At 58.5% G+C, this 114,920-nt stretch carries 110 protein-coding genes, 1 tRNA gene, 4 pseudogenes and 1 riboswitch (2 of these 116 only partly in view); of the genes and pseudogenes, 59 read left to right on the top strand and 56 right to left on the bottom strand.

The annotated features are described in order from the left end of the window. The 9 genes from dmpG to CARG_RS03175 form a co-directional block, all read left to right on the top strand. A protein-coding gene (gene dmpG, locus CARG_RS03135; RefSeq protein ID WP_020975944.1) for a 4-hydroxy-2-oxovalerate aldolase crosses the window boundary here: on the top strand, positions 1-873 show its 3' portion. Its footprint begins 132 nt before the window's first position; the window shows 873 of its 1,005 coding nt (coding positions 133-1,005); its start codon lies beyond the left edge, outside the window; it ends in the stop codon at positions 871-873. Positions 874-1,004: 131 nt separating this feature from the next. Beyond that, a complete protein-coding gene (locus tag CARG_RS03140; protein WP_020975945.1) occupies positions 1,005-2,315 on the top strand; it encodes an aromatic ring-hydroxylating dioxygenase subunit alpha in 1,311 nt (436 codons plus the stop codon). An 8-nt stretch (positions 2,316-2,323) separates the two neighbouring features. After that, positions 2,324-2,671 carry a bifunctional 3-phenylpropionate/cinnamic acid dioxygenase ferredoxin subunit gene (locus CARG_RS03145; RefSeq protein WP_020975946.1) on the top strand — a complete coding sequence of 116 codons (348 nt, stop codon included), beginning with the start codon at positions 2,324-2,326 and terminating at the stop codon, positions 2,669-2,671. After that, positions 2,668-3,873 (top strand): NAD(P)/FAD-dependent oxidoreductase, encoded by a 1,206-nt coding sequence (locus CARG_RS03150; protein WP_020975947.1) that lies wholly within the window; start codon positions 2,668-2,670, stop codon positions 3,871-3,873. The genes CARG_RS03145 and CARG_RS03150 overlap by 4 nt, the downstream gene beginning before the upstream one ends. A 12-nt stretch (positions 3,874-3,885) precedes the next feature. Next, positions 3,886-4,446 (top strand): aromatic-ring-hydroxylating dioxygenase subunit beta, encoded by a 561-nt coding sequence (locus CARG_RS03155; protein WP_020975948.1) that lies wholly within the window; start codon positions 3,886-3,888, stop codon positions 4,444-4,446. 5 nt (positions 4,447-4,451) lie between these two features. Beyond that, complete coding sequence (locus CARG_RS03160; protein ID WP_020975949.1) at positions 4,452-5,261, top strand: SDR family NAD(P)-dependent oxidoreductase; 810 nt, start codon at positions 4,452-4,454, stop codon at positions 5,259-5,261. Between the two features lie 32 nt (positions 5,262-5,293). Further along, entirely contained in the window at positions 5,294-6,874 is a 1,581-nt protein-coding gene (locus tag CARG_RS03165) for an acyl-CoA synthetase (RefSeq protein ID WP_041747351.1), read from the top strand. Further along, the gene (locus CARG_RS03170; RefSeq protein WP_020975951.1) at positions 6,867-7,190 is read left to right on the top strand and encodes a hypothetical protein; all 324 of its coding nucleotides are present in this window, start codon (positions 6,867-6,869) and stop codon (positions 7,188-7,190) included. Before CARG_RS03165 ends, CARG_RS03170 begins: the two co-directional genes overlap by 8 nt. Next, positions 7,187-7,606: a PaaI family thioesterase gene (locus tag CARG_RS03175; RefSeq protein ID WP_020975952.1), complete on the top strand. Its 420-nt coding sequence runs from the start codon at positions 7,187-7,189 to the stop codon at positions 7,604-7,606. Before CARG_RS03170 ends, CARG_RS03175 begins: the two co-directional genes overlap by 4 nt. Positions 7,607-7,825: 219 nt before the next feature. Here the strand turns inward: CARG_RS03175 and CARG_RS03180 are convergent, their stop codons facing one another. The 6 genes from CARG_RS03180 to CARG_RS03205 all read right to left on the bottom strand — a co-directional run bounded on the left by CARG_RS03180 (position 7,826) and on the right by CARG_RS03205 (position 14,032). Beyond that, a complete protein-coding gene (locus CARG_RS03180; protein WP_020975953.1) occupies positions 7,826-9,208 on the bottom strand; it encodes an MFS transporter in 1,383 nt (460 codons plus the stop codon). Between the two features lie 45 nt (positions 9,209-9,253). Beyond that, positions 9,254-9,949, bottom strand: coding sequence for a putative quinol monooxygenase (locus tag CARG_RS09580; RefSeq protein ID WP_144198519.1), 696 nt, complete (start codon positions 9,947-9,949; stop codon positions 9,254-9,256). 6 nt (positions 9,950-9,955) lie between these two features. After that, positions 9,956-10,927 carry a VOC family protein gene (locus CARG_RS03190; protein WP_020975955.1) on the bottom strand — a complete coding sequence of 324 codons (972 nt, stop codon included), beginning with the start codon at positions 10,925-10,927 and terminating at the stop codon, positions 9,956-9,958. 11 nt (positions 10,928-10,938) lie between these two features. Next, on the bottom strand, positions 10,939-11,568 hold the full coding sequence (locus CARG_RS03195; protein WP_020975956.1) for an aromatic-ring-hydroxylating dioxygenase subunit beta: 630 nt from the start codon (positions 11,566-11,568) through the stop codon (positions 10,939-10,941). Positions 11,569-11,604: 36 nt separating this feature from the next. Further along, positions 11,605-13,038 carry an aromatic ring-hydroxylating oxygenase subunit alpha gene (locus CARG_RS03200; protein WP_020975957.1) on the bottom strand — a complete coding sequence of 478 codons (1,434 nt, stop codon included), beginning with the start codon at positions 13,036-13,038 and terminating at the stop codon, positions 11,605-11,607. A 226-nt stretch (positions 13,039-13,264) separates the two neighbouring features. After that, a complete protein-coding gene (locus CARG_RS03205; RefSeq protein ID WP_236620159.1) occupies positions 13,265-14,032 on the bottom strand; it encodes an IclR family transcriptional regulator in 768 nt (255 codons plus the stop codon). 445 nt (positions 14,033-14,477) lie between these two features. Here CARG_RS03205 and CARG_RS09585 point away from each other — a divergent pair, with 445 nt between their 5' ends. Further along, positions 14,478-15,023 carry an OB-fold protein gene (locus CARG_RS09585; RefSeq protein WP_020975959.1) on the top strand — a complete coding sequence of 182 codons (546 nt, stop codon included), beginning with the start codon at positions 14,478-14,480 and terminating at the stop codon, positions 15,021-15,023. A 734-nt stretch (positions 15,024-15,757) separates the two neighbouring features. On the opposite strand, the gene CARG_RS03220 is transcribed toward CARG_RS09585, so the two are convergent. From CARG_RS03220 to glmU, 4 genes are all read right to left on the bottom strand, one after another. Next, positions 15,758-16,393 (bottom strand): 50S ribosomal protein L25/general stress protein Ctc, encoded by a 636-nt coding sequence (locus CARG_RS03220; RefSeq protein WP_020975961.1) that lies wholly within the window; start codon positions 16,391-16,393, stop codon positions 15,758-15,760. Positions 16,394-16,917: 524 nt separating this feature from the next. Beyond that, positions 16,918-17,307 carry a hypothetical protein gene (locus tag CARG_RS03225; protein ID WP_144198522.1) on the bottom strand — a complete coding sequence of 130 codons (390 nt, stop codon included), beginning with the start codon at positions 17,305-17,307 and terminating at the stop codon, positions 16,918-16,920. 349 nt (positions 17,308-17,656) lie between these two features. Further along, positions 17,657-18,634: a ribose-phosphate diphosphokinase gene (locus CARG_RS03230; RefSeq protein WP_020975963.1), complete on the bottom strand. Its 978-nt coding sequence runs from the start codon at positions 18,632-18,634 to the stop codon at positions 17,657-17,659. A gap of 14 nt (positions 18,635-18,648) precedes the next feature. Continuing rightward, a complete protein-coding gene (gene glmU / locus CARG_RS03235; RefSeq protein ID WP_052331948.1) occupies positions 18,649-20,106 on the bottom strand; it encodes a bifunctional UDP-N-acetylglucosamine diphosphorylase/glucosamine-1-phosphate N-acetyltransferase GlmU in 1,458 nt (485 codons plus the stop codon). 294 nt (positions 20,107-20,400) lie between these two features. Here glmU and CARG_RS03245 point away from each other — a divergent pair, with 294 nt between their 5' ends. Both CARG_RS03245 and mfd read left to right on the top strand, forming a co-directional pair. After that, the gene (locus CARG_RS03245) at positions 20,401-21,009 is read left to right on the top strand and encodes a TetR/AcrR family transcriptional regulator (RefSeq protein ID WP_041746941.1); all 609 of its coding nucleotides are present in this window, start codon (positions 20,401-20,403) and stop codon (positions 21,007-21,009) included. Positions 21,010-21,038: 29 nt separating this feature from the next. After that, positions 21,039-24,605: pseudogene (gene mfd / locus CARG_RS03250) on the top strand (transcription-repair coupling factor); the annotation flags it as partial. 119 nt (positions 24,606-24,724) lie between these two features. Here mfd and efeB read toward each other — a convergent pair. From efeB to efeU, 3 genes are all read right to left on the bottom strand, one after another. Next, on the bottom strand, positions 24,725-25,969 hold the full coding sequence (gene efeB / locus CARG_RS03255; protein ID WP_081761696.1) for an iron uptake transporter deferrochelatase/peroxidase subunit: 1,245 nt from the start codon (positions 25,967-25,969) through the stop codon (positions 24,725-24,727). Between the two features lie 15 nt (positions 25,970-25,984). Beyond that, positions 25,985-27,091 carry an iron uptake system protein EfeO gene (gene efeO / locus CARG_RS03260; RefSeq protein ID WP_046204473.1) on the bottom strand — a complete coding sequence of 369 codons (1,107 nt, stop codon included), beginning with the start codon at positions 27,089-27,091 and terminating at the stop codon, positions 25,985-25,987. A 66-nt stretch (positions 27,092-27,157) separates the two neighbouring features. Further along, entirely contained in the window at positions 27,158-28,012 is an 855-nt protein-coding gene (efeU, locus tag CARG_RS03265; protein WP_020975969.1) for an iron uptake transporter permease EfeU, read from the bottom strand. A gap of 300 nt (positions 28,013-28,312) precedes the next feature. Between efeU and CARG_RS03270 the strand changes: the two genes are divergently transcribed. Further along, on the top strand, positions 28,313-28,978 hold the full coding sequence (locus tag CARG_RS03270) for a MazG nucleotide pyrophosphohydrolase domain-containing protein (protein WP_020975970.1): 666 nt from the start codon (positions 28,313-28,315) through the stop codon (positions 28,976-28,978). A 90-nt stretch (positions 28,979-29,068) separates the two neighbouring features. Here CARG_RS03270 and CARG_RS03275 read toward each other — a convergent pair whose 3' ends face one another. Further along, entirely contained in the window at positions 29,069-29,551 is a 483-nt protein-coding gene (locus CARG_RS03275) for a hypothetical protein (protein ID WP_020975971.1), read from the bottom strand. Between the two features lie 153 nt (positions 29,552-29,704). On the opposite strand from CARG_RS03275, the gene CARG_RS03280 reads away from it, so the two are divergent. The 5 genes from CARG_RS03280 (at position 29,705) to CARG_RS03300 (ending at position 34,260) form a co-directional block, all read left to right on the top strand. Then, positions 29,705-30,484 carry a lytic transglycosylase domain-containing protein gene (locus CARG_RS03280; RefSeq protein ID WP_041746943.1) on the top strand — a complete coding sequence of 260 codons (780 nt, stop codon included), beginning with the start codon at positions 29,705-29,707 and terminating at the stop codon, positions 30,482-30,484. A gap of 287 nt (positions 30,485-30,771) precedes the next feature. Then, positions 30,772-32,052: a phosphopyruvate hydratase gene (gene eno / locus CARG_RS03285; protein ID WP_020975974.1), complete on the top strand. Its 1,281-nt coding sequence runs from the start codon at positions 30,772-30,774 to the stop codon at positions 32,050-32,052. A 104-nt stretch (positions 32,053-32,156) separates the two neighbouring features. Beyond that, positions 32,157-32,696 (top strand): FtsB family cell division protein, encoded by a 540-nt coding sequence (locus CARG_RS09590; RefSeq protein ID WP_020975975.1) that lies wholly within the window; start codon positions 32,157-32,159, stop codon positions 32,694-32,696. A 5-nt stretch (positions 32,697-32,701) separates the two neighbouring features. Then, complete coding sequence (locus CARG_RS03295; protein WP_020975976.1) at positions 32,702-33,250, top strand: DUF501 domain-containing protein; 549 nt, start codon at positions 32,702-32,704, stop codon at positions 33,248-33,250. A gap of 20 nt (positions 33,251-33,270) precedes the next feature. Further along, positions 33,271-34,260 carry a Ppx/GppA phosphatase family protein gene (locus CARG_RS03300; protein WP_020975977.1) on the top strand — a complete coding sequence of 330 codons (990 nt, stop codon included), beginning with the start codon at positions 33,271-33,273 and terminating at the stop codon, positions 34,258-34,260. 90 nt (positions 34,261-34,350) lie between these two features. Here the strand turns inward: CARG_RS03300 and CARG_RS03305 are convergent, their stop codons facing one another. Then, positions 34,351-35,226: a Bax inhibitor-1/YccA family protein gene (locus tag CARG_RS03305; RefSeq protein WP_020975978.1), complete on the bottom strand. Its 876-nt coding sequence runs from the start codon at positions 35,224-35,226 to the stop codon at positions 34,351-34,353. Between the two features lie 181 nt (positions 35,227-35,407). Between CARG_RS03305 and CARG_RS03310 the strand changes: the two genes are divergently transcribed. After that, positions 35,408-35,481, top strand: a tRNA-Leu gene (locus CARG_RS03310). 226 nt (positions 35,482-35,707) lie between these two features. Next, positions 35,708-36,010: a hypothetical protein gene (locus tag CARG_RS03315; RefSeq protein ID WP_020975979.1), complete on the top strand. Its 303-nt coding sequence runs from the start codon at positions 35,708-35,710 to the stop codon at positions 36,008-36,010. Positions 36,011-36,411: 401 nt separating this feature from the next. On the opposite strand, the gene CARG_RS03320 is transcribed toward CARG_RS03315, so the two are convergent. Genes CARG_RS03320 through CARG_RS03330 form a run of 3 tightly spaced genes read right to left on the bottom strand, consistent with a single transcriptional unit; the run spans position 36,412 to position 37,957 of the window. Continuing rightward, on the bottom strand, positions 36,412-36,915 hold the full coding sequence (locus CARG_RS03320; protein ID WP_020975980.1) for a hypothetical protein: 504 nt from the start codon (positions 36,913-36,915) through the stop codon (positions 36,412-36,414). 45 nt (positions 36,916-36,960) lie between these two features. Then, positions 36,961-37,485, bottom strand: a complete 525-nt coding sequence (gene greA, locus CARG_RS03325) for a transcription elongation factor GreA (RefSeq protein WP_020975981.1) — start codon at positions 37,483-37,485, stop codon at positions 36,961-36,963. A gap of 52 nt (positions 37,486-37,537) precedes the next feature. Next, positions 37,538-37,957 carry a DUF4307 domain-containing protein gene (locus CARG_RS03330; protein WP_020975982.1) on the bottom strand — a complete coding sequence of 140 codons (420 nt, stop codon included), beginning with the start codon at positions 37,955-37,957 and terminating at the stop codon, positions 37,538-37,540. Between the two features lie 44 nt (positions 37,958-38,001). Between CARG_RS03330 and mca the strand changes: the two genes are divergently transcribed. Genes mca through CARG_RS03345 form a run of 3 tightly spaced genes read left to right on the top strand, consistent with a single transcriptional unit; the run spans position 38,002 to position 39,960 of the window. Further along, entirely contained in the window at positions 38,002-38,913 is a 912-nt protein-coding gene (mca, locus tag CARG_RS03335; RefSeq protein ID WP_020975983.1) for a mycothiol conjugate amidase Mca, read from the top strand. A 10-nt stretch (positions 38,914-38,923) separates the two neighbouring features. Beyond that, positions 38,924-39,196 carry a hypothetical protein gene (locus CARG_RS03340; RefSeq protein WP_020975984.1) on the top strand — a complete coding sequence of 91 codons (273 nt, stop codon included), beginning with the start codon at positions 38,924-38,926 and terminating at the stop codon, positions 39,194-39,196. A 2-nt stretch (positions 39,197-39,198) separates the two neighbouring features. Continuing rightward, positions 39,199-39,960 (top strand): isoprenyl transferase, encoded by a 762-nt coding sequence (locus tag CARG_RS03345; protein WP_020975985.1) that lies wholly within the window; start codon positions 39,199-39,201, stop codon positions 39,958-39,960. Between the two features lie 15 nt (positions 39,961-39,975). On the opposite strand, the gene coaA is transcribed toward CARG_RS03345, so the two are convergent. Beyond that, a complete protein-coding gene (gene coaA, locus CARG_RS03350; protein WP_020975986.1) occupies positions 39,976-40,902 on the bottom strand; it encodes a type I pantothenate kinase in 927 nt (308 codons plus the stop codon). Positions 40,903-41,012: 110 nt separating this feature from the next. Between coaA and glyA the strand changes: the two genes are divergently transcribed. Then, positions 41,013-42,305: a serine hydroxymethyltransferase gene (gene glyA / locus CARG_RS03355; RefSeq protein ID WP_020975987.1), complete on the top strand. Its 1,293-nt coding sequence runs from the start codon at positions 41,013-41,015 to the stop codon at positions 42,303-42,305. Here glyA and CARG_RS03360 read toward each other — a convergent pair. Then, the gene (locus tag CARG_RS03360; protein ID WP_020975988.1) at positions 42,302-42,640 is read right to left on the bottom strand and encodes a DUF5997 family protein; all 339 of its coding nucleotides are present in this window, start codon (positions 42,638-42,640) and stop codon (positions 42,302-42,304) included. The two genes, glyA and CARG_RS03360, sit on opposite strands and share 4 nt — an antisense overlap. 36 nt (positions 42,641-42,676) lie before the next feature. Here CARG_RS03360 and CARG_RS03365 point away from each other — a divergent pair, with 36 nt between their 5' ends. The 3 genes and pseudogenes from CARG_RS03365 to CARG_RS10200 form a co-directional block, all read left to right on the top strand. Next, positions 42,677-43,441, top strand: a complete 765-nt coding sequence (locus CARG_RS03365; RefSeq protein ID WP_020975989.1) for a LysR family transcriptional regulator substrate-binding protein — start codon at positions 42,677-42,679, stop codon at positions 43,439-43,441. Positions 43,442-43,526: 85 nt separating this feature from the next. Continuing rightward, positions 43,527-44,138 (top strand): LGFP repeat-containing protein, encoded by a 612-nt coding sequence (locus tag CARG_RS03370; RefSeq protein WP_020975990.1) that lies wholly within the window; start codon positions 43,527-43,529, stop codon positions 44,136-44,138. A gap of 122 nt (positions 44,139-44,260) precedes the next feature. After that, positions 44,261-44,395, top strand: a pseudogene (locus CARG_RS10200) (GNAT family N-acetyltransferase); the annotation flags it as partial. A gap of 43 nt (positions 44,396-44,438) precedes the next feature. On the opposite strand, the gene CARG_RS03375 reads toward CARG_RS10200, so the two are convergent. Genes CARG_RS03375 through CARG_RS03400 form a run of 6 tightly spaced genes read right to left on the bottom strand, consistent with a single transcriptional unit; the run spans position 44,439 to position 50,303 of the window. Beyond that, positions 44,439-46,013, bottom strand: a complete 1,575-nt coding sequence (locus CARG_RS03375) for an MDR family MFS transporter (protein ID WP_020975992.1) — start codon at positions 46,011-46,013, stop codon at positions 44,439-44,441. Continuing rightward, the gene (locus CARG_RS03380) at positions 46,013-46,669 is read right to left on the bottom strand and encodes a TetR family transcriptional regulator (protein ID WP_020975993.1); all 657 of its coding nucleotides are present in this window, start codon (positions 46,667-46,669) and stop codon (positions 46,013-46,015) included. Before CARG_RS03380 ends, CARG_RS03375 begins: the two co-directional genes overlap by 1 nt. A 41-nt stretch (positions 46,670-46,710) precedes the next feature. After that, entirely contained in the window at positions 46,711-47,610 is a 900-nt protein-coding gene (locus tag CARG_RS03385; protein WP_236620160.1) for a 5-oxoprolinase subunit C family protein, read from the bottom strand. A gap of 23 nt (positions 47,611-47,633) precedes the next feature. Beyond that, a complete protein-coding gene (locus CARG_RS03390) occupies positions 47,634-48,290 on the bottom strand; it encodes a 5-oxoprolinase subunit B family protein (RefSeq protein ID WP_020975995.1) in 657 nt (218 codons plus the stop codon). Next, the gene (locus CARG_RS03395) at positions 48,287-49,015 is read right to left on the bottom strand and encodes a 5-oxoprolinase subunit PxpA (RefSeq protein ID WP_020975996.1); all 729 of its coding nucleotides are present in this window, start codon (positions 49,013-49,015) and stop codon (positions 48,287-48,289) included. Before CARG_RS03395 ends, CARG_RS03390 begins: the two co-directional genes overlap by 4 nt. A 13-nt stretch (positions 49,016-49,028) precedes the next feature. Next, positions 49,029-50,303: an NRAMP family divalent metal transporter gene (locus CARG_RS03400; protein WP_020975997.1), complete on the bottom strand. Its 1,275-nt coding sequence runs from the start codon at positions 50,301-50,303 to the stop codon at positions 49,029-49,031. A 125-nt stretch (positions 50,304-50,428) separates the two neighbouring features. Between CARG_RS03400 and CARG_RS09595 the strand changes: the two genes are divergently transcribed. Then, positions 50,429-51,202 carry a GntR family transcriptional regulator gene (locus CARG_RS09595; protein WP_020975998.1) on the top strand — a complete coding sequence of 258 codons (774 nt, stop codon included), beginning with the start codon at positions 50,429-50,431 and terminating at the stop codon, positions 51,200-51,202. Between the two features lie 125 nt (positions 51,203-51,327). On the opposite strand, the gene CARG_RS03410 is transcribed toward CARG_RS09595, so the two are convergent. Together CARG_RS03410 and glpX are read right to left on the bottom strand one after the other, a co-directional pair. Next, positions 51,328-52,725, bottom strand: a complete 1,398-nt coding sequence (locus CARG_RS03410) for a class II fumarate hydratase (protein ID WP_020975999.1) — start codon at positions 52,723-52,725, stop codon at positions 51,328-51,330. A 250-nt stretch (positions 52,726-52,975) separates the two neighbouring features. Beyond that, positions 52,976-53,932: a class II fructose-bisphosphatase gene (gene glpX / locus CARG_RS03415; RefSeq protein ID WP_041747362.1), complete on the bottom strand. Its 957-nt coding sequence runs from the start codon at positions 53,930-53,932 to the stop codon at positions 52,976-52,978. 258 nt (positions 53,933-54,190) lie between these two features. Here glpX and CARG_RS03420 point away from each other — a divergent pair, with 258 nt between their 5' ends. Continuing rightward, positions 54,191-54,805 carry a DUF4245 domain-containing protein gene (locus CARG_RS03420; RefSeq protein WP_020976001.1) on the top strand — a complete coding sequence of 205 codons (615 nt, stop codon included), beginning with the start codon at positions 54,191-54,193 and terminating at the stop codon, positions 54,803-54,805. A 6-nt stretch (positions 54,806-54,811) separates the two neighbouring features. On the opposite strand, the gene CARG_RS03425 is transcribed toward CARG_RS03420, so the two are convergent. Both CARG_RS03425 and xseA read right to left on the bottom strand, forming a co-directional pair. Further along, a complete protein-coding gene (locus CARG_RS03425; protein ID WP_081761595.1) occupies positions 54,812-55,105 on the bottom strand; it encodes an exodeoxyribonuclease VII small subunit in 294 nt (97 codons plus the stop codon). Positions 55,106-55,125: 20 nt separating this feature from the next. Beyond that, a complete protein-coding gene (xseA, locus tag CARG_RS03430; protein ID WP_041746949.1) occupies positions 55,126-56,373 on the bottom strand; it encodes an exodeoxyribonuclease VII large subunit in 1,248 nt (415 codons plus the stop codon). An 81-nt stretch (positions 56,374-56,454) separates the two neighbouring features. On the opposite strand from xseA, the gene CARG_RS03435 reads away from it, so the two are divergent. Next, positions 56,455-57,414, top strand: coding sequence for a 4-hydroxy-3-methylbut-2-enyl diphosphate reductase (locus CARG_RS03435; protein ID WP_020976004.1), 960 nt, complete (start codon positions 56,455-56,457; stop codon positions 57,412-57,414). A gap of 85 nt (positions 57,415-57,499) precedes the next feature. Here the strand turns inward: CARG_RS03435 and CARG_RS03440 are convergent, their stop codons facing one another. From CARG_RS03440 to CARG_RS03455, 4 genes are all read right to left on the bottom strand, one after another. Beyond that, positions 57,500-58,306 (bottom strand): DUF6542 domain-containing protein, encoded by an 807-nt coding sequence (locus tag CARG_RS03440; RefSeq protein WP_144198525.1) that lies wholly within the window; start codon positions 58,304-58,306, stop codon positions 57,500-57,502. 54 nt (positions 58,307-58,360) lie between these two features. Beyond that, entirely contained in the window at positions 58,361-59,563 is a 1,203-nt protein-coding gene (locus tag CARG_RS03445) for an AI-2E family transporter (RefSeq protein WP_456151387.1), read from the bottom strand. Between the two features lie 115 nt (positions 59,564-59,678). Further along, a complete protein-coding gene (gene metS / locus CARG_RS03450; protein WP_020976007.1) occupies positions 59,679-59,846 on the bottom strand; it encodes a methionine/alanine import NSS transporter subunit MetS in 168 nt (55 codons plus the stop codon). Positions 59,847-59,849: 3 nt separating this feature from the next. Next, complete coding sequence (locus CARG_RS03455; protein ID WP_020976008.1) at positions 59,850-61,475, bottom strand: sodium-dependent transporter; 1,626 nt, start codon at positions 61,473-61,475, stop codon at positions 59,850-59,852. A gap of 317 nt (positions 61,476-61,792) precedes the next feature. Here CARG_RS03455 and ychF point away from each other — a divergent pair, with 317 nt between their 5' ends. The 3 genes from ychF (at position 61,793) to CARG_RS09815 (ending at position 63,463) form a co-directional block, all read left to right on the top strand. Next, on the top strand, positions 61,793-62,872 hold the full coding sequence (ychF, locus tag CARG_RS03460) for a redox-regulated ATPase YchF (protein WP_020976009.1): 1,080 nt from the start codon (positions 61,793-61,795) through the stop codon (positions 62,870-62,872). A 78-nt stretch (positions 62,873-62,950) separates the two neighbouring features. Next, complete coding sequence (locus CARG_RS03465; RefSeq protein WP_041747366.1) at positions 62,951-63,196, top strand: type II toxin-antitoxin system prevent-host-death family antitoxin; 246 nt, start codon at positions 62,951-62,953, stop codon at positions 63,194-63,196. A gap of 9 nt (positions 63,197-63,205) precedes the next feature. Continuing rightward, a complete protein-coding gene (locus CARG_RS09815; protein ID WP_081761597.1) occupies positions 63,206-63,463 on the top strand; it encodes a type II toxin-antitoxin system RelE family toxin in 258 nt (85 codons plus the stop codon). Between the two features lie 119 nt (positions 63,464-63,582). On the opposite strand, the pseudogene CARG_RS10045 reads toward CARG_RS09815, so the two are convergent. From CARG_RS10045 to CARG_RS03490, 5 genes and pseudogenes are all read right to left on the bottom strand, one after another. Next, positions 63,583-63,678 (bottom strand): annotated as a pseudogene (locus tag CARG_RS10045) (integrase core domain-containing protein); the annotation flags it as partial. A 26-nt stretch (positions 63,679-63,704) separates the two neighbouring features. Beyond that, a pseudogene (locus CARG_RS03475) lies at positions 63,705-65,019 on the bottom strand (ISL3 family transposase). 284 nt (positions 65,020-65,303) lie between these two features. Then, positions 65,304-67,196: a heavy metal translocating P-type ATPase gene (locus tag CARG_RS03480; RefSeq protein WP_020976013.1), complete on the bottom strand. Its 1,893-nt coding sequence runs from the start codon at positions 67,194-67,196 to the stop codon at positions 65,304-65,306. Further along, positions 67,193-67,552, bottom strand: coding sequence for a Cd(II)/Pb(II)-sensing metalloregulatory transcriptional regulator CmtR (gene cmtR / locus CARG_RS03485; protein ID WP_020976014.1), 360 nt, complete (start codon positions 67,550-67,552; stop codon positions 67,193-67,195). The genes CARG_RS03480 and cmtR overlap by 4 nt, the downstream gene beginning before the upstream one ends. An 82-nt stretch (positions 67,553-67,634) precedes the next feature. Then, entirely contained in the window at positions 67,635-67,742 is a 108-nt protein-coding gene (locus CARG_RS03490; RefSeq protein WP_407637006.1) for an alkane 1-monooxygenase, read from the bottom strand. A 260-nt stretch (positions 67,743-68,002) separates the two neighbouring features. Here CARG_RS03490 and CARG_RS09820 point away from each other — a divergent pair, with 260 nt between their 5' ends. Continuing rightward, positions 68,003-68,284, top strand: coding sequence for a type II toxin-antitoxin system RelE/ParE family toxin (locus CARG_RS09820; protein ID WP_081761598.1), 282 nt, complete (start codon positions 68,003-68,005; stop codon positions 68,282-68,284). Positions 68,285-68,292: 8 nt separating this feature from the next. Further along, positions 68,293-68,592, top strand: coding sequence for a HigA family addiction module antitoxin (locus CARG_RS03495; RefSeq protein ID WP_020976016.1), 300 nt, complete (start codon positions 68,293-68,295; stop codon positions 68,590-68,592). A gap of 74 nt (positions 68,593-68,666) precedes the next feature. Here CARG_RS03495 and CARG_RS03500 read toward each other — a convergent pair whose 3' ends face one another. Genes CARG_RS03500 through CARG_RS09600 form a run of 3 tightly spaced genes read right to left on the bottom strand, consistent with a single transcriptional unit; the run spans position 68,667 to position 70,595 of the window. Continuing rightward, positions 68,667-68,963, bottom strand: a complete 297-nt coding sequence (locus tag CARG_RS03500) for a hypothetical protein (RefSeq protein WP_020976017.1) — start codon at positions 68,961-68,963, stop codon at positions 68,667-68,669. 36 nt (positions 68,964-68,999) lie between these two features. Further along, a complete protein-coding gene (locus CARG_RS03505) occupies positions 69,000-69,959 on the bottom strand; it encodes a DUF808 domain-containing protein (protein WP_020976018.1) in 960 nt (319 codons plus the stop codon). Then, positions 69,960-70,595 (bottom strand): DUF4232 domain-containing protein, encoded by a 636-nt coding sequence (locus tag CARG_RS09600; protein ID WP_169733197.1) that lies wholly within the window; start codon positions 70,593-70,595, stop codon positions 69,960-69,962. Between the two features lie 101 nt (positions 70,596-70,696). After that, a riboswitch (TPP riboswitch) is annotated at positions 70,697-70,793 on the top strand. On the opposite strand from CARG_RS09600, the gene CARG_RS03515 reads away from it, so the two are divergent. The 7 genes from CARG_RS03515 (at position 70,790) to CARG_RS03545 (ending at position 79,508) form a co-directional block, all read left to right on the top strand. Continuing rightward, the gene (locus tag CARG_RS03515) at positions 70,790-71,437 is read left to right on the top strand and encodes an ECF transporter S component (RefSeq protein WP_020976020.1); all 648 of its coding nucleotides are present in this window, start codon (positions 70,790-70,792) and stop codon (positions 71,435-71,437) included. (Overlaps the previous riboswitch by 4 nt.) A gap of 7 nt (positions 71,438-71,444) precedes the next feature. Next, positions 71,445-73,043 carry an ABC transporter ATP-binding protein gene (locus tag CARG_RS03520; RefSeq protein WP_020976021.1) on the top strand — a complete coding sequence of 533 codons (1,599 nt, stop codon included), beginning with the start codon at positions 71,445-71,447 and terminating at the stop codon, positions 73,041-73,043. Continuing rightward, a complete protein-coding gene (locus tag CARG_RS03525; protein ID WP_020976022.1) occupies positions 73,040-73,810 on the top strand; it encodes an energy-coupling factor transporter transmembrane component T family protein in 771 nt (256 codons plus the stop codon). Before CARG_RS03520 ends, CARG_RS03525 begins: the two co-directional genes overlap by 4 nt. 243 nt (positions 73,811-74,053) lie before the next feature. Next, positions 74,054-75,631, top strand: coding sequence for a peptide ABC transporter substrate-binding protein (locus CARG_RS03530; protein WP_041746951.1), 1,578 nt, complete (start codon positions 74,054-74,056; stop codon positions 75,629-75,631). Positions 75,632-75,884: 253 nt separating this feature from the next. Beyond that, a complete protein-coding gene (locus CARG_RS03535) occupies positions 75,885-76,811 on the top strand; it encodes an ABC transporter permease (RefSeq protein WP_020976024.1) in 927 nt (308 codons plus the stop codon). Then, the gene (locus tag CARG_RS03540) at positions 76,804-77,784 is read left to right on the top strand and encodes an ABC transporter permease (RefSeq protein WP_020976025.1); all 981 of its coding nucleotides are present in this window, start codon (positions 76,804-76,806) and stop codon (positions 77,782-77,784) included. The genes CARG_RS03535 and CARG_RS03540 overlap by 8 nt, the downstream gene beginning before the upstream one ends. Before the next feature lie 2 nt (positions 77,785-77,786). Next, positions 77,787-79,508, top strand: coding sequence for a dipeptide ABC transporter ATP-binding protein (locus tag CARG_RS03545; RefSeq protein WP_020976026.1), 1,722 nt, complete (start codon positions 77,787-77,789; stop codon positions 79,506-79,508). Between the two features lie 275 nt (positions 79,509-79,783). Here CARG_RS03545 and CARG_RS03550 read toward each other — a convergent pair whose 3' ends face one another. Further along, positions 79,784-80,320, bottom strand: coding sequence for a DUF402 domain-containing protein (locus tag CARG_RS03550; protein WP_020976028.1), 537 nt, complete (start codon positions 80,318-80,320; stop codon positions 79,784-79,786). Next, positions 80,320-81,033: an Rv1157c family protein gene (locus CARG_RS03555; protein ID WP_020976029.1), complete on the bottom strand. Its 714-nt coding sequence runs from the start codon at positions 81,031-81,033 to the stop codon at positions 80,320-80,322. Before CARG_RS03555 ends, CARG_RS03550 begins: the two co-directional genes overlap by 1 nt. Before the next feature lie 310 nt (positions 81,034-81,343). Here CARG_RS03555 and typA point away from each other — a divergent pair, with 310 nt between their 5' ends. The 7 genes from typA (at position 81,344) to CARG_RS03590 (ending at position 88,394) form a co-directional block, all read left to right on the top strand. Next, positions 81,344-83,254 (top strand): translational GTPase TypA, encoded by a 1,911-nt coding sequence (gene typA / locus CARG_RS03560; protein WP_020976030.1) that lies wholly within the window; start codon positions 81,344-81,346, stop codon positions 83,252-83,254. A gap of 121 nt (positions 83,255-83,375) precedes the next feature. Beyond that, positions 83,376-85,115, top strand: coding sequence for an ABC transporter family substrate-binding protein (locus CARG_RS03565; RefSeq protein ID WP_144198532.1), 1,740 nt, complete (start codon positions 83,376-83,378; stop codon positions 85,113-85,115). A gap of 42 nt (positions 85,116-85,157) precedes the next feature. Then, entirely contained in the window at positions 85,158-86,006 is an 849-nt protein-coding gene (gene mshB, locus CARG_RS03570) for an N-acetyl-1-D-myo-inositol-2-amino-2-deoxy-alpha-D-glucopyranoside deacetylase (protein WP_020976032.1), read from the top strand. Then, positions 85,996-86,412: a hypothetical protein gene (locus CARG_RS03575; protein WP_020976033.1), complete on the top strand. Its 417-nt coding sequence runs from the start codon at positions 85,996-85,998 to the stop codon at positions 86,410-86,412. Before mshB ends, CARG_RS03575 begins: the two co-directional genes overlap by 11 nt. Beyond that, positions 86,409-86,732: a ferredoxin gene (gene fdxA / locus CARG_RS03580; protein WP_020976034.1), complete on the top strand. Its 324-nt coding sequence runs from the start codon at positions 86,409-86,411 to the stop codon at positions 86,730-86,732. The genes CARG_RS03575 and fdxA overlap by 4 nt, the downstream gene beginning before the upstream one ends. Positions 86,733-86,754: 22 nt before the next feature. Beyond that, positions 86,755-87,882 carry a succinyldiaminopimelate transaminase gene (dapC, locus tag CARG_RS03585; protein ID WP_020976035.1) on the top strand — a complete coding sequence of 376 codons (1,128 nt, stop codon included), beginning with the start codon at positions 86,755-86,757 and terminating at the stop codon, positions 87,880-87,882. Positions 87,883-87,896: 14 nt separating this feature from the next. Next, positions 87,897-88,394 carry a GtrA family protein gene (locus CARG_RS03590; protein WP_020976036.1) on the top strand — a complete coding sequence of 166 codons (498 nt, stop codon included), beginning with the start codon at positions 87,897-87,899 and terminating at the stop codon, positions 88,392-88,394. Positions 88,395-88,585: 191 nt separating this feature from the next. On the opposite strand, the gene dapD is transcribed toward CARG_RS03590, so the two are convergent. The 3 genes from dapD to CARG_RS03605 are packed head-to-tail and all read right to left on the bottom strand — an operon-like array spanning position 88,586 to position 92,013. Then, a complete protein-coding gene (gene dapD / locus CARG_RS03595) occupies positions 88,586-89,554 on the bottom strand; it encodes a 2,3,4,5-tetrahydropyridine-2,6-dicarboxylate N-succinyltransferase (RefSeq protein ID WP_041747371.1) in 969 nt (322 codons plus the stop codon). 18 nt (positions 89,555-89,572) lie between these two features. Next, entirely contained in the window at positions 89,573-90,955 is a 1,383-nt protein-coding gene (locus tag CARG_RS03600; RefSeq protein ID WP_041746954.1) for an amino acid permease, read from the bottom strand. Between the two features lie 59 nt (positions 90,956-91,014). Next, the gene (locus CARG_RS03605) at positions 91,015-92,013 is read right to left on the bottom strand and encodes a DapH/DapD/GlmU-related protein (RefSeq protein ID WP_020976039.1); all 999 of its coding nucleotides are present in this window, start codon (positions 92,011-92,013) and stop codon (positions 91,015-91,017) included. A 64-nt stretch (positions 92,014-92,077) separates the two neighbouring features. Between CARG_RS03605 and dapE the strand changes: the two genes are divergently transcribed. The 4 genes from dapE to CARG_RS03620 all read left to right on the top strand — a co-directional run bounded on the left by dapE (position 92,078) and on the right by CARG_RS03620 (position 95,240). Beyond that, positions 92,078-93,238, top strand: a complete 1,161-nt coding sequence (gene dapE, locus CARG_RS03610) for a succinyl-diaminopimelate desuccinylase (protein ID WP_020976040.1) — start codon at positions 92,078-92,080, stop codon at positions 93,236-93,238. Positions 93,239-93,284: 46 nt separating this feature from the next. Next, on the top strand, positions 93,285-94,043 hold the full coding sequence (locus tag CARG_RS03615; protein ID WP_020976041.1) for an LOG family protein: 759 nt from the start codon (positions 93,285-93,287) through the stop codon (positions 94,041-94,043). A gap of 103 nt (positions 94,044-94,146) precedes the next feature. Next, positions 94,147-94,317, top strand: coding sequence for a DUF3117 domain-containing protein (locus tag CARG_RS09825; protein ID WP_020976042.1), 171 nt, complete (start codon positions 94,147-94,149; stop codon positions 94,315-94,317). 38 nt (positions 94,318-94,355) lie between these two features. Then, the gene (locus tag CARG_RS03620; RefSeq protein ID WP_020976043.1) at positions 94,356-95,240 is read left to right on the top strand and encodes a methyltransferase domain-containing protein; all 885 of its coding nucleotides are present in this window, start codon (positions 94,356-94,358) and stop codon (positions 95,238-95,240) included. 4 nt (positions 95,241-95,244) lie between these two features. On the opposite strand, the gene CARG_RS03625 is transcribed toward CARG_RS03620, so the two are convergent. Continuing rightward, positions 95,245-96,660: a glycoside hydrolase family 32 protein gene (locus CARG_RS03625; RefSeq protein WP_020976044.1), complete on the bottom strand. Its 1,416-nt coding sequence runs from the start codon at positions 96,658-96,660 to the stop codon at positions 95,245-95,247. 99 nt (positions 96,661-96,759) lie between these two features. Beyond that, complete coding sequence (gene glgA / locus CARG_RS03630) at positions 96,760-97,995, bottom strand: glycogen synthase (protein WP_020976045.1); 1,236 nt, start codon at positions 97,993-97,995, stop codon at positions 96,760-96,762. A gap of 145 nt (positions 97,996-98,140) precedes the next feature. On the opposite strand from glgA, the gene glgC reads away from it, so the two are divergent. After that, complete coding sequence (glgC, locus tag CARG_RS03635; RefSeq protein ID WP_407637007.1) at positions 98,141-99,367, top strand: glucose-1-phosphate adenylyltransferase; 1,227 nt, start codon at positions 98,141-98,143, stop codon at positions 99,365-99,367. A 92-nt stretch (positions 99,368-99,459) separates the two neighbouring features. Here the strand turns inward: glgC and CARG_RS03640 are convergent, their stop codons facing one another. After that, complete coding sequence (locus CARG_RS03640; RefSeq protein WP_390886769.1) at positions 99,460-100,170, bottom strand: O-methyltransferase; 711 nt, start codon at positions 100,168-100,170, stop codon at positions 99,460-99,462. Between the two features lie 124 nt (positions 100,171-100,294). Here CARG_RS03640 and sigE point away from each other — a divergent pair, with 124 nt between their 5' ends. From sigE to CARG_RS03655, 3 genes are all read left to right on the top strand, one after another. Next, positions 100,295-100,957 (top strand): RNA polymerase sigma factor SigE, encoded by a 663-nt coding sequence (gene sigE, locus CARG_RS03645; protein ID WP_236620161.1) that lies wholly within the window; start codon positions 100,295-100,297, stop codon positions 100,955-100,957. Positions 100,958-101,068: 111 nt separating this feature from the next. After that, the gene (locus tag CARG_RS03650; protein ID WP_020976049.1) at positions 101,069-101,488 is read left to right on the top strand and encodes an anti-sigma factor family protein; all 420 of its coding nucleotides are present in this window, start codon (positions 101,069-101,071) and stop codon (positions 101,486-101,488) included. A 60-nt stretch (positions 101,489-101,548) separates the two neighbouring features. Continuing rightward, positions 101,549-102,037: a Sec-independent protein translocase family protein gene (locus CARG_RS03655; protein ID WP_020976050.1), complete on the top strand. Its 489-nt coding sequence runs from the start codon at positions 101,549-101,551 to the stop codon at positions 102,035-102,037. 40 nt (positions 102,038-102,077) lie between these two features. On the opposite strand, the gene CARG_RS03660 is transcribed toward CARG_RS03655, so the two are convergent. The 3 genes from CARG_RS03660 to CARG_RS03670 are packed head-to-tail and all read right to left on the bottom strand — an operon-like array spanning position 102,078 to position 105,138. Then, on the bottom strand, positions 102,078-103,223 hold the full coding sequence (locus CARG_RS03660) for an Mrp/NBP35 family ATP-binding protein (protein WP_020976051.1): 1,146 nt from the start codon (positions 103,221-103,223) through the stop codon (positions 102,078-102,080). Beyond that, a complete protein-coding gene (locus tag CARG_RS03665; protein ID WP_020976052.1) occupies positions 103,216-103,818 on the bottom strand; it encodes a DUF1003 domain-containing protein in 603 nt (200 codons plus the stop codon). The genes CARG_RS03660 and CARG_RS03665 overlap by 8 nt, the downstream gene beginning before the upstream one ends. Positions 103,819-103,863: 45 nt before the next feature. Continuing rightward, positions 103,864-105,138 carry a magnesium transporter MgtE N-terminal domain-containing protein gene (locus tag CARG_RS03670; protein ID WP_041746957.1) on the bottom strand — a complete coding sequence of 425 codons (1,275 nt, stop codon included), beginning with the start codon at positions 105,136-105,138 and terminating at the stop codon, positions 103,864-103,866. A gap of 66 nt (positions 105,139-105,204) precedes the next feature. Between CARG_RS03670 and CARG_RS03675 the strand changes: the two genes are divergently transcribed. Next, complete coding sequence (locus CARG_RS03675; protein ID WP_046204458.1) at positions 105,205-105,690, top strand: general stress protein; 486 nt, start codon at positions 105,205-105,207, stop codon at positions 105,688-105,690. 28 nt (positions 105,691-105,718) lie between these two features. On the opposite strand, the gene corA is transcribed toward CARG_RS03675, so the two are convergent. After that, positions 105,719-106,816: a magnesium/cobalt transporter CorA gene (gene corA, locus CARG_RS03680; RefSeq protein ID WP_407637014.1), complete on the bottom strand. Its 1,098-nt coding sequence runs from the start codon at positions 106,814-106,816 to the stop codon at positions 105,719-105,721. Positions 106,817-107,045: 229 nt separating this feature from the next. Here corA and CARG_RS09605 point away from each other — a divergent pair, with 229 nt between their 5' ends. Further along, a complete protein-coding gene (locus CARG_RS09605) occupies positions 107,046-107,738 on the top strand; it encodes a type 2 periplasmic-binding domain-containing protein (protein WP_020976056.1) in 693 nt (230 codons plus the stop codon). 120 nt (positions 107,739-107,858) lie between these two features. Here CARG_RS09605 and CARG_RS03690 read toward each other — a convergent pair whose 3' ends face one another. Together CARG_RS03690 and CARG_RS03695 are read right to left on the bottom strand one after the other, a co-directional pair. Next, positions 107,859-111,578 carry a multifunctional oxoglutarate decarboxylase/oxoglutarate dehydrogenase thiamine pyrophosphate-binding subunit/dihydrolipoyllysine-residue succinyltransferase subunit gene (locus CARG_RS03690; RefSeq protein ID WP_020976057.1) on the bottom strand — a complete coding sequence of 1,240 codons (3,720 nt, stop codon included), beginning with the start codon at positions 111,576-111,578 and terminating at the stop codon, positions 107,859-107,861. Positions 111,579-111,806: 228 nt separating this feature from the next. After that, a protein-coding gene (locus CARG_RS03695) for an ABC transporter ATP-binding protein (RefSeq protein ID WP_020976058.1) crosses the window boundary here: on the bottom strand, positions 111,807-114,920 show its 3' portion. It continues 516 nt past the right edge of the window; only the last 3,114 of its 3,630 coding nucleotides appear in the window; the start codon falls outside the window, past its right edge; its stop codon occupies positions 111,807-111,809.

The raw sequence follows: 114,920 nt of genomic DNA on the forward strand, positions 1-114,920 counted from the left end.
GGCGACGGTCTGGGCGGCTCTTCATTCAACTATGGCTTTTCGAAGCAGTCTGACCTCGAGCTGATTGCAGCAGCCGTGGACGAAGTTAAGCAAGCAAAGATTGCTTGCTTGCTTCTGCCCGGCTTGGGAACGGTTGCGGACCTGAAAGAAGCGCGTGATCGTGGCGCATCGATCGTTCGGGTGGCTACACATTGCACAGAAGCTGACGTTTCCATCAAGCACTTTGAGGCTGCTCGGGAGATGGGAATGGAAACTGGGGGTTTCCTGATGCTTTCGCACCGCATTGGTCCGGCGGAATTGGCCAAACAGGCTCGAATCATGGTTGATGCTGGTTGTCAGTGTGTGTTCGTTGTTGACTCTGCCGGCGCGTTGATTATGGAGGAAGCTTCTGAGCGAGTGAAGGCTTTGGCAGATGAGATTGGGGGAGACGCTCAGGTTGGTTTCCATGGTCACCAAAATATGAGTTTCGGTGTGGCCAACTCAGTCTTGGCAGTGCGTGCCGGGGCTAGCCAAATTGATGGCTCGCTGGCAGGCCTCGGTGCGGGGGCAGGTAATTCGCCGACTGAGGTGCTGTCTGTAGCTTTTGAGCGGCTTGGGATTGAGCATTCCGTGGATACTAAGAAGATTTTGTCTGCGGCGGAGGACGTGTTGAAGCCCATGGTGCCACGGTTGCCCGCGATGGACCGGGGATCGATCATTCAAGGGCAGATGGGTGTGTACAACTCGTTTTTGTTGCATGCCGAACGGGCGGCTGAGAGATATGGGGTTCCCGCGGACGAGCTGTTGCGTGAGGTCGGTAGACGCGGATATGTGGGGGGTCAAGAAGACATGATTGTTGACGTCGCGGTTCACCTTGTCGAGCAGAATAGCTGACACGCCCAAACTTTAAAACGTTCCGCTAGATGGAACCCCACATGGAACATTAGCGTGAGATAGGGCACAGTTTAGTCCCATAGGTATAAGCGACACAAAGGAGATTTAGGTTGTGTACTCCAGGTAACCCAATGCCCCGAGGCGGTTTGACGCGTCCGGAAGGAATCGACCCGGTAATCGATGTATCGGGCATGGTTGATCCCGACGGGGGCTTAGTCGATCGTCGAATTTTCTCCGATCCAACTGTTTACTCCCAAGAGATGCGGCGGATCTTCGCACGGAGTTGGCTCTTCATCGCGCATGAGGATCAGTTCAAGAAACCCGGCGACTTTTTCCAAACTTACATGGGGGAAGACCCAGTCATCGCATGCATGAACAAGAAGAAAGAAATCCGTGTTCTTCTCAACAATTGTCGGCACCGGGGTGCTCGTGTCTGCCGTGCCGACATGGGCCAGACCAAGAACTTTTCCTGCACCTACCACGGATGGACCTTTGACCTTGACGGCAAGTTGATCAATGTGCCTGCACAGGAGTCCTACGCATCGGACTTTAACCCAGCAGACTGGGGGCTGGTCACCGCACCACGCGTTGAAAGCTACAAGGGCCTTATCTTTGCCAACTGGGATGCAGGTGCGGAACCTCTCGAAGATGCACTCGGTGATATGAAGTGGTACATCGATGCTTTTATGGACCGTGATCCTGAAGGCACTTGCGTTGTTGGTGGCGTCACCAAGTGGGTGCTTGACGGTAACTGGAAGCTTGCTGCGGAGCAGTTCGCTACTGACTGGTATCACGTGAACATGTCCCACGCTTCAGCGCTGATGGTTCTGTCCCCAACAGGCAAGGGACCAAAAAAGGAAATCGCGCAGCGCACAGGGCGCCAGTACAACGACGATCACGGTAACGGTGCGGGCTTCCCGGTACACCCACGCAACCGCTTCGATGCCCAGCCGGTCCACGAATACTATGACTATGAATTTCTGCGCGAGCGTCTTTCTCCTGAGCAGGTCATGGGCCCACTAACCAATGGACACGCCACCATCTTCCCGAACTTCTCGTATCTTCCTGTCAACGGCTCCATCCGTGTTTGGCACCCAAAGGGACCAAACAAGATGGAGGTCTGGTCCTGGACTGTCTTAGATAAGGGAATGCCGGAGGACGTCCGTCACGCTCAGCGTTTGTACAACCTACGTACTTTCGGCCCGTCCGGAATCTTCGAGCAAGACGACGGAGAGAACTGGTCTGAGTGCCAGGCCAACGCCCACGCCTTCATGGTTGGAAACACAGCTCTGAACTACCAGATGGGACTAGGCACCGAAAAACACGAAGAAGGATTCCCTGGCACGACCTCGGAGCTGTACTCCGATGCTGCTGGCCGCGCAGTGTACCGCCGTTGGCGCGAACTCATGTCCACCCCCGCTTGGCACGAAAACAAGGAGTAGAACCCACAATGTCTGAGCCAATCAAGGTCGCAACCATCAACGACATCGATGAAGAGGAAGCAATTGTCATCGATGACGATGTCACCGGATACGGCGCCCCAATCGCCATCTTCCACACCGAAGACGATGAGTTCTACGCCCTAGACGACACTTGCACCCACGCAGTCGCCTCCCTGGCAGACGGCTGGATGGAAGGTAACGAAGTCGAGTGCCCAATGCACGCAGGCAAGTTTTGCCTGAAGACCGGCAAGGTGTTGTGCATGCCGGCAGTGGAGGACGTCAAGACCCACAAGCTAGAGATCCGTGGCGAGGACATCTACCTCTACCCCGGCACGCCAGCGGAGGTCGAAGCATGAGCACCACCATCGTTGGAGGCGGCATCGGCGGATTCACTGTTGCATCAGAGTTACGCGCACGAGGATACGATGCCGAAATCACTATCATCGATCCCCACGGGTTGCCCTATGATCGTCCACCGTTGTCGAAGGAGATTCTCTCCGGGGAAAAGAATGCAGAGCAGCTTCTTCTCGCGCCCCGTTCCTGGTACGAAGAAAACAATGTTCACGTCAAAAAAGCACACGTCGCGCGCATTTGCGGCGTCGAACGCCAATTGCACTTTGACGATGGAACTGCTGAAGGCTTCGACAACCTCGTGATTGCCACCGGCGGTGTGCCACGCGCACTTCCAACCCCAGGATTCGACGATCCTGGATTGTTCGTTCTACGTACTACCGAAGACGCCGCTGCGCTCAAGAATGTTCTAGGCGAGGGCGTTCACCTCGCTATTATTGGAGCCGGCCTAATCGGAGCGGAGGTTGGCTCTTCCGCGCAGGACCTTGGTGCAAAGGTCACCTTGGTTGATCCCGCACCGGTCTCGCTGGTTCCTGCCGTCGGTGAAGAGATCGCAGCTCGCTTGCACGATATGCATGCTGATCACGGTGTCGAGCACATCTGTGGTCTGACAACCAAGCTAGAAAAGACGGATGACGGTTACCGCCTCCATATTGATGGTGAACGCACGCTCGACGCTGACCATGTACTGCTAGCTGTTGGCATTGTTGCGGAAGAGGAGCTGGCTCAGTCAGCTGAGCTTGAGTGCGATGGCGGCGTTCTCGTCGACCATGAGCAGCGCACAAGCATGGAGAAGGTCTGGGCAGTGGGTGATTGTGCTCGCCTCCGCAACGCAGACGGTTCCCTCGAGCGACGTCACGAGCACTGGGAATCTGCAGTGCACGAGGCGCAAACTGCAGCTGCCTCCATTATGGGCGATGAGCTTCCCCAGCATGGTGCGTCTTGGTTCTGGACTGACCGTTATGGCACGCACGTTGAGGGAATCGGTTCTATGACCGCACCGGGCACAACCGTTATTCGTCCAGATGCGGAGGGGAAACCTTGCGTCGCTTTCAGGATGCATCATGACGGTCGCATGGCCGGCTGCGCCAGCGTTAATGACGGAATGGCTGTGCGTGCGGCGCGACGAATTATTGACCGTGGGCTGACTCCAGACCAAGAGGCACTGGCAGATCCAGCTGTTCCCCTGAAGAAGTTGGCTAAATAAGGAGCAATCACCATGACTGACTACTTGTGTAAAGAAGATGTCACAGTGGGGGAGTTGGTAGATATCAATGTTTATTACCAACTGCAGCAGTTCTACTTCGAGGAAGCTGACCTCCTTGACGAAGGCCGTTATGCGGACTGGTTAGAGCGGTTCGATGACGACTTGTATTACTGGGCACCTACGCGTACAAACCGCACTCGGCGCCAGCAGGCTTTAGCTATCGCAGCACCCGACGAGGCTGCGTTCTACGATGAGACCAAAGACTCCCTCGCCTGGCGAATTCGGCGCTTTGATTCTGGCATGGCGTGGGCGGAAGATCCTCCATCACGCACCCGCCACCTCATAACCAACCTGAGTGTGCGCCATGCCAAGGACGGTGAGAGCAACGAACTGCTCGAGGCGCGCACTAACTTCCTGGTCTGGCGCACCCGACTGGAGCGCGAGCGTGACCTCTTTGCGGGCACTCGCACGGATTTGTTGCGTCCTGTCGGCGACGGCTACAAGATTTTTGACCGCCGAATCCTACTCGACATCAACGTTCTGCCCAGCAAGAACATCTCGACCTTCTTCTGATCATCATGGAAACCGTACTGATCACAGGAGCCGCATCGGGGTTGGGGGCGGCGTTAGCGTTTCGGTTCAACGAGTTAGGCCAGAATGTGGTGCTGCTCGACCGAGATTTGGAGAGGGCGCAGGAAACGGCGAGTGCCTTGCCGCACTCAGACAATACACTCGCCTTGGGAGCTGATGTACGTGACAGCGCGCAGCTTCACGCGGCTGTCGATAAGGCCATTGACACCTTTGGCCAACTTGATACCGTCATCCCCAACGCGGGCATCTGGGACTACAACCGTTCCGTAACCCGACTCAATGGGGAAGAAATGGGCGAGCTCTTCGACGAGCTTTTTGCGATTAACGTCAAAGGGTATTTGCTCACCGTCGAGGCAACCTGGCGCCACCTCGTAGAAAGCGAAGGCAACATCATCATGACGTTGTCCAACGCAGCTTTTTACGCTGCTGGTGGTGGACCAGTGTACACAGCCAGTAAATTCGCCGACCGTGGCCTCATGCTGGAATTTGCCCACGAACTTGCACCCAAAGTTCGCGTCAACGGCGTAGCGGTAGGCGGCATGCGTACCGATCTACGCGGCCCAGTAGCCCTGGGCCTCGAGTCCCGTAAGTTCTCCGACAGTATCGACCGCTGGGAGGAGTCCAACCCTTACATTCCGCTGCATGATATCTCCACGGAGCCACTCGCATTCACTGGCCCCTACGTCATGCTTTCCAACCGACAAGAAGCCGGCAACATCACCGGCGCCATTATCAACTGCGATGGCGGTATAGCCGCCCGTGGATTCCACCAAGCAGCAGGAGGTGATCACCTGTGATTATCACGGGAGTTAACCACAGCGCAGAAAACATGGACGTTAATCCCTGCGCTCAAATCCACCGTCATGCACAGTATCACCCAGATACTGTTGCCATTATCTACGAAGATGAGCCGATAACTTACGCTCAGCTGGAGGAAGGCATTAAAAAGTGGGCTGCCCATTTTGATGCTTCCGGTGTACGACAAGGTAGCCGCGTTGCCTACTTGGGCATGAACTCTGCCTCCTTCATTTACGCCATGCTGGCAAGCTGGTGGGTGGGTGCTACGTTTATGCCGTTCAACTTCCGCCTATCAGCCCCCGAAATATCCCAGCTACTTATGCAGGGAACGCCGCACACAGTGGTGGTGGAAGGCCCATTCGTCGAGATTGCTCGCCACATTTACGGCATTGAGCAGCACCATGTCCTCGTAGTCGACGATGATCAACATGCTCCTGCCGAGGTAGATATTCCCCTGTACTGGTCGAAGACGTCTAAGAATGTCACTGGCTTTGAAGATTTCCATCATGTAGCCAAGCCGCGCCCGATGGTCATGTCTGACCTGGCATTGCTGTTATTTACTTCCGGCACCACCGGCCTGCCAAAGGGAGCACAGCTTACCTTCGGAAACTTATGGTGGAATTCCATAAACGTTGACACCATGGTCGATACAAGGCCAGGTGACGTCACTCTGGCTGTGGCTCCGCTGTTCCACGTTGGGGCTTTGAATTCTTTCGCAATTCGTAGTCTTTTTCGTGGCAATACGCTGCTGGTGCATCGGCATTTTGATCCTGGGCAAGTGTTGTCAGATTTGGAAAATTACCGTATCTCTTCGGCATTCCTGGTTCCTGCCATGCTGGAAGCTTTGTATGTGCACCCCAACTTCGCCGATGCCAAAATGGATACCCTGCGTGCCACCATTTGCGCAGGCGCTCCAGTCCCACCCGTACTTATTCGCCGCTACATGGACAAGGGCGTCAACGTACAACAGGCATGGGGCCTCACAGAAACTTCACCGTTTGCCACCTACCTTCCGGCGCGCATGACGGAAGCCAAAATCGGCTCCTGCGGCATTCCAATGCCACACACCGAAATCAAGCTAGTCGACCCTGAAACCGGTGAAGATGTCACGGAGCCAGGTGTCACCGGTGAGTTGTGGGTACGCGGACCAAACGTGGCCACCGGTTATTGGAATAACCCAGAAGCAACCGAAAAGGCCTACACTGCAGGCTGGTTCCACTCCGGTGACCTCGGTCACCGCGACGAGGACGGTTACTACTACATCGTCGATCGCCTCAAGGACCTCATCATCACCGGTGGCGAGAATGTCTACCCGGCTGAAGTTGAACGAGTGCTCGCTGAGCTTGACGGTGTTCTGGGCAATGCGGTGGTTGGGCTGCCGGATGAGAAGTGGGGCGAGATTGTGGTCGCCGTGCTACAGCCAGAAAACGGCGCTGCCGACAAGCTCACTCTGGACGCCGTACGTGAGCACTGTGAGCGTCACCTGGCACGCTACAAGCTACCAAAGAAGGTCATCATCGTGGACGAGATTGAGCGCAACTCTGCTGGCAAGGTAAACAAGATTGCTATTCGGCAGCAGGTCCGTGAGTTGGCAGGTAGTGCCCATGTCTAACACAATATCGATCCTGGTCAGCCCGCTGCGCCACACCTACCCCTTTGGCGTCGGCGATCGCGTGGCCGAGTACGGCACAGTAGAGCAGATGCGTAGCGACATCGCGTCCTGCTTTGCCGAACATCCCGATTGCCGACGCGTGATCGTGGCTGCCGCAGAAGACAACCTGGAAGAAATCGCTGCCTGCGAGCAGGCCGGCCTGCGCTATGTCGTGGACGTGCAGACCCGTGACCACGAGGCCTACTCCCTCATGGTTGCGGAACCCGACTGGGTGGTAAACCAGCCATGTGAAATTGATGAGATGGAGCTAAAATGAGTGATTTTCTAGCGCAGTGGGACGAATTTTATTCAACGGTCGATGACGTCGCGGTTTCTTTACGCCTCTACCCAATTTCAGGCGACGAGGAGGAAGTCCAAGTAGGTATGCCGCTGTTTAAAGAAATCACTCAGCCTGCTGGGATGTTTTCAGCCCCCGCACTGTTTGGGCTTGCCGACGTCGCGGGCACCTGGTTGGCCATGCAACAGGTACCGAAGGGAGTCTTCCCGCTTGCTGTGGGAAGCAACATCAACGTTGTATCCAATACTCGTCAAGGTGATGCGGTGGCCAAAGCCCATGTGGTTCGTGCAGGCAAGATGGTTATCGTGACTGACACGGAAATTTTTTCTAAAGAGACAGGTGCTATTTTGGCTAAGGTAGTCACTACCTACACGGTTCCGCCTTTGAAAAAATAGTCGAAAATAGGGGGCGCATGACTGACCTTGTCCCCGCTAGTTGGACTGGCTAAACAGAGCCCAGCTAGCGGGGACATTTTTATGAGCACATTGTGTTCTTCAAGCGTTCTCGCTCTCTTGTGGATTAACAGGAATATTGAAAATTTAAAAAGCCGTCATGAGGAAAGGCAAGTGTCCTTTTGCATTATGACGGCTAGGAGATGTCCTGCCTGAATGAAATTAGGCTTTAAACACGGCGGTTTCTTCGAAGCGTTCTTCGTGACTCTCACGGTGAGCAGTTTCTCGCGAGAAGTAGATCGCTGCTGAAGAGATAACGAACAGGCCGCTTACCCACCAAGCTATTGGGTCGAGGCTTGATCCTGGGGGTGCTATTCGATTGGCGATGAGGGGAGCTGTACCCGCGCCCAAGATGGATGCCATTTGGAAAGTCATTCCCGCGCCTGTGTAACGATGCGCGGCGTCGAATTTTTCGGATAGGAAGGCGCCAATGGGGCCGTATTGCGCAGGCTGAACGACACAGACCATGAGGATCATACCTGCCCACACCATGGATGGATCGCCGGTCTGGATCATGTGGAACACGATCCAAATACCCGCAATTGAAACGATTCCACCACTGATCATGACAGTCCGGCGCCCATACTTATCGGATAGCCAAGCCAGGAAGGGCATCACGAAGATCGCGATGATCGATCCGATAGTAAGCATCATGAGAGCATCTGCACGTTCGATTGGCTGATCGGAGTCCTTTGTAGAACGAACGATGAACGGAACCATGTACGAAGCCTGCAGACCTTGGACAAACAGCCCGGACATACCGGCTAGGGTGCCCAGGAGTAGGTCCTTGGGTGAGTCGCGCAGCATCTTGACCAGTGGAACACCGGTGTGAACGTCGCCACGGCGACGCGCCTCTTCGAATTCGGGAGATTCGGTAACACGGCTGCGTAGGTAGAGACCGAAAATGACGATGCAGGCCGACAGTAAAAACGGTACGCGCCAGCCCCAGTCCGTTACGAAATACTGTTCAGGATTCGCGAAGTTGGCACCTGAAGCCTTGGCGAAAATAGAAAGCACAAGCGTCGCCAGGACAGCGCCAGCAGGTCCACCAGCGATGGCGAGTGACGCACCGAAGCCCTTGTTACCTTGTTTAGAGTGCTCCATGGCCATGAGAGTCGCACCCGCCCATTCGCCACCGACAGCGACACCCTGGATTGCTCGAAGTAAAACTAGCAGCCAGGGGGCAAGCGGAAAAGCAGCCGATGATGGCATGAATCCGATGGCGACGGATACTAGTCCCATTGTCAGGAGGGTGATGACTAGAACATTTTTACGTCCGTAGCGGTCTCCGAAGTGTCCAAATGCGACGGATCCAATTGGGCGCGCAATGTATCCAATCAGGAGGATTAAGAAGGACAGCGTCGTCCCGGTAGTTTCATCAAGATTGTTGAAGAATAGCTTCGGAAAAACCAGTCCTGCTGCTGCGGCGTAGAGGAGGAAGTCGTAGTACTCTACGGTTGCGCCTAGGAAACTGGACCATACAGCACGGCGCCGTTCTTTGGGATCTACAGACTCTTGGGTAGATGGGGATACTGCGGGAGGCATGGGTTCTCCTTAATGTTGTAGTGAAGTGTCGGGCATATAAGGCGTTTATTGGGCGCCCCAGATCACGGTGTGCGAGTAGTGGGCTGTGTCGGCAGGTAAGAGCCGGCCGTAGTGGTACTCAAATGGCTGGTGTCGGTAGAACTCACGGGATACTTCTCCCCGTTGGCGGGGTGAGGGCTTGCGCCCAGAATCACCTCGGTAATCAGAGGTTTTCATGCGGCCAAACCAATGAGCGTCGTAGATTACTTGGTTGTCCCACAGCTCCAAAAGAAGAAGATCTCCGGGGCGGTCGACGTCCTCGTACCAGGCGTATTGCAGGCATCCAGGTTCTGCCCGAGTTTGGCTGATTTCTTCGCTCGTCATCGCGTACATTGCAGGGTTGTTTTCGCAGGCAGTTTCGATGACTATTCGCACCGGGGAGTTCCCCGGCCACATGATGCGGGAATCCTGGATTGCATCCCTCGGGGTCCAGACACCGTCAATCAACGCATAGGACGATTGGATATAGCAATCAATCGTTGCGTGGCGGAGCAGTTCATCTGCTGGGCCGTTGGGTGCTTCGGCAAGATAGGTTTCGAGCGCGGCCTCGTCTGGAAATAACAGAGTGAACGCGTAGATTTTTTCCTCGCCCTCAGCTAGGCTGCGGTAAACCGTAGCGTTGTAGTGCGCATATAACGCTGCTACCTTGCGGTGCAGTTCTAGATCAGACGCGGACTCTACTACCATTCGGATCATCGTCATGGCTCCCTAATATTCGATAACCCAGTCGGGTGAAGCGAATTCTTCAGCGGGGGCTTCTCGTCGGATTACACCTTCGATGAGATAGCCACCGAGATTGTCGAAAGTGTCGAAATATCCAAATTCAGCTGCACCACCGCGCAGAGGCGAACCCATGCATAGGCTCATACCTTCATCGCTCATGAGCTCGATGACCCTAGTCCACGCAGCTTCGGCTTCTGCCGGTGTCGAGTAGTCCTGGGTCGCTACCATCCAGGGAAAAATGTGGTGAATACCGGGCCCAAGGATGTCAAAGAATTCACGGTTGTAGTGCGAGGGGCCGTGGTTGCATTGGATTATTTCAAAGCCGAAATCGGCGCAGTGGCCTTGAGCAGTGAAATAGCCGTGGTCGACCTTTTCGCCCCGGTACATTGAATCGTCCAAACGCCCAAAGCCGGTTTCCCAGGTTTTGCACTCGAATCGCTCGATGCCGAAGATATCTCGGTAAAAGGGGAGGGTCTTGAGTACATCGTGAACGAGGACTCCGAAATGGTATATCCCTTGAGTAGGGAGGATGCCTTCAACAGCTTCGGGTCTTTCATCCATGTCGGTACTCATTTCGAGCAAGAATCCTCCGAGGTACTCCCTCGTGTCGTAGAAACTACGGCCCCCTCCCACGTAGCAGCGCTTGACATAGGAAGGCCGAGTGGGATCGGTGATTACCCGGAGGAAGCAAATTCCTTCCCTTTTGGTTCGCAGGTGTTCCATGAAAGGGGATTCGCCGGACAGTGGCTGCACCAGTTCGAAAGTGATGTTAGAGGTTGAGCCAATTGCGGAGGTCCAGGACGCTTTAATTCCTTTGCGACCATAGGACACTGCGTTGTTCTCTTCGATAGTTTCCACAGACCAGTCGGTGATTCCGTATACCTTGGTGTAGTGCTCCATTGCCGACTTGACGTCGTAGACGACCACCCCGATGCGTCCGAGTTTTACTTCACTCATGGTGTTACTCCTTAGTAGAAAAGAGATAGGTTTTTAATAAGGATCGTTGCCATGTCGAAACGGATTTCGCGTTCTAGCACGAGAAACCCAAGGGGTGCTGTCTCGTCTTTAACGATGATGTCGCGCCGTTCGTAGGTGATGTGATCCTGGTAGCGCTCTCCGCGGCTGCGGTAGACGAGGACGTTAGATCGAACATCGAAGTTCCCGTCTCCGCGTGCATCAACTCGGACGTTTGACACGAGGTGTCGGGATCGCGATGCTGGCTCCTCGGCCCATGCTTTTTGTGTTTGAAGTCGGAAGACTCGTTGGCGGAGGTATTCCCAGTTTTCCTCGAAGTACACCGACGTTCCTTTTTCATAGAACTCGTGTTTACGTTCGCGGTAGACGCGATTTTCTCGAACTGGAGCCCAGTAGTAGATGTCCGGATGCATGCATTCAAGCCAGGCGTCCCAATCCATGTTGTCGACTAGATCTGCTTCATCAAAAAGGAAGCGTGTCAGGGCGCGTTCAGTTTCGGCGTCGGCGTGTTTGCTTAATGACGCCGCGGTGGGTGTCTCGAGTATTGCTTGGGCTGTGGTTTCCTTCGAATCTGCGAAGTGCTCTCCAGGGGGTGGTGCCATGGTTTCGGGTCCATGTGACATGTCTGCGTGTCCTCCTATCTGGTGTCTGTAGGTCGTTTAGGCTTTTGCGTTTTCGGTGTCGATGTCGAGCTTGGCCATGGTGTTGTGGGTGGCTTTGTAGTCAGCGCCGTCAGGCATTACTGCCGTGAAGTCGGCTTGTTCCACTTCGACTTCTCCGTGGCGTATTTCTTTAAGTTGGGGCCAGTCGTAGCCCATCATCATGTCGCGGTAGAAGCCGTACATGTTGAGCGCTGCGTTATCGGAGTAGACGTGGGCTGTTGATCCGCCGGGGTATCCGTCATCATCTCGGGTGACGGGGACGCCGCGCATGTTGTAGGTGAATCCTGTTTTGCGAGATACTGCGCCTTTGAGAATGTGCTGCATTTCCTCCCAGTTTTCAGCATCATCTTGTTCAAACATTCCGGCTGGGGAGAAGGTGCGCATTACATCGAGTCGAATCGATTCCTTGACTTCCTCGGGTGCATCCTTCGGCACGAACGTCCAGGACCAAATCTCCATTTCGTGTGGCCCGCGCGGGTGTGTGACCCGGAATGTGTAGTTACCGAGAAGCATGAAGTTCGGAAAAACGTTCATATGGCCGCGAACCTCTCGGAATTCTCCTAGACGTTCCTCGATCTTGTCTCGGACGGTGTTCTCCCAGTCGATGAGAGCAGGGGCAGTGTTGGGAATTTCCTTTCCACGCTTGCCGAAGAATGCGCCACCGTGCCCGTAGGGGCTGAACCACTGGCGTCCGGTAGGAATCTTCTCTCGTCCGGTTTTTCGGTCGAAGGTGTCTGATCCGGAGGCCAAGGCTTCCACGGCGGAAACATGAGAGATCTCCGAGTGCTGCATGTCAGAAGTGGGCTGCTCCACGTTGAACTTCCAGTTTGCTGGAAGAACCCACTTGTGTACGGCAATAGCCTCCATGCCCCCTGCGTAGCGGTCGAGATAACCGTCGAGGTAGTACTTTGCATTTCCGAGATACTCTTCAAGAGGGGGAATATTTTCATCCCATGATCCGAAGATGAACCCGTTATAGTTTTCAATCCGCGGCACTTGGATAGCTGAAAGTTTCGTTTTGTCCATGCCTTGCGGGTACGCAGTGTCCTCGTGTGGAATGTCGAGAAGCGTGCCATCTAGTCCGTAAGCCCATCCGTGGAAGGAGCACATGAATCCTTTAGCGAGGCCCCGGTCGGCACGGCAGATTCGCATGCCACGGTGACGGCACTGATTCAGAAAGGCTTTTACGGAGCCATCTTTTTGTCGGCAGACAATCACGGGATCTTCACCGATGTAGGTCTGGATGTAGTTTCCTTTTTTCGGAAGCATTGAGTCATGGGCTAGGAAGACCCAAGTTTTTTGCCAGACCGTTTGGAGTTCCTGCTCGTAGATATCGGCGTCATGAAAAATTTTGCCGGAGACGTAGCCGCCCACCGGGTCTATCAGGTTTTCAATGCCGGTGACGTTAACGTCATGTTGCGCGTGAGTCACTGAAATCCTCCTTCAAAAGTGCGGTTGCGTAAATCACACACTATTGGGGGATATGGGGTGATGTCTCACCAGTGTTCCACTGTGAGGAACACTTCACTCGCGGGTCTGGCGAGAGAGCAGCGCCGCAGCGTGGCTTGTTTTACGCGCGATTATTCGATTGCTAAGCGTTAAACGAGGAAGGGGGCCGTTCGGTGAAGCCTAGTTAGGAGGCATCTGAATTGCAGTATTAACCGTTACTTTGACTGCGCTGCACCGCCAGTACTGCTTTAGATGCCGCAGCACTTACACGCTTGAGTGGGCCAATGAAATCAGATGATCGAAAAACACCGGAAGCGCCGGACACGGACAGAGCGGCTACCGGCACGTTATTTTGACCGAGAATCGGTGCAGCGACGCAGGAAAGCCCGAGAGTAATTTCCTGATTGTCGTAGGCGAAGCCTTCGGCACGGATACGCTGTAGCTCTTCCCAAAATTCGTTGGGGTCGGTGATGGTGTAGGGAGTCCATGGGTGCAGGCCGGACTCAACGACCGATTTTGCTCGGGGCTGGTCCCAGGCAAGCATCGCTTTTCCTACACCCGTGCAATATGCAGGGGCTCGTCCGCCGATCCTTGAAGGTGAAGAAATCCGGCGAGTAGTAAAGAGCTTGTTGATATAAGCAACCTGATTGCCATAGAGATATGCCAAGTGAACTGTGTGGCGAGTCTGCTCGAACAGTGCTGCTAGATAGGGTGTTAACAATTCCGAAAAGGTATTGTGATATTCATTCTCGGGGTTCGACACTAAGTCGTAGCAGAGGGTGCCCAAACGGTAGACATTTCCGCTTCGCTCCACAGCATCGTTTTCGACGAGCGCGGCCAGAATGCGGTGTGCGGTTGATTTCGATAAGTCTGCGCGGCGGGCAAGTTCGCTTACTCCGACTCCGCTCGCGTCTTCAGCTGAAAAACTGCGGAGCAGGCTGAAGGCTTTATCTATGGCGCTTCTTGTGTCAGTCACCTTGGTTCTCCTCACCCTCAACGACGCCTGCGAATTACGCTCAATTATAAGCGGTAGGTCTTCCCATAATCTGTGAAAATATCGGCGGAATCAGTGTCTCAAACGTGAGAACGGGACCGGGGGCAGGCGCAAGCTGTCATCTACGGTGCGTATTGAGTCTATGGGATACCGCAGGGCCGATATGAAAGTACCCCCGGGGGTAAAAATATGCCGATCCGTGCAGCGAAAATAGCAGCTCAGCGCTGGTTTAATGTTTTTAGCACGCTAAAACTGGCGGGGGGGGGGATCGCTGCTAGCCTTCCATAAAAGCTGGAGAAATCTCAGCGTATCGCCCCATTTGATCACGAGGTCGCTGCTCATCATACGCTGACCGCATGATGCCTGTGTCCACCATAGGCAGGGTGATGCTCCATCGTAAACAAAACCATGGAAGGTGTGCGGCCGAATGAGCCAAGAAAATCCCCCCACCCAACCCAATCCCGAACAGCAGGTCGTGTATGTCCAGGCACCGAAGGCTCCCTGGTATAAGCGCCCCGGCTGCCTCATCCCTCTCGTATTGGGCATCCTCCTTCTGCTAGGAATCGGTGGTTGCATGGCCGCCATCGGGAATTCTGTCTCGGACAGCGTTGCATCGTCGAGCAGCAGCTCCAGTAGTGCCGAGGCTGTCGCAGATGATTCCCCCGCTATCGCAATTAGCGCTGTGGATTATGTTGCAGCTTACGACACCAATGAGATCGCAGCCGACAAGGAATACAAGGGCAAGAAACTCGAAGTCACCGGCACAGTAGACAGCGTCAACGAAACCTTTGGCAGCTACCACCTCACCCTCGATGGGCCGAGCGACGGTATCGCAAGCGTTTCCTGCAGGCTCGAAGACTCTGAGCTGGACCGTGCAGGCTCTCTCACTCCTGGAGGAACTGCGACCGTCACCGGCATCGGTGATGGTTTCGACGGCTTCAATGCATTCGTAAAGAACTGCACAATTCAGTAGCTCAGCTTCTCGCAACAGAAGGCTTGCCCCGATTCCAAAGTGGTCTCGGGGCAAGCCTTCTTTAGCGTCATGCGCCTGTGATTCTTCGAGCTAAGTACAAAAAACCGGCAGATTTGGGTTTTGGGGGAGAGTGACCTGCGGAAATAGGGGAGGGGGAGGTAAATCTGCCGGTTTTTTGTACGGTTGGGCATCTGAGGATGGGGCGTGAGCGGGGTGCGTCTGGGGCGTGGGTGAGGTGCGTGTGGGGCGTGGGTGGGATGCGTGCACTGGTTTGGGCAAATTTGCACCTTTAAAAAGAGCGACCTGGGGAAATGGGAGTGCCAGGTGCAAATCTGCCAGAACCAGTGCATCTTACACGCGTCCCCCAGTGCGCCCTCCCCGGGCACCGGCATCAACCCCGCACCGGTCGCCAACTGCAGACTGCAGACTGTGCGCCCCCGGCGCATCTGCTGCCCCAGTACTGCACCCTGCTTGGCAAAACCCGGCACCGGCATCGCCCCCGCACCGGTCGCCGACTGCAGACTGTGCCACCCCGGACTCTGCCGCCCCGGCACCGCCAGTTCGTACCGCCTGCCCGCCCCATCCGGCACCGCTAGTTCGTACCGCCTGCCCACCCCACCCGGTACTACCAGACCACCCGCAAACCCTAACCCCACCTGCAAACAGCGAAACGCCGCGCCCACCAAACGGTAGACGCGGCGTCAACACCCAAAGGGGAGTAAGCGCAAGAAGGCTTACTCGTCAGCTGCGGAAGTCTCCTCGACCTCAGCGGCGTCATCTTCGGTGCCGTCTTCTTGCCCGCCCTCTTCGGGAACGTCAGCGACCTCAGGAACAACAACGTTGATGATCAGCATCTCCGGATCATCGACCAGGGTGCAGCCGCCAGGCATCTGAACGTCGCCAGCGGTGATGGTGGAGCCGATCTCCATGCCCTCAACGTCGAGGACGATCTCTTCCGGAATGTTCATAACGTCAGCTTCAACGCGGATGGTCTCTGCGTCCTGCATGAGCATTGCGCCGGAAGCGATCTCGCCAGTGTGAACGACAGGAATGTCGACCTCGACCTTTTCGCCGCGCTTAATAGCAAGCAGGTCAGCGTGGTCGATGTTGAAGGTCAGTACGTTCTGGTCCACAGACTTGATCATGGCCAGCTGCTTCTCACCCTCAATGTCGAGGGAAACAACAGCGTTGGTGCCGTGGTTACGGATGATCGCGGTGAAGTCGAGGCGGTCAACCAGGATGTGGAGGGGCTCGAACTCGTTGGCGTAAACGACCACGGGGATCTGGCCGGCGCGGCGTGCACGGCGGGCAGCACCCTTGCCGAATTCCTTACGGACGGCAGCCTCAAGGGCGATAGCTTGGTTAGACATGAAAGTCTCCTCACAGGTATTAGTTTCCCGGTGTGCGCATCGGCTGTGAACAGCATTGATGACGCCGCCGGGGTGTAACGTTGTCGCCTGCGCATCACGTCGCACACCGTGTGGCTGGGGCTGAGCCCACCAGGGGTGAAACAACGAAAGCCCGCGCAGGACTCGGATATCTCGTCGAGTCTTCGCAGGCTTACAAAGATTCAAATCGCGTCGATAACGGCAACCGTTGTACAGTACGTGCGCTATGCGGTGTGCATGGTGCTGCGCTGCGTGGCGGCGCCCTCGCCGAGACCTGAAAAATAATACACCCTGCCGGTCTGTGATTCAAAGTGGAGCGACAAAAATATGCGGGTCGGGAACTAAAGCGGTTCGCCGTGCGACTTGTATTCGGAACGCGTTCTCAAATCAAAACAACACATAAACAAGGCCAACTGCGACCGCAGAACACCCCAGAGGGCACTGCGAAGCAGCCGTGACCTTGCACAACCACTTGTGATGAATGAGGACACATGGCACGCAACGCCCTAACAACGCACGAACACAACCACAACACGCACACACCAATCGATGGGCCACCCACCCGCGATGAACCCGCGATGAACCCGCGCACCCCGACGCTCGCGAACCTCGCGGGGCAGCCGAGCACCCTGCTGGAGAGGTGTTTGTTTGCTTGCCTGTTCGTTGGCGCCTTGCTCCTTGGCGCTGGTTTGTGCGCTCTCGTTCGCAGTCGAGGGCTGGTCGGTTGCGGCCGTCTCTGCCGGAGACGGAAGACCGGTCAGCGTCCCGGCAGTAGGTTCCCCAGCGTTCTTCGGGGTGATGGTCACCATCCCGCATGAACTCACGACAAGCCTCACCGTGCACAAGGACGCAACAGCTGACAGCCTCCTGGCGGCACCGACATTAAGCACTCGCATAAGACAATCCTAAGATGGAGCCGCAACCCATTGCCCCGCCTAAACCCCATAGCCCCAGCGTTCCGCACCTGGCACCCGGCCGCAACGCGTCGCCCGTGCGCGCGTTGGTCTGTCTCCGCAGTCGCCGCACCGCGTCAAGCGTGCACAGATTTCGGCAGCGAGCCCGTGGTTTTCGCGTTTTCCCAGGTCGAAAATTTTGAAGGAGGCTCGCTGCCGAAAAACGTGCACACCCCAAGCATCCAACGTGTACACCCCAAGCATCCCCTGGCATAAAAAAGTGGCCCCGCCGATGAGGCGGGACCACACAGCGCACAACCTACAAAGGCAGTGCACAAGGCTCTACATAAAGCTAGGCCTGGCCCTCAAACAGGGTGGTCACAGAGCCGTTTTCGAAGATCTCACGGATGGTCTTGGCCAGCAGCGGCGCAATCGACAGCACGGTCAGGTTGTCCCAGCCCTCAGTGTTCTGCGGCAGCGTATCGGTGGTTATAACTTCCTTCGCACCGCACTGCGACAAACGCTCGCGAGCCGGATCAGAGAACACACCGTGGGTGCAGGCAATGATGACGTCCTTCGCACCGGCGTCGCGCAGAACACCAACGGCACCTGCGATGGTTCCGCCGGTGTCGATCATGTCGTCGAGCAGGACACAGGTGCGGCCGGTGACATCACCGACGACACGGTTAGCAACAACCTGGTTGGCAACATCCACGCTGCGGGTCTTGTGGACGAACGCCAGGGGAGCGTCGCCCAAAATGTTGGCCCACTTTTCGGCAACCTTCACGCGGCCAGCATCGGGGGAGACCACAGCAATGTTGTCGAGGCTGTAGTTCTTCTTGATGTAGTCCGTCAGGATCGGCATGGCGTGCATGTGATCGACGGGGCCGTCGAAGAAGCCCTGGATCTGGTCGGTGTGCAGGTCGACAGACACGATGCGGTCGGCACCAGCAGCGTAGAGCAGGTCGGCGACCAAGCGCGCGGAAATCGGCTCGCGGCCGCGGTGCTTCTTGTCCTGGCGGGCGTAGGGGTAGAAGGGCAGGATCGCGGTGATGCGCTTGGCGGAGCCGCGCTTTAGGGCGTCGATCATGATGAGCTGTTCCATCAGCCACTTGTTCAGCGGCTGGGTGTGGGACTGCAGGACGAAGGCGTCGCAGCCGCGGACGGATTCTTCGAAACGGACGAAGATCTCGCCGTTGGCGAAGTCCCGTGCGGTCATGGGGGTGAGGTCGATGCCAAGGTTCTTGGCGACGGCTTCACCGAGTTCGGGGTGTGCGCGCCCTGAGAAGAGCATCAGGTTGCGTTTGTTGTCCACCCAGTTGTCAGTCATCACGTTCAGCCTTCCTACTGTTGTGCTCGCTGTTGTGCCCTAGCTGCGGCTTCGGCAGCGGGCGTGCCGGGGCGTTTGGCCTCGACCCATCCTTCAATATTGCGTTGTTTACCGCCGGACACGACGAGTGCCCCGGCCGGTACGTCTTCCCTGATCACTGTACCTGCGCCGGAGTAGGCGCCGTCGCCGACGGTGACTGGTGCGATAAACATCGTATCGGAGCCGGTGCGTACGTGATCCCCAATAGTGGTGTGGTGCTTGTTGACGCCGTCGTAGTTGACGAAGACGCTGGAGGCGCCAATGTTGGATTCTTCCCCGACGGTTGCATCACCAATGTAGGTGAGGTGCGGAACTTTCGAGCCGCGGCCGATCTTGGCGTTCTTCGCTTCGACGAATCCGCCGAGTTTGCCCTTTTCGCCGAGCTCGGTGCCGGGGCGGATGTAGGTGTAGGGGCCGACGGTGGCGTCTTTACCGATGACGGACAGTGACCCATGCGTGCGGATGACGGATGCGCCTTCGTGGACTTCCATGTCGATGAGTGTGGTGTCGGGCCCGATTTCGCAGTTGTCCGCGATGGTGGTGCAGCCTTTGAGTTGGGTGCCGGGATGGATGATGACGTCGCGTCCGATCTCGACATCAATATCGATCCAGGTTGTGTCGGGGTCGATGATGGTGGCCCCGCCGCGCATGGCCTTTTCGCAGATGCGGCGGTTCATTTCTTTGCCCATGGCGGCGAGCTGTACGCGGTCGTTGACGCCGGCGACCAACGCGGCGTCATCAAGTCGGTGGCCGCGGACGGTGCGGTCGAGTTCGCGGGCGATGCTGATGACATCGGTGAGGTAGAACTCGCCTTGGGCGTTGTTGGTGTCTAGGCGGGTGAGGGCGTGGCGGAGGAGTTCGGCGTCGAAGGCGTAGACACCAGAGTTGACTTCGGTGATGGCGCGGATGTCGTCGGTGGCGTCTTTTTCTTCGACGATGCGCATGACTTCGCCGTCGACGGAGCGGACGATACGGCCGTAGCCGCGGGGTGCATCCACGGTGGCGGTGAGCACGGTGACGGCTGCGCGGGGTTTGGCGTTGTGTTCGGCGAGCAGGCCGGCGAGGGTGTCACTGTTGAGCATCGGCACGTCGGAGGTGGTGACCAGGACAGTGCCGTCGAAATCCTCGGGGAGTTCTGCGAGGCCGCAGGCGACGGCGTCACCGGTGCCGTTTTGCTGTTCCTGGGTGGCGGTGGCAACCGTATCTACCCCGTAGTCGCGCAGGGCTGCAGTTTCAGCGTCGATGGCTGGTAGGACTTGTTCGCGCCCGTGGCCCACAACAGTGATGAGGTGCTGGGGTTTCAGCCCGGCGGCGGCATGTAGTGCGTGGGCCAGCATGGTGCGGCCGGCTACGCTGTGCAGCATTTTGGGGGTGGTGGATTTCATTCTCGTGCCGGCACCGGCGGCGAGGATGACTACAGCGACATTGCTCATAGACAGTGTGGCTCCGATCGCGAATTCGTCTGGTTGAACACGTTGAACACACACCACGGTACCCCTAACGCGAACTGCTCCCCAAAAGGTCGGCCACGGTGCGTGTCGGTTGCTTTTGGGGAGCAGGAGTGTTGCTTCCCCACCTGGACTCGAACCAAGAATGACGGTACCAAAAACCGTAGTGTTGCCAATTACACCATGGGGAATTGCGCGAGTGCCTACGTATGCCACCTGTGAGGGGCGTTGCGGGCATTGCGCGCCTAAGACTATAGCTCACACTGTAGGGTCTTGTCTATGGTTAGGCAGAGGATGTCGGGCTCTCAACGTCGTGAGCAGCTCATTAGTGTTGGTCGTAGTGTGTTTGCTGCGCGGGGTTATGACGCCGCGAGTGTTGAGGAAATTGCGGCGCGTGCGGGTGTCAGCAAGCCTGTGGTGTACGACCACTTTGGGGGCAAGGAGGGCTTGTATGCGGTGGTGGTGGACCGCGAGATGGTGCGTTTGCAGGAGGTGATTACCCAGGCGTTGGCTAAGGGGCGTAGCCGGACGCGTATTGAGCAGGCCGTGTTGGCTTTGTTGACGTATGTGGAGGAGCATACGGACGGTTTTCAGATTTTGGTGCGCGATGTGCCGCAAGGTGGGGATCGTGGTTATGCGACGTTGCTTAATGACGCCGTGGGGCAGGTGTCGCACATTTTGGGTGAGGCGTTCATGCGGTTGGGCCTGGATCCGGATACTGCGGTGTTGTATGGTCAGGCGCTGGTGGGGATGGTCAGTATGACTGCGCAGTGGTGGTTGGATGTGCGTACTCCTGATAAGGAGGCCGTGGCTGCCCACATCGTTAACCTATGCTGGAATGGTTTGGCCCGGATGGAGTCGCATCCGGTGTTGTCTGAAGATCTTTAAGGATTGTTGTTGTGACTGCTGCTTTCTCTATGGCTGTGAAGGCTCCGTTGTCGGGGTTGTTGAAGGCTGTGGCCTCGTCGACGACGTTTAAGGGCATTGTCCCGAATTTGGATGAGCAGCGGTTGGCGATTACTGGCCCTGAGCAGGTGCGCCCGTGGCTTGTTGGTGTGATGGCGGGTGCGCAGGATAGGCCGGTGTTGGTTGTTACGGCTAATGGTCGTGAGGCGGAGGATCTGGCGTCGGAGTTGTCTTCGATGTTGGGGGATGTGGTGGATTTGTTTCCTAGTTGGGAGACGTTGCCGCATGAGCGTTTGAGCCCGGGGGTGGACATTGTTGGTCATCGTGCGCGTGTACTGGATCGGTTGGGTGCCGGACAGTGTCGTGTGGTTGTGGCGGCAGCTAGGGCGTTGAGCCAGCCCATTGTCGACACTGCGATCAAGGTGATCGAGTTGCGCGTTGATCAGGAGTGCCTTGGCCTGGCGGATCGTTTGACGCATGCGGGTTATCATCATGTGGATTTGGTGGCTAAGCGCGGCGAGTTCGCGACCCGCGGCGGCATTATTGACGTGTTTCCGACCACCGCTGATTTCCCTGTCCGCGTGGAGTTTTGGGGCGATGAGGTATCAGACCTCCGCCCGTTTTCCGTCGCCGATCAGCGCACGTTAACGCTCCCTGAGGGTGAGGAGTTACGCGAGGTTCAGGTCTACCCCTGCCGCACCCTATTAATTGATGACGCCGTGTCGGCTCGCGCCCAGGATTTGGCACGCGAGCACGCCGGCAACCCGTCGTTGGCGGAGCTGCTGACCAAGATCGGAGAGGGGATGTACACCGATGGAATGGAAACCCTCATCCCCGCACTGACGGATGCCGAATATCGGACCCTGCCTCAGCTGCTGCCCGAGGGCTCTTACACGGTGGTCGTGGCGCCGGAAAAAGTACGAACACGCATCCACGACCTGCAGCAAACCGATGAAGAATTCCTGGCGGCAGCCTGGGAAGCCGCAGCGATGGGCGCAGAGGGACCGATCGCGACGTCAACACTGGATTTGTCGGCAGCAAGCTACCGCAGCCTTGAATCGCTGGAACGCAACGCCATGGAACGCGGCGGGCACTATTGGACACTAGACCCCACGGGCATGGGGGCAACCCTGGACCACGAGTCCGGGAACTTCCTGCCGCTTGAGCCCCAACTGCCGCCGGCACCGCACGGTGATCTCAAAGCCATCGAAGCGCTGATGGCCACCCTGAAGGCGCACACGCATGATGGGGGAGCCGCAGCATTTATCGCGCCGGCAGCCGCAACCATCAAACGCATGAAGCAGCGCTTCACCGAGGCGGGCATCCCCACCTACGTGCCCTCCAAACCTAGCGCGCCTAAGCCAGGGCACGTCACCTTGTATCACGCACTCAACCACGCCGGCATCATCGCGGACAATGCCAAAGGCTACGCAGCGCCACTGGTGGTCATCACCGAAACCGACCTGACCGGCAACCGCGTCGGCGACCTCACCGGTGCGAAACGACGCCCCGCCCGCAAACGACACAAAGTCGACCCACTGGCGCTGCAAACCGGCGATCTTGTCGTCCACGACACCCACGGCATCGGGCGTTTTGTGAAGATGACCGAACGCACCATCACTGCTGGAGACGAGACCTCCCGCCGCGAATATGTCGTGCTTGAATACGCCCCTTCGCGCCGCGGCGGCCCGCCAGACCAGCTCTACGTCCCCATGGACTCGCTGGACATGCTGTCCCGATACGTCGGCGGCGAAAGCCCAGCACTGTCCAAAATGGGCGGATCGGATTGGAAAAACACCAAAAAGAAAGCCCGCGCCGCAGTTCGCGAAATCGCCGGTGAACTGGTCGAACTCTACGCCAAGCGCCAAGCCGCACCCGGGCATGCCTTCGCGCCGGACACCCCATGGCAGCGCGAAATGGAAGACAACTTCCCCTTCGTCGAAACCGAAGACCAAATGCTGGCCATCGACGCAGTCAAAGAAGACATGGAAAAACCCGTGCCGATGGACCGCGTCGTCATCGGCGACGTCGGATACGGCAAAACCGAAGTGGCTGTCCGCGCAGCATTCAAAGCAGTCCAGGACGGCAAGCAAGTCGCGGTGTTGGTCCCCACCACGCTGCTCGCCCAGCAGCACCTCGCCACCTTCACCAGCCGCACAGAAGGCTTCCCCCTGACGATCCGCGGCCTGTCTCGGTTCACCAGCACACGCGAAGCCAAAGAAACCCTCGCCGGCCTGGCTGACGGCACCGTCGACATAGTCATCGGTACCCACCGGTTGCTGCAAACCGGCGTGCAGTGGAAAAACCTTGGCCTGGTCGTCGTCGATGAAGAGCAGCGCTTCGGTGTGGAACACAAGGAGCACATCAAAGCACTGCGCTCCGCCGTGGACATGCTCACCATGTCCGCGACCCCCATCCCGCGCACCCTGGAAATGTCGATGGCGGGCATCCGAGAAATGTCCACCATCCTCACCCCACCAGAAGACCGCCACCCCGTGCTCACCTATGTCGGTCAGCAGGAAGAAAAACACATCGCGGCGTCAATACGCAGAGAATTACTGCGCGATGGCCAGGTGTTCTATGTACACAACAAGGTCAAAACCATCGACAAACGTGCCAGGGAGCTGCGCGACCTTGTGCCGGAAGCGCGAATTGTCGTCGCACACGGCCAGATGAGCGAGGAACAACTCGAGCAAACCGTCCAAGGCTTCTGGAACCGCGAATACGACGTGCTGGTGTGCACCACCATCGTCGAAACCGGCCTAGATATTTCCAACGCCAACACCCTGATCGTGGAAAACGCCCACCACATGGGCCTATCGCAGCTACACCAGCTGCGCGGACGCGTGGGCCGATCCCGTGAACGCGGATACGCCTACTTCCTCTACCCCAAAGGCGCGATCCTAAGCGAAAACTCCTACGACCGCCTGGCCACCATCGCCCAAAACAATGATCTGGGTGCTGGCATGGCCGTGGCGATGAAAGACCTCGAAATGCGCGGTGCCGGCAATGTGCTTGGTGCCGAGCAATCCGGCCACATCGCAGGCGTCGGCTTCGACCTGTACATGCGGCTTGTTGGTGACGCCGTGCAGGCCTACCGTGCGCTCGCCGACGGAACGCCCGTCGACGGAACCGATAAGGAGCCCCGGGAAATCCGCATCGACCTACCCGTCGACGCGCACATTCCAGAGCAGTATGTGGCATCAGAACGCCTGCGCCTGGAGATCTATCGCAAGCTCGCCCAGTCCAACACCGATGACGACCTGGATCTTATCGCCGAGGAACTCATCGACCGCTACGGGCCTCTACCCACCGAGGTCAGCAGATTATTCAGTCTCGCCCAGCTGCGCAACAGCATCCGACCGCTCGGGGTGAACGATGTCGGCGTGCAAGGCACCCGCATCAAGATGCACCCGGTGGAACTGCCGGATTCCCGCCAAGTCCGGCTCAAGCGTTTGTTCCCCGGGGCCACCTATCGTGCCGCTGCGAAAACAGTGGTGCTTCCCTTCCCGAAGACCGGCAACAAAATCACCGACCCCACCCTGCGCGACGTCGAACTACTCCAATGGGTGGGAGAGACCGCGCAGGCCTTACTGGGTGTCGACTAGACGCGACTAGGGAGACAACGACAAAGCGCTCCACCCACAAGTTTTCATGGGTGGAGCGCTCGGTACAGCGGTGGCCTTAAGCCTGTCGTTTAAGTAAACAGGGTTTGGCCCCACCACTGCGAGTTATTCCGCGTGCCCGGAGGGCAGGCGAAAATCGCTGAGGATTCGTAGCGGACGTACTCATTCATCTTGTCGTTTTTCGACAAGTTGTTCTGAATCGTGATGAAATCCCGATCCGGATCAGCAACGAAAGCGATGAAGAACAACCCTGCGTTCAAGTGGCCGAAGCCATCCGAACCATCCACAAAGTTGTAGCCGCGGCGCAACATCCGGCCACCATCGTTTTGAGAAAAGTGAGCCAGACGCGCGTGGGCGTCATTGGGGATGATGGGGCCCTCCGTGCCGACGTACTCGTCCAAGGGTAACTCGTCGAATTCGTCCTCGCGGCCCAAGGGGGCCCCGCTGCGCTTGTCGCGCCCGAAGGTGGCCTCCTGTTCCGCCAAGATTTGACGATCCCAGTTCTCAATGAGCATGCGGATGCGGCGGGTGATCAGGAACGTGCCGCCATCCATCCACGAGGGCTGTTTGACCCACACGTGCTCGTCGATGAGCTTGGTGTACTCGGACTTTAGGTTGTTGGTGCCATCTTTAAACCCGAACAGGTTACGCGGCGTCTTCTGCGCACTGGAGGTGGAAGAGGTGCGGCCGAAACCCAGCTGCGACCAACGAATCACGACCATGCCGACACCGGCCTTAGCCAGAACACGCACCGCGTGAACCGCGACCTGGGGGTCGTCGGCGCACGCCTGGATGCACAAATCACCGCGGGATTGCTCGGCAACCAGTTGGTCGCCGGGGAAGTGCGGCAGATCCCGCAACTGTTCGGGCTTTTTGGATGCTAAACCGAAACGGTCGTCAAACAACGAGGGGCCGAAGCCCACCGTGATCGTCAGGTTTGATGGAGGAAGGTCGAGTGCTTCGCCAGTGTCCTGGGGGACTGCAACATCACCGAGGCCGGTGGCGCCGTCCTCAACAGCCTCTTTACCTGCGGACATACGGCGGGCCATAACTGTCCACTTCTTCAACAACTCGATCAGGTCCTCACGCGTTGTGCCTTCGAGAACATCGAAAGCAACAAAGTGCATGCGGTCCTGCGCAGGCGTCACAATGCCAGCCTGATGGGCACCATTGAAGGGAACAATCTGCGAACTATTTCCCGCATGGGCTTTGGGCTCGGAGGAGTCTGCGGGCATCGCAGCGAAACCTGCGACACCGGCAACACCCAAGCCCGCGCCTGTGAGGAAACCACGGCGGGACAGAGACTTTTCGTTCATGACGACCCTCATCTATCAGTTAGCGACGACTTGCTGAACCTTGGCGACCTTCTCGGTCAGCGCGTCGATAGCCGTTGCCAGCTCCTTGCGCTCAGGCTCAGTGACCTTGTTGTAGTCGACGAAACCGTCGCCCTCGCGGTAGCGATCAAGCAGCTTCTGAACATTGTCGAAGCGCTTGTTGATCTCCTTGAGCAGGTCGGCATCGCGCTCGTTGATAGCCTTCTCGAGGGAGGCAATAGCAGCCTTGGAGCCATCAAGGTTGGCCTGGAAATCGTAGAGGTCAGTGCCGGAGAAGATGTCCTCTTCGCCGGTGATCTTGCTGGTGGTGATTTCGTCCAGAAGCTCCTGGGCGCCACCTGCGATCTGGGCGGGGGTGATCTTGTAATCCGGGGAGTTCACGCCCTCGTCGAGCTCCTCGACGTCCTTGTACAGCTGGCGAGCAGTCTGCTTGGTTTCCTCAGTGATGGCGCCGCCGACCCACAAGTCCTTTTCGATCTTGTGGAAGCCGGACCAGTCGTCAACGGTCTGGCCGTCCTCGAGATCAGCCTCACGCCGGTCGATGCGGGGATCGAGATCGTCGGGGAAGGACTCGGCGACGGGCTCGATGCGCTCGTAGGGGGTGCGGGCAATCGGGAACAGTGCCTTGGCAGCCTCCACATCGCCCTTTTCGATAGCGCCGACGAACTCGGAGGTTTGCTCCTTCAAGCTGCCGACCTGGGAGCGGACGTAGGCGACGTAGCCGTCGACGGCCTCAGTCAGCACTGCGTCACCCTCAGTGGCGGACTTGGATTCGCCAGTGACCTTCAGTTGCTGGGAAATACCTTCGCCGACCATGCCGGGCTTACAGGTCAAGGTGTAGTCGCCCGGATCGGTGATCTGGACAGTCAACTTGCGGGTGCTGCCGGGACCAATGTTTTCGACCTCGCCGACCACGCGGCCGCCGGAGGTGTAGACATAAAACTCGGTGGTCTTGCTGCCGTCGTTGGTGACCTCGAAAACGGAGGTGCCGGTCTCGGCGGAATCGCCGCTGACTTCACAAGCAGAATCGTTGGCCTTCACGGTGAAGGTGGTGGTGGAGGCTTCATCAGCCTTATCTGCACACGCAGCCAGAGCCAAAGGCATGGTGGCCAAGGCAAGAAGAGAAATGGACTTGCGCACTGGAGTTCTCCTAAGAATTGTTTATAGTGCTTACGTTACACGGTGGTGTTCACCGGCGTGGGGGGCTGAAGTCGAAACAGCCTTAGGGGGTGCAACCGGGCGCAGGAACAGCGCCAAAGCAACAATCAGGTAGATGACCCACCCGATCATTGATGCAGTCGTTGGGGCTGGCACCAGGTTGAAGATGCCTTCAACCAGTGTGGCGACGGGAGTGCCGGGCACCAACACGTGGGAAATATCAAAAGCGAGGTTTCCAAGACCCGGCACAACGCCGGCTTCCTGGAGATCAGTAATGCCGTAGCGCAGGATGCCTGCGGCGACGACAATCAGCAAAATTCCGGTCACCCGGAAAAAGACACTCAGGTTGATGCGAATAGCGCCGCGGTACATCAGCATGGCAAGAACAACAGAGGCAACGATGCCCGTCATCAACCCCAAGAAGGGAGTTGCGAGGGTGCCGCCGGTGAAAGAATCAAACACCAATAGGGCGGTCTCGATGCCTTCGCGTACGACTGCGGTAAACGCAACCAGTACGACAGCGAAGGGGCCGATAGCGACCGCCTTATCCAGTTTTCCTTGCAGCTCAGCCGATATAGTGGCACTAGCGGTGCGCATCCACAGCAACAACCAGGTAACCAAGCCGACAGCAATCAGTGATGCGATGCCGCCTACTAGTTCCTGGCCCGTGCTGGTCAGTGTCTTGGTGCCGAATTGGATGATGACAAACACGGCAGTCGTCGTGGCGAGTGCGGCTGCTACGCCGAGCCATACCCACTTCAACTGCTGTCGACGGTCTCCTTTAACCAGGAAGGCGACGAGGATCATGACGATCATCGACGCTTCGAGGCCCTCGCGTAAACCGATGAGTGCGTTAGCTACAAACATGTAAATGGTTCCTTATCTGTGGTGAAGCAGGCTAGCCTGTTCTGCTCCAATCAAAGAATAGGCTATGGCTACCACGTTCAGAAAGTCTCTCCATCACATTTTTGTGCATCTGTGATCTGCCTCCTCGGCAGTCTGCGAACGCACAGAGTCGTATCCGGTACTTATACCGTTGCTATAGGAAACAGTGGTCAACTCGGTATGACTAATGTCATGCAGCGCACAAGCCCACAGTACCCGTGCGAATACCCGCGAAAAGGGGCTATCGACGATCCCACATGTGGAGGGTCTAAGATCACTCGCATGCCCGTGCTGTTGCTCGACCCCCGCTGTCCCAACCAGATCCCTATCGAAGCCCTAGCATTTATCACCGGCACTACCAGCACAGTCGCCTACACCGATGAAGTCCCCATCAGGGTGCGTTGGGCGATCGCCGACCTCGGTGCCACTACCGTGTGCGATGTCAGTGATGCCCAGCTGCTTGTCACCACCGATGATTCGAGCGCATTGTTCGCGGAGGCGACAGCCGCCGACAGTCACGTCATCGTGTGTCCGTCGCGCGCCATCACCGCGGCGTCATCAATCCAACAAACCCCCATTGAGCAGGCGCAGGAGACCATCAGCCGTGCCCTCGATATAGGGGAGTGGGAGCAGAAACAAACCCACGCGAGCCTCATCCCCTACCTGGAAGAGGAAACACAAGAGTTCGCCCAAGCCGTGCGCGCAGCAGAAACCCGACGCAGCTACTTTGACGATAGCGACATGTGCGACGAACTCGGCGACATTTTGCTGCAGGTGCTTTTCCATGCAGAGATCGCCCGCCGGCGCGAAGCCTTCACGTTTAATGACGTCGCGGAATCCTTCAACAACAAAATGCGTGCGCGCGCACCCTACCTGTTTGACGGCACAACCGAGATAGTGCCGGAGGCCGAGCAGCAACGACTGTGGAATAAAGCAAAAAGCGTGTAACCCACCCACCCCAGAAGTGATGGGGCGGCGTGGACTACACGCTCAGGCAGTGCGCGGGCACTGCGGATGAAGCTTCCGAATGTCGAAAGCTTAGCCAGCCAGGAGGTTGGTGGCGTTGATCAGGCGGGTGATCTGGTCAAGCAGCGGCTTGATGACCTTCAGGATCTCCAGCAGGGGGCCGAAGATCTTGCCCTGGACACTGTCCTTGGAGGACAGGGTGGGGAAGTCGTTGGAGTCGTCGTGGACGAACTTGCACTGCACTGCCCGGTCGGACAGCCCGTCAATCTGGTTGGCGGTGACATTTGCGACACCCAGGTTGATACCCAGGGTGGTGGACTTCTTGTCCAGAGCCTTGTAGAGCTCGGCGCGGGTGTCGTACTTCTTGTCCTTGGTGTCGATCTCGTTGTCGGTCAGGAAGCTCTTGAGGTCCGGGCAGGTGACGGTGGAGATGGTGCCGTTGCCCATCAGGTAGGTGGTCACCGAAGCGGATGCGGCCTGTGCAGGTGCTGTTGCCATCGTGCCGGCGACAGTCATTGCGGCGAGTGCCAGGCTGGCACGGGTAAAGCGAGACATACAGATTATCCTTATCTGCTGTTGGTCAGGGTTGGTGGCACCTAGCTTAACCGATATGTCAAGCCTGTGTTCTGCGCGCTCGGTCACAGTAGGCACTTGTGGGGGAGGAGGTGACAGTGTGGCGGAGCGTTCGGCGCAGTATGATGTGCCCCTATGAGGTCAAGAGGGTGCGCGGCAGCAGTGGCGTTGGTGGTTGTTCCATTGTTGCTGTTGGTCTTGGCTGGTTGGCTTGTCGTGATTGGGCGTGGGGTTAATCCGATTCGCCACCTTGAGCCTGTTCCGGATGATGTGCCTCCGGCTGCGGGCGCTGCTTTGCCTTCGGTCGATATCAATGGCCCCGGGCGTACTGCCCAGCAGTTCACCGATTGGTCGCAGCCGTTGTCGGAAGAGACGGGCATTTCGGTGCAGGCGTTGAATGCGTATGCGAATGCGACGGCGATTATTGATGCGGCCACGCCTGGTTGTCATCTTCGGTGGACGACGTTGGCTGGGATCGGCTACGTGGAGACGCGCCACGGGACGTATTCCGGTCGTGTGTTTGGTGGCGGCAAGTTGGATGCTGATGGGGTAGCGACGCCGCCGATTGTGGGCCCCGTGTTGGATGGGACTCGTGGTTTCGCGGAGATCAAAGACACCGACCGTGGCGAGATTGACACCGATTCCACTTATGATCGCGCGGTGGGCCCGATGCAGTTTATTCCTGGTTCGTGGGCGTTGTATGGCCGCGATGCGGATGGGGATGGCGTCAAAAATCCTCAACAGATTGATGACGCCGCGATCTCGGCGGCTACATTGTTGTGCGCGTCGGAGCGTGATCTGGCGACACCGGAGGGGTGGGTGAGTGCGGTGCGGGCCTACAACAATTCTGATGACTATGTGATCAAGGTGCGCAACGCTGCTAATGCTTATGCGATGGGGCAGCCCCCTGCTTAAGACCCCCCTGCTTAAAACACAGTGTGGCGCAGAGTAGCGCAGTGTGTGGCGTGCAATGGGTGGATTCTGGGGGTGCGGCGCCGAGCGAGGGCGCTGGTGTGCAGCGGGGGCACACAGTCGAAAGGTGTGAAAGGCCACATTTTTGGACGGTTGGTGCCTCGAGCTGCATCAAAACCCCAGTAGTGGTGTCCGATTGTGTGGTTTTCTGTGCTGGGTGGGCATCACGATCAAAGGATTCGTGCAACAATTGAACAAGAAGGTTTACACAACGATCAAGGAGGCCACAAGTGGCTGAAATCATGCACGTTTTTGCTCGCGAGATCATGGATTCACGCGGCAACCCCACCGTCGAATGCGAGGTCTTCCTCGAGGACGGTGCTCACGGTGTTGCAGGCGTTCCCTCCGGCGCATCCACCGGTGTGCACGAGGCTCACGAGCTGCGTGACGGCGGCGACCGCTACCAAGGCAAGGGTGTCTTGAAGGCCGTCGAGAACCTCAACGAAGAAATCGCCGACGCCCTCGCTGGCCTCGAAGCTGATGACCAGCGCCTTGTCGACAAGGCCATGATCGACCTGGATGGCACCCCCAACAAGTCCCGCCTGGGTGCTAACGCTATCCTCGGCGCTTCCATCGCCACCGCGAAGGCTGCAGCTGAGTCCGCTGGCCTGGAGCTGTTCCGTTACGTCGGCGGCCCCAACGCTCACCTCCTTCCCGTTCCGATGATGAACATCGTCAACGGTGGCGCACACGCTGACTCCGGCGTTGACGTCCAGGAGTTCATGATCGCACCGATCGGTGCCCCCACCTTCGCAGAAGCACTGCGCATGGGCGCCGAGGTCTACCACAACCTCAAGGCCGTCATTAAGGCTAAGGGCCTGTCCACCGGTCTCGGCGACGAGGGTGGCTTTGCTCCCTCCGTTGATTCCACCAAGGCAGCTCTCGACCTGATCGTCGAAGCTATCAACAAGGCCGGCTTCACCCCCGGCGAAGATGTCGCCCTCGCACTGGACGTTGCTTCCTCCGAGTTCTTCGACAAGGACAAGGGTGTCTACAACTTCGAAGGTGGCGAGCACACCGCTGCCGAGATGACCGAGGTCTACAAGAAGCTGATCGAGGAATACCCGATCGTTTCCATCGAAGACCCGCTGCAGGAAGACGACTGGGAGGGCTACACCCACCTGACCGCCGAGATCGGCGACAAGGTGCAGATCGTCGGCGACGACTTCTTCGTCACCAACCCCGCCCGCCTTGCAGAAGGCATCGAGAAGAAGGCCGCCAACGCTCTGTTGGTCAAGGTCAACCAGATCGGTACCCTGACCGAGACCTTCGACGCTGTTGAGATGGCTCACCGCAACGGCTACCGCTGCATGATGTCCCACCGCTCTGGCGAGACCGAGGACACCACCATCGCTGACCTCGCAGTTGCTTTGAACTGTGGTCAGATCAAGACCGGTGCTCCGGCCCGTTCCGAGCGCGTCGCTAAGTACAACCAGCTGCTGCGCATCGAGCAGCTTCTCGGTGACGCCGCTGTCTACGCTGGTCGCTCTGCATTCCCCCGCTTCAAGTAAGCCGGTGTAGCTAGCGTCTAGCAGCTTCAAGGCCCGTCCGTGATGAATGTCGCGGGCGGGCCTTCCGCTGTGCTGCCCCCAATGCTTCTAGGATGGTTGGCATCATGGATTTACAGCAGCGGCCCACCACAGGGCGGACACACACCTCATCGAAGCGGCGCTCCAACCGTAGTTCGGTACCTGTCGCGCGCCGTGAGGTCACTGGGGTGCAGCCGAAAATTCGCGCTCCTAGGCCGGCGTTTAAGATTGGGCCGAAGGAGATCTTCGTTGTCGCTGCGGTGTTGATCCTCATGTTGCTTGCCACCGCTTTGCCTCTGCGTAATTACTTTCAGCAACGCCACGCGATTGTGACCGCCCAGCAAGCTATTGAATCCAAGCAGGAAGAAAAGCAGCAGCTCATCGCGGAGATTGAGCGCTATCAATCGGAAGACTACATTCGCGAGGAAGCGCGCAACAGGCTCGGCGTAATCCAGCCGGGGGAGAGCGCGTACCGCATCATCGACCCCGAGATGAAGCGCGAACACACGACTCAGGGCCGTGACCCTTCGAGTGAAAAACACGACCCCTGGTTTGAGCAATTGTGGGGGCAGGTCGCAGGTGCGGATGACGCAGTTGCAGACAGGGGCTCGGCACTGGGACAATAAGCCCCATGCCTGACACTTCCCACGTCGATCCCCAGGACCTCGCGACCGTTGCCGAACAGCTTGGCAGGCAGCCCCGCGGCGTCGTTGAAATTTCTTACCGCAGCCCGGATGGTGTTCCCGGTGTAGTTAAGACCCGCCCGCGCCTGGATGACGGTACTCCCTTCCCGACGCTGTACTACTTGACGGATCCCCGCCTGACTGCAGAGGCCTCCCGCCTGGAGGTCGCACAGGTGATGAAATGGATGACGTCGCGTTTGGCTTCGGACGCAGAATTGGCTGCGGATTATCAGGCGGCGCACGAGCATTTCTTGGCTGTGCGCAATGAAATGGAAGACCTCGGCACGGATTTCTCCGGCGGGGGTATGCCCGATCGGGTGAAGTGCCTGCACGTACTCATTGCGTATGCGTTGGCTGAAGGCCCTGAACGTGTCCGTTTGGGCACCGAGGCCGTGGCACTGGCCGCTGAGAATCCCGATCTGCGCGGCAGTGCTATTCCCGCCGATTGGCCGACCGCTGCCGAACTTGGCATCGACACCAGCCTGTTTGAAGACTAGAGAAAAAAAAGGGGCAGCTGATGGCCACGAGTGCACCCAGGGTCGCCGCAGTCGACTGCGGTACCAACTCCATCCGCCTGTTGATCAGCGAAATCCGTGGGCCTAAGCCCTCCGACATCGTGCAGATCCGCAGGGAGATGACGATCGTCCGATTGGGCGAGGGCGTCGACGCCAGCGGCAAATTTTCTGACGCCGCCTTGGGGCGCGTACGCACCGCCTTGGAGCGTTATGCGGACACCATGGTCGCCGAAAGAGTCACGGCTGTTCGGATGGTTGCTACCTCCGCGACCCGCGATGCGTCCAACCGGCATGAGTTTTTCCGTATGACGGAGCAGATCCTTAGCCGGGTTGTGCCGGGGGCGCGTGCCGAGGTGATTACCGGTACTGAGGAAGCCGAATTGTCCTTCCGGGGTGCTATCGCTGATCTGCCGGCGGACAAGGGGCCTTTCTGTGTTATCGACTTGGGTGGTGGCAGCACCGAATTTATCGTCGGCACAGAGTCGGAAATCTTAGGCAGTCACTCTGCTCAGATTGGATGCGTGCGCCTCAGCGAACGAATCCTACACACTGACCCTCCCGCAGAGCCAGAGATTGACGCCGCGCGCGCCTTTGCCGCAGAGAAGGTCGCCGAAGTGCGCCAAACGGTTCCCTTGAGGAAGGCCGCCACCTTTGTTGGTTGCGCCGGCACATTCACCACACTGTCCGCCCTGGCTCTCGGCTTGGAGGAATATGACGAGCGGGCGATCCACAACTCCACCCTGGAATTCGACGCGTTGCGCGTGCTGACTGCCCAGCTGCTGCGCCAGACGGCCGCACAGCGTGCGGCACAGCCGGTGGTACACGAAGGCCGGGCGGATGTGATCGGCGGCGGCTGCATTGTCGTCGATGCCATCATGGACGAAGCACAAGCCGCAACCGATGGGGCGGCGTCATCGTTTGTGATTTCTGAAAAAGACATCCTGGACGGGATCGTTTTTGGCTTGAGCGAGCAGCTACACCTCGAGGGGTAGGGGAATCACGCGCCAGGGCATAAGTAAAACCCCAGTCTGTGGGGCACACACGGTGCCGACCACGGGCCGGGGTTTTAGTCTGTGACGCTACTAGCGGTTGTTGAAGTAGCTGAGCAGACGCAGGATCTCGGTGTAGAGCCACACCAGAGTCACAGCCAGGCCGAGTGCAACACCCCAGGCCATCTTGGCGGGTGCGCCAGCGCGAACGAGCTTGTCGGCATTGTCGAAGTCCTGAAGGAAGCTCATAGCCGCAAGGCCGATGCACACCAGTGAGAACACGATCGACAGCGGGCCACCATCACGCAAAACGTTGAAGCCGAAGAAGCTGCCAACAAAATTACCCAGCATAAGCACCAGCACACCGATGAAGCCGCCCATCAGCAAACGGGTGAACTTCGGGGTGACCTTCACAGCACCGGTCTTGTAAACGTAGAGCATGCCCGCAAAAACACCCAAGGTGCCGAGCACTGCCTGACCGATGAGGACGCCTGCGCTAACAGAGCTGACAGTCATGGAAGCGAACATGTAAGAGATGCCGCCGACCAGCAAACCCTCAAAAACTGCGTAGGTCAAGGTGACAGCTGCGGAGCCGTACTTCTTGCCGAACGTGCTCACCAAAACGGTAATCAGGCCACCGATGGCGCCAATCAGGGCAAGGCCCATGGCAAGCCCGGGGGCGACAGTGCCGATGAAGAAGTTAACGATCGCCACCGCAATGATGACACCGAGGGTGATGCCGGTTTTGGAAATGACGTCATCGACAGTCATGGCGCGCTCAGCTGGAGCGACGGCACCGGGGAAGCCGGGCTGCTGCCCAACACCAGCGCCGAAAGGAGACTGCTGGTACGGGTTCTGCTGGCCGAATCCAGCACCCGCACCATAGGGGTTGCCGTAGGGGTTTCCGTACTGCTGCGGAGCGCCTCCGTTGGCAGTTAAGTCTTTAAAAACAGGATTGCTGCTTCGCACGTTGTCAGGTGTCCTTTCAAAGGATCCACGCCACGAGTAGTGACCTGGAATTGATGTACACCCTTTACAACGAACAAACGTTGCGAAAAGTTCCAACAGGGTGGTTCGTGGGTATCTGTGCAGGGCTGTTTGGTTGGCCACTGTTATGGTCTAGACTGTTTTATTGGCTTTTAAACAGCCAGCCCCTATAGCCCAATTGGCAGAGGCAGTGGACTTAAAATCCATTCAGTGTCGGTTCGAGTCCGACTGGGGGCACGCGTGAGCCCCTACCAAAAACGATGGTAGGGGCCTTTTCTTTGCCTGATTCGCAGCCATATTCCTCGATGCCACGGCACTCCCAGGGCAGGCACCGGCACGGCTCGGTGGAGTGCACGTTTTCCGTGCAGACACAGGTTTGTGCTGGTGTACTGCCGCACTGGTACCGGCCTATCATATAGGCTGGCAGCTTCCCCGCCAGACGACAACAAGTAAGGAGGCAATGATGGCAACAGCACAAAGCGACTACATTACGCATTTCAATGCAGCGGTTGATGTGGTGTTTGAATTAAAGAATCTGTGGGATCCAGATGGGGAAAATCGACAACTCCGCAAAATCGCTGGGGAATGTGCCGAAGCCCCTTTTGAAACCATCGGCGACATGTTCGGATACGCAGAACAACATGGGCTGAACACCCCTGCAGATCTAGCAGACCGACTAAAAAATATTGAGCCCGTCGATGATGATGATTCCATGTACGCGGTATGCATTGAACTTGCAGAACAACTAGCAGCGCCCGTCGAGTAAACACCTTGTTGTGTCTAGCGCCAGGTTCGATCCCCGACGCGATGTTTGGCTACAGCACCTTTCACACCTTGATCGACACGGCGGCATCGGTAGGCAGGCGCCGGCATCCGCTGGCAGGCGCTGGCACGGCTTGGTGGAGCGCAAGCGTACACAAATTTTGGCTTCTCGTCACCCATGTCTCGTCTACAATCACTCCCAAGAGACTGCCTAGTAGAAAGGCCGGAACCATGGCTGGCGAGCAAGGGGTGCAATCCCGCGCTATAAGCGGGGTTTGAATTCCCAGACCCATCCGGACTAATCGAAAGTGGTCCAGTGGGGGCTTGGGTTGCACTAAAAAGTTGAAGCCGCCGGCACTCCTAACAAGTGCGCCGGCGGCTTCAAGCCTTTATGCGGTGTATCGCTTAGGAGGCGAAAGGCTGACCATCAACCATCAGAGTGGTGAATTCAACGTCGGGGGAGGTGCCCAAGTTCGCGGGGTTGACCAATGCCACCTCGACCTGGGACTCGACGAATTTGCCATCGGCGCAATTCGGGATGCACTCGTTGATGCGTCGAGTTGCAGTACCAGTAGCCTCAGTATCGGTCCAGGAATTCCACTTGATGTTCACGAGCTCATCATTGTTGTCCGCACATGCCAAGGAAAGGGTCTTCGGCTTGCGCTCGCCCTTGTCAGCAGCGCACAGACCACGGTAGGTCGGAGTAGCGGCGTCCTTGCCGTCCTTGGCTGCGGCAGCAGGCTGAGCTTCATCGGTGCTTTCAGCGGCCTTAGCGGTGGTGGAGGGAGCCTCTACGGCGGTAGCGGTGTCGACGCGAACATCGCTGGGGTTTTCGTTGGGCGGGGTGCATGCTGCGAGTGCGAGGGTGCCAGCAACGAGGGCCACACCGGTAATGGAGATGCGCTTCATGGACTAACTCCTGTGAGTTCTAGAGCTACTGTTAACTATTGTTTTTTACTTGCTTTCACGCAGAGTGGCGTACTTCTGGGAGTCGTAGGGCTCTGCGGAAATAATGGTGACGGAAATGGTGTTGCCGTTGGGGGCGGTGTACTCGCGGGTTTCGCCTTCGCGTGCACCCAAAACAGCGGCGCCGAGCGGTGCATGCTCGGAGTAAGTTTCGAGGTCCTTGTTGTCAGAGGCAGCAGCGCGGGTACCGATCAGGAAGGTTTCCTTCTGATCCTTGTCGCCATTGTAGTACACGTGCACGACGGAACCAACCACAGCGACGCCCTCTTCGATGGAGGAACGCTCGGTGGTGGAGTTGGCGAGGATCTCCGAGATTTGCTTGATGCGGGCCTCTTCTTGGTCCTGCATTTCGCGGGCGGCATCGTAGCCTGCGTTTTCCTTCAGGTCACCTTCTTCGCGGCGCTCGTTAATTTCGGCGGCGACGACGGGGCGGTGAGCAATAAGTGCATTGAGCTCGTTTTCGAGCTTCTGCTTGGTTTCCGGTGTGATGTACTGCTTCTGATTCTCAGCCATAAAGGAAACCCTATCACGCGGGCGCAGGGTTATACCCGCTATATCGGAGCCCCTACTGTAGGTAGTCGGGGATGACGTCTGAGCAGCCGTAAACAGTACCTGCGACGGGCTCGTCATTGGTGGGGATATCGACGGTTACTGGCTGGGTTTTCGCTCCACCGGCGGGAACGAGGACTTCCCGCCGGCCCACCTCAGCTTTGTTGTAATTTAGTGCGGTGACGATGCAATACGCTGGGGCATCGGGGTTCTTACGAGTGATATCCACCGTGGAGCGGAGGGTGTGGTCGTCGACTCGTTCGATGCCGGCCTGGGTGGCGGAGACAGTGGTGGCGCGTTGGCGCTGGAAATACTGCACGGCGACGATGATGATCGCTATGGCGATGAGTACCGCTGCGATGGCAACGAGTTTGCCCGATAGGTTGGGCTGTGTGCCAGGGACGTTGTAGCGACTGGTGCGTTTGTTCTCGCGCATGGCTACATCTTAGCCCTGTTGCTTCTAAGATAAATCGGGTGACTATGAACCAAGGTCTTCGACTGCTCGCAATCCACGCCCACCCCGACGATGAGTCCAGCAAGGGTGCCGCCACTATGGCCCGCTATGTTTCGGAGGGCAACCGGGTGATGGTGGTGACGTGTACCGGTGGCGAACGCGGTGACATCCTCAACCCCGCACTGCTGGCAGAGGACACCACCGCTGACGACATCGCCGCTATCCGTCGTACAGAGATGGCTCAGGCCGCTGCGATTTTGGGTGTTGAGCACATGTGGTTGGGCTACGAGGATTCAGGGTTGCCCTCCGGCGACCCGCTGCCGCCGCTGCCCGAAGGCTGCTTTGCTCTTCAGGACAACGACGAGGTTGTGCGACGCCTCGTCGGAGTGCTGCGTACTTTCCGGCCACACGTGATCATCACCTATGACGAGAATGGTGGCTACCCGCATCCGGATCATCTGAAGGTTCATGAGGTATCCATGTTGGCGTGGGACGCATGTGCCGACCCTGAGTACGCCCCCGAGTTGGGTGGAGCGTGGGCTCCTTTGAAGATGTACTACACCCACGGGTTTATCAGGCAGCGCTTGGAATTATTTGACGCGGAATCTGAGCGCCTTGGGCAGCCCAGGCCCTACCAAGAGATCTTGGGTCGTTGGAAGTCGCTGCGCGGTGACATCATGTCGCGAGTGACTACACAGGTTGACGTCGCGAACTTTTTCGAGCAGCGTGACGATGCGCTGCGTGCGCATGCGACGCAGATTGATCCTGCCGGCACCTTCTTCGCGACGTCATTGGATGTGCAGCGCAGACTGTGGCCCACGGAGGAGTTTGAACTGGCGCGCACACGCATCGACGTCCCCGGTTTTGAGGGTGTTACCCGCCTGCCGGATGCCGGCATGGAAACCGACCTGTTCGCGGGCATCGAAGACGAAAGCTAGAGTCTAAGACATGTTGTTGATGGATATCCTCGCCCAGGCAGAGCCCTCGAGGCCGTTGGGTTCAGAATTCGGTAAGGCCTCACCGGTGGGGTTGTTCCTCATTGTGGTGCTGCTGGCCATCGTGCTGTACCTGGGGTGGGCGCTCAATCGTCGCCTGAAGCGCATGGCACGCCGCCGCGCGTTCGCTGAGGCCCACGGGATTGACATTTTCGATACCGAGGCGCTGGACAAAGCCATGGCCGAGGCCGGTCTGGCTGACGTGAACAAAGAGCGCTTGATCTGATCATGAGAACCCTGCTCTATCCCTTGTACGAGTGGCGGCTCCAGCGGCAGCTGAAGTCTAAGCCGCAGCCTCGGCATGTGGCCATCATGTGCGATGGTAATCGCCGCTGGGCTCGGGAGGCTGGGTTCGCAGATGTTAGCCACGGCCACCGGGTCGGGGCGAAAAAGATCGGCGAGATGGTTCGCTGGTGCCAAGACACCGACATCGAACTGGTCACTGTCTACCTGTTGAGCACCGAGAATCTGGCGCGCGAAGAGTCAGAACTGGAGCTGCTGTTCGACATCATCGGCGATGTTGTCGACGAGCTTTCGGAGTCCGACACCAATTGCAGCGTGCGCATGGTGGGGCATCTGGACTTGTTGCCGGACGAGCTTCGCTCGCGTCTTAAGCGTGCGGAGGAAGCCACCAAAGACCACACGGGCGTGTGCGTGAATGTTGCGGTTGGCTACGGTGGGCGTCAAGAAATTGTTGACGCCGCGCGCAAACTGTTGCTGGAGCAGGCTGCTGCTGGTGTGACGACCTCTGAACTGGCCGACAGCATCACTATTGAATCGATCAGCGAGCACCTGTACACCTCGGGCCAGCCTGACCCGGATTTGGTGATTCGTACGTCTGGGGAGCAGCGTCTGTCGGGTTTCTTGCTGTGGCAGGCGGCGTATTCGGAGATTTGGTTTACCGATACCTATTGGCCGGCGTTCAGGCGGGTGGATTTTTTGCGTGCGTTACGTTCTTACGCGTCCCGAACTCGTAGGTTTGGCCGCTAGTCGAGCCGCCGGCTGTTAAACCTTGCGCATGCGCACACGGCGCACCAAGTGATCGTCACCTTTTTGCATGATGAGTGAGGCTCGCACTTTGGTGGGGGCGATGTTTTCCACAAGGTTGGGCAGGTTGACTGATTGCCAGATTTCGCGTGCCTGGGCTGTCGCTTGGGCATCGCTTAGGTTCGCGTAGTACTTGAAGTGCGCGCCGGGGGCTCGGAAGGATGTGTGGCGCAGTTCGAGGAAGCGCTCGATGTACCACTGTTCGATGTCTTGGGTCTTCGCGTCGACGTAGATGGAGAAGTCAAACAAGTCACTGACCATTAGCGTCGGCCCGGTTTGTAGCACGTTGAGGCCTTCGAGGATCAAGATGTCCGGCTGGGAGACGGTGATGAATTCTCCGGGGACTCGGTCGTAGCGGGTGTGGGAGTAGACAGGGGCGGTGCAGTGGCTGCGGCCGGCTTTGACGTCGGTGACGAAACGCAGCAGGGCACGTTGGTCGTAGGATTCGGGGAAGCCTTTGCGGTTGAGGATGCCCCGGCGCTTGAGTTCGTCGGTGGGGTAGAGGAACCCGTCGGTGGTGACTAGGTCAACGCGTGGGTGGGATTCCCAGCGCTGCAGAAGTACTTGGAGCAAGCGGGCAGTGGTGGATTTGCCGACGGCGACAGATCCCGCGATGCCGATGATGAAGGGCACGTGGTGAGGTTTGGAACCGAGGAATGTTGACGTCGCGCGGGTTAATTGTTGGCGCGCTGCTACCTGGAGGTGGATGAGACGGCTGAGTGGCAGGTAGACTACTTCGACTTCTTGGAGGTCGATGTTTTCGCCCATGCCTCGAAGTTCGTCGACTTCCTGCTCTGTGAGCACCTGCGGCATGTGTTGGCGCAGGCTGTGCCAGGTGCTGCGGTCGAAGTCGAGATAGGGGCTGGTGTCAGCGTGGCGAGCCATGTAGCTCATTGTGCCAAAGATAGCGGTGTTGTTGGTCTACAGGGGGTAGTTTGTTTGCTGCTTAGGGTTATGATTGCGTACGACCCACTGAACTAGTCGAGAGGTTCTTTATGACCGCGTCTGACGTCCGTTACCAACCGTTGCACGAACTTGATCCTGAGGTTGCTGCCGCTATTGCTGGGGAGCTTTCCCGCCAGCGCGACACCCTTGAGATGATCGCTTCTGAAAACTTTGTTCCGCGCGCTGTGCTGCAGGCTCAGGGTTCGGTTTTGACCAATAAGTATGCCGAGGGGTACCCGGGGCGTCGTTACTACGGCGGTTGTGAGTACGTTGACGTGGTTGAGGACCTGGCGCGTGACCGCGCGAAGGCTGTCTTCGGTGCGGAGTATGCCAACGTTCAGCCGCACGCTGGTGCGCAGGCGAACGCTGCGGTTTTGATGGCTTTGGCCAACCCGGGCGACAAGATCATGGGTCTGTCTTTGGCTCATGGTGGGCACTTGACCCACGGCATGAAGCTGAACTTCTCCGGCAAGCTGTACGAGGTTGCTGCCTATGGTGTCGACCCCGAGACCATGCGTTTGGACATGGACGCCGTGCGCGAGCAGGCGTTGAAGGAACGCCCCCAGGTGCTGATCGCCGGCTGGTCTGCCTACCCCCGCCACGTTGATTTCGCCGCGTTCCGTTCGATCGCGGATGAGGTTGGGGCGAAGCTGTGGGTGGATATGGCTCACTTCGCTGGTTTGGTTGCTGCGGGTCTGCACCCCTCTCCGGTTCCGCATGCTGACGTCGTGTCGACTACCGTTCACAAGACTCTGGGCGGCCCGCGCTCCGGCATGATTTTGGCTAAGCAGGACTACGCCAAGGCGTTGAACTCTGCTGTGTTCCCGGGCCAGCAGGGTGGTCCTTTGATGCATGCTGTGGCTGCGAAGGCTATTGCCATGAAGATCGCTGCGACGGAGGAGTTCAAGGCTCGTCAGCAGCGCACCCTGGATGGTGCTGCTATTTTGGCTGAGCGTTTGACTGCCGCTGATTGTGCTGCGGCTGGTGTGGACGTACTCACCGGTGGCACTGACGTGCACTTGGTCTTGGCTGACCTGCGTAATTCTGAGATGAATGGCCAGGAGGCCGAGGATCTGCTGCACGAGGTTGGCATCACCGTCAACCGCAATGCTGTGCCGAACGACCCCCGTCCCCCGATGGTGACTTCTGGTCTGCGTATCGGTACCCCGGCGTTGGCTACCCGTGGTTTTGATGACGCCGCGTTCACCGAGGTTGCAGACATCATCGGCACCGCACTGGCAGCCGGTAAGAATGCCGATGTTGCGTCGCTGCGCGCCCGCGTGAGTGCGCTGGCCGAGCAGTACCCCCTCTACGAGGGCCTCGAAGAGTGGAAGATGGTTTAAGCGTCCTTATTCTTGGCGTTTTCTTCGCGCTGCTCGGCCAATTGGGTGCGGGCAGTGCGTAGCCATTCGGGCTGATCTTCCAGTAGGGCTTTGATGTCAGCGGTGGTTAGGGGCTTGTCCATGTCGTTGCGTTTGAGCGCGGCGATGGTGATGCCGAGTTTTTGCGCTACGACGGGGCGGGGGTGCGGCCCGGTGCGGCGCAGTTCGGACAGCCACTCGGGCGGGTTGGCTTGCAATTCGATGAACTGCTCGTGGCTGAGGCCGGTCGCTTGAAATTCCTCAGGGGAGGCGGGCAGGTAGATGCCCAGTTTCTTCGCTGCGGTCCGTGGCTTCATCAGGTTATTCACGCACTCACGGTAGCATGAATGCCCATGGACGCCAGGCTGAAGCTCAATTTTTTCTATGTCACCGGTACCGCTCCGGGAAAGTGGATGGAGAGGTTCAGCGAACGCACTGACTATCGTTTGGACGCTCACGAGTCTGCGGATCCTTTAGCTGTGCTGCTTGACCCCCGCGACGTCGTTAATGATGGGGCGGTGACTGTGGGGTTGGTGCGTTTGCCCGATGAGCGCATCACCGACGACATGCACGTGGTGCGTTTATACGAGGAGGCCCCGGGTGTGGCGGTGCCCAAAGACCACGAGCTCAGCTTGCTTAGCACCATCACCCCCGAAGACTTGGATGAGCTTGGTGACGCCGCGGGGGTTTTGTTCGAAGGACACGGCCCGGTTCCAGTGGGGGAGGTCAAAGCGCAATTGGATGTGGTGGCGGCAAACGTCGGGCAGGTGATTGCGCCGCGCCCGCTGCTGCGTCGGCTCAACGTTTCGGGCACTGTGCATGCGGACTATGCGGGCTCTGTCGCCACACCCGTCGCTTTGGTGTGGTTTAAAGACGACGACTGCGACATGGTGCAAGACTTTGTGGGCATTGCCCGCGGGAGGAAGCAATCGAGCTCGCGGATGGCCAAGGATGCAGGGAACAAGGGTGCTTCAAGGAGCGCACAGGGCAGGGGTGCCTCGGGGGCGAAGAAGAGAAAAGCACAGGGATCAAAAGCCAAAAACATGAGGAAAGGCAAAGCTTCTTTAAAGGGTAAAGGTGGCGCACGTCGTAGAAAAAATAGCCCCAACCAGAGGTAATAATGTGCCGTGTGGTGTGCTTTTCGGGCTGCCGAAGTGCTACCGTAGCCGTGTAGGTTTTCTTTTAAGAGGAAGTTGGTATCACATGAACACTCGTCTCGTTGCCGCAGCTGCTGTGGTCGCATTGTCCCTCGGCGCAGTTGCTTGCTCCAGCGACGATGCAACCAAGGTGAAGGACTCCGCAACCTCCGCAGCTGAAGCCGCCACCTCGGCAGCCAAGGACGGCGCCGACGGCGCTGCCGACAAGGCTAAGGAAGGCGCTGACAAGGCCAAGGAAGCCGGCGAAGCCGCTGGCGATAAGGCCGCCGACGCCCTCGAAGGTATGGCTGAGGTCACCGACGCACAGGGTGCAACCGTCAAGATCCCCGCACAGGCTAAGGCACTGTGGGAGAAGATGGGCGGCGCTAAGGGCCACCTGGGTGCCATCACCTCTGTCACCGACCGCAACGAAGGCAAGGAAGCCATCGTTGAAACCGAGGGCGGCCAGAAGATCGTCTACTCCAAGGACACCGGCGCACACATCGTCCAGGGCATGATCGCTGAAACCTGGATGAGCGAAGGTGGCCTGGATGCCCCCGTCGGCCTGCCCACCTCTGATGAGCAGCGTGTCGACAACGGCTGGACCCAGGAGTTCAGCAACGGCAGCATCTCCTGGTTGAGTGACCATCAGGGCACCTTCTCTGCAACTGTCAGCTAAGTAGCCCCTTGGGCAGTCACCGCTAGTGTGCCTGTCCCACATGGCACTGTAGGCACCAGCCTTTCCCACCTCGGGTAGAGCTGGTGCCTACATCTATATTCACGTTAGTTAGACTTGCCCCCATGGCTGACTTCACCATCCGCCCGCTGCGGCAACAAGACTTCCCCCAGGTTCAAAAAATTTATGAAATGGGCCTTGAAATTGGGCATGCCACCTTCGAACTCCGGGCACCCACGTGGGAAGAATTCTCCCGTAGTTCTCGGCGGTAGGAGGACAATGTCGGCGCAGCCCTAGGGGTGCTTAGGAGATTGTCTCCTTGAGAGAATCCTCCCGGACGAACATCAACAAGATGACCGCCACGATCGACAGCGGAACCAACATGAGGAATACCGGAGTCAGTGCATCGTTGTAGGAAATATCGATAGCCTGAGACAGGGGTTCGGGCAATGAAGCAACAATTCCGGGGGTCAAGCTGGATTTCCCGTGGCTCATCAAATCGCTAAACTGTGCGGCGTCGGGCCCCATGGTCTTCAGCGCGGCCGGCACGTTTTCGCTCAAACGCTGGGTCAAGTTAGAAACAAACACGCCACCAACAAACGCCGACCCCACCGCGCTGCCGATCTGGCGGAAGAAGTTATTGGCTGCAGTAGCGGTGCCGACCATCGCGATCGGGAAGGAGTTTTGGACGATGAGCACCAGGATCTGCATCGCAGCGCCCAAACCGAAACCGAACACGAACAAGCACATCCCGACGTGGACCAGGCTGGAACTAGCCTCAAGTTGAGACAGGAGCGCCAGGCCGATGGTGACAATCACGAGACCTGCGACCGGGAACCACTTGTAGCGGCCGGTTCGGGAGACAATGTTGCCCACCACGATAGAGGTGCCCATCAGGCCCGCCATCATGGGGATCATCATCAGGCCCGCATTGGTCGGCGTCATGGAATGCACCATCTGCAAGTAGGTCGGGATGTAGGCGAGCGTACCAAACATGAAAATGCCGACGAACAGACCAGCGATCGTGGTGAGCGTGAAATTGCGATTCGCAAACAGCTGCATCGGGATGATCGGGTTAGAGGCTTTAAGCTCGGTAAAAACAAACAGTGCACTAAACACAGCCGCACTGATGCCCAGCAGGATGATCCGGGTCGAGCCCCACGGGTACTCATTACCGCCCCAGGTGATCAGCAAGATGATTGACGTAGTGGCGATAGCCATCGTGGCCATGCCCAACCAGTCGGTGGCGCCAACAGCCCTGCGCTTCGGCAATTTGAGGAATGCCGCGATGCCGGTGAGGGCAATGATGCCCAAGGGCACGTTGAGCCACATACCCCAGCGCCAGCCGGGACCGTCAGTAAACCAACCACCGAGCACGGGGCCCAACACACTACTCACGCCGAACACGGAGCCCATGACACCCATGTACTTGCCGCGCTGACGGGCCGGCACGACGTCAGCAATGATCGCCTGAGACATGATCATCATGCCGCCACCAGCAACACCTTGAAGGGCGCGGCAGATAATCAGAACCGACATCGAGGTGGCCATGCCGCCCACGATCGAACCCACGATAAACAGACTGACGGCAAACATGAACAAGCCCTTGCGGCCAATCATGTCGCCCACCTTGCCGAAAATCGGAAGGGCGATCGTCTCGCCCAGAAGGAAGGCGGTGATCACCCAGGTCATGTGCTCGACGCCGCCGAGGTCGCCGACGATAGTGGGCAGGGCGGTGGAGAAGATCATCTGCCCCAGTGAGCTCATGAGCATCGTGAGCATCAGGGCAGTGAACACCAGGGCCACGTTGGGTTTGTGCGCCGACGTCTGCGACTCGTTGGTGTCCTTTTTATCGATGGCTGCAGTTGCGTTGCTCATCAGTGGGCGTCTCCTTGGTGTTCGTTGGTGATTAGCGTGTGTAGGTGTGCCAGTGCGAAGTGGCAGCTGCGGCGGAGGGAATTATCGGAGGCGTCGTCGCCTTCGGCCCAGCGGTGGAAGCCCAGTTCGATGCAGGTGCGGGCCAAGCTCATCCATGTGTCGGCTTCGGCTTCCACGCTCAGGGCATCCAGTTGGCGCTGGTCGGGGTGGGCGTTGAAGTACACGCCCAGTGCCTGCTTGTAGGACTTGTGTGCCTCGATCAGCTGAGACATCCGGGCCACGCCCAGTTGGGGGCGTTGGGTGAGGATCTGCTTGCGACGTTTGCGTACCTCGGGGCAGGTGTAGCCGTAGCCTTCAATAAAGCCGTCCACTATGAGATCCACGATCGACGCCAACAGGGGAGTATGTACGTCGCGCGCGAAGGCGTGGACTTCGTCTTCGCTCAGGGGAGTGGGCAAGGGGCCGAGGACAGCGGTTTCCTTGCTGTCGACATAGTTGAAGAAGGTGCGTTTGGATATTTCTGCGGCTTGGCAGATGTCTTCTACGGTGACGCCATCAAAGCCGCGGTCGAGGACCAGCCGGGTGGCGTGTTCCTCGATGGCGGCTTTGGTTGCGCGGCGTTTGCTTTCGCGCAGGGTGAGGTTGGGGGAATTCACGAAAAGTAAACCTACTGCAAACTTTCACCCGGTGCAAAAATTTACTTGGTGAAGTTCTGCACCTGTCTGCGGCGAAAGCGAACCAGATCACCCGGAGCCAACTGAGCACACCTATCCGACGAACGACCGCTCAACACACCAATCACCGGATACCCACCGGTCACGGGATGATCCGGACCAAAAATCACAGGATGGCCATTGGGTGGAACCTGAATGGCGCCACGTACCGTTCCCTCACTAGCAAGCTCCTGATCAACCACGCGCTCTAAAGGATGCGCGGCAGTAAGACGCACACCCACACGATTCGAATCCGAACCCACCGTAAAGGTCTGTGAACACAACGCAGCAGGATCCCTAAACCATCCATCCCGGGGCCCCATGATGACCTCCAGCTCGACAACACGCTGGCCCGCACGCCACAGGGGAGTGAGCTCCCTCAACGCAGGATGCCAGCCAGACTCAGCCACCCCAACAGCCAGAACATCGCCCTGCGTCAGCGGCGCCGGCCCAAGCCCACTCATCACGTCCGTGCTGCAACTGCCCAACACCTTCGCCGCGCGCACACCCCCACGAACACCCACATAGCCGCGCATACCAGCAGAAAACATCCCAATGTTGATGCAGTCGCCCTCCGCGACGTCAACAACCCTATTGCTAAACAACCTGCGCGCAGGCTGCCCACTGGAAGGAAACACCGTCACCGAGCACGCCACACCCGTGACAATCAGCATCGCGGAACGCAACGCCCGCAACTCCAACCCACCCATCAGCACTTCCAGTACCGCACAGTCGGGATCATTGCCCACAGCATGGTTGGCCCGCGCCGCCGACAAACGATCAAAGCTGCCAGAGGCGCACACACCCACAGACGCAAAACCAGCCCGCCCACCATCCTGAATAAGCGTCTGCGGCCCTGTCGCAATAACCTCGAACGTATCCACGCCCTCGCACCTATCCAGGCCCATCAGACACGCCCCTCAGAATCAACAAAGCGCACACCCATCCCCGGGGCCAGCAACGCCGGCGGAGTGCGATCAACATCAAACAACACAGCATCCGTACGGCCAATCAACTGCCAACCACCCGGCGACGCATTCGGATACACACCACTAAAACGACCCGCCAACCCCACCGACCCAGCAGGAATCTTCGGCCGAGGAGTCTCACGCCGCGCAACCTCACGACGCTCACCCTGCCCCACGAGGTAGAAAAAGCCCGGCGCAAAACCCCCAAACGCCACCTGCCACACCTGATCCTGATGCCAGCGGACCACAGCATCCACGCTGATGCCGAAACTATCCGCGACGTCATGAAGATCCGGCCCATCGTAGGTCACCCCGATCTCCTTTATTGATGACGTCGCGGGGGCCTGGGTCGCAGCACGCGGCGACAACCCAGACACAAAAGCGACCACATTGCGCACCCGCGCAGGATCGCAGACAACCAGCAGCGTCTCCGCAGCCGGCACAACATCAACAACCCCCGCCACCCGGCCGGAATCCACCGCGGCGCCAATCTGCGCCGTCAGGTCCAACACGCAATCCAACACTTCAGAACCCGCCGGGCAACTGCTTGCCACATCGACGATGAACGCGGACTCACCACACGCACGAACCCTCATCGAAGACCCAACGCATCCAAACGCTCAGCCACACGACGAGCCAACTCAACCGCCGCAGGATTATCCCCATGCACGCACAAAGAATCCGCACGCACAGACACAGCCTGGCCATCCACGGACGTAATCGATTCGCCCCGCGCAAAGGCCACAGCCTGGGCCACAGCGGCCTCCGGATCATGCAACACAGCCCCCGGCTGGCTACGCGACATCAACCGCCCCTGCGCCGTATACGCGCGATCGATGAAAGCCTCCTCAATCACTTCGATGCCGCGCTCGCGAGCCCACTCGGTGGCCTCGCACCCCGCCAACAACATAATCGGCATGCCCTCCGGCAAACCATCAAACACAGCCTCCGCCTGGGGGCGATCCCAGGCAATGCGGTTATACAACGCGCCATGAGGCTTCACATACGACACAGCTGCGCCGGCGCGCCGGGCACACGCCTCAAGCGCGCCAATCTGATACAGCGTCTCCGCCGTCAGCTCTCGTGGCGCATAGGCCATATCGCGACGGCCAAACCCAGCCAAATCCCGATAACCCACATGCGCACCCACCATGACGCCGCGCCGGGCAGCCTCAGTGCAGGTATCGATCATCGTCGCAGCATCACCGGCGTGAAAACCACAGGCGACATTAGCGCGGTCGACAACAGCGAGCATCGCGGCGTCATCACCCATAGGCCACAGGCCGAAACGCTCGCCCAGATCCGCATTCAAATCAACCATCGAACAACTACCTTTAAGCGCTGAGCAAAGCCCACATCGGCTGGAAAGCCTTGACCGCCAAGAACCACGCAATCGCCAGGGCAAACAAACCGGCGGTAATCAACCACTTCGGGTAGCGGTAGCCCTTGAGCAGATCCTTCGAGCGGAACAACGCCACATAAAGCATCAACGTAAAGCCCACGGGCAAAACCAGGCCGTTGAAAGCGCCGGCGAAGACCAACAACTGCTTCGGGGCGGTACCGATGGCAACGAACGCAGCGCAGGAAATCACGATGAACACGATCGCCACGACATTCTGCGTGAACCGCTTGTCCGGACGCTGGCTGACCAGGAAGGAAGCGCTGGTGTAGCTCGCACCAATGATCGAGGACAAAGCTGCTGCCCACATCACCATGCCAAAGAAACGGAATCCAACCTCGCCCGCAGCAATACGGAACGCGGCGCCCGCAGGGTTAGCGTCACCGGACAGATCGCTCGTGCCGGCTGCCACCACACCCAGTACAGCCAGGAACAGCACGATGCGCATGATGCCCGTCAAAATGATGCCAGTGACCGACGAGCGGCTAACCTGACGCACGTGCTCGGGGCCGGTCTGGCCGGAATCCAACAAGCGGTGCGCGCCGGCGTAGGTGATGTAGCCACCCACAGTGCCGCCCACCAGGGTGGTCACAGCCAACCAGTTGTACTCGTCCGGTAACACCGAGCTGCGCAGAGCCTCGCCCACCGGCGGCTGGGACACGACCGCGACGTACACCGTCAGGCCGATCATCAGCACACCCAGGCCAACAATCAGGTAGTCAAGCGCTAGGCCCAGGCGCTTGATCAGGAAGAAAGCGATAGCGATGCCCGCGGTCAGCGTGCCGCCGACCTTCGCATCGACGCCCAGGAAAGCGTTGGTTCCTAGGCCAGCGCCGGCGATATTGCCGATGTTAAACACCAAACCGCCGACGCAGACGAGCAAGGTCAAAAACCATCCCAGGCCGGGAGCGACGCGGTTGCCCAATTCGCTCGCGCGCAAACCGCTGATGCCGATGACCCGCCACACATTGAGCTGCACGGCGATGTCGATGACGATGGATGCCAGGATCGCAAAAGCGAAGGCCGCACCCAGTTGCGCGGTGAAGTTGGCGGTTTGGGTGAGGAAGCCCGGGCCGATGGCTGAGGTAGCCATAAGGAAGATAGCGCCGAGCAGTGGACCCTTGGCCTTCTTTACGCCGTCGGCGGGGGAGTCGATGTTGGTCGTTGGGCCGGGTGTGGTTGCCGGCGGGGTGGGGGAGTGTTCGCTCAATGGCTTGCCCTTTCTGACAGTTGTTCCACCCCATAGAGGGGGATTGTTGAACAATCTCGGTAAATTTGTTCTGAGTATAGGGGCTTGTGTCCTGAAGCACAATTAGATCTTGCTATGGTGTGCATATGACTACCCCCGCATCAGGCTCAAGCTCACGACGTAGCTCCTCCGCCGGAACCCCTGATTCGGCGGTCAACCAAGCAGTGGCAGCAATATCCGAGGACATAGCCAGCGGTTTCTACCAGCCCGGCGACCAACTCGTCGAACAAGAATGTGCACAGGACTACCAGGTCTCTCGCAACACCCTGCGCGAAGCATTCCGCATCCTCCAACGCCAGCAGTTACTTGTCCATCAACCCCACAAAGGTGTGTTCCTGCGCAGCTTCGACTCGGAAGCGACAGCAGAGCTCTACGTCTACCGCCGCTTTGTCCAACTCGCTGCCATCGACGCTTTCGCCTACGCCAGCGAAGACAAACAACAGCAGTGCATCGACACGATGATTGCCGCGTGCGATGCCGCGTACAATGCCCAAGCAGAAGGCGATTGGCGGGCTGTGGGCACCCGCAACTCAGAAGTACACCTGGCACTGGTCGATGTCGCTGGTATTCCCAAACTGAGCGAGGACATGCGGATCATCATGGTCCAGTCGCGACTGGCATTTTTAAGTGCTGCGCACAGGGGAGACCTCGCCGCCACCCACGGGCCTTTCATAGACGGCAACCGTGAGCTCGCCAATGTTCTTACCGCAGTACAACAGGCAGCCAATACCAGTGAAGAGGCTAGGGACGCTGCCCGCAGGCAGGCCCGAGCATTCCTCCACGATTACCTCGACCGCGCAGAGCGCACAGTCATCGACTTGATTGAAGGCGGCAGCAGCGCACTGGGATTCCTGCGCTAGGCCCTGGACGGGAGCACCCGACAACCTCAGGAGGCATAAAAAGGTGGTGGCTTCCCGTGAAAATGGAAGCCACCACCTGGTGTCTATCCGACCTGCGTCGAACTACGACGTAGGTCTACATGGTTCTACTTGTCGCGGTCGGTGTTGCACATAGCAAGCACATCGAGGCGTTTGTCGAGCTCTTCCTCGGTGAGTTTCTCGCCATCAACGAAGCCCAAGTCGATGACGGTCTGGCGGATGGTCTTGCCTTCCTTCAGAGCAGTCTTAGCGACCTTAGCGGCGTTTTCGTAACCGATGGCGGAGTTCAGCGGAGTCACGATGGACGGGGAGGACTCAGCCAGGTTCTTCATACGCTCGGTGTTGGGCTCGATGCCATCGACGAGACGCTCAGCGAAGACACGGGCGGTGTTAGCCAGCAGGCGAGCGGACTCGAGAACGTTGCGGGCCATCATCGGGATGAACACGTTGAGCTCGAAAGCACCCTGGGAACCAGCGAAAGCCACACCAGCATCGTTACCGATCACCTGTGCAGCGACCTGGGTAGCGGTCTCGCACAGAACCGGGTTGACCTTGCCAGGCATGATGGAGGAGCCGGGCTGCAGGTCGGGCAGGTGGATCTCGCCCAGGCCGGTCAGCGGACCGGAACCCATCCAACGGATGTCGTTGGCAATCTTGTTCAGGGACACGGCGATGGTGCGCATCGCGCCGGAGAACTCAACCAAGCCGTCACGAGCAGCCTGAGCCTCGAAGTGGTTCACACACTCGCGCAGCTCCTTAACATCGGTGAGGTTGACCAGCTCGGCCACGACCTTAGCGCCGAAATCAGCAGGGGTGTTCAGGCCGGTGCCGACAGCGGTGCCACCAATCGGCAGCTCACCCAGGCGGGGCAGAGTAGCCTCGACGCGCTCAATACCAGCCTCGATCTGGCGGGCGTAGCCAGCGAACTCCTGACCCAGGGTGACCGGAACAGCATCCATCAGGTGGGTGCGGCCGGACTTAACGACGTTCTCCCACTCCTTAGCCTTGTTTTCCAGGGAGGTCTGGAGAACCTTTAGGCCGGGGATCAGATCGGTGACAGCAGCCTCGGTTGCAGCAACATGGGTTGCGGTGGGGAAGGTGTCGTTGGAGGACTGACCCATATTGACGTCATCGTTGGGGTGAACCTCAACACCAGCCTGTGCACACAGCGAAGCGATCACTTCGTTGGTGTTCATGTTGGAGGAGGTGCCGGAACCGGTCTGGAACACGTCGATCGGGAATTCAGCATCGTGCTTGCCCTCAGCGACAGCCTTAGCAGCGGTGATGATGGCATCGGCCTTTTCTGCGGGAAGCAGGCCACGGTCCTTGTTGACCTGTGCGCAGGCGGCCTTCAGCAAGCCCATAGCGCGGATCTGTGCGGACTCTAGGCCGCGGCCGGAGATTGGGAAGTTTTCAACAGCACGCTGGGTCTGTGCACGCCACAGGGCGTCGACGGGGACCTTCACTTCGCCCATAGTGTCGTGTTCGATGCGGTACTCGGTCATAAAAACCACCTTAAAAGTTGGTGAAAGCGTTGTGTTGTAGAAAGCCTCAGTGAGGCACCGCTTTCAAGTATGGCTGATTTTCTTCTCTCTGGCATCGACAGAAGATAGTGGCCACCCCCTAAAGGTGGTGGCCACTATCTTCCAGCCAACAGCCGGGTGCGAAAAAGGAGGGGTTCGTCGGCCGCTAATGCCCTGCGGCGACGAACCCCTCCCACATCACAGCGACCAGACAGGCGATCGCTCGGGGTACTTAGGAGTAATCGATTACCGAGTATTCCTGCAGCTTAGCCAGCTGGTGGACGGACTCAATGTAGCGGATGGTGCCAGAACGAGAACGCATGACCAACGAACGGGTCGTGGCTCCATTCTTGCGGTAGCTCACGCCGCGCAGCATGTCGCCATTGGTCACGCCGGTTGCAACGAAGTAGCAGTCGTCGCTGGTCACCAAGTCATTGGTGGTGAGCACACGATTGAGGTCGTGGCCCGCATTAATAGCCTTCTGAGCTTCCTCATCAGAGGTGGGGGCCAGCTTGCCCTGGATTTCGCCACCCATGCACTTCATAGCGCAGGCAGTGATGATGCCCTCTGGGGTGCCGCCGGTGCCCATCATGATGTCAATGGCATTGGTGTCTTGCGCTGCAGCAACAGCGCCCGCGACGTCACCGTCGCTGATCATACGAACCTTGGCGCCAGCCGCACGGATATCGGCCATCAGCTGGTTGTGGCGAGGACGATCCAGCACAACAACCGTCACGTCCGAAGGCGCAATGCCCTTAGCCTTGGCAACCTTCTTGATGTTGTACTCCACGGGAGCCTCGATGTCGATAACCCCCACGGCCTCCGGGCCGACGGCAATCTTCTGCATGTAGAACACAGCGGAAGGATCGTACATCGAACCACGCTCGGCAGCTGCCAATACAGAAATAGCGTTCGGGCGACCCTCAGCCATCAGCGTGGTGCCATCAACCGGGTCAACAGCGATGTCCACCTCTGCGCCCACACCGGTGCCGACGCGCTCGCCGTTGAACAGCATCGGGGCTTCGTCCTTCTCGCCCTCACCGATCACGACAACGCCGTTCATATCAACAGAATTGATCAGCTTACGCATGGCATCAACAGCTGCGCCGTCACCTTCGTTCTTCATACCGCGGCCAACCCACCGGCCACTGGCAAGCGCGGCGGCTTCGGTCACGCGGACCAGCTCCATCGCGAGGTTACGGTCGGGGGTTCGGGAATCAGTGTGTGCAGTAAATGCGTTGTTCTGATTGTTCACAGCTCTTGTGCCTCCTGAGGCATTGCTACATGGTGATATAAAACGAAGGTTTAAAAACCATCCCCTTAATTGTGTCACTTTCTTGGCGATCGCGCGCCGCTTTGAAAATAAAAACCCAGGTACGTTCTTGACCCTCTACCCGCCAATGGGTGTGCTCTCAAGCACACGGTGGGGTGTGGGATACTGGGAAACGTGGCTGAAAACAAACCCCGCATCTTCCAAGGTAGCAAAGACATCACCATCTCCCTGGTGGTCATCATCGCATTCATGGCATTCGCCGTCGGTTTTACCGGCATGTGCAGCTTCAACCCAGGAGCCCCCGAGAACGGGCCCGTTCATGAGGTCGACGCGCCAGCTGTAATCTCCATGGAGTCACGCGCCATGGCCTTCCCTCTGCGATACCCGGATGTGCCCGAAGGATGGATACCGAATTCTGCGCGCCGCATGGGTCTCAACAACCAACCAGCGGTGGTCGTCGGATGGGTAACCCCCAACGCAACCTACGTGCAGCTCACCCAAACATCAGCCGACCTAAAATACGCGCTCGAACACATCGACCGCCACGTGCGCACCCTAGGCGAGCCAGTCAACATTGACGGTCAGACCTTCACTACCTACACCTCCGATGACCCCACCGCAGGCGAGGCCTGGGGCACCGACCTGGGAGACGTCAGAATCATCATCTCCGGTGGTGGGACCAAGGAAGACTACCGCACCATGGCGAAAGCGATCCTCAAAACCACGCCCATAGATAACACGGAGAACCCTGAGAGCTCCGAAAGCGCAGCGACCCCCGCGAGCAACTAGCTCGAGCTAGTCTTCCCCGAACTCCTCATCGGCCTCGGGATCATCTTCTTCAGCCTCAGCCACCTGCACTGCCAAAGCCGCAGTGATGCGTTGCTTAGCGCCGTCCAAGAAGCCCTTGCACGCCTTGGCCAAGGCTTCTCCGCGCTCCCAATAGGCCAAAGACTCATCCAAAGACATCTGTCCCAGCTCCAAAATGCCCACAACCTCAGCGAGCTCAGAACGAGCTTGCTCGTAAGACATCTGCTCAATGGGGTCAAACGTGGGGCCAGTGGAAGATTTTTGGGTCGACATGCCAGCCATCCTAATAACTAAACCGATAACTAGTCCGCTGGTGTCACATTAAGAACCGCAGCGCCCATGGAACCATCACCCACGCGGACCCTCAACTGGCTACCCGGTGCCACATCCCCGATGGAGGTCACCACAGAATAAGCATCGGCACCTTGCTGCTTAGGAGCATCCGGATCACGGACCTGCACCACCGCATAACCGCGAGCAAGCGTAGCCGCAGGGCCCAAAGCCTTCACGCGGGCCCGCAGCGACGCGACGTCATTACTCTGTGACTCCACAAGCGACACAACCTCCCGGCGCAGCCGACGGCGCCACCCATCCAACTCCTCCGCATGCCGATGGATAGGCGTATACGGATCCGCCAACACAGGGCGCGACGCCAACTGGCCCACATAATCAGCCTGATTATTGACATAGCCCACCACCGCCTGGCGCCCTCGCGCACGCAACTGCGCCACCAACTCACGCTCGGCCAACACATCTGGCACCACACGCTTAGCGGCATCCGTCGGGGTAGCAGCACGAACATCCGCAACATTATCCAAAATCGGATTGTCTGGCTCGTGACCAATCGCCGACACAACCGGGGTGGAACACGTAGCCACAGCCCGTTGCAAAGCCTCCTCCGAAAACGGCAACAAATCCTCAACACTGCCGCCACCACGCGCGATAATGATGACGTCGACCCCCGCGGCGTCATCAAGAACCTTCAGCGCCTTCACAATTTCAGGAACCGCCGAAGGCCCCTGCACGGCAGTATTGATTACCTCAAAGTCGACCTCGGGCCAGCGATCCCGCGCAACAGCCAACACATCACGCTCCGCCGCAGAACCACGTCCCGTGATCAACCCAACCCGCCGAGGAAGAAAAGGCAGAGGCTTCTTGCGCTCCGGATCAAACAACCCCTCCCGGGCAAGGGCCTCCCGCAAAGCGTTAATCCGGGCCAACAACTCACCCACACCCACCCGGCGAATCTGCGTAACCCACAAAGAAAAACTGCCCCGACCAGCATAAAAAGCAGGCTTGCCGTAGACCACCACGCGGTCACCATCGGAGAGATCCATATCGCGTAACAACGAGGATGGGCACGTCAACTGCACGCTAGCCTCGGCCTGAGGATCACGCAGCGTCACATAAGACAACTTCCACGACGGTTTGTAATTAATCTGGGCTAGCTGCCCCTCAACCCACACATGACCCAGACGCTCAATCCACTGCTTCACCCGGGTGTTTAAGTCCCGTACCGGCCAAGGAGACTCGGGGGTGGTATCGCTCACAGTGGGCGCCTGCCTTTCGAAGAAGTTACGAGTGCCTCACCAGTGTAGGTAAAACCAGCGCGAGACGTTAACCTAGACGTCATGACAGACACGGCGAAGAAAGTCCTTTTGGCCGCGCCTCGCGGATATTGTGCCGGCGTTGACCGGGCGGTGGAAACCGTGGAACGCGCACTAGAAAAATACGGTGCCCCCGTCTACGTGCGCAAAGAAATCGTCCACAACCGTTATGTGGTGGACACCCTGGCCGAGCGTGGCGCCATCTTCGTCGATGAAACCACCGAAGTTCCTGAAGGTGCCCACCTGGTGTTCTCCGCGCATGGTGTGAGCCCTGCCGTGCATAGCGAAGCTAAAGAGCTATCCCTTCACACTCTCGACGCCACCTGCCCGCTGGTGACCAAGGTGCACAATGAGGTCAAGCGTTTCGCGAAAGCTGGCTACCAGATCCTGCTGATTGGCCACGAAGGCCATGAAGAAGTCGAGGGCACCGCTGGCGAAGCGCCTGATGTTGTTCACCTCGTGGACGGGGTAGAGGGGGTTGAACGACTGGAGTTCTCGGACGATGACAAGCTGATCTGGTTGTCACAAACCACCCTGTCTGTCGACGAGACCATGACCATCGTGCAGCTGCTCAAGCAGAAGTTCCCTAACTTGCAAGATCCGCCGAGCGACGACATTTGCTACGCCACCCAGAACCGCCAGGTAGCAGTCAAAGCAATCGCGTCCCAGTGCGATCTGGTGATCGTTGTTGGCTCGCAGAATAGCTCGAACTCTAAGCGTTTGGTGGAGGTTGCGCTGCAAAATGGTGCGGCCGCAAGTTACCTTGTGGATTACGCCCATCAAATCGAACCCGAATGGCTCGAAGGGGTTAAAACCATTGGGCTTACCTCCGGCGCATCCGTTCCGGAGATTCTGGTGCAGGGAGTGCTCGACCTCGTAGCCGAACATGGATTTAATGACGTCGAGACAGTCACTACCGCAAGCGAAAAATTGGTCTTTGGCCTTCCGCGTGAACTCCGTCCGGCCGATCGATCGAAGCGATAATCGGACGCAGGACATAGACTCAGCACCTAGTCGAAAAGCCGGACGCATTGGTGAGCGTCCGGCTTTTGTTTATTTTTGCTGTGTACTAGCGGCTGTCGCGGCGGCTATCACGATAGCGAGGAGCATCGCGATGTCCCTCACGCGGGCGGAATTCGCGATAAGCAGTGCTGCTTTGCGTGCGTGGGGGCCGCGTTCGGGGAGTATCGCCGCCTAGTCGGGTGGTCTGTTGGCGGTCAACAACGACCCGGCGCTCTCCCGAAGCGCTGGCGCGGCGTCGTGAAGAATGCGTGGCGCCTCGTGTCCGCAGTAGCTCGTCGACTGTGACCTGTTGTGGGCGCTCGCCACGGGCGCGGCGGGTGCGTACACGGGTTGTCGCAGCCACATTCGCCCTGTCTGCCGACTGTTCTTTTCTGCGAGCGCGAGCGAGCGCAGCGGCGCGTGCTCGCGCACGGTTACGGGCAGCCAAATAGCGCAGCAACCCGATGAAACATACCAGCAGCGTGACGATCAACAGCGCAGGGAAAAACACAGTCAGTGGGTACACCGCGGCGACCATGTCCGCACGCCCCAAGGACCCCTTCGACGCGTCCGGAGCCATGGAATCCGATACAAACCATGACGCCACGGGGGTTGCAAAAGCGAAGAAAATAGGGACGCATGCTGCGAAAATGCTTAAGCCGCGGACCTCAACCAGAAGGGAAGTCAGTAGCGCACCAACCGCGAAACATGCTAGGTATTGCCAACCCAGGTGAGAGCCAAGGACGCTGAGAAGCACACCGGTAGCCAACGTGGCGACCAGTATCGATAGGGCAGACCACAGCGGTATGCCAAAACCACCGGCCCTGCGGGGCGGGGGAGTGGGGCGCGAAGTGCGCGCAGGCTGTGAAGTCACAAAACGTTATGTTAGCCCATCGGGGGCTAAATCACCCGCAGCAGCCGGCCCAAGTTATTCATCTTTTGGGCATGCCGCTTCGGATCGGGCAGGTGTGGTGGGAAAAAGCTCAGAAAAAAATTCTCGCTGCGACACAAACTCCACCTCTTCAGGTGTTCGGGCGCCGGTTTTTAGATCAATCATGTCGCCAATGAAGCGCAGCAGCACAGCGACCATCGCGGCGACCGGCACAGCAAAAAACGCGCCGAGGATCCCAAAAAGGGAACCGCCGATAGTGACGGACAACAGCACCACGGCCGGGTGAAGATTCATCGCTCTCGACTGCAACAGCGGTGACAAAATATTGCCTTCTAGCTGCTGCACGGCAACGACGATCACCAGTACAACAATGGCGGCGGTCAGCCCCTTAGCCACAAACGCCACCATGACAGCCAGTGCGCCGGCAACGAATGCCCCAACGATCGGGACGAACCCCGCAAAGAATGTCAGCATCGCCAGAACCAGAGCCAGTGGAATCCCCATGATGACCAGAGCAAGGCCAATGAACGCGGCGTCAACAAACGAAACGATCGCCTGAGCTCGAATGAAGCCCGACAAGGTGACCCAGCAGCGGGCGAGTAGTTCCCTTAAAGGGCCCCCCGCACGTCGGCCGACCACAGAGTTAAGCCAGGGCAGGAAGCGGTCCCCATCTTTAAGGAAAAAGAAGGTGAGAACCAAAACAATACCCACGTTGACGACGATGCTCGATGCCTTACCCAAACCGGCGAACAGGCGCTCGGCGATAGTGCCCGACTGATTTTGCAACCAGGCTGTGCCGGAGGCGAAGTAATTGTTGAGGTCTTCATCGTGTAGATTCAGCGGCGGGCCTTGCAACCACAGTTCAATGCGCTGGATCCCCTCGAACCCTTGAAAATATAAGCCGGGCATCTGCTGTGCCACACTCGGTGCGATGAAAGCGAAGAATGCCCCTACCACTCCAACACTGCCGAGCAAAGTGATCAGAGCGGCGACCGCACGCGGCAGTTTGAGCCGGCACAGCCACTGCGTCGGAGTCCACAGCACGGTGGTGACGATGATCGCCAAAGCGACGGGCAGGATGCCACGCCAGAATTTACCCAATAACAGCCAGGTGACATAGGTGCCTGCCAGGATTACCAAGATGCGTAGAGACCACCACGCGAGCTGTTTTAAACCCTCAATGATGACGCCGGTACGGTCGCGTGGGTGAGCGTGTGACGCGACGTCAGTATCGTGCAGTTCATCGACTGCATGCGGGGTAGAAGACAACACGCCCCCTATTGTGCCACTACACAATAGGGGGCGTGAATTAGCAACACCCGGTAGCCGTGCGCGGTCGGCCGGGTGAGAAAGGTTAGTGTCCTTCGTGGGCGATCAGTGCGTCGTCCGTGGCGTAGTCATTGCTACCCAGCAAGCCGGACTGCTCATCCGGGTGGCGGCGCAACGTGGCGATCGAAGCAGCGAGGCCACCCCAGATCACAACCATGAACAACACCATCATCATTACGGCAATACCACTCATGGTTTAGGCCTCCTTCGTTGCGGGAACGGCATCCCCATTGTCGGGAACGTACTTTTGCGGGCGCTCCACGCTGAGCTCCAAGGAATTGGGGTCGACACCGAAGTCCGAGCCGGGCGGGCCCTGCAGCGGCTGGTTACCCTTCCACGGCATCACAGAGATCATGAAGGAACCGAGTACGACGACAGCCAGAACACCCCAGCCGTAGAGCAGTACCTGGGTGTGCGAGTAGCCGCCGTAGGGCTCCTTGATGAGGGAGATGAGCTCCTGCAGCAGGGTGTAGCCCAGGACGATGGTCGTGACGTTCACGACGCAGATACGCCAGATGGTGCCGACCTTGAAGGAGGAGACAGCGTTGAGGTGGAGGGCAAGCTCGTCGATGCGGCGCAGGATCCAGTCGATCACGACGATGGAGATCAAAGCGATGGCGACGATGCCAACGTTGTTGGTGAACTTGTCCATGATGTCCAGGGTGACCAAGCCCGAGGTGGTGGAGAACAACGCCAGGGAGAGCAGAGCCATCGCAACACCAACACCGATGGCGGCAGTCTTGCGCTCGAGATTGAGCTTGTCCTTGACACCGGAGACAACGACCTCAAGGAGCGAGAACAGGGAGGTGAATCCGGCGATGGTCAGGGAGCCGAAGAACAGGGTGCCGAAGATGGCGCCCATTGGCATGTTGTTGATGATGGTCGGGAACGCGATGAACGCCAAGCCAATGCCGGAGCTCACGACCTCATCCACGGCAACGTTTTGCTGGTTAGCCATGAAACCCAGAGCGGCGAAGACGCCGATACCTGCGAGCAGCTCGAAAGAAGAGTTCGCGAAACCAGTGACCAGGCCGGTGCCGGTCAGGTTAGTGCGGGGCTTGAGGTAGGAGGAGTAGGTCAGCATAATGCCGAAGCCGACAGATAGGGAGAAGAAGATCTGACCGTATGCTGCGACCCAGATGCTCGGGTCCTTCAGAGCTTCCCAACGCGGAGTAAACAGTGCATCGAGGCCGGTGCCCGCGCCCGGCAGGAACAGGGCAGCGATGACAACAATTAAGAAGAGGACGGTCAGGATCGGCATGAAGATCTTTGACGCCCGGCCGATGCCAGAGTCAACGCCCATCGCCAGAACGAGGATGGCGACGATCCACACGATGGCCAAAGCGACCGCGATCTGAGGAACGATCGAGGTGGAGAAAGTCTGGGAATCGTCCATCCTGAGGAAGGACTTGAAGAAGTAGTCCTGTGGTACCTCGCCCCATGCCTTGTTCAGCGACTTGACGGTGTAGAGGGCTGCCCAGGCGATGATGGCTGCATAGTAAATGGTGATGAAGAAACAGATGCCTGTCTGAATCCAACCAACCGGTTCTGCCCAGCTCTTGATGCGGCGGAAAGCCAAGGGGGCGGCGCCGCGGTAGCGGTGGCCCAGTGCGTAGTCGAGGAAGAGCAGGGGGATACCTGCGGTTAGTAGCGCTAACAGGTACGGAACGAGGAATGCGCCGCCGCCGGATTCATACGCGACGTAAGGGAAGCGCCAAATGTTGCCCAAGCCCACAGCTGAGCCGATAGCGGCCAGCAAAAATGCCATGCGGGATGAGAACACTTCGCGGCGCTCAGGGCTTGAAACTTCCTGTGCAGCCATGGTCGAAGACCTTTCACTTTAGAAATGAACGATATGTGTATTTTTTGCGCAGACCGCGGGGTGGTGCGGAGTGTACTCAAGCGCGAATCTCACTGGCCATGGTGAGGGTGTTCACAATCTAGGCCTGAAAGTCAACACATAATAACAAAAGGTGGTGGAATAGCCCCCCACGGTTGCCCCCGGTGCGACCCGGCTAGTGGTGTGGGGCCAGCGTTACTGTACCCAGAGGTTGGACCGTCGTAGAAAAGCAGGTTATGGGCGGGCGGTCGAGTGGGCTATAGGAATCTATGGTCAGCTGGCTGATAGTATTAGCGCCCGTGAGCCTTACTCTTGGAATCGTCGGTCTGCCCAATGTTGGCAAGTCCACTTTGTTTAACGCACTTACCCGCAACGATGTTCTTTCGGCTAATTATCCCTTCGCAACCATCGAGCCCAACGTTGGCCTCGTCGAGCTGCCTGACTCGCGACTGTCTAAGCTCGCCGAGATCTTCGGCTCGGAGCGCATCTTGCCCGCAACCGTCTCCTTCGTCGATATCGCCGGCATCGTCAAGGGTGCGTCCGAGGGGGAGGGGCTTGGAAACAAATTCCTGGCCAACATTCGCGAAGCAGATGCAATCTGCCAGGTAGTGCGTGCATTCGCCGATGGCGACGTCATCCACGTCGATGGCCGTGTCGATCCGCGCAGCGACATGTCGGTTATCGAGACCGAGCTGATCCTCGCCGACCTTCAGACCATCGAAAAGGCACTGCCGCGTTTGGAAAAGGAAGCAAAGAAGGACAAGTCCAAGGCCTCAGAAGTAGAGGCAGTCAAAAAGGCCCAGGCAATCCTCGAAGATGACCGCACCTTGTTCGCTGCACAGTCTGAGGTTGACCTTGCAGCTCTGCGTGAACTTCACTTGCTGACTGCAAAGCCGTTTTTGTACGTATTCAACTCTGATGAAGCCGTGCTGACCGATGAGGCCAAGAAGGCGGAACTCCGCGAGCTGGTGGCGCCTGCCGACTGCGTGTTCCTAGACGCCAAGACGGAGACCGAGCTGCTCGAACTGGACGAGGAGGAAGCCGCAGAGCTTCTAGAGTCTGTCGGTCAACATGAGCCCGGCTTGCATTCGTTGGCTAAGGCCGGCTTCGATACCCTCGGATTGCAAACCTATTTGACGGCAGGCCCCAAGGAAGCGCGTGCGTGGACTATCCACAAGGGTGACACCGCGCCCCAGGCAGCTGGCGTTATCCACACCGACTTCGAGCGTGGATTTATTAAGGCTGAGATTGTGTCCTTCGATGATCTTGTTGCCGCCGGTTCCATGGCGGAGGCTAAGGCCCAAGGCAAGGTGCGCATGGAGGGCAAGGACTACGTGATGGCTGACGGTGACGTCGTCGAGTTCAAGTTCAACGTGTAGTTACGTTCCGGTTCAACGTCTGGGCGTCGCGTCCACTGTCTACTTGTGCGCAACTTGTACAAGTTGTACTATAAGGTCATGACTTCCGTGACCCTGTCCCGGTTCCGTAGTCGGCAGAGCGATTACATCGCTGCAGCGCAGCGAGAGCCCGTCGAGATCACTTCGCGCGGAGCCGGTCGCCGTGCCGTGGTCGTGTCCCCCGAGTTCTTTGATCGTGCGCTGCAGGCATTGGAGGACCAAGCTGATGTCCGTGGTGCCGCCGAGGCTCGCAACGAAGAGGGGCGAGTCTCCCACGCGGAGCTCATGCGCGAGCTTGGCCTCTGAACCTGTTGGATGTCGTACGCGATCAGCTACGTTCCTTCAGCAGCTAAGGCTATTCGGAAGCTCGACAAATCGGTGGCTCGTCGGCTGCTTGAGGCCATCGATGGCCTCGCCACTGACCCGCGTCCGCCGGGCTTCATCCAGCTTGCGGGAGGCAGGGGAGAGTTCCGCATCCGCGTCGGTGACTATCGTGTCGTATACGACGTCCAGGATGGCGAGCTGATAATCCTTGTGCTCCGGGTCGGGCATCGCCGAGAGGTGTATCGATGAGGTGGCGTCCGCCGTCTCATGATGGAGGGGAGTTTGTTGGCGTGAGCTTGCCTAGATCGAACCAGCGAACTGAGCCCATGGCTGGCCAAGCGAAAAAGGGGCGGGTTTACAAGTCGCCGCTAGCTGTACTGACCGGGGAGGTTAGTTAACCGGGACACCGGTGGAAGACCCCCACACGCGGAATGGGGCCGGTGGTGATTGTAATCTCGCAGCCACCGGCCCTTTGTCGGCTCTTCACGATTTAGAGTGCGTTGATCCGGGCGTGCAGCTGCCCGGAGTGAATCAGGCACCGCAAGATGTAGTAGTCGAGGTTGCCGAACCCCAGGGCGATCCCCCGTAGATGCTCTAACCGGCCATTGATGGCCTCGACCGGCCCGTTGGACGCCCCGATGTCGAAGTAAACCAGCACATCCTCGCGCCGACGCCACAACGTCCGACCCAGCTGGGCCAGCTCCTCCAACCCTTTCGGCACGCCCTTACGCAGGGTGTTGATGATCCGTTCCATCAACTTCTTGCCCTCCGATTTCTTCGGGTGCCCGTAGGCCTGGATCATGTCCTGTGAGAGCCATCCACGTGACCTCGAGTGCCACGTATTCGTCATCGGTGGCCCACAACAGGTCCAGCCGCCTGTTCTGCCGCTCGGTGAGGTAGTTCCTCCTGGTCAGCAAGGTCCGCCGGTGCTTGTACAGCGGATCATCCTTGCGTCCACGACGCCCCGTGGTCTCACGTTGGAGCCTCTGCCGGCAGCCAGTGAGCTTGTCCGCTGCCAGATGCACGACGTGGAACGGATCCATCACCTTCCTCGCCTGGGGCAGTACCTGGTCGACGGCGGTGGCGTAGCCGGTGAAGCCGTCCATGGTCACCACCTGCACCTGGCTGCGGAAACCAGGGTCGCGTTCCTGCAGCCACGTGCGCAGCACGTCCGCGCTGCGGCCTGGGCGGATATCCAGTAGTCGGGCCGGCCCACGGCCATCGGCCAGCGGGGTGAGGTCGACCAGGATCGTCACCAGGTTCGACGGCTTGCCTGGCTTCCGGGCGTGCTTCCACACGTGCTCATCCACCCCGAGGATGCGCACCCCGTCCAGATGGGAGGGGTTGTCGTAGACGAGCTGTCGGCAGGCGTCCACAGCGACCTGATTGACCAGTTCCCACCCCACCCCGAGGGCCTTGGCGGTGGCGGCCACGCTCATCCGGTCGATGGCCAGTAGCTGGAGGATCCAGCCGGTCACCCGTTCGGTGAGCTTGGCCCCGTCATTGGCGCAGTTGAGGCAGGCTTGGAAGATTTTCCGCCGACATTGTTGATTGGTGCAGGTGAATCGGGGGACACGAACGTGCAGGCGGGTGGGAAACCCCACGACCGGCAGGTCAACCAGTCGGCGGACAGTGTGATCACGCAGTTTCCCGGGTTGGGTGCAGTCGGGGCAGTGCCCCTCGACAGCGACCGGGGCGGCGTCGATGATGGTGAAGGTTCCGACGTCGGCGGCTGCGGTGATCGTCAAGCCGATTTCTGCCGTGCGGCAGATGGTGTCTGCGACGAGGTTGCCACTAGGCTGCACAGTAGGGTCCTGGTTCGGTCAGATGGAAGCGTCGTAACTCTCATCTTGTACCGGCCAGGACCCCTTATATGTTGTGCCACCCCGAACCGGGCTCTGCGGTCAGCTACGCACTCCGAAACGCGAAGAGCCCCTTAACCGGCTGGGGTACGTGCCGCGAAGAGCCAGGTCGCCGAGTACGATCCCGATTCCACGGAGACGGACCGTGAACTCGAATTACGTGCCTGGCCCAAGGTGTGTCCGCTCGGCGTGTGGTTTAACCCTTACGAGACTTGCCGGTCGCAGCCTCAGCGTTTCGCTTGCGCAGCCCGCAGGCCGTTCAAGATCACGATCACTTCGGCGACCTCGTGGACCAACACGACGGCGGCCAGGCCCAGCACGCCGCTGATCGCCAGCGGCATTAACACGATGATGATGGCCAGAGACAGCACGATGTTCTGGTTGATGATCCTGCCGCCTCGGCGGGCGTGCTGCAGCGCCTTCGGGATCAGCCGGAGGTCGTGGCCGGTGAAGGCGACGTCAGCGGACTCGATCGCGGCGTCAGAGCCGGTCGCTCCCATCGCTATGCCCACCGTCGCGCCCGCCAGCGCAGGCGCGTCGTTGATGCCGTCGCCAATCATCGCCGTCGGCGTCTTGGAGGAGAGTTCGGCGACGATGCTTGCCTTGTCCTCCGGGCGAAGCTCGGCGCGCACGTCGTCGATTCCGGCGATTTCAGCCAGCGCCCGGGCGGTGCGAGTGTTGTCGCCGGTGAGCATGCTCACTTCCACGCCGTTGGCGTGCAGGGTCTGCACGACTTGGGGTACCTCGGGCCGCAGCTCGTCGCGGACCCCGATCGCCCCGGCGAGGGCGTCATCGACGGTGACAAGGACGCAGGTCTGGCCCTCGGACTCCATGCGCTCAACGTCTGCCTTTAGTGGCCCGGCATCGATCCACCGGGGGCTGCCCACCAGCACCCGTCGACCTTCGACGGTGCCGCCGATGCCATGTCCGGCTTCCTCGCTGATGTCCTGGGCAGAGGGCGCTTCGGGCACCGCTGCCGCGATCGCCGCGGCGAGGGGGTGCGTCGATTGCTGCTCAACTGCCGCCGCGAAGGCAAGCACCTGCGCCCGATCGAATCCGTCTGCCGGGACCACGTCGGTAACCTCGGGCTGGTTGCGTGTAAGGGTTCCGGTCTTGTCCACCGCCAGGTGACGGATGCCGCCGAGCCGCTCGAACGCCGCGCCGGACTTGATGACCACGCCGAACTGGCTGGCCGCGCCGATCGCGGCCACGACCGTCAGCGGCACGGAGATTGCCAGCGCGCACGGCGATGCTGCGACCAGGACCACCAACGCGCGGGTGATCCACGTCTCGGGGTCGCCGAGCAGCGAGCCAATCACGCCGACCAGCACCGCCAGGATCATCACTCCGGGCACTAGGGGTTGGGCAATCCGGTCGGCGATCCGGGCGCGGTCGCCCTTTTCCGCCTGCGCCTGCTCGACCAGGTCCACGAGTGTGGTCAGCGAGTTGTCCGTTCCAGCTGCGGTCGTCTCGACCTCCAGAACACCGGCGGAGTTGATCGCTCCCGCGGGCACCTCGTCGCCGGGTGCGACCTCCTCCGGAATGGATTCTCCGGTGATCGCTGAGGTGTCAAGGCTGGAGCGTCCGGAACGAATGATGCCGTCCGTGGCGATCCGCTCCCCAGGGCGAACGAGCATCAGCTCGCCAGCCACGAGGTCCTTCGCTGCGACCTCGACCGTCGTGCCGTCGCGCAGCACCGTCGCGGTCTGCGGCACCAACTTCAACAGTGCCCGCAGTCCGCCCTGGGCCCGGTCCATCGCCTTGTCTTCCAGTGCCTCAGCGATCGCGTACAGGAACGCTAGAGCCGCAGCCTCTCCGACGTAGCCGAGGATTACCGCGCCGACCGCGCTGATCGTCATCAGCAACCCAATGCCGAGCTTGCGCTTTTTGACAAGGTTCCGGATCGCTCCAGGCGCGAACGTATACGCCCCCAACAGTAGGCCGACCCAGAACAGTATTGTCGCGGGTGTCTCCAGTCCGGCCCAGTCCAGCGCCAGGCCTATACCGAGGGCTACGCCAGAGAAGATCGGCAGTAGCAACTCGGCGTCCTTCCACCATGGCCGATCGAGATCTTCGATCTCCGTGGCTGGTTCGTGTTCGCATCCACATGCTGAACTCATGCGTCCGCTCCTTTCCCGTCGCAGCCAGGCACCGAGCACTCAGGGTCGATGCACGGGGTGTTCTCGTCGACAGCCAACGTCGCGTTCACTAGCGCGTTGAGCGCTGTCGCGAGGTGCGGATCGGCGATTTCGTAGCGTGTCTTGCGGCCCTCCGGCTCGGCGAGGACGATGCCGCAGTCACGCAAGCAGGTCAGGTGGTTCGAGACGTTCGAGCGGGTCAGGTCCAGGTCGCGCGAAAGCACGGCCGGGTAGCTCGGGCCGTCGAGTAGGGTCATCAGGATTCTGGAGCGCGTCGGATCCGCCATGGCCCGGCCGAGCCGGTTCATGACGTCGAGGCGTGAAGCAATAGTCAGCATGTGCTGAACAGTACAACGTGTGCTGAACTATTCAAAATGGGCTGTACTGGCAGTCACGCGAAGGTCCTGTGACCTGCAAGAATTAGTCGATGGGATAGCCGATGACTAGTTCTTCGCGGTTTGGCTGCCACGCCCACGCGGGGGCGACGTGGGTGGCAAAGTTCTCCAGAATCTTCACGTTGGCGTCCACGCCCATCCCGCAAAACCTATACGTGTTTCCTTGCGCCCCATATGTTCTCTGTGTACTGACGCAAATTACTGTTTTTTGATTGTTGCAGGCTAACGAGAAAGTAACTTTGCAACGACACGTAGTCGAATTCAAATTCAACGTCTAAGTGATCGTCTAGTCCATCCAGTCGAGCACTGACTCGAGCTGCTCCTGCACTGATCGCTCTAGAGTTAACGCACAGCGTTAATGACGCGAAGAGTTATGTTTGGCATGATTATTTTGTGATCAGATCATTTGGTAACCGCGACGCGGAGCTTGTGTGGCTGCGCGAACCGGCTCCAAAGCTTGATCTAAGGATTCATAGAGTTGCTAATCGCAAGCTTCAGCTCCTGGACGCTGCAACCTCCTTGAATTCCCTGAGAGTTTCGCCGGGGAATCGGCTTGAGGCTTTGAAAGGGGACCGAAAAGGTCAGTACAGTATACGGATCAACAGTCAATGGAGGATTTGTTTTAACTGGACTGAGGCAGGCCCAGAGAACGCGATCATTGAGGATTATCATTAAGGAGAATCATGGCCGAAAAGTTATATGAGCCGATACATCCTGGTGAGGTTCTGATGGAGGATTTCATCAAAGGGTTTGGCATTACGCAACACAAACTGGCCGTTGATATTGAAGTGCCACCCCGCAGGATAAATGAAATCGTTCATGGCAAGCGCGCAATCACTGCGGATACCGCGCTTCGGTTAGGTCGTTATTTTGGGATCGAATCTCAGTTCTGGCTGAATCTTCAGAGTCGCTATGATCTGGAAAAGGCCCAGAGTGCAGCAGCTGAGCAACTTGACAAAATCGTGCCTATCGTTGCTGCTTGATCAACATTTCACAGGTTTGACCTCCATCTTTTTGGCGAGTGCTCTTCAGCGTCACAATCACTACGCTAATGAAGTCAGGGCCCGAAACGGTGGCGGGTGCACCTGGAATTAGGCCGACCAGGGCATCGCGGATTTGTAGCTTCATTCTTCGAAAAGAAGTTGCGTTCTGCACCCTCTTGTAGATTGTCTTCGATCCTCGCCCGGAGGTCTTCTGCCGTCTCAGTAGTCCAGATGGTGTAGCTCGGGTCGATGCTAGATTTCCCATCGCCGAGCATTCTGTCGAGAATAGGACGAACGAGCTCAGCTAGTCGAGCATCTTCGGCGAACATAAGGGCCTGTTCGATGGCAATGCGGTCTACGGCAATGCCCATGATGGCGCTAACCCTTTTTCCTGTTAAACAGCGTGTTTATTTCTTCGATACGAGCGCTTTTAGTGCCACCACCACTGCGGTGATGATCGCACCGACCACCAGGCCAAATGCCGCGGAAGCCAATGTGTCCACTACCCATGACGCCGCGCCTACCGATGCTGCGTGCGTCGCGTGCAGCAACCACTCAACAACATGATGCGGCCCATCCACGCCGAGCTCGTGCAAGTTATGGATGGCAATGTGCCCGCCCACCCACAGCATGGCAAATGTGCCAACTTTGGACAGGATCTCGAGGATTATCGGCATGGCCCGAACCATCACCCTGCCGAGATGAACGCCAAACCCGCTCGCCTTGGGGCGTGTCGAGATTCTTAATCCAATATCGTCGAGTTTGACCAACACTCCGACAACGCCGTACACACCAGCGGTGATCACCAGAGCCACAGCTAACAACACAGCGATCTGAATACCCAGGGAGCGCTGAGCTACCTCAGCTAGGGAGATGATCATGATCTCGGCGCTCAGAATCAGATCCGTGCGGATCGCGCCCATTACCAGCGACTTTTCCTGCTCCTTGGCGCTTGCAGGTTCCTGCGCGGCGATGGGGGTATCCGCGGCGTCATCATCGTGGTGCTTGAGCAACCCCACTGCTTCAAGTATTTTTTCCGCGCCCTCAAAGGACAAAAATAGGCCGCCGATCAACAGCAACGGCGGCAAAGCCCAGGGGGCAAAATAGTTCAAGGCCAAGGCGATTGGCAAAATAATGATCGCTTTATTAAAAAGTGAACCTTTAGCGATGCGCCAAATAATCGGAAGCTCGCGCGCGGGAGTCACCCCGTGCACGAACTGCGGGGTGACGGCGGCATCATCGATGACGACACCAGCGGCCTTAGCCGAGGTTTTGGCAGTGGCCGCAGCCACGTCATCCACGCTGGCGGAAGCTGCCTTGGCGATCAACGCGACGTCATCAAGAAGCGCCGCGAGGCCCCCCGCCATTTAACGCACCATCCCGGTAAATAGCGTGTGGATTTGCTCATTTCCGCAGGTTGCGACAGTCAGCGGTAGGGTAACCCACTCGGTATCCCCGGGTGGGTAAACCTTCAAAGCGGTGGAGTCGATCGTGTTGCATTCTTTCGGATCGAAGGCCAACGCGTTGGTGCTGCGGACGCTAAATGACGCCGCGTCTCCCGTGGCCAACGTCAATGACTGCGGGGTAGCAGAGGCTGGCTCGCGGTCAGCAGCGGCGCCAATCTGGGATCCATCCACGTCTATCAAGCTCACGCCAGGGAAGCCCGCGACAGTGCACGAGGGGCCGTCGTTGCGCAGGGACACGTCAATAATGGTGGAACCTGTGGCCCCTTGGACCTGTTCGATGGTGCCGACAAGGTTGTGGGCCGCACACGGTGCAACGGCTGCAGCGGCGGCGGGGGTGCTGGATGAAGACGAAGGCGACGCCGTGACAGCGGCATCTGCGACAGAAGAGGCGTCCGCCGACCCATCGTTGGAAGAACACGCAGAAAGCGTTAGCACTGCGGCGAGGGCGGCTGTTGTGGCAGCACACAGTGTCAATGGTGTGTGTACGCGGTTGCTGCGCACACGGGCAGGGGCTGGGGTGCTGGATGTGGTGCTCATGCGGTTCAGTCTACTTGTGTGCAGGTTGCTACCGCCCATACTCACGCGGATGGGGGAGGCCACGGCCACCAATTAGGTTGCGGGTTTGGACGTGCTAACCTTTAAACGTCCACGGGTGCCTCCTTGGAGGCTGAGAGCCTAAACCGTCCGAACCTGATCCGGTTAATACCGGCGATAGGGAGAGAGAAACCACTATGTCTTTCGCGTCTTCTGAACCTTCCGCACAACCCTCAACACAGCCGCAGTTTGGCGCAACGCCGCGCCGATCCTGGCGGGCTATTGACATCATCGTGGCGTGCGTATTGTCTGTTGCTATTGGCCTGATTTTCTGGGTGTGGAACACCGTCGGCGTCATTTGGGGCGACAGCTTGTCTGCCCTGACTCCGGGCCTCCACGGCTTGGCGTTGGGTATTTGGCTGTTGGGTGGCCCGATGGTGATGCTTGTTATTCGCAAGCCGGGCGCCGCGTTTATCGGTGAGCTTCTTGCCGCCAGTGTGTCTGCTTCTTTGGGCAGCGTGTGGGGCATCGGCGTGTTGTACTCGGGTCTTGCCCAGGGGTTGGGCGCCGAATTGATCTTCTTGATTTTCGCGTACCGCCGATTTGGTGCCGGTGTCGCGATGCTGGCGGGTGCCGGGGCAGGGCTGGGCGCTGTCATTCTTGAGCTGTTCATGTACGGCAACTTGGCGAAGTCGATCGAATTCAACGTCATTTACGGCATTACCTCGATGATTTCTGGCGCTATTTTGGCTGGTCTGCTGTCCTTCTTCTTGGTTCGTGCGTTGGCTCAGACTGGTGCGCTGGACAAGTTCCCTGCTGGTCGCGAACGCATGAAGACGGTGTAGCGCTTCCGTGGGTGACCGCATTGTCGCGCGTGGTTTAGGTTTTCGTCATTCCACGCGCAAACAGTTTGCTTTCCGCGGCGTCAATATTGATATTCCTGCTGGGCAGAGGGTACTTCTTGTTGGTGCCTCTGGTGTGGGAAAATCGACTTTGTTGGCTGCGGTTGCGGGGGTTCTTGGGCCCGACGAGGGCGAGTTCGAAGGTCAGCTGACCGTCGGGGATCAGCCGCCGGCGCCTGGTCGTGTCGGCATGGTGTTGCAGGATCCTGACTCGCAGGTGATGTACGCCAGGGTGGGTGATGACGTCGCGTTTGGTTGCGAAAACATGGGCGTTGCGCGCGAAGAAATCTGGCGTAGGGTCCCCGAGGCGTTGTCCATGGTGGGGCTGGATCTTCCGCTAGACCACCCGACTTCGGAGCTATCGGGTGGGCAGAAGCAGCGTCTGGCGTTGGCTGGTGTGATTGCGATGCAGCCGGACGTCATCGTGTTGGATGAGCCAACCGCCAACGTAGACCCGGAAGGCACGCGGGATTTGCTGGCTGCTGTCCAGCGGTGCGTCGATGCTACGGGCGCGACCTTGTTGGTAGTTGAGCACCGGGTGGATATTTGGGCGCCGCAGGTAGATCGGGTGATTGTTCTTGGTCGTTCCGATGATGACGCCGCGGAGAGCAACGGGGCGGGGGCTGTGGTCGCTGACGGTTCCCCCGAGGATGTTTTGGTGGGTTCTTCCGAGTTTTTGCGGCGTATCGGCATTTGGGTTCCTGAAGCCTATGACGAGAACCGTGGCGATGATGCTGGAATGCCTGTCGTCCACGAGCAGTCTGCCGGGGATATGAAGGAACAGCCCGTGTTGCAGGCGCGCGGTTTGGTCACTGGGTGGGCAATAGATGCTCCCATGGGCACTGTTGTGCAGTGCTCTACCGCCCGGTGTTCCTCGGACACTAGTGGTCTTGATCTAGAGGTTTTCGCGGGTAGCTCCACGGTGATTACGGGTGTCAATGGGGTTGGCAAGACGACATTGGCGCTGACTCTAGCCGGCCTATTAGAACCCCTAGCTGGCACAATTCAGGTCAAAGAATACAAGCGCCCGCCGCAGCAATGGAGCTCGCGGGCCCTGGCGCGGCGAATAGGTTTTGTGTTCCAAGACCCGGAGCACCAATTCATGGCCCCCACTGTGAGGGAAGAACTTTTGTTGGCTGCGGCGTCGCAAACCCTGCCCCCCGATGGGCTTGCCCGCTTCTTCGGCCAGTTCGGTGGGGTGAAATCCTACCTGAAGCGCTTGGACGGCCAACATCGTGTGGCGGCAGAGGCCGAGGCGGCGTCATTGCTTGAACGATTGCGCCTGGAGCAATTGCAGCATGCCAATCCTTTCACCTTGTCGGGTGGACAAAAGCGGCGTCTGTCGGTGGCGACGGCGTTGATGGCAAAACCATCGATTGTCATTCTGGACGAACCCACTTTCGGTCAGGACCGTCGCACATTTTTCGAGCTCGTGGAGCTATTAAGGGACCTGACGCGCGCGGGCTCGGCGGTTATTTCCATCACGCATGATCCCTTGTTTATTGAATTGATGGGGGACCAGCGCTGGAATCTGGAGGCTGCGCGATGAATGTGCTTGAGAAGGTCAACCCGGTTGTTCGGCTCATCGCGGTGATGCTGCTAACGACCCCACTGTTGTTTAGTGTCGACGTTGTGTCGGCTGCTGTGTGCCTAGCGTTTGTCGTTGCGCTGGCTCCGCTGTGTGGCGTCGGTCTTGTCCAGCTAGCGAAGACGGCGTGGCCCGTGTTTGCGGTGCTGCCGGTGGCGGGCCTATCGATGGCGTTGTACGGCAAGCGGGGTGGGCATGAGTATTTCTCTTTCTTTTATGCGCACGTGACTGATAATTCGCTGATGCTTGCCGCCGCGATCATGGTGAGAATGCTGGCGGTGAGTTTGCCTGTGATTATCGTTGCGCGCACTCTGGATTCCACGCGTTTGGGCGATGGCTTGGCCCAGGTGTTGCATTTTCCGGCGCGTTTTGTGATTGGTGCGGTGTCTGCTGTTCGGATGGTGGGGCTGTTCCGGCGGGATTGGCAGGCGTTGGGGCGTGCGCGTCGCAGCCGTGGTTTGGCTAATGATGGTCGCATTTTCCGCGCGTTCACCATGGTTTTTGCTTTGTTGGTTCTTGCGTTGCGCCGTGCCGATAAATTAGCGACGGCGATGGATGCCCGTGGTTTTGGTGCTCCAGGGAAACGGACGTGGGCGCGCCCGTCAACGGTGGGAATGTCTGACGTCGCGGCGGTGTGTGTTGCCATCGCTGTTGCGGCGATCAGCATTGCTGTGGCTGTGGTCACCGGTTCTTATGATTTTTTGAACTTGGGCTCGTCTAGCGCCTAGTGCCTTCTTTTCTTGGGGATGGGGTACGTGGTGGGGGAGGCGGTGGGGGAGGTTTGATCACAATTTGATAACCCACCCCGTTGAAAGTTGCTTTTTTAACCTCCGTCACAGTTAAGATAGTCAGCAACTCCCCACACAGTGGCCGCACAGTAAATATTCAGCGTTCTTCAATACCGACGCTCGGGGTTTGTCGCGGTTGCTGGGTGGGGCGATATCAAGTTCACCTCAAGGAGGAGCGTCAACGTGACGATGAAGAAGTACCTGGCAATCCCTATGTCCGCAGCGCTGATGTTCGGTCTCGCAGCTTGCTCGAGTGACGGCAGCTCTGGCGGCGGCGACAACTACATCATCGTCAACAGTTCTGAACCCCAGAACCCCCTCGTTCCGGCAAACACCACTGAAAACGGTGGCGGTCGCCCGATCGACATGCTCTACTCGGGTCTCGTCTACTACGACGCGAAGGGCGAAGAGCACAACGAGGTCGCAGAGAAGATCGAGACCGAAGACTCCCAGAAGTACACCATTACCCTTCGCAAGGACGCTAAGTTCTCTGACGGTTCCCCGGTGAAGGCTGAGAACTTCGTTAAGGCGTGGAACTACGCTGTGGAGAATTCTCTCCAGGCAGCGTCCTTCTTCGAGCCCATCAAGGGCTACGCCGAGGGTGTGAAGGAGATGGAAGGCCTGAAGGTTGTGGATGACTACACCTTCACTGTCGAGCTCACTCAGCCGGAGGCTGACTTCCCGCTGCGCCTCGGCTACTCCGCTTTCTACCCGATGCACGATTCCGCATTCGATGACATCGAGGCATACGGCCAGAAGCCGATCGGTAACGGACCTTACGTCCTCGAAGAGTGGAACCACGATGCATCCGCACTGCTGGTAAAGAACCCCGAGTACGTAGGCCCTCGCGAGGCCAAGAACGACGGCATTGACTTCCGCTTCTACGCAAAGATCGACGCCGCGTACACCGACCTGCTTGCTGGCAACCTCGACGTTATCGACGCTATTCCGGATTCCGCATTCAAGACCTACGAGTCCGAGCTCAATGGCCGTGCAGTCAACCAGCCTGCTGCTGTGTTCCAGTCCTTCACCGTTCCGGAGCGCCTCGATCACTTCAGCGGCGAGGAAGGCAACCTTCGTCGCCAGGCTCTGTCCATGGCCTTTGACCGCAGCGAGATCACCGAGAAGATCTTCGACGGAACCCGCACCCCGGCTAAGGACTTCACCTCCCCGGTCATCGCTGGCTACGACAAGGACCTGAAGGGTCACGATGTTCTCCAGTACAACCCGGAGAAGGCTAAGGAGCTGTGGGAGAAGGCAGATGCAATCTCCCCGTGGAGCGGCAGCTTCGAGATTGCCTACAACGCCGATGGTGGCCACCAGGGCTGGGTCGATGCGGTGACCAACTCGATCCGCAACACCCTTGGCATTGATGCTCAGGGCAAGCCGATGCCCGACTTCAAGTCCTTCCGCAACGAGGTGAAGGACCGCACCATCCAGACCGGTTTCCGTACCGGCTGGCAGGCTGACTACCCGGGCCTCGGTAACTTCCTTGTTCCGCTGTACACCACGGGTGCATCCTCCAACGATGGTGACTACAGCAGTGCAGCATTCGACGCACAGATGAAGAAGGCTGCGGGCGCGGACAGTGTTGAAGAGTCCAGCAAGCTCTACAACGAAGGCCAGGAGATCCTCTTCCAGGACCTGCCTGCTATCCCGCTGTGGTACTCCAACGTTAACGGTGGCTGGTCCGAGAACGTCGACAATGTCGTCTTCAACTGGAAGTCCGTCCCCGAGTACTACAGCATCACCAAGAAGTAATAATTATTTCTGCGTGAGTTATTCCAAGCTTGGCGGAAGTGCCAAGTGGAAGGAAAAGCCCCGACCGGTGCAGCGCAAACAACCAGTTCACTGGGAAGTCTGCACTGACCTGTTGGGGTTTTTCGTATGTTAACTACAGATCTTTAGAAGATCTTTGCGGTGTTTACATAATCTGATCCGATGGCTTTATCTGAGTCATCGTCAGTTAAGATAAATGCCGTTCCTAAGCCATCAATGAGAGGAAGGGGTGTACATGCTTCGCTATGTCGGCCGCCGGTTGCTACAGATGATCCCGGTCTTCTTCGGTGCCACCCTATTGATTTATGCCATGGTGTTTCTCATGCCTGGCGACCCAGTGCAGGCGCTCGGCGGTGACCGCGGTCTAACCGCAGCTGCAGAAGCACGCATCCGTGCCGAGTACAACCTGGACAAACCATTTTTCATCCAGTACCTGCTCTACATCAAAGGTATTCTGACGCTTGACTTCGGCACCACGTTCTCTGGGCGTCCCGTCATCGAAGTCATGGCACACGCCTTCCCCGTCACCATCAAGCTCGCTTTGATGGCACTGTGCTTCGAAGCCGTCTTCGGCATTCTTTTCGGTGTTTACGCAGGTGTCAAAAAGGGCGGATTCTTCGACTCCACCATTTTGGTTGTGTCGCTGTTCGTCATCGCTGTTCCCTCCTTCGTGATTGGCTTCGTCTTCCAGTTCCTAGTTGGCGTCAAGTGGGGGCTGTTGCCTCCTACAGTCGGCCCCAACGAGACTTTTAAGAACCTGCTCATGCCGGCCATCGTGCTTGGAGCAGTGTCTTTCGCTTACGTGATTCGTTTGACCCGTCAGTCGGTCTCCGAGAACCTCACTGCTGATTACGTGCGAACCGCCCGTGCAAAAGGCCTGGGCAACCGCGTAGTCATGATCAAGCACGTGCTGCGTAACTCGCTGATTCCCGTTGTTACCTACCTGGGTGCTGACCTCGGTAGTCTCATGGGTGGTGCCATCGTCACCGAGGGCATCTTCGGTATCAACGGCGTCGGCGGTCACCTCTACCAAGCTATTTTGAAGGGCGAGCCCACAACGGTTGTGTCCTTTACCACCGTGCTGGTGATCGTCTACATCGTTGCCAACCTGCTGGTTGACCTCCTGTACGCAGTACTCGACCCGAGGATCCGCTATGCATAACGTTGATAAAAACATTGGAAACCCCATCAAAGCAGAAGTGCGGGTGGGGCAGGAACACTACATTGCGGAAACTGACGAAACCGGTCTCGGTGCTGTTGACGCTGTAGCTGATGATTCAGCACCCGCTTCAATGTGGGCTGAGGCTTGGCGCTATGTTCGCAAACGGCCTCTGTTCTGGGTATCCAGCGTCATGATCGTTCTTGCGCTACTCATGGCCGCGCTACCTGGGCTGTTCACCAGCGTGGATCCCCGCTTGTGCGAGTTGAGTAACTCCTTGGCCGACCCCACTAGCGGCCACCCCTTCGGTTTCGACCGTCAGGGCTGCGACATTTACTCTCGCACCATTTACGGTGCTCGCGCATCCGTATCGGTGGGCGTGCTGACCACCTTGCTGGTCGTCTTGATTGGTGGCACCATCGGTGCACTCGCCGGTTACTTTGGTGGTTTTATTGACGCCATTCTTTCCCGCCTGACCGACGTCTTCTTCGCAGTGCCGCTAGTGCTTGCAGCCATCGTGGTTATGCAGATGTTCAAGGACAGCCGCACCATCGTCACCGTGGTCGTGGTTCTGGCTGCTTTCGGTTGGACGAACATCGCCCGCATTACGCGCGGAGCTGTGATGAGCGTGAAAAACGAAGAGTTCGTGACCGCCGCCCGCGCGGTGGGCGCATCCCGCACTCGCATGTTGCTCAATCACATTCTGCCCAACGCGGCAGCCCCCATCATCGTCTACGCAACCGTTGCACTCGGTGTGTTCATCGTGGCGGAAGCCACGCTGTCCTTCCTGGGTATTGGTCTGCCCCCGAGCGTTGTGTCTTGGGGTGGCGACATCTCCAATGCACAGGTGAGCTTGCGTAACCAGCCGATGGTTCTGTTCTATCCGGCGATGGCACTGGCACTGACCGTGCTCAGCTTCATCATGATGGGCGACGTCGTGCGTGACGCGCTGGATCCGAAGTCGAGGAAGCGATAACAATGACTAATCCTCAAAACAACAGCACCGAAGCAGTGCAAGAGTCTCGCAGCAGCGAAACCCCCTTGGTGGAGCTCCGTGACCTGAAGGTTTCCTTCACCAGTTCCACGGGTGTTGTCGACGCTGTCCGCGGCGTCAACCTGACGATCTACCCAGGGCAGTCTGTGGCCATCGTTGGCGAGTCTGGCTCCGGTAAATCCACCATGGCCATGGCCATCATCGGCCTTCTTCCAGGAACCGGCAGGATCACCGGCGGCAGCATCTTCTTCGAAGGCAAAGAAATTTCTAAGCTTTCCCCCAAGGAGATGCAGGATTACCGCGGCAGCGAGATCGGCCTGGTGCCTCAGGATCCGATGTCTAACCTCAACCCGGTGTGGAAGGTCGGTAGCCAGATCAAGGAGTCCTTGATCGCCAACGACCTGTCGAAGGGCAAAGAGGCCGACGAACGCGTCGCAGTCCTCCTTGACGAGGCAGGCCTTCCGGATGCTGCGCGCCGTGCCAAGCAATTCCCCCATGAGTTTTCCGGCGGCATGCGCCAGCGTGCACTCATCGCTATGGGTTTGGCCGCGCGTCCGAAGCTGCTGATTGCTGACGAGCCCACCTCTGCGCTGGACGTGACCGTGCAGCGCCGCATCCTCGACCACTTGGACGGGTTGACCACCGACCTGGGCACTGCGGTGCTGTTCATTACTCACGACCTGGGCTTGGCAGCTGAGCGCGTCGAGCACCTCGTCGTGATGCACCGCGGCCGTGTCGTTGAGTCCGGTCCCTCTTTACAGATCCTCCGAGATCCGCAGCACCCCTACACCAAGCGTTTGGTGAAGGCTGCTCCCTCCTTGGCATCCGCACGTATTCGTGCTGCGCAGGAGGAAGGCATCGAAACCGACGAGCTGCTGGCTAAGCACGAAAACGTGGAGACCGAAGAAGTCATCCGTGTTGAGAATCTGACCAAGGAGTTCCCCATTCGCGGGGCCAAGGGCGATAAGAAGATTCTCCGCGCAGTCGACGAGGTCTCCTTCACCCTCCAAAAAGGCCACACTCTGGCGCTTGTGGGCGAGTCCGGCTCCGGTAAGTCCACTGTTGCCAACATGGTGTTGAACCTGCTGGATCCGACTTCTGGCACCGTCTACTACAAGGGTACCGACCTGTCGACCCTGGGTAGCAAAGAGCTCTTTCAGATGCGCCGCAAGCTGCAGGTGGTTTTCCAGAACCCCTACGGCTCTCTGGACCCGATGTACTCGATCTACCGATGCATTGAAGAGCCCCTGAGCGTTCACAAGGTCGGCAACCGCAAGTCCCGTGAGAAGCGTGTGGCAGAGCTCCTCGACATGGTTGCTATGCCGCGCTCGACGATGCGCCGCTACCCGAACGAGTTGTCGGGTGGTCAGCGTCAGCGTATTGCTGTCGCTCGCGCGCTTGCGTTGGAGCCTGAGGTGATCGTTCTCGACGAGGCGGTCTCCGCACTGGATGTGCTGGTGCAGAATCAGATCCTTCAGCTGCTTGCTGAGCTTCAGGACAACCTGGACTTGAGCTACCTGTTCATTACCCACGACCTCGCTGTGGTGCGCCAGACCGCCGATGATGTGGTTGTGATGAAGCAGGGCAAGGTAGTGGAGCAGGGTACCGCGGACCAGATCTTCTCTGGTGCGAAGGAAGTCTACACCCGCGACCTCATTGACTCCGTGCCCGGCTTAGGCATCGAATTGGGTGCGACCTTGAACTAGGCGTTGCCTGGCTGTTTTTGATGACGCCGCGTTGGTCACTGTGTGAAGGTGATTAACGCGGCGTCATTTCTTTAAGTAACAACCGCGACGTCAAGACCTGCTACTTTGCAGGCGTAGGCCAGGTAGAGGCCTGCAGGGTCGGTTCCGAGTGATAACAAAAAGTACGCGCGCATGGTGGTGAAGTACCTGCTGCTCGGAGCGCTGCGGTCGATGCAGCTTCAGTGGCCTGCAGCAGACTTCGACGTTGATGCCGAACGCCGCAGAGTCGAAGCGTCCTAGCCGACGGGGGTGAGCTCCACGGACTCGGCCCAGTCAAGGTCGATGCCTTGGCTGCGCAGCCATGCCATGGGGTCGTCGTTGTGGCGGGTAATGCCGTCGACGGCTGCGAGCGTGGTTTCAATGGCTCGCTCGGCTTCCTCTGCAGTGATGAGCTTTTCGGAAGTAGCGGCGGCGAGCTCGTCGATGTCATCGACGTCGATGGGGCTACCGACGTGGCTGATCAAGTCGACGTAGAGGTCGCGGGTGGTCCAGGTGTTGCCGTCGCGTGAGATGTCCGCGATGTCAAAATAAAAGTCTTCGCGTGGGCATTCGGCGGTGTCGCGGTAGTGGAAGCGGTTGGCGCGCAGGCCGAGTTGCGGTAGCAGCCAGCTTTCGAGGTACCCAAAGTTGGGGTGGTTGGCGCCGCGGGCCATGTACAGGCCGAAGTCTGTGATGCGGTAGGTGTCGACGGCGCGTTTGAAGCCTTTGGGGTCGATGTTAATGTCGCGATCGACTGCGAAGGTTTCCTGTTTGACGGGGTGGATGTGTGTCATTAGTTCACCTCGAACACCGCTGCGGTGGGTAGGAAGTTGCAGGTGGCGGTTTCGGTGGCGACTCCGCCAGACAGCCATGCGGCGATGGTGCCGCGTCCGGTGTTGGCGGTTGCGTTGATGGTGGCGGGCCCGTTGGGGTTGATGCCGCCAAAGCTTAGGGGGGTGCTGCCGCGGGTGCCGGTGCTGAGGTTGATCCAGTCGACGCGCATGGTGCTTGCGTCTGGTTGTGCGATGGGATCGGTGCCTAGAGCTGTGAAAATGAATGCGGTGTGGCCGTCGTCGACGCCGGGTAGGGGTAGGTCGGCTGGGCCGGGCACGGCGATGGCGGTGCCTGTGGCTTTTTGTCCGTTGATGCAGTTGCCGGCGATGGTGGGCCAGGCGAATTGGGCGATGCGTGGTGCGCCTTCGGGAATGTCGACGCCTGGTGTGCCGGTGCCTTCGATGAAGCCTACTGCGGTGGTGAGCTTGTCACGCAGGGGCTGGGGGAGTGCCGGATTATTGATGACGCCGCGGAGGTGGTCGAGGACGGGTTGTGTTGGGCGCCCAAGGTGGTCGACGTAGGTGCTGGGGTCGACTGACCCGGTGTCGGAGCTGGTAGGTACCGCGGGTTGTGCTTGGGCGTTGGTGGCTAGTGTCGCGGGGGATAGGGCTGCAGCGGTCACAGTTGCCGCGATCAAGGCCGCTTTGAGCGTACCGATGGTCGATATGCGCACCTAAACACTCCAATCACTTTCGTTAACTTGAATAACTCTAGAACACTCTAGTCACATGAGTTTCGGGGGTCAAGCTTTCCTATATGCAATTTTCTCCCCCGGTTACCCCCAATGACATGGGAAGAAACCAGGTGGGCTAGCACGGGGTTACTCGACGCTTGCCGTGACACCAGCCGTATCGTTATCCATGTCGGTGCTGGTGGCCAAAATGTTACAAATTGGTCACGAGTGCCGGTAGGGGAGTACTGTGTTCAGGGTTGTAATTTTTTAAATCCACAGGTGCGCCTGTGGATATGAGGTAGGAGAACCTTTGACTCAGACAGAGTTTCGTAACGTCGCCATCGTCGCGCACGTTGACCACGGAAAAACCACGCTCGTTGACGCCATGCTGCGCCAGTCCGGCGCCTTCGATGCTCACGCAGAGCTCGTCGACCGAGTGATGGACTCCGGTGACCTGGAAAAGGAAAAGGGCATCACCATCCTGGCTAAGAACACCGCCATCCGCCGCCATGGCGCAGGCAAAGACGGCCGCGACCTCATCATCAACGTCATCGACACCCCCGGTCACGCCGACTTCGGTGGCGAGGTTGAGCGTGCACTGTCCATGGTTGACGGCGTTGTCCTTCTGATCGACGCATCCGAAGGCCCCCTACCTCAGACCCGCTTCGTGCTCGGCAAGGCCCTGGCCGCCAAGATGCCCGTCATCATCGTCGTCAACAAGACCGACCGACCCGACGCCCGCATTGACGAAGTCGTCGAGGAAGCGCACGACCTCCTGCTGGAGCTCGCCTCCACCATCGAGGACGAAGAAGCAGCCGCAGCCGCCGAGAATCTCCTCGACCTACCTGTGCTCTACGCCTCCGGCCGTGAAGGCAAAGCCTCCACCACCAACCCCGGTAACGGCAACGTCCCCGAGGCCGAAGACCTCCAGGAACTGTTCGATGTCCTCTACGATGTGCTCCCCGAGCCCACCGCAGAGCTCGATGCGCCCCTGCAGGCTCACGTCACCAACCTTGACTCCTCCTCCTTCCTCGGCCGCATCGGCCTCGTCCGCGTTCACGCCGGCTCCTTGAAGAAGGGGCAGCAGGTTGCCTGGATTCACTACGACTCTGAAGGTAACCAGCACACCAAGACCGCCAAGATCGCAGAACTGCTGCGCACCGTTGGCGTCACCCGCGTGCCCACCGACGAGGTCATCGCAGGCGACATCGCCGCGATCTCCGGTATTGAAGAGATCATGATCGGCGACACCCTCGCTGACATCGACAATCCGGTCGCGCTTCCCCGTATCACTGTGGACGATCCCGCCATCTCCATGACCATTGGTGTGAACACCTCGCCGCTCGCAGGCCGCGGTGGCGGCGACAAGCTCACCGCCCGTGTCGTCAAGGCCCGCCTCGACCAGGAGCTCATCGGTAACGTCTCCATCAAGGTTCTTCCCACCGAGCGCCCCGACGCATGGGAAGTTCAGGGACGTGGCGAAATGGCCCTGTCCATCTTGGTGGAAACCATGCGCCGTGAAGGCTTCGAACTTACCGTCGGCAAGCCCCAGGTTGTGCCCCGCACCATCGACGGTAAACTCTACGAGCCCTTCGAGCACATGGTCATCGACGTTCCCGGCGAATACCAGGGCAACGTCACCCAGCTCATGGCCGCACGCAAGGGCCAGATGGTCCACATGGACAACACCGGCTCCGACTGGGTTCGCATGGAATACAAGGTTCCCGCACGTGGCCTCATCGGTTTCCGCACCACCTTCATGACCGAAACCCGCGGCACCGGCATCGCCAACCACTACTCCGAGGGCTACGAACCCTGGGCCGGCGAAATCAAGGGCCGTGCAACCGGTTCGCTCGTCGCCGACCGCTCCGGCCAGATCACTGCCTATGCTCTCCAGCAGCTGGCCGATCGAGGCTCCTTCTTCGTCGAACCCGGCACTGAAGCCTACGAAGGTATGGTCGTTGGCGCGAACAACCGCGACGAAGATATGGACATCAACATCACCCGTGAGAAGAAGCTCACCAACATGCGCTCCGCCACCGCAGACGCAACGGTGACCCTGGCCAAGGCCCGCAACCTCTCGCTGGAAGAAGCCATGGAATTCTGTGGCCAGGACGAATGCGTGGAGGTCACCCCCGAAACCATTCGCGTCCGCAAGGTCATCTTGAACGCCACCGAGCGTGGCCGTGCCCGCGCCCGCGAGAAGCAGCGCAACAAGTAAAAAACTTGAGCGTGCCGCAATAAGTGCTGCCATGTCTTCTCCATGCCACCCGGGCCCTTCCGAGAGGATAGCCGGGGTGGCAGGGCAACCTAGCGGCTAGACGCTGCTAAATTTGGGAAGGGTGAAAAACAACCGCGGCTACCTGCGAACCGGAACACTCCTGTGCGCGCTACTACTCCCGGCGTCATTAATGGCAGGGTGCTCAGCCCGCCCAGGCCCAGCGCCCACCGTGGACCCCAGCGAAGCCGCCCCCACGCTCGACCAAGGTCAAGACAACCTCTCCAGCGCCAACGTTGACAACCGACGCAGCCAACTGACCATCGGCATCGACCCAGTCGACAGCGGATTCAACCCACACCTCGCCGCCAACGACTACTCCTTCGTCCAATCCCTCGCGGCACTCGTATTTCCCAGCGCCTTCGTCCAAGGCCAACTCAACACCGACCTGCTAGTCAGCGCCGAAGAAATCCCACCAGCAGAAGGCGCCGCGCAAACCATCCGCTACGTCATCAACCCCGAAGCACAATGGAACGACGGCACCCCCATCTCCTACGCTGACTTCTACTACCTGTGGGACTCCATGCGCGACAATCCCGACGTCATCAACGGCGCCGGATACCGCGCCATCAAAGCGATGCGCACCTCCGACGGCGGCAAAAAAATCGAAGTCGACTTCGACCAACGCATACGCGACTGGAACGAACTCTTCGACAACATCCTGCCCGCCCACCTGCTCAAAGACGCCACCGGAGGATTCGACGGCGCACTCAAAACCTCCATCCCCGCCAGCGGCGGCCGCTACGCAGTCAAAGACATCGACTTCGCCCGCGGCATCTACACCATCGTCCGCAACGACCGCTTCTGGGGAAACAGCCCCGCAGCCACCGAAGTCCTCCAATTCCGCGAAATCCGAAGCGTCACCCAAGGCGTAGAAATGCTCCGCTCCGGCCAAATCAACTTCGTCGACGCCAGCCCCACGGAAACCGCAGAACTGTCCTACGACCTCATCCCCGACGCCCAAGTGCGTGCCTGGGACCGCAACTCCACCCTCACCATCGACTTCAACACGGCGTCAACCCGCATGCCAACCCCAGAACTACGCAAGCAACTCGCCGGCCTGATCGACACTGAACAACTCGCCATCCTCGCCACCGGGCGGCGCACCAACATCGCGGCCATCCCCAAAACAATAAACAATGACGCCGCGGGCAACGACAGCACAGCAGACGAACTGCGCGCGCTCAGCAACGACACCCCCCTTGTGATCGCAGCAGACCCCGCCGACGCCACCTCCACCTCCGCCGCAACGGCACTAGTGGACATGCTCGCAGGCAAAGGCGTGAAAGCGGAAGTCAAACTCGTCGAACTCGCAGACATCGCACGAAACCTCGCCCCACAAGGCCGTATCGACGCCACCATCAGCTGGCACCGCACCCCCAACACCTCACTGCTACTAGCCTCCGCCTACGGCTGCAGCACGGCCCCTACCAGCACAAAAGAAACAGAAGATCAATCCGATTCGACCACAACAGCAACCACAACCTCCACAACCCCTAACACCCCCAGCACCCAACCAGGCCGCTACACCCCGCAAGCGGCCAACCTCACACAATTCTGCAACCCAGAAATCAACGACGCCCTCGACCACGTCATCGCAGGAGAGAGTGACTTCGAAGAAACCAAAGCACTAGTGCAACGCTACAACCAAGAACAAACCCTCACCCTGCCCATACTCAACGACCGACGCCTAGACGTCCTCGGCCGCAACATCCAAGGACCCAAGCCAGAACTAGGGCAGTGGCCCATCATCCAACCAGCAGGAGTTCTACCCACCGCCGCCACCTGGAAATCCACCAGATAACCCCCAGGCAGCCCCCGAGTGAGCATCACCTATAGTAAAGGAATGCACACCACCGAGCCCCTCTCCGGAACCAGCATCCTCCTCGTCCACGCACACCCCGACGACGAAGCCATCTGGACAGGCGGCCTCATCGCCAAAGCCGCCAAACTCGGCGCCTACGTACACATCCTCACCTGCACCCTCGGTGAAGAAGGAGAAGTTATCGGCAACCAATGGGCCGAACTCACCTCCGACAAAGCCGACCAACTCGGCGGATACCGCATCCACGAACTCAACCGCAGCATCGCCGCACTAAGCGAAGCAGCCACCAACAGCAGCGGATCCGTCACCCACAGCTTCCTCGGCGGCGCCGGCCACTGGCGCGACTCCGGCATGGCAGGCAGCTCCACCAACAACCACCCCCGCGCATTCATCCACGCCGAACACGAAGCAACCCAAGCGCTCCGCGACGTCATTGAAGAACGAAACCCCGACTACATCATCACCTACGGCCCCGACGGCGGATACGGACACCCCGACCACATCCAAGCACACACCATCGTTACCAACGCCGCACGCCTCACCGACACCATCGCATGGGCAGTCACCGACCGCGAGACCTTCAACCACCACCACCAACAACTCACAGCTCCCGAAGGCTGGACACTCGCACCCCAAGACATCGCCACCATCGATACCACAACCAGCGAACACCCCGTGCAAAAAATCCCCCTCAGCGACCACATCCGTGGCATCAAAGCCAACGCCATGCGCCAACACGCCACCCAACTCATTGTCCCCACCAACACCATGTTCGCCCTATCCAACATGATCACCCAACCCCTCACCCCAGCCGAACACTACATCATTGCCCAAGGCCAGCCACTCCCAGAGGCACTTAGTGCCCACTAGGCCCACCAGCGGACGCCGAACCGCACTGCTGCTGCTCAGCATCTTCGCAGCAGCAACAGCACTCAGTGCATCCGCCAACCTTGGAACCACCAACACCACCACACTCCTCGCCACCTACGCACTCAACGCATGGTGGATACACGTCCTCACACGCACCGCACACCTCTGGAACAACCACCCCGCCACCACCACCCTCCCCGCACTGATCTACACCACCACTGCAGCACTGACCATCCTCGCCCTCCACCACCGCTGGGACAGCTTAGGCAGCGCTTGGACGATGCAAAGCGCAACAAGGAGTATCATCTTTGAGCTGAGTAGCATAGCAGGCATCCCCTGGGCCTACACGGCCATCTACCTGCGACAAAAGAAAAACCAACAGAAAGCCAGAAAACCAAAACAATGACCTACGTGATCGCCCAGCCCTGCGTTGACGTCATGGACCGCGCCTGCGTCGAAGAATGCCCCGTCGACTGCATCTACGAAGGCAAACGATCCCTCTACATCCACCCCGACGAATGCGTCGACTGCGGCGCCTGCGAACCGGTATGCCCCGTCGAAGCCATCTTCTACGAAGACGACGTACCCGACGAATGGGTCGAATTCAACGACGCCAACGTCGCCTTCTTCGACGACCTAGGATCCCCCGGCGGAGCAGCTAAACTCGGCCCCCAAGACTTCGACCCGCCCCTGGTCGCCCAACTCCCACCCCAAGTCGAAGACTAAAAATATCCCAAGGCTACATCTCATGAACTACGCCATTCACCCACCCCAACGCACCCCCCTCAACCTCCCCGACTTCCCCTGGGACAGCATCGCAGACGCAAAAAAACTCGCCTCCGAGCACCCAGACGGACTCATCAACCTCTCCGTTGGAACCCCCGTTGACGATGTAGCCCCTTCCATCCAACTCGCCCTCGCCGAAGCAGCCGCAATCCCCGGCTACCCCCAAACCATCGGCACCCCCGAACTCCGCAACGCCATCGCCGACGCCATGCACCGCCGATACAACATCGGCTCCCTCACCGACGACGAAATCCTCCCCGTCATCGGAACCAAAGAAGCCATCGCCAACCTCCCACACCTCCTCGGAATCGGCGCAGGCCACACCATCGTCATCCCCGAAATTGCCTACCCCACATACGAAGTAGCCGCACGCATCACCGGCGCCAACGTCGTCCGCGCCGACTCACTACTCCAACTCGGGCCCACCACACCCACCCTCATGTTCATCAACACCCCCTCCAACCCCACCGGCAAAGTCCTAGGACGCGACCACCTACGCAAAGTCGTCCAATGGTGCCAACAACGCGGCGTCATCCTCTGCTCTGACGAATGCTACCTCGGCCTCAACTGGAGCGAAGAAAAAGCCCACTCCATCCTTGACGACGAAATCTGCGACGGCAACCACACCGGCCTCATCGCCATCCACTCACTATCCAAAACCTCCAACATGGCCTCCTACCGATCCGGCTACCTCCTCGGAGACCCCACACTCATCTCCGAACTCCGCGAAGTACGCAAACACGCCGGCTTCATGATGCCCACCCAAATCCAGCACGCAACCATCGCCGCACTCAACGACGACGCACAAGAACAAGCCCAACAACTCCGCTACGCACAACGCCGAGCCACTCTCACCAGCGCACTCCTCGAAGCAGGCTTCACCATCGACCAATCCGAAGCCGGCCTCTACCTCTGGATCACCCGCAACGAAAACTGCCGCGACACCCTAAACTGGTTCGCCCAACGCGGCATCCTCGTAGCCCCCGGCGACTTCTACGGACCCAAAGCACACAACCACATCCGCATGGCACTCACCGGCACCGACGAACAAATCGCCCAAGTGCCCCAACGACTCCAAACCAACCCCTAAGGCACCCCACAACCATGCGCCAGTTCATCAAGTTTGGACTCGTCGGCGGCTCAGGCACCCTCGTCAACCTCATCGCCACCATCATCTTCACCAAACTCACCCTCTGGACCGCCGGCCACACCCCAGCCGACCCCTTCCTCAACCTCCTCGGCACCCAATTCCACCTACGCTGGTACCACATCATCATGACACTAGCGTTCCTCACCGCCAACACCTGGAACTACCAACTCAACCGCGTCTGGACCTTCAAAGCCGACAACCGCCAAAGCTGGTTCCGCGAATTCTTCCCCTTCCTCGCCACAGGAATCCTCAGCTACATCGTCTCCCTCATCGTCGCCACCCTCCTCATGAACCCCCACTCACCCCTCCACCTACCCAGCCACATCTTCGACGACACCACCGGACTCCGCACCAAATTCTACTGGGCCAACCTCATCTCCATCCTCGTCGCCATGCCGGTTAACTTCCTCGTCAACAAATTCTGGACATTTAAAGGTAAACCCATCGTGTAGATGATTTGGCGGGGTGATGGATGCTCACTCACTAGGCTTCGCCGGCACGCTAATGCGTGCTGGCTGCAGAATTCGTTCGTGAGCATCCATCACCCCGCCCATCTATACGTTGAGCTACCTGGTAGCACCAAGGGGGCACAAAAACGGGGCGAAGGCACCTGCTGCCCTCGCCCCGCTAAAAACCGGCCGCACTAGTTAGCGTGCAACGCCTCATTCAGCGCAACTGCAGCGGACTTCCACGCCACAGCCTCAATAGCACCAGACACCGAATTGCGGCGGAACAAAATATTCGACGCGCCAGACAACTCAGCAGCCTTCACTGCATCGCCATCCTGCAAACTCAAAGCCTCAGCGACGCCGCCACGAACCAAAACCTTCGAACCGGCAGTCACATACAAACCAGCCTCGACCACGCAGTCGTCGCCTAGCGAAATACCGCAACCCGCGTTGGCGCCCAGCAAACAACGCTTGCCGATGGAAATAATCTCTTTGCCGCCACCGGACAGCGTGCCCATAATCGAAGCGCCGCCGCCGACATCCGAACCATCATCCACCACAACACCAGCAGAAATACGGCCCTCAACCATCGAGCTACCAAGTGTGCCAGCATTGAAGTTCACAAAACCCTCATGCATCACGGTGGTGCCCTCAGCCAAATGCGCACCCAAACGGATGCGGTCAGCGTCACCAATGCGCACACCAGACGGCATCACATAATCAACCATACGGGGGAACTTATCCACCGAATACACCGTCACAGGGCCGCGGGCCTGCAGCTTCGCACGAGTGACCTCAAAGCCCTCAACCTTGCACGGACCGAAGTTCGTCCAGACCACATTGCTCAGAAGACCAAACACACCATCGAGGTTCGCACCATGAGGCTTGACCAAACGATGCGACAACAAGTGAAGGCGGAGATACGCGTCATAAGCATCAACAGGAGCAGAGGACAGATCAGCAGAAGTCGTCGCAATAGCAACGCGAGAAACCCCGCGGTCAGCGTCTTCACCGACCAGAGAGGCCAACTCGGCAGGAGCATCAATACGTTCGGTGCCAGCCGACGACGAACCCTCGCGGAGCTCCGGTGCGGGGAACCAGCAATCCAGCACAGTTCCGTCGGGAGTTACAGTGGCAAGTCCAGTGGCGTATGCAAAAGTCATGGGGTTAAACATACCAGCCTATGCAACCACGTCAGCGGCCTGCTTGTTTCGGCTACCAGGAGCCAAGAAAGACAAAGCGATCAGCACTGCAGCCAACACCGCGACAGCAACGATCTGCATACGTGCCCCAGCATCGGACAACATCAACAGCAGCAAAGCAGCAAGCATCGCTACCGTTACCCAGGACAGGACAGGGAATCCCCACATCTTCACACGAAGTTCACCTTCTGCCTCCAGTTCGCGGCGAAGCTTAATCTGCGACAGGGCGATCATGAACCAGATGACCATCAAACAACCGCCGACAGCGTTGAACAGCATGCCAATCAATTCCTTCTGATCAGACAGCTGCAGAGCAACCGACAGGAAGGAGAAAAAGACCGACAACAAAATCGCCGGAATCGGAACACCGTGAGAGTTCGTGCCGCGGAACCACCGAGGTGCGTCACCACGCTGAGCCAAGGAATACACGAAGCGAGAAGTACCATAAATCTGTGCGTTAAAAGCCGACAACAAAGCTAGCACAATGATCGTTTCCATGAATCCCACCACGCCAGGCACATGGGCCATCCCGAGGATCAAAGTGAAGGGAGAATCGGCTGCACTGTCCGCCCCGCCGATCGACTCGTAGGGCAGCAAGAAGCAAATGACAACAACAGCGCCCAAGTAGAACAAAGAGATGCGCCAAATGACAGAACGCACCGCAGTTTTAATGGACTCAGAAGGCTGCTCAGATTCTGCCGCAGCGATAGTCACAATCTCAATGCCGCCGAACGCAAACGCAACAGCCAACAAGCCGGCAGCAACGCCACTAATCCCATTGGGCATGAACCCATGCTCGCCGATGAAGTTATCCAAACCCACAGGCTGGCTATTCGGCCACAGGCCGAAAATCAACAAAGCACCAATCACCAGGAACAAGCCAATGACAGCAACTTTGATGAAAGCAAACCAGAATTCGAACTCGCCGAAGCCGCGAACACCGGCAAGGTTAATAATTGAAAACAGCACTACGCATACCAAAGCGGGAATCCAGGGGGCAACCCCAAACCACTGAGCCATGATTGCGGACGCGCCAGTAATTTCCGCGCCCATCACCATCGTCAGCATGAACCAGTACATCCACCCAAGCATGAAGCCAGCCCAGTGGCCGAAGGCCATCTGGCCATAGGTGGAAAAAGAACCGGACGCTGGGCGGGCAGCAGCCATCTCGCCCAGCATCTGCATAACGAAGACGACAATCAGGCCAGCAAAAATGTAGGCGAGCAAAATGGCGGGGCCAGCGACCGAAATACCTACGCCGGTGCCGAGGAACAGGCCGGCGCCAATCGCAGAACCCAATCCCATCATGGTGAGATGTCGGGTTTTTAACCCTTTACCCAGTTGTGTCGAGTCCGTAGTCATACAGTAAATGTAGCGAACCTATTGACTATTTAAAGAACCTTAACTCCCAAACGGGGGTGCTAAGCAGGCACAGGGCGAACCACCGGAGTAGAAGCGCCAGCCTCAACCGCAACCGACCAATTACTTTCCCCAGACAGTACCGATGCAGGCAGAACCCGACCTGCACGATCGCCACACGTGCCGTCATCACTAAAAAGCAACGGAGTATCCGCATCAATCACCACGTTGTTACCCAAGGAACAATTATCACCAAAACGAACACCAAGCAGCCCGGAACTTACCCCCAAAGTGCAATTCTTCCCGATACTCATCGGAATACGCATGCCGTGATCATCCCGCGGCGCCATCAACGTAGCGGACAAACCAACCCGAGTGCCCTCGCCGACCATGATGCCGTAAGACAAACGCCCCTCGATTTTCGCAGCACCAAAAGAACCCGAATTAACGCTGACAAAACCCTCACGCAACACACGCGTGCCAGGAGCCAAATACGCGCCCAAACGCACACGCTCAGCCTCCGCGATCTGCACACCCGAAGGCACAACATAATCAACCATTCGCGGCAACTTATCGATCGCATACACGTGAATCAGTCCGCGAGAACGCAAAGACGTGCGCACAAACTCGAAATTATCAGGCATACACGGGCCCTTGTTCGTCCACACCACCGTCTCCAGCAGGTTAAACATCCCATCCATGTTGATTTCCTGCGGACGCGCCAAGCGGTGCGACAGAAGATGCAGACGCAGATACACATCGTGGGCATCACGCGGCGGCTCAGCCAGCGACGAGATCGTGGTGCGCACCGCCACCTGCTCGATCATGCGATCCTCGTCGAGCTTCACCAACGACAACATCTTGGAACTCAACGCATGCGCACCCAAACGTGTGGTGCCAGCAACATGGCCACCATCATGCACCTCAGCAGCAGACAACATCGTGGGGTGCGGAAACCACGTATCCAACACCGTTCCATCCAAGGCGATATTGGCAATACCAATGGCGGTAGCCCCAAGATCGGCAGGGATGGCATGCAGGATCGGGTCAGGCGCGCTCATGCCATTCAAGCTTACTAGGCGCCATCGCGGACTCCGCAGAGCAGTCGGTCGCTAGGGTAGTGGTGTGAACTCCGCAACTAGCACAGACAACAACCGACAGCTCCCGCGTCTCACACTCGACGACACGGCCGTAACCCTCACCGAACAGCTCGTCGACATAGCCAGCCCCTCCCATAACGAGGCCGCCATCGCCGACGTCGTAGAACATGCCCTGCGCAACCACTTCAACGGGCGCGACTGCTCAGTTGAGATCCACCGCTTCAATAACAACGTCATCGCGCGCACCAACTATGGGCTACCGAGCCGCGTGATCCTCGCAGGCCACCTGGACACCGTCCCGATCGCCGACAATGTCCCCAGTCACCGCGAGACCGCCACCGTCGAAGGCCAAGCAGAAGAACAAATCTGGGGCTGCGGCAGTGTCGACATGAAAAGCGGCGACGCCGTGTTCCTCCATGCTTTCGCAACCCTCGCTGACGGCGGCCTGCAACGCGACGTCACCCTTATCTGCTACGAAGGCGAAGAGGTCGCCAGCCGCTTCAATGGGCTGGGGCACATCGCCGAGCAGCATCCGGAATGGCTCGAAGGTGACGTAGCCATCCTGGGTGAACCCAGCGCGGCACGTATCGAAGGCGGCTGCCAAGGAAGTATCCGGCTGAGGATCACCGCGCATGGGACGCGGGCGCACTCCGCGCGCGCCTGGATGGGGCTCAACGCCATGCATGTGTTGTCGCCGGTGATCAGCCGAGTCGCTGCCTATCAGCCCGCTACCATCGATATCGATGGGCTGAAGTATCGCGAAGGTCTCAACATTGTGCACTGCGAATCCGGGGTGGCAACCAACACCATTCCCGACGAGGCCTGGATGTTCGTCAACTTCCGTTTCGCGCCCAACCGCACCGTCGACGAGGCGCTGGCACACATGCTTGAGGTACTGGACCTGCCCGAGGGCGTGTCCTACGACATTGATGACGCCGTGTCTGGCGCACTGCCCGGACTGTCTGTTCCGGCCGCGCAGGAACTGATCGACGCCACCGGTGAAGCACCCGCCCCGAAATTTGGGTGGACGGATGTGGCTCGTTTCTCCGAGCTTGGTATTCCCGCCGTTAACTTCGGCCCGGGCGACCCAGCGCTGTGCCACAAACGCGACGAGCACTGCCCGGTGTGGATGATCGAGCGGGCATCCCAGGTGATCCTCGACTACCTCGGTGGTGCCGGTAGATAGTTTTGGTCCACTCCCTCTGGGCGTCGATGACGCTACTGTGGTGGGCATGAGCGACAAACAAAAAGCGGCAGTCAGTGCCCAGCGCGTGATGCGCGGCCCCGTGTTGGTTCGGTCCGAAGGCAAGCAGCAGTCCACCACAGACAGTCGACTGTTGGATAGCCAGAAGGATACTCACTGGCTGCACTCCGATCCGTGGCGTGTGCTGCGGATCCAAAGCGAGTTTGTCAACGGCTTCGGTGCACTGGCTGAAATGCCACCAGCTGTCGCCGTGTTCGGTTCGGCGCGCATCGGTGAGGGAAAATTCTATGACCGTGGTCGTGAGTTGGGGCAAAAACTCGCGCGCGCCAACTATGCGGTGATCACCGGCGGCGGCCCAGGCTTAATGGAATCGTCCAACAGGGGAGCGTTGGAAGAAGGCGGGCTTTCTGTCGGGCTAGGTATCGAGCTACCTCACGAGCAGCACCTCAACGATTTCGTGGAGCTTGGGCTGAACTTCCGCTACTTCTTCGTCCGTAAGACAATGTTTTTGAAATACAGCCAGGCGTTTGTGTGCTTGCCGGGTGGCTTCGGCACTCTCGATGAGCTTTTTGAGGCCCTGTGCATGGTTCAGACCGGAAAGATCACGCACTATCCGATTGCGTTGATCGGCACCGAGTTTTGGGGTGGGTTGGTCGATTGGATTAAAGATCGATTGGTTGCCGAGGGCATGATCAGTCCGGATGACACCGATTTGTTCATTGTGACCGACAGCGTTGACGAAGTTGTAGATCACATTACCCAGGCTCATGCTGACCTGGATCACTAGAGGCAGCTACACTTGGTAGAGGTTGGGCTTCGGGTTTCCCGGAGCCGATTGCGCCGCGTACGCCGTGTGCACCGTGCACACGCTTTATCTTAGGAGTGCATTTATGGCCGCTATGAAACCCCGTACTGGCAATGGTCCGATGGAGGCCGTCGAAGAGGGCCGCAAGATCGTTATGCGTGTTCCCACTGATGGTGGTGGCCGCCTGGTCATTGAGATGAATAAGGAAGAAGCGGGGGAGTTGGGCGCGTTGCTCACTGCCGTTGCGGAAAGCTAGAACACCCAAGTCGTGGCCGGCGTTGTAGGATGGCTAGCATGCTGACCGACATCATCGACGTGCTGGCCGACCCTACCGACGGTTCTTCTTTGCGTATCGCCGACGATGGCACACGCATCGTGTCGGACACCGGCCATAGTTACGATATTGCCCGCCAAGGCTATGTGACTCTCGCAGGGGGCGAGGGCCTGCGCTATTCGGGTGATGACGCCGCGATGATTGCGTCGCGCGAAACCTTCCTGTCCCAGGGACATTTCGCTCAGTTTGTTGAAGCAATGACAGCCAACGTTCACACGGCGCTAGATTCTCGTGAGAGCACTAATGACGATGACGAATTCGATGCGCCGGTGACCTTGTGCGAAATTGGTGCCGGTACCGGCTACTACTTGGCCCATTCTTTGGATGACATCATGGGCAGTCGCGGCGTCGGAATTGATATTTCCATCCCGGCAGCAAAGCGTTTGGCCCAAAGCCACCCACGCGTGGGCGCAGTGGTGGCTGATGCATGGTCCAGGCTTCCCATCGCTGACAACAGCGTTGATGTTGTCACCGTGGTGTTTGCACCCCGCAATGCCCAAGAATTTGCCCGCATTCTCAAGCCTGGTGGTCAGGTTGTTGTGTTGACCGCAGACACTGGCCACCTCGGCGAGCTACGTGAGCCGCTGGGAATCATTGACGTGGAAAAAGGCAAAGTTGAGCGCATGATTCAACAAGCCAGCGGGTTCCTCACACCAGTGGGGGAACAGGAAAACGTGGAATTTACCATGTCCCTGGACCAGGCCTCCATCGCCGCTCAAATTGGCATGAGCCCCTCCGCCCGGCATATCCACCCTGAGGTTCTGCAGGAGCGCATTGCGGCTCTGCCAGCACACATGGATGTTACAGCCAGGGCCTGCATCACACGCTTCGAAGTGGCCTCCTAAGACCCTACGTGTCTTGGGTGGGGGATACCTCGTAGCAGCGCTCCACAGCAGCGCTGCCGAACGTCTTGACCGCGAAGGACTGGAAGCCGCCATTAAAGTACACGCGGCTAGCTAGAGTGGCGACACCACCATCGGCGAAAACTTCCACAGTGGAGCCATCGACGATGATCGTCAGTGAATCGGGAGAACTCCCATCCAAGGGGGCGACCGCTGGGTCGTCCCCTTCATGTTTGGGATTCATCGAACGGTCAACCATCACTTCCGTTGCCGTATGGCTGATACGTGCTGCAGTTGCCCCCGCGGCGTCAACAAGATCAACCGTGACACTCGCGGCGGGGGAGCGGAACACTTCGGTGTGCTCCGCCGTCGCATCCAGATCGATCAGGCCCATCCACCCATGCGCCCTGTATGACTGCTCAATCGCCTGAGCCAGACCCGGCATAGGCGTTTGATAGAGAGTGCCGTCCTGCAATGTGGTGCGACGCGGCAGAGACAGGCAGTTTGCCCACCCCTCCGACTGCATACTCAGCTGAGTCGTCGGATTATCATAGCGACCGACACCATTCATCGAACCAAACAACACCGCGGTCTCAAATAACTGCGAGCCGATCGTATTGGTGTTTCGGGGGCGGGTGAAGTCATGGCCATAATCGATACGGCGGAAAGGCTTCGACACCTTAAAAACCGTCCCATCCAGCTTGCCCACCATATAGCCCGACACATCCACGCCATTGTGCTCAATCGTTGCAACCAGCACCTCCCAGATACCGCCCACAACTTCGTCTTTAAGACGGATGATCCGCGGAGCAACCAAGTCGGCATCCGTCCCAGTATCGCCCTCGAAGCGAAGCGGACCGCTGAGCTGCCAATCGTAAGCATTGTCGGAGCAGGCAATCATCAACTGCGGATGATCCACCGGGCCACTCACCGCCAACATGTTCCATCCCCCATGCGGATCCTCAACCACGCACGGGGAACGAAAAGCCATCTCTGGCTGGTCTTCGAACAATCTGCTAACGAAGCTAACGTGCTGATCGACCTGGCTAGCCTCATCGGAGACATCAACCGTTGTCTCCTCAAGATCGCTGATTTCTGCAAGATCAATGAAGCAATTCTCGCCGTCACCGTTGGGCTCGACAGCGGTGTAGAACAACAAGACCTTATCGCCCACCGCAACCACGGACCCAGCTCGCAAGCGAGACTGGGAACCGCTGGGGGCAAGCACGTCGTCGCAAATATCCCACGCGTAGGGCGAACCTGATGACACCTGGTGTGCCCACCGGCTTGGGCCGCCCAGCTGGGGCTGAAACTGGTGGAACATGTGCCACACATGCCCGTCGGTCAGCACACCCGCAGGTGCATTCAACACGCCGATCTCGGGGGTGACGTGAAGTTCGGGCCGAAGGGGGGCGTAGCTCATGAGGACTCTTCCACTGGATAAACAGTTGACTAACGCCACCAGGATAGTGAAAAACTCCCGCCGGGGTCGGGCCGGCAGGAGTTTAGACGGTAATAACCGCTACATTAGGCTCGAATACAGCTCGACCGTCTGAGCCGCGATCGAAGACCAAGAAAACTCGTCGATCGCGCGTTGACGCCCAGCGGCACCAAACGCCGTGGCCTTCTCAGAATCACCAACCAACAGGTTGACCTTCTCCGCCAAACCACGCTCGAATTCTTCCGCGCGGGTAGGGTCGTGCTCCGCGGCAGGGTGATAGTGCACCAAGAACCCCGTCTGTCCATCAACAACAACCTCGGGGATACCGCCTACATCAGACGCGACCACGGCAGTAGCGCAGGCCATCGCTTCCAAATTGACGATACCCAAAGGCTCGTAAATCGACGGGCATACAAACACATCGCTGGCGGTGAGGATCTCTTGAATCTTTGGCTTATCCAGCATTTCCTGAACCCAGAACACACCATCTCGTTGCGATTGAAGCTGTTCCACAAGTGCGGTCGTTTTCGCCGCAATCTCGGGAGTATCCGGGGCGCCGGCGCATAACACCAATTGCACACCCGGAGTGAAATGCGCCGCAGCCTTGATCAAATGGCGCACGCCCTTTTGCCTGGTGATACGACCAACGAAGCACACGATTGGGCGGGTGGGATCCACGCCCAGGTCCTGTAGAACAGAACCGCCGGCGGCCGCAGCCTCGTCGAAGGTTGGCCGCGGCTGCCACAGCTGAGTATCAATACCATTCAAGATGACGTGGACTTTATCGGGAGACACTCGAGGGTAGGCCTCCAGCACCGAACGCTTCATACCTGAGCTAACAGCCACGATAGCGTCGGCATATTCCATCGCATTGCGCTCCGACCAGGAAGAAACCTCATAGCCACCACCGAGCTGCTCCCGCTTCCACGGACGATCAGGCTCCAGAGAATGAGCAGTCACAACATGCGGAATGTCGTACAATTTGCCGGTCAAATGCCCACCGAGACCCGCGTACCACGTGTGGGAATGCACGACGTCAATACCCGGAACTCCCGGCGCATCGCCAGGATGGCTGATGGTGCCGGCAGCTGTGGCCATTCGCAAACCCGTAGACAACGTTTGCAGGGAAGCATTGGCATCCGCCAAAGCAGGATCAACCCCGTGAACATATACATCGGCTTCGTCCCTGGGGGATCCGACGCAATGGACATCAACATTGATCAACTCGCGCATGTGGCGGACCAGCTCCGCGATATGCACCCCGGCCCCACCATAAATCTCCGGCGGGTATTCCTTCGTCATCATTGCAACTCGCATAGTTTCTAACTTAGTCCCCAAACCCTAATGACATGGCCGAACCTGCATCCTGCAATGTGATCAATACCCTTTATGGGTGTGATATTGACGGGTAGTTCTAGGCATTTGTGAATTTAGCGGGCGAAAAAGGGGCAGTAGTAATAAGTTGAAACATGTGAGAAGCCAACCACATGTTCTAGCAATTGTCCTCGCAGGTGGTGAGGGTAAGCGCCTTTTCCCGCTCACTGCGGACCGCGCCAAGCCTGCAGTGCCCTTTGGGGGAACCTACCGCCTCATTGATTTCGTTCTTTCCAACCTTGTCAATGCCGGCTACATGCAGATCTGCGTGCTGACCCAATACAAGTCGCACTCCCTTGACCTTCATATTTCCTCCTCCTGGCAGCTGTCGGGCCTCGCCGGTCAATACATCGCACCAGTTCCCGCGCAGCAGCGACTCGGAAAACGCTGGTTTACCGGCTCTGCCGACGCCATCCTGCAGTCACTGAACCTCATCTCCGACGAAAACCCCGATTACGTCATCGTTTTCGGCGCAGACCACGTCTACCGCATGGACCCCAAGCAGATGGTGGATGAGCACATTGCGTCCGGAGCATCCGTGTCAGTGGCCGGCATCCGTGTGCCACGTGACGAGGCCAGCGCTTTCGGATGTATCGAATCCGACGACGAGGGCAACATCACCAGCTTCGTGGAGAAGCCGGAGAACCCGCCGTGCACCCCGGACGACCCGACGATGACCTACGCATCGATGGGTAACTACGTGTTCACCACCAAAGACCTCATCAAGGCCCTTAAAGAAGATGCCGATAATGAGAACTCCGAACACGATATGGGCGGCGACATCATCCCCTATTTCGTCGCCAAGAACGCAGCTCACGTCTATGACTTCATGAGCAATGACGTCCCGGGGGCGACCGAGCGCGATAAAGGCTACTGGCGAGACGTCGGCACCATCGACGCTTTCTACGAAGCTCACATGGACCTCATTTCCGTCCACCCGGTGTTCAACCTCTACAACCGCTCTTGGCCCATCCACAACCGCGACGATGGCAACCTGCCCCCCGCGAAGTTCGTGGCCGGTGGTATCGCGCAATCGTCCATGGTGGCCTCTGGATCCATCATTTCCGCGGCTACAGTGCGTAACTCTGTGGTGTCTAACAACGTCATCGTTGAAGAAGGTGCCACGGTCGAAGGTTCAGTCCTGATGCCCGGTGTGCGCATCGGTAAAGGTGCAGTGGTGCGCCACGCCATCCTCGACAAAAACGTCGTGGTATCCGACGGCGCATTCATCGGAGTCGACCATGAACGCGACGCCCAGCGCTTCACGATCAGCCCCGGCGGCGTCGTATGCGTAGGTAAAAACGAAGAAGTCTAAGCACGCACAACAAACGGCCTTCGTGGTGGCAACACAACGAAGGCCGTTATGCATTCAGCAGCCAACAAGACTGCAATGATTTTTGTGCGGCTCTAAGACACCTTTGTAGCCACAGCCATGCCCGCGCCCAAAGGCAAGCGCGACAACACGATACGTCCCTCAGCGGCCAGACGACGCAAATGCTCATCTGTCTCCCGCGCTGCGACGATATCCCGCTCCGTACGAGACGAATCCGCGACTGTGCCATCCAACAAATAGTCCGCGAGAACCAGCGCCCCACCGGAAACCAGAAGAGGCAACGCGGCGTCAACAAGAGCGCGAGCATCCTGGGGTCGAGTTTGAGCGAAAACCAACTGATAATTGTCCGCGGCCAGCCTGCCCATCACCTCCAACGGGCGGGAAGGCAAAAAGCGGGTCTGCGAACCACGCAAACCGACAGACGCAAAAGCCTCACGCGCGCTGCGCTGATGCTCAACCTCCGGGTCAATACAGGTCAACTGAACATTGTCGCGAGCGCCGCGAACAATGTGAAGACCGACCACGCTAGCGGCGGGAGTTACCACAATCGCCGAAGGAGAAGGTCCCGCCTGAGACGCCAACACCGACAACAGTGAACCTGTAGCCGCGTCGGGGAAATCCACGCCGAGCTCAGCTGCATCCGCAGTTGCCTTCGACAGCGCAGCTTCCACACTGACAACACTGCCCGATGAATCGCCGGGTGTAGACGCAGGGGTAGCCTGACAATCCTCCACCAGGGTGGAAGAAATATAGCTGGACATCAGATCAAAAGGGGAGGCACTCACCCGGCCTAGTGTAGTGCGCACACAACCACCAGCGGCTGAAGGCACGCGGCACCCATGCACAGCATCTTCACAGACTCCCGTAGGTTTCCTCACAGCCCACTAACGACGTTAAACTAAACACACCATGCATACTTCCGACATGAAGCGCGACACCCGCACTGCAGCAGCACCGGCACACACCCACAACAGGGCTGTACCGGTAGCTACCCCTGCCGGAAGTACTGGGGGAACAGAAGCCTTCGACAAAGGCGAAGGCACCATGTCTAGTTGGTCAGACATCGTCTCCCAACACGCCGACAGTGTGTACCGCCTGGCATATAGGCTCAGTGGCAACGAACAAGACGCCGAAGACCTCACCCAAGAAACCTTCATGCGCGTCTTCCGTTCACTCGACCGCTACAAGCCAGGCACTTTTGAAGGCTGGCTACACAGGATTTGCTCCAATCTCTTCCTCGACATGGCTCGCCACCGCTCGGTGATCCGCATGGAGGCACTACCGGAAGACTACGAGCGCATCGCCAGCACCGACCTTGGGCCAGAGCAGGCCTACCACCACATCAACATGGATCCAGCGTTAGAAAAAGCCCTCAATAGTTTGGCGCCGGAATTCCGCGTTGCACTGGTTCTTTGTGACGTCATGGGCCTGAGCTATGACGACATCGCCGACACCCTCGGCGTCAAACTCGGCACTGTGCGAAGCCGTATTCACCGTGGTCGCACGCAACTTCGCGCAGCCCTTGAAGCCGATACCGCTGCCAAAGAACTCATTCCGGCGTATCCTCGGTGACAACCTCGCCATGTGCACCCAGCACCCAGCGAAAGCGTTGTTAGGTAGTTGATTCCGGCACAGCTGGCAGGCACAGGTAGCAAAAGCTCACAGGAAGGAGGCGACACAACAGTGAACACAGCACGCAATGGCAATCCCGATCAGCCGGGCAATCGTGGGCAGTCAAGCTCTCGCACTACGCGTCATTTCGCCTCCGTCGAACACTTGAGTGCCGAGGCTGTGGCCGCCTACGTTGATGGAGAGCTCGGACGAGGAGCCCGCCACAGAGCCCAAGTTCACCTGGTGCACTGCGAAGAATGCCGCGCAGATGTCGCAGCCCAACGACAAGCCGCCGATAGGCTCCGCCAGGCAACCGTCGCTAGTGACAACGACCTGTGCGTGCCCAATGCGCTTCTCGACAAGCTACGCGGGCTAGAAGAATCCTGCCCTCAAGGCCCCGGCCCCGACGCCGTGTTTTTAGAGCAGCCACGCTCCCTAGGGGATAAAGTGGAACTGTTTTATCGAGCCGTCGTGCGCTCCCGTAAGCTCTAAAGCAATGGTCCTCAGCGGCGCCGCCGGCGCAGCCTTCAACAGCAAAGGTGCAATGTTCTAGTGTTGTCATCAGTCGGCTGGAGTGAAATAATCTTCATCCTCGTGCTGGCGCTCATCCTCGTGGGACCTGAGCGCCTGCCAGGCCTCATCGAAGACATTCGAGCAGGTCTGATTGCCGCCCGGCGAGCCATCGACAATGTGAAAGCTGAAATGCGTGATGAAGTAGGCGACCTGGGGGAGTTCGCCAAGCCACTGGGAGACATTGCTGCCTTCAGCCGCATGGGGCCCAAAGCCGCAATCACACGCACCCTCCTAGATGGCGACTCTTCGCTGTTCGACTCGCTAGAAGAAACTAGCAACCTCGCACGCCGCGGCTTGACTAGACCGGTGAAAAAGCCCGAGTCTCCGCTGTCCCAACCTGTTCAACCCACCAGAACGCCTCCTGGGGTCGAGCAGCCTCCCACAAGCCCCGAAACAAACGCTCCCGCGTCACGTCCTAAGGCAGACGGTAGCAACCCGGGTAAGCCCACCTGGGAAGACATTACTTAGTGCCCTTGTAGCCGAGTGAGCACTCAAGGGCACTAGTAATTTATTTTGCGGTGACGTTGAGCCCCAAGGGCTTACCCGCGAGCGATTCCTGCCTCCGCGCGAGGTGGTCGGCGATGCCATTGATTGCCTTGGCTGTGGGACTGTCAGGATCTGCGAGAACCACGGGAACCCCATCATCGCCGCCGGTTCGAAGGGCCGGATCCAAGGGCACTGAGCCCAGCAGAGGAACGGATGACCCAGTAAGGGTGCTCAAACGATCAGCAACGATCTGGCCTCCACCTGATCCAAACACGTCCATTGTGGTTCCATCAGGCAGAACCATCGCCGCCATGTTTTCGATTACACCGGCGACTTTCTGACGAGTCTGCATGCTGATGGACCCTGCACGCTCAGCGACCTCCGCAGCTGCCGCTTGAGGCGTCGTGACGATAAGAAGCTCGCCGCCGGGAACCAGCTGTGCCACAGAGATGGCAATATCGCCGGTGCCAGGGGGCAAGTCGAGGAGTAGGACGTCTAGATCTCCCCAAAAAACATCCGTCATGAATTGGGAAATGGCGCGGTGCAGCATGGGGCCACGCCACACCACGGGGGCATTGCCTTCCGTGAAATGAGCGATCGAAATCATTTTGATTCCGTGTGCTTGGGGCGGCATGATCATGTCGTCAACCTGATGTGGGCGGTCATCCGAACCCAGCATGTGGGGGATCGAGTGACCATAAATATCAGCATCAAGAATGCCGACCGACAATCCCCGTTGCGCGAGCGCCGCAGCCAAGTTCACCGTCATGGAGGACTTGCCCACGCCGCCTTTGCCACTGGCAACTGCATACACACGCGTTCGGCTATCCGGCCGTGCGAAGGGATTTTCAGGTTCAGCTACACCGCCGCGTAGGTGGGCGCGAAGCTCCGCGCGCTGTTCGTCGCTCATGACATCAGTATCGACACTGACATGTTCTACGCCAGCAACCGCTGCAACGGCCTCACGGCAACGTTCAACGATGGTGGACTTCATTGGGCAGCCCGCGATCGTCAGATAGACGGTGACAGCGACCGATGAGCCATCGATATCGATTGACTTGACCATCCCCAGCTCTGTGATGGGGCGGCCGATTTCGGGATCATCCACTTTCGCTAGTGCGGCGCGAATATCGGCGTCTGTGAAGTGAGCGCTCTGAGAATCAGTCATTGTCTTCCTTGTGGTTATGTGTGCTGTGGCGGCCCATGGAGGGCGCATTGAGTTCGGAGAAATCTGCGGGATGTTTGCCGTGTTCCCGAGCAATACGTGCCGCCGATTCGTCATCGAGCTTGTCCTCGATGCGATCGAGCAGACTCCGAAGATCTTCCAGCTCGTGGCGTAGGTAGTCGCGGGTAACCGCGTCACCGAGGGAGATTCGTACGGAGGCTAGTTCGCGAGCCAAAAATTCAGTATCGGCCTTTGTTTGCTCTGCCCGGCGACGGTCTTCCGCGAGGGCCACGCGGTCACGGTCCTCCTGACGGTTTTGCGCCAGAAGAATCAACGGGGCAGCGTAGGCAGCCTGGGTAGAAAACGCTAGGTTGAGCAGGATAAAGGGGTACGGATCCCATTGCCAAGAAAAACCTGCGATGTTGAGGACTACCCAGGCGATCACAAAAATTGTTTGCCAGAAGAGGTATTCGCCAGTGCCGAAAAAACGAGCGACTTTTTCAGCGAAAGCACCAATTTTGTCGGCATCGATGGTGATCAAAGAACGACGCTGTCCCACGGAGGGAGTATCAAGTTCGCTGCGAACAGTATCAGCCACGGCTGCTCCTTTCTGGTTTATGTAAACGGTGAACCCTTTTGTAGGTTACTCGCCTGGTCGAAATCCGCCTTCGCGCCAATCATCGGGCAACATGTGGTCAAGGAGGTCATCGACCGCGACAGCGCCCATGAGGTGCTTATCTTCATCCAAGACAGGGCCACATACCAAGTTGTAAGCAGCGAAATATTTGGCCGCGGTTTCTTTGTCGTCTTCGACATACAAGGGTGGCAAATCTGGATCGAGGATTCCGCCGATGAGTTCGCTGGGTGGCTCGCGCAGCAAGCGCTGGAGATGAACACACCCCAGGTAGCGGCCGGTGGGCGTAGATGTTGGCGGACGGACGACAAAAACGATGGAGGCCAAGGATGTCGGCAACTCCGGATTACGTACCGTCGCAAGAGCCTCCGCAACAGTGGTCTGAGGCGTCAAAACAACGGGCTCGGGGGTCATAATCGCACCCACGGTGTCGTCCTCGAAATCCATCAGACGCCGAACAGGCTCGGACTCCTCAGGATCCATCATCTCAAGCAGCACATCAGCTTTGTCATTGGAGAGCTCGCCCAACAAGTCTGCGGCGTCATCCGGATCCATCTCTTCCAACACATCCGCCGCACGCTCGATACCCAAAGACTCAATGAGCTCGGTTTGTTGCTCTTCGGGCATTTCCTGAAGAACATCGGCGAGGCGGTCATCGTCGAGAGCTTCAGCAACGCGGCGTCGTTGCGCAGGATTCATATCGTGCAGAGTGTTCGCGATATCCACTGGGCGCATGTCACCAAACTGGGCGATGAGCTCTGCGTCGGCATTCGACTGGCCTACTCCAGCAGCAGAAATGCCTTGGACGTGAGACCACGGAGTGATGAATACGTCTCCGCGGCGTCCAAAATTCCTTTTCTGTCCGAGCACAGCGACTCGGGAGATCACCCAATCACGGGAACGGGTTTTTTCGATTTCCACATCGGCGATTTCCACCGCTTTGCCGCGCAGATTTTCAAGCTCTGGATCGTCGACATGCACGCGGGAGCCGATGAGGTCATTCATTGCCGAGAGCTCGCCCGGCCGCGTCGCGAAAGAACGCAAGGACACAGACCCCGACACCAGGGTGATTTCTTTAGGATCGATCGCAGCGATGCGAAGCATCGGCAAAAAGATGCGCCGCTTATTCACCAGTTCCACCACCAGGCCCAAAACGCGTGCTGTCTGGCGTGAGGAACGAACACTAATAATGACGTCGCGGACGCGGCCAATCGGTTCAGTGTCCGGACCGCGCACAATCATCCCTGACAGGCGACCCGCATACAATTTCGACACTGAGCTCATAGCCAACAAGCATACAGTCGCCCATCCGCCACCGAAATGTGTGCTGCTCGTATATCCTTGGCAAGCATGGCAGCACAACGCCCCACCAGAGACCAAGGTTATCGCCGGCAGCGCCCCGAGGGCTGGCCGGTGGGCAGTTTTGAAACCTACGAGCAGGCCCAGGCCGCCGTAGAGATGCTCACCAAGGACGATAGTTTCCCCGTCGCGGAACTCACTATTGTCGGTGTTGACCTCATGGAAGTTGAACGCGTTGTGGGGCGCTTAAGCTGGGGGAAGGTCCTCGTATCGGGAGCACTGTCGGGTATTTGGATGGGTGCCTTCTTCGGGCTACTCATGGGGTTCTTCAACGAAAATTGGGTGGGGCCGTTGATCGCCGGTGTCGTGATGGGGTTGATATTCGGGGTGACGAGCAGCTCGGTGAGTTACGGGGCGTCAAAAAAGAGTCGCGATTTCTCCACGACGACAGAGATCGTCGCCGGACGCTACGACGTACTGTGCAGCCCACCGCATGCGCGGCAAGCTAGGGACATGATCGCCCGCGCACACCTGTAGTTGAGTCTGCGCGCGGCGAGCACAGGGTCTACAGCCAGTGGTTGCGTTTGAACGCCCAGTACACGCCCACGGTGATAGCGGCCATGACAAACAGCACCACAAAGTAGCCATACTGGGTGTGCAGTTCGGGCATGTTGTCGAAGTTCATACCGTAAATACCGGCGATCATTGTTGGCACTGCGGCCATACCGACCAGTGCCGATATTTGGCGCATGTCAGCGTTTTGCTGAAGGGAAATCATCGCCACACCAGCATCGAGCAGTGAGGACAAGCGCTCATCGTAGGAAGCAATTTGGTCCGCGGCGATTAATTCGTGGTCGAGCACGTCGCGGTAGTAGGAGCGGATTTCCTTATCCACAACGTCTTTATTGTTTTGGATCAATAATCGCAACGCTATGGCCAGTGGATCGATGGCGTGCCGCATCTCCAAGATCTCGCGTTTCAGCATGTAGATCTGCTCAATATCGAAGCGCTTGTCCGGGCTGAACACCTCGGATTCCAGCTCGTCGACATCGCCGGACAGCTCGGTCGAAATCCGCAAGTACTCATCGACAAGGCTGTCCGCAATAAACCACGCGATCGCCATGGGGCCGACGATGAAGGTCTCCGGGTCTGTACTGACCTCATGCTCGATGCGTTGTTTGATGGTCTTCATGGGGGACGGGCCGTGGCGCACGGTGATAATGAACTCTGGGCTGATGATCATTTGAAGCTCACCGGTTTGGATGATTTCTTTAGCATCCACCACCGATTCGTGCTCCTTGTAAAACACGGAGCGGATGACCATGAACAATTGGTCGTCGTAGCGTTCCAACTTGGGCCGTTGGTGTGCGCTGACGGCGTCTTCGACGATCAGTTCGTGTACCCCGTAGCCGTCAGCAATATCGGTCATTTGTTGTTCTGTTGGCTGCCCTAGGGATAGCCACATGAAGGCTTTGGGTTCACCGGGGCCGATGGTGGCGTTGTGCTCACGTACGGCAACGAGCGCGCTGTGCTGATCGTAGGGGCCCGGTTGTGGAAGCCCATCGATGAAGACCATGCAGCGCTCAATCAGTTGACTCGGGGGCGCCTTGAGGTCTTTGCCGGGGTGGGCGGAGTTATTTCCTCGGCTGGTGATGCGTGGAATGCTGACCACGGGTCCTCCTCGGGCTTCAATGAGAGGGTGAGCGCAGGGCGGGTGCGTACACAACTGCTCAAGCTTAATACAGTGCCAGTGGATCTGTACATGAGGTGGGGATAGACCTGTTGGGGTAGGTATCCAAGTATGCTTGTATGAGTAGTAAATAACAGTGGTCTGTGGTGTGGCGGAGTGTTCGCGCTTTCGCCCAGTGCCATGCTAGCGGGAAGGGCGTGTGATGCGTCGACGGTTAAGCCTGGGGGCCTTGTGCGTTGCGTTGAGTGTGTGCACTGCTGCATGCAGCCAGCCTGCGCAGAGGCTTTTGAGGGATATCGGCGATCGAGACACCTTGCTCGTTACGTTCAATCCCGTCGATACAGAAAATTGGATTTTGGCGGAGTTGTACCAGACGTCTCTGGATAGCGCCGGCCACCAGGCGTATTCCCACGACAATAATGATTCGGTGCGTCAGGGGTATGCGGCGCTGATTCGCAGTATTAGGGAGGGGGATGCTGACGTCGCGGTCGTCTGCACTGGCACCGCGTTGGAACTGTTGGACCCCGCCAAGGCGAAGGAGCTTTCGGAGAAGTTTGCCGCAAAGGGTGGGCAAACTGCGGATGTGAATTCCGGTGAGACTCGTGATGAGGTGTATGCGGCGATGGTGGCGAGCTTGCCAGAGACTGTCGCTGCGGCGAATCCCTCGACAACCGAAGGCTGCGAAAATTCAGCGGGGGAGACCATGCTGGAGTTGCCCCAGAATATCGTGCCGATTTTCCGTAAGCATTTGTTGGATCATCACGATCGTCAGAGCCTCAACAAAGTATCGGGGATGATCAACCGCGCGGATTTAGACGAGCTTGATGATAAGGCCATCGAGCTTCAATCAGTATCGTCAGCTATCAAGCCCTATTTCATCGACAATGATATTTAACGATATTTAACGCCCGCTAGCTCGCAGCTGAGAGCTGTGCTCCAGCCACCAAGCACAGTTAAAGGCCGCGCTCCTCGACCAACGAATCGAGGAGCGCGGCCTTTAATCACAAGGATTTAATTAATCCTCAAACGCTGCTTGCAGCAGTTGTTCTTGCTCGAAGGCGTGAACCTTAGCAACACCAGTTGCGGTGGAGGATTGAGCGCGGCGGCTGATGCGCTTCATCGGAAGCATACCGGGGATGAGCTCTGGTAGATGCAGGCCGAGGAAGGGCCATGGGCCTTGGTTGGCGGGCTCGTCTTGGCAGAAGCGAATTTCGGTTGCGTTGGGGTAGCAGTCGAACGCTTCCTTGAGGCGGTTGTACGGGATCGGGTGCAGCATTTCGATGCGAACGATCGCGACGTCCTCACGGCCGAGCTTCTTGCGGCGCTTTTCGAGCTCGTAGTAGAGCTTGCCGGACACCAGCATGATGGTCGTCACCTTGTCAGCATCGCCAATGACGTTGCCTTCGCGATCGACCAAGCGCGGGTCGTTGATGACCGACTGGAACTTCTTGACCTCGGTGAAGTCCTCCACGGGGGATGCTGCATCCTTGAGGCGGAGCATCGACTTCGGGGTGAAGACAACCAGGGGGCGCTTGAGATCACCGAGGGCATGGCGACGCAGCAAGTGAAAGTGGTTTGCCGGGGTCGAAGGCTGAGCGACAGTCATAGAGCCCTCAGCACACAGCTGTAGGTAACGCTCGATGCGTGCAGAGGAGTGGTCAGGGCCCATGCCCTCGTAGCCGTGAGGCAGCAGCAGGATGACACCTGAGGTCTGGCCCCACTTGGCCTCACCGGAGCAGACGTACTCGTCGATGATGGTCTGCGCGCCATTAGCGAAGTCGCCGAACTGTGCTTCCCAGGCGACCACGGCATCGGGGTTACCGACGGAGTAGCCGTATTCGAAGCCCATGCCTGCGTACTCGGTGAGTGCCGAGTTGTAGACCAGGAACTTGCCTTCGCCCTTGGAACGAGCGAGCTCGTCGATCGGGTTGAATTCGGCAGCGGTGTTCGGGTCGATCATCACTGCGTGACGCTGCGTGAAGGTACCGCGGCGGGAATCCTCACCTGCGAGGCGAACGAGCTTACCGGAGTTAGCCAGGGTGCCGAAGGCCAACAGCTCGCCCCAACCCCAGTCGATGCCGCCCTCGCGGACGCTTTCCGCACGCTTCTTAGCGACGGGTGCGACGCGTGGGTGAGCAGTGAAGCCTTCCGGAAGATTGACGTAGGACTGTCCGATTTCCACGAGTTCTTCGCGGGTGACGGAGGTATCCAGGCCGTGCGGAAGTTCCTGCGCACTGGTGATGCCCTCTTGAGCCTTAGCCTTCTGCTTTTCAGCAAGCTTGACTTCGTTGAAGACGGACTCCATCTGATCGTGGAAGTCACGAGCAACTGCTTCAGCGTCCTCGTTGGACAGGTCACCGCGGCCGACCAGGTCTTCGGTGTACTTGGTGCGGGTGGTTTCGCGGTTGTCGATGATGTCGTACATCTGAGGCTGAGTCATCGACGGATCGTCGGCTTCGTTGTGGCCACGGCGGCGGTAGCACACGAGGTCGATGAAGACGTCCTTGCCGAAGCGACGGCGGTACTCGGTCGCCAGGCGACCAACCCACACAACGGCTTCGGGATCGTCGCCGTTGACGTGGAAAATCGGGCAGCCGAAAGCCTTCGCTATGTCGGTGGCGTAGTGGCTGGACCGGGAGGAATCCGGTGTGGTCGTGAAACCAATCTGGTTGTTGACCACGATGTGGATGGTACCGCCAACGGTGTATCCACGCAGTTGAGCGAGGTTGATGGTCTCGGGCACGATGCCGAGGCCGGCGAACGCAGCATCACCGTGGAGGAGGATCGGAACAACGGTGTATCCGTCAGGGCCGAGGTCCAGGATGTCCTGCTTAGCGCGGACGATGCCCTCCATCACAGGGTTGACGGCCTCGAGGTGGGAGGGGTTGGCGGTCAAGGTGATCTTGATTTCGCCATCACCAAACATCTGCAGGTGGGTGCCCTCAGCACCGAGGTGGTACTTGACGTCGCCGGAACCGCCAGCCTGGGCGGGGTCGATGTTGCCTTCGAACTCGTTGAACAGGGTGTGCAGTGGCTTGCCAACGATGTTGGCGAGGACATTCAGGCGACCGCGGTGGGGCATACCAATGACAACTTCGTCCAGGCCTTGGCCTGCAGCGGTGTCGATTGCCGCATCCATCAACGGGATGAGGGATTCTGCACCCTCGAGGGAGAATCGCTTCTGGCCAACGTACTTAGTCTGGAGGAAGTTCTCGAACGCCTCCGCAGCGTTGAGCTTCTGCAGGATGTACTTCTGCTCTGCGGGGGTGGGCTTGGGCTGACCAGCTTCGATCTGATCCTGCAACCAGGTGCGCTCGTCGCGATCCAGAATGTGGGTGTACTCGGAACCAACCTTGAGCGTGTAGGCAGTGCGGAGCTTCGCCAACACCTCGCGGAGAGTCATGGTCTCGCGACCATCGAAACCACCGACGTTGAAGGTGCGGTCGAGGTCCCAGAGGGTCAAGCCATGCGACTCGATGTTGAGGTCGCGGTGGTCCGGAATCGGCATACCGGGCTGTACCCAGTGCAGCGGGTTGATGTCGGCGAGGAGGTGGCCGCGGGAGCGGTAGGCCTCGATCAACTGCATGACGCGGGTGTTTTTATCAACACTGGTGTTGGGCAGATCCTGGGCCCAGCGCATGGGGGAGTAAGGCACGCCCATGACGTCGAAAACGTGGTCCCAGAAGTGATCATCGACCAACAGGCGGCTCATGGTGCGGAGGAATTCACCGGACTCTGCACCCTGGATGATGCGGTGATCGTAGGTCGAGGTGATGGTGACGAGCTTGCCGACACCGAGCTCTGCGAGGCGATCCTCGGAAGCACCCTGGAACTCCGCAGGGTAGTCCATGGAGCCGACACCGATGATGGCGCCCTGGCCCTTAGTCAGGCGAGGCACAGAGTGGCGGGTGCCGATGCCGCCGGGGTTAGTGAGCGAAATGGTGACTCCGGAGAAGTCTTTACCGGTGAGCTTGCCTGCGCGGCCACGGTTGACGATGTCTTCGTAGGCTTCGACGAACTCGGAGAAGGAAAGGGACTCACATTCGCGGATTGCTGCGACAACCAGTGCACGGGAGCCGTCCTTTTGCGGCAGGTCGATAGCCAAACCGAGGTTGATGTGCTCCGGTACCACCAAGAAGGGCTTGCCATCGCGCAACTCGTAGGCGTTGTTCATGTCCGGGTGGGCCATGACTGCCTTCACCATGGCGTAGCCGATGATGTGGGTGAAGGAAATCTTGCCACCGCGGGTGCGGCGCAGGTGATCATTGATGATCGCGCGGTTTTCGAACATCAGGCGCGCAGGCATGTCGCGCACTGACGTCGCGGTGGGGACCTCAAGGGAAAGGTCCATGTTCTTAGCAATCGCCTTGGCGATGCCCTTCATCTCGGTTGCACCGGATTCCGGTAGATCGCCCCCCGCGTTCATCGGGGAAGCTGCGGCCTTCTTGGCAGCCGCAGCGGCTGCTTCCGAATTAGCGGCTGCCGAAGCCGGGCCGGGCTGGCGTACCTTCTTTGCCGGGGCAGGGTGCGCGGCTTTGGTTGCCGCGTCAGATGTGTCCTTGGTGTCCTGCCCCTGAGCGGTGGCAGGTTCAGGGGCATCGCCGGAAGTGGGATTACCATTCGCGGCAAAGAAGTCTCGCCATTCCTGATCCACAGATTGCGGATCCTTTTGGAACTGCTGGAACATCTCGTCTACCAGCCATTGGTTCTGGCCGAAAGAATTAGCGCTGCTCACGGCAGGTGCTCGCCTCTTTTCCTATTGGGGTACATGGTGTGCTCCTCATGCCCACTGCGGGGCAGTGAAGAGCAACGTTTCGTTGATTGTTTTCGCTATTGATCATTGAGCGTTATCACCGTCCATGGTTGCACAGTCGCATTGGAAATATGCGCGCGACACCACGGCCGGTAAACGGGCTTCATCCAGAATAGCTAAAAAACCACAAAATGTGGCCTTTGTCTACCTTTATTGGGGCATGTCCGTGCCAGAATACTGCCACAGCCGAGCATAGTGCCCGGCCTGAGCTAGAAGTTCACTGTGAGAACCGTCTTCAATAATGCGACCAGAATCGACAACAAGAATGCGATCGGCACGTGCAGAGGTTGCGAGCCTGTGGGCAATAATTACCGAGGTTCGTTGGGTTCCCTCGGCTGCATTATCCAACGTCGTATGAAGGCTTTCCACCACCGTGGCCTCGGTATTTGGGTCTAAACTGGCCGTCGCTTCGTCGAGGATCAAAATAGAAGGCCTGACAAATTCGGCGCGGGCCAACGCGATCAACTGGCGCTGGCCTGAGGACAACCTGGAGCCGTTGCTGATCTGATAATCGAAGCCTCCAGGTAGCGCCTCGATTGTGCTTCGCGCCCCCACAGCCTCCGCCGCAGCAACAACGCGGTTATGAAGATCATCCGAGGGGGTATCCGTCAGGGGAGTGTTGTTCTCAGCTTTCATCCCTTGGGGGACATGGGGGTATCCGTACGCAATGTTATCGGCGATGCTTCCCCTAAACAGGTGGCCCTCTTGAGGAACGTAGCCCAACTGTTGCCGCCACTGGTCAATGGGGAAACCATCAATGGGTGCACCACTGGCGCATACACGCCCGCTGACAGGATCGTAGAACCTGGCCAACAACTTGGTGAGCGTCGATTTGCCGGCCCCCGTCGGCCCCACAATCGCCACCGTAGACCCAGGCTTAATCGACACATTAATGGCATCAAGCGCAGCCTCCGCGCTACGCGCACCACCGTAACTAAACGCGACGTCATCGTAAACGAGAGGTCCGCGGGCACACTGTGCAGCATTGGGGTTGGAACCCTCGTCGCGCACCGATGCCTTCGTCGACAACAACTGCTGTATCCGCTGCAAACCCACCCGCGACTGCTGATAAGAATCAAACACTTGGGACAGCTCCTGGATCGGCCCAAACAGCATCCCCATGTACATCACAAAACTAATGACGACGCCAGCAGAGACCTCACCGCGCGAAATCTGCACCGCACCGAACCCCAAGACCGCAGCCCGAGCAACCTCCGACAAAGCATTCATGCCCGGGAAATACACAGACACCGCAGTCTGAGACTGCAAACGCAGACGACGATAGCGATCGGACTCGGAAGCAAAACGCTCCAAAGTAGCGTCCTCGCGGCGGTACATCTGCGTTACCAGAAGATTGGCGACCAGCTCCCGAAAATCAGCATTAACACCACTGACCTGCTCGCGCGATTGGGTATACAAACGCGCGGAAATCCTGCGGAACACAATCGTGGCGACCCCCATCACCGGCACTATCGCCAAAGCCACAAGTGCCAAGCTGGTGTCGGTAACCAACAGCATCAACACCACGCCCGCCAACGTACCCACCGCGACAATAGCCTGCGCCACCGACGTTCTCAGGAAGGAACTCAAACTATCGATGTCCGTCGTCATGCGGGTCAACACCTTGCCCACACGAGTGGATTCGAAATAATCCAGGCTCAAAGACATCAAATGTTTAAACGAACGCGTGCGCAGCGCCAACAGCAATTGCTCACCCGTGCGCGCAGACAACACCGTCGAAGCCACCGCGACCGCCCAGCTAGCGATAACCAACGCACTGCCACCGACGGCAACCCACAGCAACGTGCTCTTAGCCTGCTCCGTCGGAGCAGCGACACCGTGGTCGATCGCGACACGAACAAGAGCAGGGAACGCAAGATCGCCTAAAACCGACAACACAAACAAAGCCACAACCCCCGCCAACGGCCACGCAACAGTGCTAAGCAGTGCGCGAAGAGTAGCATCCGCAGCAGTCGGAATGTCGCTGGAGTCCGCAGCGTCGGCAGAAACAACCGGCCTGGGTGCGCCGCCCTTTGGAATGCCCGCTGGGTGGCCACGACGCGGCATCCCCCCAGACTGATCGCTAGCGCTACCAGTCGGCGCAGACGTTTTCGGGGCGGCGGCAACACCCGACATAGACGTGCTCGGTCCGGCGCCCACAGAACACTGCGTCACCTCGATTACCTGATCCGCCCAACGAACAGTCGACTCGCGATGGGCAACCATGATGACAGTCATATCCGGATAATTCTCGCGCAGTGCAGAAAAGACAGCCTGTTCCGTCGCAGCATCCACAGCCGACACGGCGTCATCAAGCACAAGAACCCTAGGCGGGCACACCAACGCTCTAGCCAACGCAAGCCGCTGACGCTGACCACCCGACAACGTCATGCCAGACTCGCCGACAACGGTGTCCACACCATCCGGAGTCGCACGCACAAAACGATCAGCCGACGCAGTACGTAACGCCCGCTCAACATCAGCATCAGTGACGTCGCGGCCCACGGTGATGTTGTCGCGAATGCTTGCGGAAAACAGATACGGATCATCAAAAACACACACCACGTCGCCCCGAACAGCAGGGGAGAGCTCCACATCGCCACCGCTATCCGAGGTCAACATGATGCGGCCAGAAGCTAGCTGCTGAAAACCACCAAGCACATCCACCAACGCGCTCTTACCGCTACCAGGAGGGCCCGTTAGCGCCAACCAGTGCCCCGCAGGCAGAACACAACTCATCGCCGCAGACGGATCACCCGTCGGAACAACAACGTTTTCGAAACGTACCCCCAATGGGCCCTCCGCTGCCGGCGCCACAGGATCATCCCACCGCAACAACGCGTCAAGATCGATGACATCGAACACGCGCTTCACCGAGCTCATCGACGTGATAATGCGCAAAGACATAGCCGAAAGCATGCGCGAAATGGCCGTCAACGTGGTCAAATACGAGGCGAAAGCGACAAAAGTACCCAGTGTGATCGAACCGGTATGCACCAGCCAACCACCCAAAGCCACGTTGGCAACCACCAGCAGCTTCGGAAGCTGATCCAACAAAGGCTGGAAACGCGCCATCACCCGGGCCACCACCATGCGCAGCTCGTACAAGGTACGACTGGATGCCTCAACACGCTCGCACTCACGACCCTGCTGGTTGAAGGCCATCACCACGCGGATCCCGCGAACGGCCTCCTCTACCTCACCGGCCACAACGCCCTCCTGCTGCTGAGCTGCAGCAGAAGCCTCGAATAAGCGCTTGCGCGA

Source organism: Corynebacterium argentoratense DSM 44202 (assembly GCF_000590555.1).
Classification (GTDB): Bacteria; Actinomycetota; Actinomycetes; order Mycobacteriales; family Mycobacteriaceae; genus Corynebacterium; species Corynebacterium argentoratense.

Coding starts and splice junctions, on each gene's coding strand:
- CARG_RS03140 (WP_020975945.1), top strand. CDS start 1,005: ATGCCCCGAGGCGGTTTGACGCGTCCGGAAGGAATCGACCCGGTAATC.
- CARG_RS03145 (WP_020975946.1), top strand. CDS start 2,324: ATGTCTGAGCCAATCAAGGTCGCAACCATCAACGACATCGATGAAGAG.
- CARG_RS03150 (WP_020975947.1), top strand. CDS start 2,668: ATGAGCACCACCATCGTTGGAGGCGGCATCGGCGGATTCACTGTTGCA.
- CARG_RS03155 (WP_020975948.1), top strand. CDS start 3,886: ATGACTGACTACTTGTGTAAAGAAGATGTCACAGTGGGGGAGTTGGTA.
- CARG_RS03160 (WP_020975949.1), top strand. CDS start 4,452: ATGGAAACCGTACTGATCACAGGAGCCGCATCGGGGTTGGGGGCGGCG.
- CARG_RS03165 (WP_041747351.1), top strand. CDS start 5,294: ATGGACGTTAATCCCTGCGCTCAAATCCACCGTCATGCACAGTATCAC.
- CARG_RS03170 (WP_020975951.1), top strand. CDS start 6,867: ATGTCTAACACAATATCGATCCTGGTCAGCCCGCTGCGCCACACCTAC.
- CARG_RS03175 (WP_020975952.1), top strand. CDS start 7,187: ATGAGTGATTTTCTAGCGCAGTGGGACGAATTTTATTCAACGGTCGAT.
- CARG_RS03180 (WP_020975953.1), bottom strand. CDS start 9,208: ATGCCTCCCGCAGTATCCCCATCTACCCAAGAGTCTGTAGATCCCAAA.
- CARG_RS09580 (WP_144198519.1), bottom strand. CDS start 9,949: ATGACGATGATCCGAATGGTAGTAGAGTCCGCGTCTGATCTAGAACTG.
- CARG_RS03190 (WP_020975955.1), bottom strand. CDS start 10,927: ATGAGTGAAGTAAAACTCGGACGCATCGGGGTGGTCGTCTACGACGTC.
- CARG_RS03195 (WP_020975956.1), bottom strand. CDS start 11,568: ATGTCACATGGACCCGAAACCATGGCACCACCCCCTGGAGAGCACTTC.
- CARG_RS09585 (WP_020975959.1), top strand. CDS start 14,478: ATGAGCCAAGAAAATCCCCCCACCCAACCCAATCCCGAACAGCAGGTC.
- CARG_RS03220 (WP_020975961.1), bottom strand. CDS start 16,393: ATGTCTAACCAAGCTATCGCCCTTGAGGCTGCCGTCCGTAAGGAATTC.
- CARG_RS03225 (WP_144198522.1), bottom strand. CDS start 17,307: ATGCGAGTGCTTAATGTCGGTGCCGCCAGGAGGCTGTCAGCTGTTGCG.
- CARG_RS03230 (WP_020975963.1), bottom strand. CDS start 18,634: ATGACTGACAACTGGGTGGACAACAAACGCAACCTGATGCTCTTCTCA.
- glmU (WP_052331948.1), bottom strand. CDS start 20,106: ATGAGCAATGTCGCTGTAGTCATCCTCGCCGCCGGTGCCGGCACGAGA.
- CARG_RS03245 (WP_041746941.1), top strand. CDS start 20,401: ATGGTTAGGCAGAGGATGTCGGGCTCTCAACGTCGTGAGCAGCTCATT.
- efeB (WP_081761696.1), bottom strand. CDS start 25,969: ATGAACGAAAAGTCTCTGTCCCGCCGTGGTTTCCTCACAGGCGCGGGC.
- efeO (WP_046204473.1), bottom strand. CDS start 27,091: ATGCCTTTGGCTCTGGCTGCGTGTGCAGATAAGGCTGATGAAGCCTCC.
- efeU (WP_020975969.1), bottom strand. CDS start 28,012: ATGTTTGTAGCTAACGCACTCATCGGTTTACGCGAGGGCCTCGAAGCG.
- CARG_RS03270 (WP_020975970.1), top strand. CDS start 28,313: ATGCCCGTGCTGTTGCTCGACCCCCGCTGTCCCAACCAGATCCCTATC.
- CARG_RS03275 (WP_020975971.1), bottom strand. CDS start 29,551: ATGTCTCGCTTTACCCGTGCCAGCCTGGCACTCGCCGCAATGACTGTC.
- CARG_RS03280 (WP_041746943.1), top strand. CDS start 29,705: ATGAGGTCAAGAGGGTGCGCGGCAGCAGTGGCGTTGGTGGTTGTTCCA.
- CARG_RS09590 (WP_020975975.1), top strand. CDS start 32,157: ATGGATTTACAGCAGCGGCCCACCACAGGGCGGACACACACCTCATCG.
- CARG_RS03295 (WP_020975976.1), top strand. CDS start 32,702: ATGCCTGACACTTCCCACGTCGATCCCCAGGACCTCGCGACCGTTGCC.
- CARG_RS03300 (WP_020975977.1), top strand. CDS start 33,271: ATGGCCACGAGTGCACCCAGGGTCGCCGCAGTCGACTGCGGTACCAAC.
- CARG_RS03315 (WP_020975979.1), top strand. CDS start 35,708: ATGGCAACAGCACAAAGCGACTACATTACGCATTTCAATGCAGCGGTT.
- CARG_RS03320 (WP_020975980.1), bottom strand. CDS start 36,915: ATGAAGCGCATCTCCATTACCGGTGTGGCCCTCGTTGCTGGCACCCTC.
- greA (WP_020975981.1), bottom strand. CDS start 37,485: ATGGCTGAGAATCAGAAGCAGTACATCACACCGGAAACCAAGCAGAAG.
- CARG_RS03330 (WP_020975982.1), bottom strand. CDS start 37,957: ATGCGCGAGAACAAACGCACCAGTCGCTACAACGTCCCTGGCACACAG.
- mca (WP_020975983.1), top strand. CDS start 38,002: ATGAACCAAGGTCTTCGACTGCTCGCAATCCACGCCCACCCCGACGAT.
- CARG_RS03340 (WP_020975984.1), top strand. CDS start 38,924: ATGTTGTTGATGGATATCCTCGCCCAGGCAGAGCCCTCGAGGCCGTTG.
- CARG_RS03345 (WP_020975985.1), top strand. CDS start 39,199: ATGAGAACCCTGCTCTATCCCTTGTACGAGTGGCGGCTCCAGCGGCAG.
- coaA (WP_020975986.1), bottom strand. CDS start 40,902: ATGGCTCGCCACGCTGACACCAGCCCCTATCTCGACTTCGACCGCAGC.
- glyA (WP_020975987.1), top strand. CDS start 41,013: ATGACCGCGTCTGACGTCCGTTACCAACCGTTGCACGAACTTGATCCT.
- CARG_RS03360 (WP_020975988.1), bottom strand. CDS start 42,640: ATGAAGCCACGGACCGCAGCGAAGAAACTGGGCATCTACCTGCCCGCC.
- CARG_RS03365 (WP_020975989.1), top strand. CDS start 42,677: ATGGACGCCAGGCTGAAGCTCAATTTTTTCTATGTCACCGGTACCGCT.
- CARG_RS03370 (WP_020975990.1), top strand. CDS start 43,527: ATGAACACTCGTCTCGTTGCCGCAGCTGCTGTGGTCGCATTGTCCCTC.
- CARG_RS03375 (WP_020975992.1), bottom strand. CDS start 46,013: ATGAGCAACGCAACTGCAGCCATCGATAAAAAGGACACCAACGAGTCG.
- CARG_RS03390 (WP_020975995.1), bottom strand. CDS start 48,290: ATGAGGGTTCGTGCGTGTGGTGAGTCCGCGTTCATCGTCGATGTGGCA.
- CARG_RS03395 (WP_020975996.1), bottom strand. CDS start 49,015: ATGGTTGATTTGAATGCGGATCTGGGCGAGCGTTTCGGCCTGTGGCCT.
- CARG_RS09595 (WP_020975998.1), top strand. CDS start 50,429: ATGACTACCCCCGCATCAGGCTCAAGCTCACGACGTAGCTCCTCCGCC.
- CARG_RS03410 (WP_020975999.1), bottom strand. CDS start 52,725: ATGACCGAGTACCGCATCGAACACGACACTATGGGCGAAGTGAAGGTC.
- glpX (WP_041747362.1), bottom strand. CDS start 53,932: ATGGAGCTGGTCCGCGTGACCGAAGCCGCCGCGCTTGCCAGTGGCCGG.
- CARG_RS03425 (WP_081761595.1), bottom strand. CDS start 55,105: ATGGCTGGCATGTCGACCCAAAAATCTTCCACTGGCCCCACGTTTGAC.
- CARG_RS03435 (WP_020976004.1), top strand. CDS start 56,455: ATGACAGACACGGCGAAGAAAGTCCTTTTGGCCGCGCCTCGCGGATAT.
- metS (WP_020976007.1), bottom strand. CDS start 59,846: ATGAGTGGTATTGCCGTAATGATGATGGTGTTGTTCATGGTTGTGATC.
- CARG_RS03455 (WP_020976008.1), bottom strand. CDS start 61,475: ATGGCTGCACAGGAAGTTTCAAGCCCTGAGCGCCGCGAAGTGTTCTCA.
- CARG_RS03465 (WP_041747366.1), top strand. CDS start 62,951: ATGACTTCCGTGACCCTGTCCCGGTTCCGTAGTCGGCAGAGCGATTAC.
- CARG_RS09815 (WP_081761597.1), top strand. CDS start 63,206: ATGTCGTACGCGATCAGCTACGTTCCTTCAGCAGCTAAGGCTATTCGG.
- CARG_RS03480 (WP_020976013.1), bottom strand. CDS start 67,196: ATGAGTTCAGCATGTGGATGCGAACACGAACCAGCCACGGAGATCGAA.
- cmtR (WP_020976014.1), bottom strand. CDS start 67,552: ATGCTGACTATTGCTTCACGCCTCGACGTCATGAACCGGCTCGGCCGG.
- CARG_RS03495 (WP_020976016.1), top strand. CDS start 68,293: ATGGCCGAAAAGTTATATGAGCCGATACATCCTGGTGAGGTTCTGATG.
- CARG_RS03500 (WP_020976017.1), bottom strand. CDS start 68,963: ATGGGCATTGCCGTAGACCGCATTGCCATCGAACAGGCCCTTATGTTC.
- CARG_RS03505 (WP_020976018.1), bottom strand. CDS start 69,959: ATGGCGGGGGGCCTCGCGGCGCTTCTTGATGACGTCGCGTTGATCGCC.
- CARG_RS09600 (WP_169733197.1), bottom strand. CDS start 70,595: ATGAGCACCACATCCAGCACCCCAGCCCCTGCCCGTGTGCGCAGCAAC.
- CARG_RS03515 (WP_020976020.1), top strand. CDS start 70,790: ATGTCTTTCGCGTCTTCTGAACCTTCCGCACAACCCTCAACACAGCCG.
- CARG_RS03525 (WP_020976022.1), top strand. CDS start 73,040: ATGAATGTGCTTGAGAAGGTCAACCCGGTTGTTCGGCTCATCGCGGTG.
- CARG_RS03535 (WP_020976024.1), top strand. CDS start 75,885: ATGCTTCGCTATGTCGGCCGCCGGTTGCTACAGATGATCCCGGTCTTC.
- CARG_RS03540 (WP_020976025.1), top strand. CDS start 76,804: ATGCATAACGTTGATAAAAACATTGGAAACCCCATCAAAGCAGAAGTG.
- CARG_RS03545 (WP_020976026.1), top strand. CDS start 77,787: ATGACTAATCCTCAAAACAACAGCACCGAAGCAGTGCAAGAGTCTCGC.
- CARG_RS03550 (WP_020976028.1), bottom strand. CDS start 80,320: ATGACACACATCCACCCCGTCAAACAGGAAACCTTCGCAGTCGATCGC.
- mshB (WP_020976032.1), top strand. CDS start 85,158: ATGCACACCACCGAGCCCCTCTCCGGAACCAGCATCCTCCTCGTCCAC.
- fdxA (WP_020976034.1), top strand. CDS start 86,409: ATGACCTACGTGATCGCCCAGCCCTGCGTTGACGTCATGGACCGCGCC.
- dapC (WP_020976035.1), top strand. CDS start 86,755: ATGAACTACGCCATTCACCCACCCCAACGCACCCCCCTCAACCTCCCC.
- CARG_RS03590 (WP_020976036.1), top strand. CDS start 87,897: ATGCGCCAGTTCATCAAGTTTGGACTCGTCGGCGGCTCAGGCACCCTC.
- dapD (WP_041747371.1), bottom strand. CDS start 89,554: ATGACTTTTGCATACGCCACTGGACTTGCCACTGTAACTCCCGACGGA.
- CARG_RS03600 (WP_041746954.1), bottom strand. CDS start 90,955: ATGACTACGGACTCGACACAACTGGGTAAAGGGTTAAAAACCCGACAT.
- CARG_RS03605 (WP_020976039.1), bottom strand. CDS start 92,013: ATGAGCGCGCCTGACCCGATCCTGCATGCCATCCCTGCCGATCTTGGG.
- CARG_RS03615 (WP_020976041.1), top strand. CDS start 93,285: ATGAGCGACAAACAAAAAGCGGCAGTCAGTGCCCAGCGCGTGATGCGC.
- CARG_RS09825 (WP_020976042.1), top strand. CDS start 94,147: ATGGCCGCTATGAAACCCCGTACTGGCAATGGTCCGATGGAGGCCGTC.
- CARG_RS03620 (WP_020976043.1), top strand. CDS start 94,356: ATGCTGACCGACATCATCGACGTGCTGGCCGACCCTACCGACGGTTCT.
- CARG_RS03625 (WP_020976044.1), bottom strand. CDS start 96,660: ATGAGCTACGCCCCCCTTCGGCCCGAACTTCACGTCACCCCCGAGATC.
- glgA (WP_020976045.1), bottom strand. CDS start 97,995: ATGCGAGTTGCAATGATGACGAAGGAATACCCGCCGGAGATTTATGGT.
- sigE (WP_236620161.1), top strand. CDS start 100,295: ATGCATACTTCCGACATGAAGCGCGACACCCGCACTGCAGCAGCACCG.
- CARG_RS03660 (WP_020976051.1), bottom strand. CDS start 103,223: ATGACTGATTCTCAGAGCGCTCACTTCACAGACGCCGATATTCGCGCC.
- CARG_RS03670 (WP_041746957.1), bottom strand. CDS start 105,138: ATGAGCTCAGTGTCGAAATTGTATGCGGGTCGCCTGTCAGGGATGATT.
- CARG_RS03675 (WP_046204458.1), top strand. CDS start 105,205: ATGGCAGCACAACGCCCCACCAGAGACCAAGGTTATCGCCGGCAGCGC.
- CARG_RS09605 (WP_020976056.1), top strand. CDS start 107,046: ATGCGTCGACGGTTAAGCCTGGGGGCCTTGTGCGTTGCGTTGAGTGTG.